This is a genomic window from Rhodoblastus sp. 17X3, from assembly GCF_030056575.1.
Lineage (GTDB): Bacteria > Pseudomonadota > Alphaproteobacteria > Rhizobiales > Beijerinckiaceae > Rhodoblastus.
Window position 1 is genome coordinate 1 of record NZ_JASHHX010000002.1, and the last position, 110,115, is coordinate 110,115.

Here is a 110,115-nt window from a genome sequence, read left to right on the forward strand (position 1 = left end):
ATAATCAGGCTGGATGCGCCGGCGCAGGGGTCTTCCCGGCGCCGGTCCGCCAAGGGATGCAATCAATGAACGGCCAAAACATCCGTATCCGCCTCAAGGCGTTCGATCATCGGATTCTCGATACCTCGACGAAAGAAATCGTCTCCACTGCCAAGCGCACCGGCGCCCAGGTTCGTGGCCCGATTCCGTTGCCGACCCGGATCGAGAAATTCACGGTGAACCGCTCGCCCCACGTCGACAAGAAGTCGCGCGAACAGTTCGAAATCCGCACCCACAAGCGGGTTCTCGATATCGTCGATCCCACCCCCCAGACTGTCGATGCTTTGATGAAGCTTGACCTTGCGGCGGGCGTGGACGTCGAGATCAAGCTCTAATCTGGTTCTGAGACGTTTTGATAACGTCTCTCGGCGCCTCTTCCCGGTGAACATTACCGAGTGAACGCGCCTTTATGGGAAAGAAACAATGCGGTCAGGCGTCATCGCACAGAAGGTCGGCATGACCCGCGTCTTCACGGACAGCGGCGAACATGTTCCGGTCACGGTATTGAAACTCGACGGCGTTCAGGTCGTCGCGCATCGCACGCTTGAGAAGAACGGCTATACCGCCGTTCAGCTCGGCATCGGCCGCGCGAAGGTCAAGAACGTCTCCAAGGCCGAACGCGGACGCTTCGCCGTCGCGAATGTCGAGCCGAAGCTGAAGCTCGCCGAATTCCGCGTCGCGGAAGACGACCTGCTGCCGATCGGCGCCGAAATCACCGCGGATCATTTCGTCGTCGGGCAGTTCGTCGACGTCACCGGCACGACGCTCGGCAAGGGCTTCGCCGGCCCGATGAAGCGCTGGAACTTCGGCGGCCTCCGCGCCTCGCACGGCGTGTCGCTGTCGCATCGTTCGCACGGTTCGACGGGCGGCCGTCAGGATCCGGGCAAGACCTTCAAGAACAAGAAGATGGCCGGCCACATGGGCACGGATCGCGTGACCACGCAGAACCTGCGCGTCGTACAGCTCGATGTCGAGCGCGGCCTGGTTCTGGTCGAGGGTTCGGTTCCGGGCCACGCCGGCAACTGGATCTTCATCCGCGACGCGGTGAAAAAGGCCCTTCCAGCCGACGCCCCCAAGCCTGGCAAGTTCCGTCTGGCCGAAGAAGCCGCCCCGCCGGCGGTTGAAACCCAAGCTTCGGCCGCGGCCGAAACACCTTCTTCGGAGGCCTGAGCCGTGAAGATCGACATCACCTCCTTCGACGGCGCCGCCGTCGGCTCCGTGGACCTCTCGGACGACATCTTCGGCCTGGAGCCCCGCGAGGACCTCATTCATCGCATGGTGCGCTATCAGCTCGCCAAGCGCCGCGCCGGCACGCACGCGGTCAAGAACCGCGCGGAAATCGCCCGCACTGGCAAGAAGATGTACAAGCAGAAGGGCACCGGTTCCGCCCGTCACGGCTCGGCCCGCGTGCCGCAGTTCCGCGGCGGCGGTCGCGCCTTCGGTCCGGTTGTGCGCTCCCATGCGCATGACCTGCCCAAGAAGGTCCGCGCCCTGGCGCTGAAGCACGCTCTTTCGGCGAAGGCCAAGGACGGCGCGATCGTGGTTTGGGACGCGGCCAACGCCTCCGAGCCCAAGACCGCCGCGCTCAAGGCCAATTTCGCCCGGATCGGCCTGAAGAACGCGCTGATCATCGACGGCGCCGAGGTCCAGGCGAATTTCGCTCTGGCCGCGCGCAACATTCCACAGATCGATGTCCTGCCGATTCAGGGCATCAACGTCTATGACATTCTCCGCCGTGAAAAGCTGGTGCTGACCAAGGCGGCGATCGATGCGCTGGAGGCGCGCTTCAAATGAGCCAGGATCCGCGCCACTACGACGTCATCGTCGCGCCGGTCATCACCGAAAAGGCGACGATCGCGTCCGAGCAGAACAAATTCGTGTTCAAGGTTCGTCCGGACGCGACCAAGCATCAGATCAAGACCGCCATCGAGCGCCTGTTCGATGTGAAGGTCGAGGCTGTGAACACTCTGGTCCGCAAGGGCAAGAAGAAGGTCTTCAAGGGAACGCGCGGCGTGCGTTCCGACGTGAAGAGCGCGGTTGTGACTCTGGCCGAGGGCCAGAAAATCGACGTCACCACCGGGCTCTGAGCTGGAAGTAAGGAAACAGGCAGATGGCGCTTAAAACGTTCAAGCCGATCACGCCGAGCCTTCGCCAGCTCGTGATCGTCGACCGCGGCGAGCTCTACAAGGGCAAGCCCGTCAAGAAGCTGACGGAGGGTCAATCCTCCGCTGGCGGACGCAACAACACTGGCCGCGTCACCGTCCGCTTCCGCGGCGGCGGCCACAAGCAGGCGTATCGCATCATCGACTTCAAGCGTCGCAAGGAAGGCGTCGCCAAGGTCGAGCGCATCGAATACGATCCGAACCGCACGTCCTTCATCGCCCTGATCACCTATGGCGATGGCGAGCAGTCCTACATCATTGCGCCGCAGCGGCTTGCCGCTGGCGACTCGGTGGTGGCCGGGCCTCAGGTCGACGTCAAGCCTGGCAACGCGATGCCGCTGGCCGCGATCCCGGTCGGCACGATCGTCCACAATGTCGAGCTGAAGATCGGCAAGGGCGGCGCTATCGCCCGCTCCGCCGGCTCCTACGCTCAGATTGTGGGCCGCGACCAGGGTTACGTGATCCTGCGCCTCAATTCGGGCGAACAGCGCCTCGTGCATGGCCAGTGCTATGCTTCGGTCGGCGCGGTTTCCAACCCGGACCACATGAACACCACGATCGGCAAGGCCGGTCGCCAGCGTTGGCTGGGCTGGCGTCCGCATAACCGCGGCGTCGTCATGAACCCTGTCGATCACCCGCACGGCGGCGGCGAAGGCCGTACTTCGGGCGGCCGCCACCCGGTCACCCCGTGGGGCAAGCCGACCAAGGGCAAGAAGACCCGGTCCAACAAGTTCACCACCAAATTCATTGTGACTTCGCGTCACAAGGCCAAGAAGAAGGGCTGACCTCATGTCGCGCTCGATTTGGAAGGGTCCGTTTATCGACGGCTACCTCCTCAAAAAGGCGGAGGTGGCTCAGTCCGCCAAGCGCTCCGAGGTCATCAAGACCTGGAGCCGCCGCTCCACCATCCTGCCGCAGTTCGTCGGCCTCACCTTCGGCGTCTACAACGGCCACAAGCATGTGCCGGTGCAGGTTACCGAGGACATGATCGGTCACAAGTTTGGCGAATTCTCGCCGACCCGGACCTTCCATGGCCACGCGGCCGACAAGAAGGCGAAGAGGGGCTGATATGTCTCAGGAAAAGAATGCCCGCGCGCTCAAGGACAACGAGGCCAAGGCCGTCTGCCGCATGATCCGCGTCAGCCCGCAGAAGCTGAACCTCGTCGCCCAGCTCATTCGCGGCAAGAAGGTCGATCGCGCGCTCGCCGACCTGACCTTCTCGCACAAGCGCATCGCCGCCGACGTCAAGAAGACGCTCGAAAGCGCGATCGCGAATGCGGAAAACAATCATAGCCTGGACGTGGACGATCTCGTCGTCGCCGAAGCCTTCGTCGGCAAGGCGCTGGTGATGAAGCGCTTCCACGCCCGCGCTCGCGGCCGCGCCGGCCGGGTCGAGAAGCCTTTCTCGAACCTGACCATCGTGGTGCGCGAAGTCGAAGCCGCGTCTGCGAAGGCCTGAGGAGAGAACGATGGGACAGAAAGTTAATCCGATCGGTCTTCGTCTGGGCGTCAACCGGACGTGGGACTCGCGCTGGTTCGCCAACAAGGGCGAATACGGCAAGCTTCTTCACGAAGACTTCGCCATCCGCGAAGTGCTGATGAAGGCGCTGAAGCAGGCGGCGGTGTCGAAGATCGTCATCGAGCGCCCGCACAAGAAGTGCCGCGTCACCGTTCATTCCGCCCGTCCGGGCGTCGTGATCGGCAAGAAGGGCGCAGACATCGACAAGATCCGCAAGCTGGTCTCCAAGCTGACCGCCAGCGAAGTCGCGATCAACATCGTCGAAGTCCGCAAGCCGGAAATCGACGCGACCCTGGTGGCCGATTCGATCGCCCAGCAGCTTGAGCGCCGCGTGGCGTTCCGCCGCGCCATGAAGCGCGCCGTGCAGTCGGCCATGCGTCTCGGCGCCGAAGGCATCCGCATCAACTGCTCCGGCCGCCTCGGCGGCGCGGAAATCGCCCGTCTCGAATGGTATCGCGAAGGCCGCGTGCCATTGCACACCCTGCGCGCCGACGTCGATTACGGCGTGGCCACGGCCCACACGGCCTATGGCACCTGCGGCATCAAGGTGTGGATCTTCAAGGGCGAGATCCTGGAGCACGATCCCATGGCGCAGGAGCGCCGCGCCAATGAAGTCGGCGGAGATCATTCGCACGATCGCCGGCGCGAGCGTCGCGAGCCCCGCGAACCCCGCGAACCGCGCGGCGCGCGCTGAACCGAGCTTGAGAGTTTGAAAAATGCTGCAACCCAAGCGCACAAAATTCCGCAAGGCCTTTAAAGGCCGCATCAAGGGCGTGGCCAAGGGCGGCTTCGAGCTCGCTTTCGGCCAGTACGGCCTGAAGGCGCTCGAACCGGAGCGCGTCACCGCCCGCCAGATTGAAGCCGCGCGTCGCGCCATGACCCGTCACATGAAGCGTGCGGGCCGTGTCTGGATCCGCGTTTTCCCCGACGTTCCGGTGTCGGCCAAGCCGACCGAAGTGCGTATGGGTAAAGGCAAGGGCTCGCCGGAGTTCTGGGCGGCGCGCGTCGCCCCCGGCCGCATCATGTTCGAGATCGACGGCGTACCGCAGAACATCGCGCGCGAGGCGTTCACGCTCGCCGCGGCGAAGCTGCCGATCAAGACCCGTTTCATCGAACGCATCGCAGAATAAGAGGACGGCATGAAAGAGAAACAGCGCCTGTCCGACTTGAAAGCCATGTCGGACGATCAGCTCAACGACGAATTGCTCAAGCTCAAGAAAGAGCAGTTCAACCTGCGTTTCCAGCGCGCCACCGGCCAGCTCGAGAACAGCTCGCGCGTCCGGATCGTGCGCCGCGAGGTCGCCCGGATCAAGACGGTCGCCGCGCAAAAGCGCGCCGACGCCAAGAAGTAAGGTTTTCCCATGCCGAAGAGAATTCTCCAGGGCGTCGTCGTCAGCGACAAGCAGGAAAAAACCGTGGTGGTGAAGGTGGAGCGTCGCTTCACTCATCCGCTGCTGAAGAAAACCGTCCGCCGCACCAAGAACTATCACGCGCATGATGAAGCGGGTGATTTCAAGGTCGGCGACGTTGTCTCCATCGAGGAGACCCGTCCGATTTCGAAATTGAAGCGTTGGATCGTCGTGAAAGACGAAACCAAGGCTTGATTTTTGGGTCGAAATGAACGAGGAAGCGCGCTCGCTTCCTTCAGGCGTAGTCCCTACGGAAATGATTCCGGACGGAAACCGATCTGAGATGAAAGGCTCGAAGCCATGATTCAGATGCAGAGCAACCTCGACGTCGCCGATAATTCCGGCGCACGCCGTGTGATGTGCATCAAGGTGCTTGGCGGCTCCAAGCGCAAATATGCAGGCGTTGGCGATATTATCGTTGTGTCCGTCAAGGAAGCCATTCCGCGCGGACGCGTGAAGAAGGGCGATGTGATGAAGGCGGTCGTCGTTCGCACCGCCAAGGACATCAAGCGCGCGGACGGCTCCGTGATTCGTTTCGACACGAATGCGGCCGTTCTCATCAACAATCAGAAAGAACCCGTGGGCACCCGCATCTTCGGACCGGTTCCGCGCGAACTTCGCGCCAAGAACCACATGAAGATCATCTCGCTCGCTCCGGAGGTGTTGTAATGGCCGCGAAGATCAAGAAGGGCGACAAAGTCGTCGTACTCGCTGGCCGTGACAAGGGTCGCAAGGGCGAAGTCACGTTGGTGAATCCGAAGGAAGGCAAGGCCCTCGTGTCCGGCGTCAATCTGGTGAAGCGTCACCAGAAGCAGACCCAGACCCAGGAAGGCGGCATCATTTCCAAGGAAGCCCCTATCCAGTTGTCGAACCTGGCGATTGCCGATCCGAAGGACGGCAAGGCTACCCGCGTCGGCTTTAAGATTCTCGACGATGGCCGCAAGGTCCGCGTCGCCAAGCGTTCTGGAGAATTGATCGATGGCTGAGGCCAAGACCCCCAAGAAGGGCGCCGACAAGGCCCCCAAGAGCAAGGGCTCCGAGAGCGTCGCCGCCGCAGGCGCTGTTTCCGCGATCCCGGAGGGCTATGTCGCGCGCATGCGGCAGCACTATGACGAAGTGGTGCGCCCGAAGCTGATCGAGGAGTTCGGCTACAAGAACCCGCTCGAAGTTCCCGCGATCGAGAAGATCGTGCTGAACATGGGCGTGGGCGAAGCTGTAAACGACACCAAGAAGGTGACGGTCGCCGCCGCCGATCTCGCTCTCATCGCTGGCCAGAAGCCTGTGATCACGCGCGCCCGCAACGCCATTTCGACGTTCAAGGTTCGCGAAAACATGCCGATCGGCGCCAAGGTGACTCTGCGCAAGACCCGCATGTATGAATTCCTCGACCGTCTTGTTACGGTCGCGCTGCCGCGCGTAAGAGATTTCCGCGGCCTGAATCCGAAGTCGTTCGATGGTCGCGGCAATTTCGCCATGGGCATCAAGGAGCACCTGGTGTTCCCGGAAATCGACTACGACAAGGTCGACACGGTTCTTGGCATGGACGTCATCGTCTGCACGACCGCCAAGACCGACGACGAGGCTCGCGCATTGCTGCGCGCGTTCAACTTCCCGTTCCGGCAGTGAGGCTCGTCCTCAGACGCGGAGACCAGAGGTAACACATGGCCAAGAAAAGTTCGATTGAGAACAACAAGAAGCGGGCCAAGCTCGCGGAGCTGAAGGCTCCCAAGCGCGCCCGTCTGCGCGCGCTTGCGAAGGATCGGTCGCTGAGCGTTGAAGAGCGCTTCGAGGCGACCCTGAAGCTCGCCGAGATGCCGCGCAATTCGTGCATCAATCGCGTGCGCAACCGCTGCGAGGTGACGGGTCGTCCGCGCGCCTATAACCGCAAGCTGAAGATGTCGCGTATCGCATTGCGCGAACTGGGCTCCAAGGGTTTGATCCCGGGCCTGGTGAAGTCGAGCTGGTAAGGAGACCGTCATGGCGATCAATGATCCTGTGGGCGATCTGCTCACCCGTATTCGCAACGCCCAGATGCGCCGCAAGTCGTCGGTTTCGACGCCTGGCTCGCGCCTGCGCGCCCATGTCCTCGACGTGCTCAAGGACGAAGGCTATATCCGTGGCTATAGCGTCACGGAATTCGGCAACGGCCGCACCGATTTCGAAATCGAGCTGAAATATTTCGACGGTCAGCCGGTCATCCGCGAAATCAACCGCGTCTCGAAGCCCGGCCGCCGCGTTTACGCGGCTGTTGACGCCATCCCGCGCGTCGCCAACGGTCTTGGCATCGCGATCATCTCGACCCCGAAGGGCGTTCTCGCCGATCATGCGGCGCGCGACGCCAATGTCGGCGGCGAAGTCCTCGCCACGGTCTTCTGATTGAGACGAGAAGGAGAAAACCATGTCTCGTATCGGTAAGAAGCCCGTTGCGGTCCCGGCCGGCGTCACCGCCAAGGTCGAAGGCCAGAAGGTGACCGTCAAGGGCGCCAAGGGCGAATTGTTCTTCGTCGTCCATGACGACGTCAATGTCGAAATGAATGACAATCAGATCAAGGTGGACCCCCGCTTTGAAACCAAGCGCGCCCGCGCGCTTTGGGGCACGGCCCGGGCCCAGATCAACAATCTGGTGATCGGCGTGACGCAGGGCTTCGAAAAGAAGCTCGAAATCACGGGCGTCGGCTACAAGGCGGCTGTTGCGGGCAAGAGCCTGCAGTTGTCGCTCGGCTACAGCCACGACATCAATTATCCCATCCCGGCCGGCATCGCGATCGTGACGCCCAAGCCGACCGAAATCACCATTTCCGGCATCGACAAGAAGCAGGTTGGCCAGGTGGCCGCCGAAATCCGCGACTATCGCGGACCCGAGCCCTACAAGGGCAAGGGCGTCAAATATGCCGGCGAATTTATCTTCCGCAAGGAAGGCAAGAAGAAGTAAGGAACCCGCGTCATGGCTCAGGACAAATCCTCCGAAAGCCGCCGCAAGGCGCGCGTTCGCCGTACTCTCCGCGCTCGCGCCTATGGCAAGCCCCGGTTGTCGGTCTTCCGTTCGTCGAAGCAGATCTACGCCCAGATCATCGACGATCAGAATGGCGTCACCTTGGCTTCGGCTTCGACCCTGGAAAAGGACAACCGCGAAGCTCTCAAGAGCGGCGCGAACATCGAAGCCGCGAAGACGATCGGCAAGTTGATCGCCGAGCGCGCTGTCGCCGCTGGCGTCAAGGAAGTCGTGTTCGATCGCGGCGCCTATATGTACCACGGCCGCGTCAAGGCTCTGGCCGATGGCGCGCGCGAGGGCGGACTGCAATTCTAATCGGCGGAGTCTCCGCCGATTGAAACCCTCAACTCCGACCCGGACCGCCTTGTGCGTTCCGGGTTTGGGTTTTGAGGAAATCGCCAACTCCCCGGGCATGTCGAGTCTTCGGCGGGGGAGGCGGCCAATAACCCCAGCGAGCGGGCGCCTTCGGGGCGTTCCGCGCAAGTGACGGAAGAACAAATGGCTCGTGAAGGTGAAGGCGGTCGCGGTCGCGATCGCAAGGAAGAAGAGCGCGACAGCGAATTCGTGGACCGTCTGGTTCACATCAATCGCGTCGCCAAAGTCGTCAAGGGCGGCCGTCGCTTCGGCTTCGCCGCGCTTGTTGTCGTCGGCGACCAGAAGGGTCGCGTCGGCTTCGGTCACGGCAAGGCGCGCGAAGTGCCGGAAGCCATCCGCAAGGCGACCGAATCCGCCAAGCGCGGCCTGATCCGCGTTCCGCTGCGCGAGGGCCGCACCCTGCATCATGACGTGAACGGCCGCCATGGCGCGGGCCGAGTCATTCTGCGCGCGGCTCCGGCGGGCACCGGCATCATCGCCGGCGGTCCCATGCGCGCCGTGTTCGAGACGCTCGGCGTCCACGACGTCGTCGCCAAGTCGCAGGGATCGTCCAATCCCTACAACATGATTCGCGCCACGTTCGACGCGCTGAAGGCCGAGGATTCGCCCCGCGCCGTCGCCGCTCGCCGCGGTCTGAAGGTGTCCGTGCTGCAGTCTCGTCGCCCCGGCGGCGAAGACGGTACAGCTGAAGGCTGAGGGAGGAGCGATCCATGACTGAAGCCAAGACCATCACGGTCGTTCAGACCAAGAGCCCGATCGGCCGTCCGGCCGAGCAGCGTCAGACGCTGGTCGGCCTGAAGCTCAACAAGATCGGCCGCAAGGCGGTGTTGCAAGACACGCCCGCCATTCGCGGCATGATCGCAAAAGTCGCGCATCTTCTGCGCGTCGAAGCCTGAGGGGAGCGACGCACATGAAGCTCAACGGCATTTCCGACAATCCCGGCTCGTCCAAGAACCGCATGCGCGTTGGTCGCGGCATCGGCTCTGGCAAGGGCAAGACCGGCGGCCGCGGCGTCAAGGGTCAGAAGGCCCGCACCGGCGTCGCCATCAAGGGCTTCGAAGGCGGCCAGATGCCCCTGCATCGCCGTCTGCCGAAGCGCGGCTTCTGGAATCCCTTCTCTGTGGATTACAATGAAGTCAATCTCGGCCGCATTCAGCAGGCCGTCGAAGCGGGCAAGCTCGACGTCACTGCTCCGGTGACGCTCGAATCCCTGATCGCCGCTGGCGTGGTCACAAAGGCCCGTGACGGTATCAAGATTCTGGGCCAGGGCGAGCTGACCGCCAAGCTGACCTTTGAGGTCGCCGCTGCGTCGAAATCGGCGGTTGCGGCCATCGAGAAGGCTGGCGGCGCCGTCAAGCTGCTGGCGGTCGTGGAAGCGGCTCCGAGCGCCTGAAGCGCTGGCGCTTGAGGAAAATTCACGGCGAAACGTCAAAAGGGCGTGATTTTGCCGTGACGAATGATTAACACGGGGCGGCGGACCAACAGTCTCCGCCCCGTTTTTTTACCTTTGTGCCGCGCGGCGTCCGCGCAAGTCTCGTGCGGCGTTCGCGCATCCTGGAGCGACAGACATGGCCTCGGCAGCTGAACAGCTTGCGGCTAACATCAATTTCGCCTCCTTCGGCAAGGCCGAGGAACTCAAGAAGCGGATCTGGTTCACCCTCGGGGCGCTGATCGTCTATCGCCTTGGAACCTATATTCCGCTGCCGGGCATCGACCCCGCCGCCTTCGCCGCCAATTTCCATGGCAAGCAGCAGGGCGTGCTCGAACTGTTCAACATGTTCGCGGGCGGCGCCGTGCAGCGCATGGCCATCTTCGCGCTGAACATCATGCCCTACATTTCGGCCTCGATCATCGTCCAGTTGATGAGCTCGGTCATTCCTTCGCTCGAACAGCTGAAGAAGGAAGGCGAGCAGGGCCGCAAGGTCATGAACCAGTATACCCGCTACCTGACCGTGGTGATCGCTGCGTTCCAGGCCTATGGCATCGCGGTCGGTCTTGAGGGGCAGCCCAATGTCGTCAGCGATCCTGGCTGGTTCTTCCGCATTTCGACCGTTCTGACGCTGATGGGTGGCACCCTGTTCCTGATGTGGCTCGGCGAGCAGATCACTTCGCGCGGCATCGGCAACGGCTCTTCGCTCATCATTTTCGCGGGCATCGTGGCGGCGTTCCCGTCGGCGGTCGCCAATACGCTGGAGCTGTCGCGCCAGGGCGCGATTTCGCCGCTGGTTCTGATGGGCCTGCTCGTGATGTCCTTCGGCGTCATCGCCTTCATCGTCTTCATGGAGCGCGCCCAGCGCCGGCTGCTGATCACCTATCCCAAACGCCAGCAGGGCAATCGGGTCTATGAGGGCCAGACGTCATTCCTGCCGCTGAAGCTGAACACGGCGGGCGTGATTCCGCCGATCTTCGCCTCGTCGCTGCTGCTGCTGCCGACGACGATCGCCAATTTCTCGGAGAACGGCGGCGCAGGCGGCGTGCTGGGCTTCCTGGCCACCTACCTCGGCCATGGCCGTCCGGCCTATATCGCCCTTTATGTGGCGCTGATCGTGTTCTTCGCCTTCTTCTATACGGCGATTGTGTTCGATCCGGTGGAGACGGCGGAAAACCTCAAGAAGCACGGCGGCTTCATTCCGGGCGTGCGCCCGGGCGAGCGCACCGCGCAATTCATCGATCACGTCCTGACCCGCATCACGGTTCTCGGCGCCGCCTATCTGGCGATCATCTGCCTCCTACCCGAAATGCTCATTTCCCAATTTGCGCTTCCGTTCTATTTCGGCGGAACGTCCCTGTTGATCGTCGTGAGCGTCACCATGGACACGGTGGCGCAGATTCACGGCCATCTGCAGGCGCAGCAATATGAGGGCCTGGTCAAAAAGGCCAAACTCAGGGGGAAAAAGAAATGAGGCTGATTCTGCTCGGACCGCCTGGCGCCGGCAAAGGCACGCAATCCGCGCGCCTTGAACAGAAATACGGCATCCCGCAGCTTTCGACCGGCGACATGCTGCGTGCGGCGGTCAAGGCGGGCACCCCGGTCGGCCTCCAAGCCAAGGCGGTGATGGACGCGGGCGGGCTGGTCTCGGATGATATCGTCGTCGGCATCATCGCCGCGCGAATCGAAGAGGCGGATTGCGCCAAGGGCTTCATCCTTGACGGCTTCCCGCGCACCGTGGCGCAGGCCAAGTCGCTGGACGCGATGCTGAAGTCGAAGCACAAGGAGCTCGACGCGGTGATCGAACTGGTCGTGGACGACCAGATCCTGCTGTCGCGCATCGAGGGCCGCGCCCGCGAAACCGTCGCTGCGGGCGGCACGGTCCGCGCGGACGACAATCCGGACGCGTTCAAGAAGCGCCTGGAGCAATATCACCAGCTCACCGCGCCGGTTTCGGATTATTACCGTTCGGTCGGCGAGCTTCGCACGGTCGACGGCATGGCCGCCATCGACGCCGTGACCGCCGAGATCGATTCGGTTCTCGGGAAATAATCTTCGGCGAAGGTTGACGCCGAGGCGCGCCCGTTCTAAGGGAACGCTTTCCAAACACGCTCCGGCTTGCAAAGGGCTGGAGCGTGGTTTTTTGCATAGCCCGCATGGGCCGGCCTCCACCGGACGCGGGACCACCCAGGCCTCATGGCCCGATATGGAGAATGAAGAATGGCTCGTATAGCCGGCGTCAATATTCCGACCAACAAGCGCGTCGTCATCGCGCTGCAATACATCCACGGCATCGGCGCCAAGAAGGCCGAAGAGATTTGCGAAAAGGTCAGCATTCCGGCCGAACGCCGCGTCAACCAGCTGACCGACGCCGAAGTGCTTCAGATCCGCGAAACGATCGACCGCGACTATCTCGTGGAAGGCGACCTGCGCCGCGAAGTCGCGATGAACATCAAGCGCCTGATGGACCTGGGTTGCTATCGCGGTCTGCGTCATCGTCGCCAGCTGCCGGTTCGCGGCCAGCGCACGCACACCAACGCCCGCACCCGCAAGGGCAAGGCGAAGCCGATCGCCGGCAAGAAGAAGTAAGAAACTTTCGGGTCAGCGCTTTGCCCGGTTCGCTTCGCGAGCCGGGCGTTTGCCGCATCCCGCCCGACTTCCCATTCGCTCTGGTCCGGCTTTGGCCGGCGCAAGCGAGATCATAGGGCCAGATTGGCCCGCCAACCCGAGCGCCTGGCATTACGGGCGCGCCAGAAGGACTGAAATATGGCCAAGGACAACACCCGCGTTCGCCGCAGGGAACGCAAGAACATCGCCTCCGGCGTCGCGCACGTGCATTCGTCGTTCAACAACACGATGATCACGATCGCCGACGCCCAGGGCAACACCATTTCCTGGTCCTCCGCGGGCACCATGGGCTTCAAGGGCTCGCGCAAGTCCACGCCTTACGCTGCGCAGATGGCCGCTGAAGACGCCGCCCGCAAGGCTGCGGAACACGGCATGCGCACCGTCGAAGTCGAGGTTTCCGGCCCTGGTTCGGGTCGTGAATCGGCGCTTCGCGCCCTTCAGGCGGCGGGCTTCACCGTCACCTCGATCCGCGACGTGACCCCGATTCCGCACAACGGCTGCCGTCCGCGCAAGCGCCGCCGCGTGTGATTTTACCTGAAATGCCGCGCGCGGCTTCGACGGAAGCCGCGCGCGTTTTCCTGTTATGCGGCGCTGGCGCCAGGGTCGACGGACCGATATGCCCAGCCGCCGAAGGAAGAGGTCGAAAATGATTCAGAAGAATTGGCAGGAACTGATCAAGCCGAACAAGCTGCATGTCATCCCCGGCGAAGACCCCAAGCGGGTCGCGACCGTGGTGGCGGAGCCGCTTGAGCGTGGCTTCGGCCTGACGCTCGGCAACGCCCTGCGCCGCATTCTGCTGTCGTCGCTGCAAGGCGCCGCCATCACCTCCGTCCATATCGACGGCGTGCTGCACGAGTTTTCCTCGATCCCCGGCGTGCGCGAGGACATCACCGACATCGTCCTCAACATCAAGGACGTCGCTATCAAGATGCATGGCGACGGCCCGAAGCGCATGACCTTGAAGAAACAGGGTCCGGGCGTGGTCTATGCCGGCGATATCGGCGTGACCGGTGACATCGCGGTCCTGAACCCGACGCTGGCGCTCTGCACCCTCGACGAGGGCGCGGAAATCCGCATGGAATTCACGGTCAACACCGGCAAGGGCTATGTCCCGGCGGACCGCAACCGCGCCGAAGACGCTCCGATCGGCCTGATCCCGGTCGATTCGATCTATTCGCCGGTCAAGAAGGTCTCCTACCGGATCGAGCCGACCCGCGAGGGCCAGGTGCTCGATTACGACAAGCTGACCCTGCAGGTCGAGACCAACGGCTCGCTGACGCCGGAAGACGCCGTGGCCTTCGCCGCGCGCATCCTCCAGGACCAGCTCAATGTCTTCGTCAATTTCGAAGAGCCCAAGCGCGAAGAGCATACGCCGTCGATCCCCGAACTGGCGTTCAACCCGGCGCTGCTCAAGAAGGTCGACGAGCTGGAGTTGTCCGTCCGTTCGGCGAACTGCCTGAAGAACGACAACATCGTCTATATCGGCGATCTCATCCAGAAGACCGAAGCCGAAATGCTGCGCACGCCGAATTTCGGCCGCAAGTCCTTGAACGAAATCAAGGAAGTGCTGGCGCAGATGGGCCTGCATCTCGGCATGGAAGTCACCGGCTGGCCGCCGGAAAACATCGACGAACTCGCGAAGCGGTTCGAAGAGCATTATTGATTTTCTCCCGGCCCGAAAGGACCGGGCTCAACGCCCAAAAAGGGCAAAGCACTGAACGGCCGTACCGTGGCGCGGCGGCCGTAACCAATATGGAGAGCCAAAATGTATCACGGTCGTTCCAAGCGGCGTTTCAACCGCACAGCCGAGCATCGCAAGGCGATGTTCGCCAATATGTCCCAGGCGCTCATCAAGCATGAGCAGATCGTCACGACCCTGCCCAAGGCCAAGGATCTGCGTCCGGTGGTCGAGAAGCTGGTGACGCTCGGCAAGCGCGGCGACCTGCACGCCCGCCGCCAGGCCATCGCCCAGATCAAGGACGTCGTGCTCGTCAAAAAGCTGTTCGACGTGCTCGCGCCCCGCTACAAGGAGCGCAACGGCGGCTATACCCGCGTCCTGAAGGCCGGCTTTCGTTATGGCGACAACGCCGCCATGGCGGTGATCGAATTCGTCGATCGCGACGTCACCGCCAAGGGCAAGGACTCCGGTCCGGTAGAGGTCGCCGAAGCGGCTGAATAAGGCGCGCGATCATTCCTCTCGAAGGGCGGCCCTCTGGCCGCCCTTTTTCATTGCCGGTCCCGCGCCTATATTCCCGCCAAGGAACATCGGGGAATCGCATGGCGCAGAAACGATCGCACTTGGTCCACGCCCTTTTGGCGTCTCTTGGATTTGGCGTAGGCCTCTCCTTCGCCTTTGCGGCGCCGACGCAGGCGCAAGATGCGCGCGTCGTTCCGCAATCGAAGGCCCAGGTGACGCTCAGCTTCGCGCCGGTGGTGAAGAAGGCCGCGCCTGCGGTGGTCAATGTCTATGCGCAGCGGGTGGAAAAATTGCCGGCGCGCAATCCCCTGTTCGACGACCCGGTCTTTCAGCGCTTTTTCGGGGGCGGCCAGCGGCCCGGCGGTCCGGCGGCGCGTTCGCTAGGCTCGGGTGTTATCGTCGATCCCACGGGCCTTGTCGTGACCAATAATCACGTGATCGACAACATGACCGACGTCAAGGTCGCGCTGCTGGACCGGCGCGAGTTGCCGGCTGAGGTGCTGCTGCGCGACCCGCGCAGCGATCTCGCCATCCTGCGCATCAAGGGCGGCGGCGAGGCCTTCCCGGTTTTGGAGATGGGCGATTCCGACGCCATCGAGGTTGGCGACCTCGCGCTCGCCATCGGCGATCCCTTTGGCGTCGGCCAGACCGTGACGCAGGGTATTGTCTCGGCCGTGGCGCGCACCGAGATCGGCATTGCGGATTACGGTTTCTTCATCCAGACCGACGCCGCGATCAATCCGGGCAATTCCGGCGGCGCGTTGGTGGATATGGAAGGGCGGCTGATCGGGATCAATTCGGCGATCTTTTCGCAATCGGGCGGCTCGGTCGGGATCGGCTTCGCGATCCCGGTCAATATGGTGAAAAGCGTGGTCGCGGCGGCCAAGGCGGGCGGCAAGGAGGTGCGGCGACCCTGGCTCGGCGCGAATCTGCAGAGCCTTTCGCGCGATCTGGCAGATTCGCTCGGCCTCGATCGTCCCAATGGCGCGCTGGTGGCGGAAGTGGACCCGCGCGGTCCGGCGGCGGAGGGCGGTCTGAAGCGCGGCGACGTCATCATCGCCGTGGATGGCAAGGAGGTCACGGACGCCGGCGGCGTCGGCTACCGCCTCGGCGCGAAGCCGACGGGCGGCGTCGCATCCCTGTCCATCCGCCGCGATGGCAAGCAGGCCGTGGTGCCGCTCAAATTGACCGCCGCGCCCGAGCGCCCGCCGCGCGACCTGGTGAAGATCGAGGGCGCCTCGCCTCTGGCCGGCGCCAGCGTGGTCAATCTTTCGCCCGCGACGATCGAGGAATTCTCGATCGCCAACGGGCAGGAAGGGGTCGCGGTGATCAGCGTCGAGGAGAACACCGCCGCCGCCATGGTCGGCTTCCAGAAGGGCGATATCGTCCTGACGCTCAATGGCGAAAAGATCCAGACCACGCGCGATCTGGCGCGCGTCACCGGCCAGCGTCCCTATGTGTGGAAGCTCACGATCAATCGCGGCGGGCAGGTCATCACCAGCGTGATCGGGGGCTGAGGCGTCGGGCGGCTCGGCGGTGCGTGGACACGCGCGGGTCTGTTCGGCAATGGATGCCGGACGGCGGGCCAGTTTGGAATCTTGCCGCCACGGGAAATGCCGATCGTTGCGCTGGGCGGACAAGAAGATCGCCTTTCGCGACGCGGCAGCGCAGGCTACGTTCGCCCATCTGAACGCCATTGGCTCCGGTTCCGCTGCGCTCGCCCCGGCCAGCGTGTTCCGACTCGAACTGGTGCGCGATCCCTGGCAGATCAAGGGTCATATCTTCGTCGCTTCGGCCTGTCCGTTGTTGGAGAGGACCGGCGAATTGTTGCCGAGCAGGCGCCTGGCCAGAATGCGTTGAGGCCTTATACCGTTTCTCCTTGGCCGCGACTCATCGCGGTCAAGGAATCTTTCGCGCAAGCCGAAAGAGCGTCGGAAGACGCCCGTCTTGCGACCGGCTATTGGGCGCAGTCGCGCCTAACCAAGCCTCGCAGGTTCTCACCTGTGAGGCTTGGTATTAGAATGCCAGACTTTTTTTGAGGACCGCTCAATGCGCAAGGCGTTCCAGAGAATCCTGACTTTTCACTGGCTCACGACCTTTTTGCTGATGGGCGTGTTTTCCTTTCTCGGCGCGTTGGCCTCGGTCAATATTTTCGTGATGCTGGACGCGAATGTCCGCTTCCTCTCGGCCCATGGCGCGATGGCGGTGATGGAAGGCGCGCTGACCCAACTCGGCCAGCTGCTGGCGTCCGGCCTTTTTGCGCTCGCCATGTATCTGGGCTTCAAGGCCTGCGAGCGCGTGCTGGTGGAGAAAATCCTCGAAAAATGATCAGGCGGGCCGGCGCAGGTCGAACAGGGCGCCGATGGTCGCGTAATCGCCGGGATAGCCGCAACGCAGGAGCGGCTGGGCGGCGACGAGATCGAACTTGCCGTCGTGGAGAAAGGCGGGGTCGATATGGACGCCGACCACCTGGCTGACGGTATCAAACATCAGTCCTCGCCGTGCATGCGCTGGAGCAGGGTCTGGACGCCGAGGTTGTCGCCCGTCGACATAGCGCAGATGCGCGAAAGCGCCACATAGCTCAGGCCGGTTTCCCGCGTCCAGACATTGAACGCTTCCTGCGCCGCCGCCAGATCGCGTTTCGACGTCGCCTGTTCCGATATTTCGACGCCGGACTCGCGCAAGGCGGCCAGCACGTCGCGGGTGAGGATGAAGGCGTCCCAGCCGATGAATCGCAAAAAATACTGGCCGGTCATGCCGCCGAGCCGCGCGCCGTTTTTTGCGAGAAAGGCGAGCAGGCCGATCTCGTCCCCTGCGGGCCAGTCGGCGAGCAGGCGCCCGAAGGAGCCGCGCTCCGCCTCCACGCGGCAGACAAAGGCGGCGTTGTGGCGGACGGCGGCGATCTTTGCGCGATGGCGGACGACGCGCGTATCGCTCGCCAGCCGCTCCCAGAATTCATCCGGCTCGAAGGCGAGCCGTTGCGGCTGGAAGCCCAGAAACGCCTCTTCGAAGCCAGGCCATTTCTGGTCGATCACCCGCCAGACGAAGCCGGCACAGAAAATTCGTCGGGTCATGCCGGCGAGGATGCGGTCGTCGGGCGTCCCCGCCAGATCGGCGTTGGAGACGAGCGCCGGCAGCAATTCGGCCAGCGCGCCCGCGCCGCCCTTGCGTTGTTCGGCGCGCGCGCGAATGGCGGCGAAGCCCGTGGCCATGTTCACGCCCGCGCTTTGACGCTCTTGGCGGTCTGGCCGAACAGGACCTTTTTCGCCTCCTCCGTCATTGGCGCGGTCGGGCGGATCTTCTCGCCGATCTCATAGGCCTTCACGACCGCCGGACGGGCGCGGATGGCGTTGAACCAACGGCGCAGGTGCGGAAAATCATCGAGATTCTGCTGCTGGTTTTTCCACGGGACGATCCAGGGATAGCTGGCCATGTCGGCGATGGAAAAAGCGCCGGCGACGAAGCCGCCCGAATGCTCGGTCGTGGCGAGCTGGCGGTCGAGCACGCCATAGAGCCGGTTGGTCTCGTTTACATAGCGGTCGATGGCGTAGGGAATTTTCTCCGGCGCATAGGATACGAAATGGTGATTCTGCCCGGCCATCGGGCCGAGTCCGCCTATTTGCCAGAACAGCCATTGCAGCGCGGCATATTTTTCGCGGATGGCGGAAGGCAGGAACTTGCCGGTCTTTTCGGCCAGATATTCGAGAATGGCGCCGGATTCGAAAATTGAAATCGGGGCGCCGCCGTCGGCGGGAGCGTGGTCGATGATCGCTGGCATACGGTTGTTTGGCGCGATTTTCAGGAAATCGGGCTTGAACTGGTCGCCGGCGCCAATGTCGATCGGTCGGATCTCATAGGGCAGACCGGCTTCTTCGAGGAAAATCGTGATCTTGTGGCCATTGGGCGTGGGCCAGTAAAATAGTTCGATCATGGTCGCGTTTCCCGATCTTTGCGTTTAGCTTGGCCATCAACATAGTGTCGGAACGTCCCCGCGGGGTTTGCAATGCCGAAAATCTTCCGCGCCATTGGCGCAATGACGGGCACGTCCATGGACGGGATCGATCTGGCCTTTCTGGAGACTGACGGCCGCCAGATGCTGAAATTCGGGCCCGCTGCTTCCTATCCCTTTTCCGACGCCGACCGCGCCTTGCTGCGCGGCGCCGTTGACGCCGCCAAATATCTCGTCAAGCGCGACGACCGGCCGGGGGTGCTGGCCGAGGCTGAAGCGCTGATCACCAAGCGCCATATCGAGGCGATCCGCGATTTTCTGACGCGGGAGAGCATCGACCCGGCGGCGGTGGACGTCATCGGCTTTCATGGCCAGACCGTGCTGCACCGTCCCGACCGGGGCCTGACCGTGCAACTCGGCGATGGCGCCTTTCTCGCCCGCACCGTGGGCATCGACGTCGCCTATGACCTGCGCGCGGCGGATATGGCGGGGGGCGGGCAGGGCGCGCCGCTGGTACCGGTCTTTCATCGCGCTCTGGCGGAGGCCTCTGGCGCCATCCTGCCGCTGCTGTTCGTCAATATCGGCGGGGTCGCCAACATCACTTATGTCGCGCCGGACGCGGACCCGATCGCCTGCGACGCCGGGCCGGGCAACGCCCTGCTCGACGATCTGATGCTGGCGCGCACGGGCGCTGCGATGGATGCGGACGGCGCCTGCGCGCTTTCCGGCAAGGTGGACGAGGCCGCTCTCGCGGCTTTGACCTCTCATTGCTATTTCTCACAAAAGCCGCCGAAGTCTCTGGACCGGAATGCTTTTTCTCCTGAGGCGGTTTCGGGTCTGGCGACGGCTGACGCCGCGGCGACGCTTGCAGCCTTCACGGCGTGCGGGATCCTCGCCCATCTGCGCTTCCTGCCCGGGGCGCCGCGCATGATCGTCCTGTGCGGCGGCGGCGCCAGGAATCCGGCGATCGTCCAGGCGCTTGCCGAACGCGCGCCCTGTCCGGTCCGGCGCGCGGAGGATTTCGGCTGGGATTCGCAAGCCATCGAGGCGCAGGCCTTCGCTTTCCTCGGCGTGCGCTCGGTCAAGGGCCTGCCGCTGACCTTCCCGACCACGACCGGCGTCAGCGAGCCGATGACCGGCGGCGCGCTGGCCTGGGCTGGCTGACAGCGATTCGTCTCAGCGCTGGCTGGGCAAGGCGAGGACGTCGAGGACCTTGAGGCATTCAGCTTCCTTGCCCTGCGCCTCGAACTGCCGCGCCTCATCGAGCGCCTTCGCGGCCTTGGCCCGCGCCACGCCCTTGGCGGCGGCGATCGAGTCGGGGGTCGGCTGGTGGTGCGTGGTCGCGAAATCCGATTCTTTCATATCCAGCGGAATATCGCCGCCGGTGTCGAGCACGGCTTGCAGGCGCGCGATTTCGCTATGGCACGTCCTGCTCTGGGCGACGGCGGGCGCGGCCAGGATCACGGCGACGGCCGAGGCGAGGGTGAGGATCTTGTGTGTGACGGCGCGGGTCATGATGCGCTCCTTTCCGGGAACGGTCGAAAGGCCGGGATAAAGTGTCAAGGTTCAAGCATTCTGGCAAATCCGGACAGGTTCAGCCCTCGCTCGCATAAAGCCGCTGCATTTCGGCAATGTCGTCCATTGAGGGCAGGCCGGCCTCATTGCCGAGATGCTGGATCTTGAAGGCCGAGGCCGCGCGGGCGAAATCGAAATGCTCCGCCCAGCGCGCGCTGCGGTTTCGCATGTAGGACGCCAGATAGGCGCCGTGAAACACATCGCCGGCGCCGGAGGTGTCGATCACCTTATCCGACGGCACGGACAGGGCGGGCATGCGCGAAATAAGCCCGTCCTCGTCGCTCCACAGCAGGCCGCGCTCGCCCTCGGTCACCGCGGCGATCTTGACGCCGCGCGCGGCGAGATAGGCTAGCGTTTCCAGCGCGGTGAGCTTCAATTGCGCGCAAAAGGCCTCCGCCACCACGGCAATGTCGATGGAATGCAGCACTTCCTCGGTATTGGCGCGCACGGCGCCGCCGTCGAGCGAGGTCAGGAGACCCTTCTCCCGGAACGCCTTCGCATAATATAGCGCGGCGTCGGCCTGGTGGCCGTCAAGATGCAGCGCCTCGTAGCTCGACACGTCGAGCTTCATGAACGGGCGCAGATGATGAGAGTCGCGCGCGCGCAGGATGGCGCGCTTGCCGCCGCTCGGCAACACGAAGGAAAGCGACGAGCGCGCGACTTTGCGCGGATAGATCGAGACGCCGTATTTATGCGCCATTTCCCAGAACATCTGCCCGAGCCAGTCGTCGGCCATGGTGGTGAGCAGGTCGGGCTGCAGGCCGAGCCGCGCGCAGGCGAAGGCGGCGGTCACCGCATTGCCGCCAAAGGAAACCGCGAAATCCTTCGCGACGGATTTCTCGTCGCCCGAGGGCATGACGTCGGCGATCATCGTCATGTCGATATAGGAATGTCCGACAAAAAGGGCGGTCACGGCGGTCTCGTCTGGCGGTGAATGTCGGGCCGATTAATTCACAAAATCCTTTATCTGTCTTTGAATATTGTCACGCCTGCGCTCCCGCAAGCCCGGCCTTGCGACGCGGGACTTGAACCTTGCTCCGCCGCGCGCGATGTCATCGACGAAACTTCAATCGCGGACAGACACCCATGACCAAGACCGATCCCGCCCTCGTCTCCCTCGTCTCGCAGGCTGGCGAGCGCGCCGCAGAAACGCCCGTCTCGTCGCTGTTCATCGGGCGCTGGTCGTCGCGCGCCATGACCGGCGAGCGGATTCCCGACGAGGCGCTGTTCGCTTTGTTCGAGGCGGCGCGCTTTGCGCCCTCCTACATGAATTCGCAGCCCTGGCGCTTTGCTTTCGCCCGGCGCGGCGAGCCGGATTTCGAGAAATTGCTCGCCAGCCTGAACGAGTCCAATCAGGTGTGGGCCAAGGATGCCTCGGCGCTGGTGCTGATCGCCAGCAAGGCCGCCTTCACGCCGCCTGGCAAGAGCGAGGAAGCGATCAATCCGGCGTCATCCTTCGACTCCGGCGCCGCCTGGGCGAGCCTGGCCTTGCAGGCGAGGCTGCTGGGCTGGACCACCCGCGCCATGGCCGGGTTCGACAAGGACAAGGCGCGAATCGCGGCGAAAGCGCCGCAGAGCCTGAAACTGGAGGCGATGATCGCCATTGGCCGGCGCGGCGATCCGTCCAGCTTGCCGGCGGACCGACAGCCGATGGAAAAGCCGAACGCGCGCAAGGCGATCGCGGAAATCGTCTTTGCGGGCGCCTTTCCCGGCGATTGCTGAGGGCGGGCGCGGGCCGCCGAAATCCGGTATAGGATCGGCGCGAGGGAGCCGTGGATGACCTATAGCGTCAAGGAAATATTCAAGACCCTGCAGGGGGAGGGCGGGCAGGCCGGGCGCGCCGCGGTGTTTTGCCGCTTCGCCGGCTGCAATCTATGGAGCGGCCGCGAGGAAGACCGCGCCGAGGCCGCCTGCACGTTTTGCGACACCGATTTCGTCGGCGTCGATGGCGAAGGCGGCGGCAAATTCGCCGCGGCGGAGGATCTCGCCCGTCGCCTCGCCGAGGTCTGGGGCGAGGGCGGGGACGAGCGCTGCGTCGTCTTCACCGGCGGCGAACCCTTGTTGCAGCTCGATTCCGCGCTGATCGACGCCGCCCACGCCCAGGGCTTTTTCATCGCGGTCGAAAGCAATGGGACTATCGCGCCACCGCCTGGGATCGACTGGCTGTGCGTCAGCCCCAAGGCGGGCGCTCCGCTTCGGACGACTTATGGGCAGGAATTGAAACTGGTCTTTCCGCAGCCGGGCCTGACGCCGGAAGAATTCGAGGCGCTGGAGTTCGAACGGCTGTTCCTGCAACCCATGGACGGTCCCGACCGCGAGCGCAATACGCAGCAGGCGATCGCATTTTGCCTGGCGCATCCGCGCTGGCGGCTAAGCCTCCAGACCCACAAGATGATCGGGATTCCATAGGCGGATTTTCGCGAGCCAATTCAAGGCTGTTGCAAAAAGACAATGGTTGTGGAAAAAAGGCGCCGTCAGGCTGGAGCTGCGCCGGGATTTGATTTGAATCGGAGCAAGCTCCGCGCAAGATGCTAGCCTGACGATCCTGTAAGCGCCGCCATGCTGGCATGATGGCGCAGGATGCGAATCGCCGCCAAGCGCGATTCGCTCCGGAGGCGGAGGCAAATGCAGTGAAGCATCGGAACTGGGTGCGTTTTCTGGGGCTTTCCGTCGCCTCCGCAGCGTCGCTTTGCCTTGGCGCCTTCCTCTCCTATCAGGCCGCGATGCAGGCTGAATCAGCGGAATCGCCGGCATCCGGCGCGACTGCGCTGTTCGGCGCGGCCGGGGCCGAAAGCGCCGCGGTTGAGACGCCCGTGGTTTCCGACCAGACCGCCACCGTCAAGCCTGCTCCGGTCAAGACCGCCGAAGCTCCCGCTCCCGCGCCGGAGAATCCCCGCCCGGTGGTGCTGGCGAGCCTCCAGCCGGACAGCCTGCCGATCTTTTCCTCTTCCAGCGCCTTTTCTGGCGGCTTGGCCGGGCCGTCGTCGCTGCGTTCGGACGACGCGCCGTCGGCCTCGCCGTCGCCTGCTCAGGAATCGGCGCTGCCCGAAAGCGACCTCACCGCGCCGGCCGATCCGCAGCCCCTTCCCACCGCGCCGGCCCAGCCGCCCGAAGGCCAGGCTCTGTTCCATGGCAAGCCGGCCCCGCTGCCGCCGGTCCGTCCGGCCTCGCTCAAGGCTCCCACGACGATCGCCGCCCTGATCGAGGCCTCGCCCGTCGCCATACCCGCCCCTCCGGCTGGGCCGCAGCCTGTCATTGGTCCTTCGCCCGTGATTTCCGCCGCGCCCCCGGCGCCGGCCGCCGCTGTGTCCCCGGCCGCTTCCGCCCCCGCTTCGGCGGCCAAGGCCACTCCGCCCGCCGCTTCAATGGCCGCCGCCGCCTCGCCGGGTTCTTTCCCGGGCGTCGCCAACGCCCTGGCTGCTGTGACAGCCTCGATCGGCGGCGCGAACGCCGCGGTCACGCCGGGCCAGCCGTCGGCGGAAGTCCTGCCTGACGACAACGCCCAGGGCGGCTTCAAGAAGGGCTCGCCCGCCTATGTCCGCATCTTCAAGAAGGAAGGCGTGCTCGAGCTCTGGCTGAAGCGCGGCGACAATTACGCGCTCTACAAGTCCTATCCGGTCTGCAAATGGTCCGGCCAGCTTGGCCCCAAGACCCGCCAGGCGGATTACCAGTCGCCCGAGGGCTTCTATTCGGTCTCCGCCCGCCAGCTCAATCCCAACTCGCACTATCATCTCGCTTTCGACATCGGCTATCCCAACGCCTATGATCGCCGTCAGGGTTCGACCGGCAGCGCCGTCATGGTCCATGGCGATTGCAAGTCGGTCGGCTGTTTCGCCATGACAAATAACGGCATCGACGAGATCTATGGCATTGTCGAAGCGGCCCTGCGCAATGGCCAGCATGAGGTGCCGGTTCATATTTTCCCCTTCCGCATGACGGAAGAGGCGATCGCGCGCGAAAGCTCTCCGAAGCAGTTCATGGCCTTCCTCACGCCGGCGAACGCGCCGCCGCAAAGGGATTGGTCGGGCTTCTGGCGCAATCTGAAGGAAGGCTACGACATGTTCCAGCGCAGCCACGTTCCGCCGGTCGCCTATGCCTGCGGCGACCGCTATGATTTCGGCGCCGGCGCGAGCTCCTGCTCGCGCATCGCCGGCTGGTAAGTCGTCCGGCTGCTGAAATCGCATTCTCCCATCTGGCGGGCGCCACGCCGCCTCGATATGATCCCGTCGCCCGCGCTTCAATCCGATGCGCGGGCAATATTTTCGGTAAAGGAAGGCATCATGGCTATCGTCGGCATGTGGAAACTGTCGCTGGAAACGCCGTTCGGCGTACAGACTCCCTCTTTGCGGATCAACGCCGATGGCACCGGCGGATTGATCTCGCCGATCGGCGAGGCGCCTCTGAACGAGCTGGTGGTCAACGACGACACCGCGGAATTCAGCGCGAGCGTTCCGACCCCGATGGGCAATTTCGCCATTGGCTTCAGCGTCAAGGCCAGCGGCGACGCGCTAGCGGGGACCTTCACATCGCCGCTCGGCGCCACCGATTTCACCGGCGTGCGCGAGGCCTGAGCCTCGTCCCTGCTCGCCTCAGCCTCTAGGGGCGGCGTCGACTTCGTTGACGAAGGCGGCGATCCGCTCCAGGGTCGGCGAATCCAGCAGCAGCGGCGCGTGGCCCTGGCCCGGCACGACATGGGTCTGGCAAAGCGGATTGCGCGCCGCCATTTGCGCATGGACCTCAGGCGTCAGGAGGTCCGAATTCTCCCCGCGCAACGCAAGAATGGGCGCCTTGAGGGCGCAGAACTGCGGCCAGAAGTCCGGCAGCGGCGCCTCCGGGTCGAATGATTCCATGGTGCGCGCCAGTTGCGGATCATAGGACAGGCGCAGCCGCTCCGGCGTGATGTTCAGCGAATTTTCCGCATAGAACCGCCATTGCTCGTCGGGCACGTCGGGAAATCGTGGGCCCATGACGCGCCTGTAATGCTCCACCGCCTCGTCGAGGTCGCGCAGCAAGGGCAGGCGTCCGATGTAATTCTTGATATTGGCGAGACCGGCCGGGTTGAGCTGCGGGCCGACGTCATTGAGGATCAGGCCCTTGACGAGGTCCGGACGGACGCCGCCAAGCGTCAGGGCGTGCAGCCCGCCGCGCGACAGGCCGATGAAGATGGCGGAGTTGATTCCCAACGCGTCGATGACGGTCAGAATGTCCGTGAATTCGATCGGGAAGGAATAATGGGTCCAGTCGGGGTCCCAGTCCGAACCGCCGCGCCCGCGATAATCAATGCCGACGATCCGCCTGTGCGTGCGCGTGCTCAGAAAAAGCGCCAGCACGACGAAATCACGCGCGGGACGCGTCAGGCCCGGCAGGCAGATCACCGGAACGGCGCCGCTCTCCGCGCCGAAGTCCAGGGCGTGCAAGTTCAGCCCGTCGGCGGATTTGAAAAAATGGCTTTGCAGCTTCTCGCTCACGCGAGCCCCTCCCGCATTTCACGTGACGCGGGCTTCGCCGGGGCGTCGCCGCGTCAGTCGCGCTGTTTCAGGAGCCGGCCTTTTTCGCGGTTCCAGTCGCGCTGTTTTTCTGTTTCGCGCTTGTCGTGCAATTGCTTGCCCTTGCCGAGAGCGATCTCGACCTTGGCGCGGCCTTGTGCGTTGAAATATAGCTTAAGCGGCACGATCGTCATGCCCTCTCTTTGTACGCCCTGCGAAAGTTTCGCGATTTCGCGCTGCTTGAGCAGGAGTTTGCGGAGGCGCTTTGGTTCGTGGTTGAAGCGGTTGCCGGCGAGATATTCGGGAATATTGGCGTTCACGAGCCAGATTTCGCCGTGCTTGTCGACGCTGGCGTAGGATTCGGCAATGGTCGAACTGCCGGTCCGCAAGCTTTTCACCTCCGTCCCGGTCAGCGCGATGCCAGCTTCGAAAACCTCGCCAATTTCGTAATTGTAACGAGCCTTGCGATTGTCGGCGACGATCTTGAAATTCTTTGCTGGTTTTTCCGCCACTTTTCGCCGGGAAGTCCCGCTCCGTCTCGCCTGCGGCGGCGCAAGGCGCCGCCGTGGGAAGGTTCAGCCCGCCAGGACGCCGGCATGGACCATGGCCGCGCGGATCGCCGCGCGGGTCTTGTCTGTCGAGCTGACCAGCGGCAGGCGCACTTCCTCGCGCGCGCGGCCGAGCAGGCTGAGGCCCGATTTCGCGCCGGTGACGCCGGCTTCGAGGAAGGTCGCGGCGTGCAGGGGCGTCAGGCTGTCCTGAATGGCGAGCGCCCTGACGTAGTCGCCGTCGGCGGCGGCCTCCCACAGTTGCGCGCAGGGACGCGGCGCGATATTGGCCACCACCGAAATGCAGCCGACCGCGCCGGCGGCAAAACAGGCGAGAGCCGTCATGTCGTCGCCCGAGAACTGCAGGAACCCTGGCCCCATGGCCTGACGCTGCATTGAAATGCGCGCGATATTGCCGGTGGCGTCCTTGACCCCGGCGATATTGCGCAATTCGTCAGCGCAGCGCTTCATGGTGTCGACCGACATGTCGATCACCGAGCGCGGCGGGATATTGTAGATGACGATCGGAATGCCGATGGCTTCGTCGATCGCCTTGAAATGCTGAAACAGGCCCTCCTGATTGGGCTTGTTGTAATAGGGCGTCACCACCAGAACGGCGTCGGCGCCCGCCTTTTCGGCGTGGACCGCAAGTTCGACCGCCTCGCGCGTGTTGTTGGAGCCGGCGCCGGCGATGACCGGGACGCGGCCCTTCGCCTCCGCAATGGCGATCTCGACCACGCGCTTGTGCTCGGCATGGGACAGCGTCGGGCTTTCGCCCGTCGTCCCAACCGGGACCAATCCGTGAATGCCGCTCTCGATCTGCCAATCGATCAAGGCGCGAAAAGCGGCCTCGTCCACTGCGCCCTCCTTGAAGGGGGTCACCAGCGCCGTCATCCAGCCATGCAGTCGCGTACTTGTCGCCATCGCCTCTTTCCGTCCTGCTTCTCGCCGCAAGGGCGCCGCTTTTGGCAGGTTATGTGCCTGCGCCACTCATAGCGGCTGATTGCGGCGACGGAAAGGGGTGCGTGGCTTCCGTCGCGTCGAATGCTGATTTCCTCCCGGCGCGGTTTGGTTAACCCGTCGTTAATTCCCCGGGCGCAGGCTGAAACCTTGCGTGGCGGAGCAACAGGATATTGCGATGAGGATTTTGCGTATGGACCGAAGGCTGACCGGCGCCGCCTTGGCGACCGCCTTCTGCCTGTTCATACCTGCCCAGCATCAGATCGCGCGCCGAATCCATATCCCGGCCGATCCTGTCCCTCCGGCGCCGTCGCACGCCCCCTTCGCCAACCCGCAATCTTCCGCCATGCCGTCGCCGTCCGAAACTGCGGAGCAAGGCGATGGCGCGTGGAGCGCGCCCGATCCTTCCAAATTCGGCGGCGCCTCGCCGGACAGCGAAGCGCGCGCGGCGCAGGCCGCCGCGCTGGGCTACGACCTCGCGGGCGCGACCGAGGCGCTCGAAGCCTATTCCGCCGGGCAGGGGCAGGCCGGCGACGCCATTCTCGCGACAAAGGACCCGGTCGTGCGCGCGGCCGTTGAATGGGCCTTCGTGCGGCTTCATCCCGGCGAGGCGGGCCTTGCGCGCGTCGCCGCCTTCATCCGGACCCATGCGGACTGGCCGGTCGCGGGGCTGCGCAAGCGCGCGGACGAACTGGCTGGCGGCGAAGGCGCCAAGCCTGAGCGCGTCGCCGCCTATTTCGCCGAATTTCCCCCCGTCTCGCCTCCCGGCCAGATCGCCTATGCCGAACTGCTGAACGCCGATCCCGCCCGCGCCGCGGAAGCGGCGAAGATCGCGCGCGACGTCTGGCGCGACAGCGACCTGACGCCGGCTCAGGAAAAGCGTCTGCTCAAGACCTTTTCCGGCGCGCTTTCCGCCGCCGATCATATCTATCGCGCCGACCGGCTGATGCTGCGCGAGCAGTCCTCGTCCGCCGCGCGCGCCGCAGCCCTGGCGGGCAAGGACGCCCTGGCGCTCTACCGCGCCCAGGCCGATCTCGCCAATGACGCCAGCTGGGCCAAGGTTTCGGGACGCGTGCCGGCGAGCCTGCGCGACGATCCGGCTCTGCTCTATCTGCGGATCCACAGCGAGCGCCACGCCGAACATATCGAGGAGGCGGCGAAACTCATGCTCGCCGCGCCGCGCGAGCAGTCGAAACTGGCAAGCCCCGACGACTGGTGGACGGAACGCCGCCTGATCGCGCGCAAATTGCTCGACGCAGGCGACGCCCAGCGCGCCTATCGCCTTTGCGCCGAACATGCGGCGGTCTCGACCGAGGCGCAGATCGAGGCCGAGTTCCATTCCGGCTGGATCGCGCTGCGGTTCCTGAACGATCCTGCGCTGGCCGCGCCCCATTTCGACAAGCTGGCGCAGATCGCGCGCAAGCCGCATTCGGTCAGCCGCGCCGCCTATTGGCAGGGACGCACAGCGGAGGCGCGAGGACTTGACGCGAAGCCCTTTTACGCCCGCGCCGCCAATGAGACAGAGACGTTCTATGGCCAGCTCGCCCGCGCCAAGCTGGGCGACGAACCCGTGGTGCTGCGTCCGGCGGCGGCGCCCGCGGAAGGCGACGCCCGCGCCGATTCCGTGCGCGCCGTCGAACTGCTGTTCGCGCTCGGCCAGAAGGACGCCGCACGCCAGCTTGCGCTGGAAAGCGCCGCCGTCCTGGCCGCGCCCGAGCAGATGGCCGCGCTGTCGCGCCTGATCGAGACGAACAGCGACGCCAATACCGCCCTGATCGCGGGCAAGGCGGCCCTGCATCGCGGCATGGCGATCGACAGCCTGGCTTTTCCGCTCAATGGCGTGCCGCAATATTCCGAACTCGCCAATTCGGCCAGCCGCCCTGTGGTGCTGGCGATCGCCCGGCAGGAGAGCGCCTTCAACGCCACGGCGAAATCCGGCGCGGGCGCCTTCGGGCTGATGCAGATGATCGAGCCGACCGCGCGCAAGGCGGCGAAGAGCGCCGGCGTGGCCTTTGATCAGGCGCGGTTGAAAACTGACGCCGCATTCAACGCCCAGCTCGGCGCTTTTCATCTCGGGCAATTGCTCGGCGAATATCGCGGCTCTCATGTCCTCGCCTTCGCCGCCTATAACGCGGGCGGCGGCAATGTAGGCGACTGGATCAAGGCCTATGGCGACCCGCGCAATCCGCTCGTCGATCCAATCGACTGGATCGAGCGCATCCCCTTCACCGAAACGCGCAATTACGTGCAGCGGATCGTCGAAAACCTGCACATCTACCGCGCCCGGCTGAGCGATCCCGCGCCGAACCTTTTCGCTGTCGATCTGCGGCAGAAGGTCGCCGCAAAAGATTGATTGGGGGTCAGCCCGCGCGAAGCTCCGCGGCGAGTCGCGCGAAAACGGAATCGAACATCTCTGGCGTCAGCACGCCGGTATTGGTGTTGTAGCGCGAGCAATGATAGCTGTCGCACAGGGTGAGGCCCCGGGCGTTCAGGCGATGGACCGCGCCATGGGCGAAGGGAAAAGCCTTCGCCTTCTCCCCGAACAGTCTCAGCGCGCTGTCATGGGCGATGCGCCCCAGGCAGAGGATGAAGCGCAGCTTCGGCATCGCTGCGATTTCCCGAACCAGAAAATCGCGACAGGCGGAAATCTCCTGCGGCGTCGGCTTGTTCTGCGGCGGCACGCAGCGCACGGCGTTCGAGATCCGGCAATTGTTTAGATGCAAACTATCGTCTGCGCTTTCGCAATAATTTCCCGAGGCGAAACCGTGCCGGATCAGGGTCGGATAGAGCAGGTCGCCCGCCCAGTCGCCCGTAAAAGGCCGCCCTGTGCGATTGGCGCCATGCAACCCCGGCGCGAGTCCCAGAATCAGAACGGAAGAGTCCAGCGCGCCGAAGGCGGGCACGGGAGCGTTATGCGCCCCCGGCAAAGCCTGGCGGTTTTCCGCCCGAAACTCCGCGAGGCGGGGGCACAAGCCGCAATTCGACGCGGGTTCAGCAAAAGAAAGAGGCGCTTCCGGTTTCATCGGCGCGCCTCTTGCTGGATTTGCGGCTTTTTTTGAGCCCGCACAGTCATGCTTCGCGGGTCATTCGTCGTCCGAAACCGTCTCATGCGGCATCGCGGTCGTCGGCGTGACGGGACGGCGCTCCTGGAAGCGCTGGAGGCGTTCGGTGCGGTCGGCGGGATCGCGGCCGATCTTGTTGACGAGATGGACCAGATCGACGAATTCGTCCGCCTGGCGGCGCAGTTCGTCGGCGACCATCGGCGGCTGGGTCGTAATGGTCGAAAGCACCGAGACGCGCACACCCTTGCGCTGGACAGCCTCGACCAGCGAACGGAAGTCGCCGTCGCCGGAGAACAGCACCATATGGTCGATGTGGTCGGCCATCTCCATGGCGTCCACGGCGAGCTCGATGTCCATGTTGCCCTTGACCTTGCGGCGGCCGAGCGCGTCCACGAATTCCTTGGCGGGCTTGGTGACGACCGCATAGCCATTGTAATCGAGCCAGTCGATCAGCGGGCGGATCGAGGAGTACTCCTGATCCTCAACCAGGGCCGTGTAATAAAACGCACGCAGCAGGCGACCCTTGGACTGAAACTCTTTCAAGAGGCGCTTGTAGTCAATGTCGAAGCCGAGTGATTTCGCGGTCGCGTAAAGATTTGCTCCGTCAATGAATAAAGCGATGCGTTCCTGATCTGCCATTATGTTTTTCCATTTCCGGTTGTGCTAAAGCTGCGCACAAATCGCAAGTGTTAAGATTTGGATTCGATTTACTCCAAAACCGGCCAAAAGCAAGTTTAAGAATCATGAACATTTGGACAGGCGCGCGTTAACGATCCTGTCCTGATCTGGCGAGATGGCTGTGTCGTAGATATACGAGCGCCACGACCGCCTGGATCGCCCTATTTTCGGGGTTTGCCCGGTTGCGCCCTCGATCGGCTGGATTTCCATCAGGATTGGACCGCGTGCATTCGTATTTCGGAACGCGAGGCGGCTATCGGGAGAATATTTTTCAATCCGTCATAATTGCTATCCTCTTAAAAGCCAATTGGGACATTTTGACGGAAAAGGCTTGACCCGTCGCCAAAAGTGCGAAACTTGCCCCGACGGGTATTTTTATGTAATACATTTTGAAATTCCCGATCATCCGATGTTTTGAGGAGCTGGCCGAATGGCGCGCGTCACAGTTGAAGATTGCATCGACAAGGTCGATAACCGTTTCGATCTCGTCCTGCTGGCCAGCCATCGCGCTCGGATGATTTCGTCCGGCTCGCAGATCACTGTCGCGCGCGACAATGACAAGAACCCCGTCGTCGCCCTGCGCGAGATTGCGGATACCACGATCGCGCCTGATGACCTGAAGGAAGATTTCATCCACTCGCTGCAAAAGCATGTCGAGGTCGACGAGCCCGAGGCGGAAGTCGTGCCGAGCCTCGTGACGCCCGCCAGCGACGCGACCGGCGATGTCCAGTTCGACCGCATGACCGAGGAAGACCTGCTGCGTGGTCTCGAAGGCCTGGTGCCTCCGGCCGAGACCGACGACGATTCGGAATAGCAGCCGCTCGCGTCGCGCAAGGCGGCGATGACGGCGGACAGCGCCTCCCGCGGATCATTTGCGGGGGGCTTTTTCTTGCGCGCTTGCGCGCGCATTTGACCTGATTCATCTCCCAAATCGCTTGCTCAACTCCGCCACGGCGTCGATAGTAGCAAGGCGGAATTTGTGGGAACGGTGGGCCGCAGGGAATGTCTTCAGCATGATGCGGCAGTACGAACTCGTCGATCGCGTTCGAAAATATAATCCGCAGACCGACGAGGATCTCCTTAACCGAGCCTATGTCTACGCCATGCGCGCCCATGGCCAGCAGAAGCGCGCCTCGGGCGATCCCTATTTCACGCATCCGCTCGAAGTCGCGGCCATCCTGACCGAGATGAAGCTCGACGACGCGACCATCGTCGCCGCCGTGCTGCATGACACGATCGAAGACACTGGCGCGACCAGGGCCGACATCGACACTTTGTTCGGGCCGGAGATTGGCCGGCTTGTCGATGGCCTCACCAAGCTGAAGAAGCTCGATCTCGTCTCGAAGCGGGCCGCGCAGGCGGAGAATTTCCGCAAGCTGCTGCTGGCCATCGCCGAAGACGTGCGCGTGCTGCTGGTCAAGCTCGCCGACCGCCTGCACAACATGCGCACGCTGCACTATGTGTCGCCGGAAAAACGCGCCCGCATTGCCGAGGAGACGCTGGACATCTATGCCCCGCTCGCCGGGCGCATGGGCATGCAGAACCTGCGCGACGAGCTGGAGAATCTCTCGTTCAAATATCTGATGCCCGAAGCCTTCGCGATGGTTTCGACTCGTCTGGAGGATCTGCGCGAGAAGAACCACGAGCTGATCAAGACCATCGAGAACGAACTGACCGAGGAGCTGGCGCGGCGGGACATCAAGGCCGACGTGCGCGGGCGGCAGAAGCAGCCCTATTCGGTCTGGAGCAAGATGGAGCGCAAGTCGCTCGCCTTCGAGCAATTGTCCGACATTTTCGGTTTCCGCGTCGTCGTCGATAACACAGACGACTGCTATCGCGTGATCGGCGTCGTCCATCGGAAATGGCCGATGGTGCCGGGGCGGTTCAAGGATTACGTCTCGACGCCCAAGCAGAACGACTACCGTTCGATTCACACCACCGTGGTCGGGCCGGGTCGCCAGCGCGTCGAGCTTCAGGTGCGCACCCATGAGATGCACGACATCGCGCGCCACGGCATCGCCGCCCACGCCCTGTACAAGGATGGCCGCGACGCGCCCGCGCCCGTGCTTTCGCATGAGAGCAACGCCTATCAATGGCTCAAGCGCACCATCGACATGCTCTCGGAAGGGTCGAGTCCGGAAGAATTCCTGGAGCACACGCGGCTGGAGCTGTTCCATGACCAGGTGTTCTGCTTCACGCCCAAGGGGCGCCTGATCGCGCTGCCGCGCGGCGCGACGCCGATCGATTTCGCCTATGCGGTCCATACCAGCGTCGGCAATTCCGCCGTCGGCGCCAAGATCAACGGCCGCCTCGCGCCGCTGCTGGCGCCGCTCGACAATGGCGACGAGGTCGAGATCGTGCGCGCCGAGGGGCAGACGCCGCCCGCCGCGTGGGAATCCATCGCTGTGACCGGCAAGGCCCGCGCCGCGATCCGCCGCGCCACCCGCGACGCGGTGCGCGCGCAATATGCGGGTTTGGGCCGCCAGATCGTGCTGCGCGCCTTCGAGCGCGCGGGCAAGAAATTCTCCGACGACAAATTGCGTCCGTCCCTGCCGCGCCTCGCGCGTTCGACGATCGACGACGTGCTGGCGGCGGTGGGGCGCGGCGAGATGTTTTCCGGCGATGTGGTCAAGGCCGTCTATCCGGAATTCAAGGAAGAGCGCAAGGCGCAGGCGCCCGACCGCACCGATCCGGGCTGGTTCCGCATGCAGAAGGCCTCAGGGGTGCAGTTCAAGGCGCCCGGCGCCAGCAGCGACGCCCAGGCCGTGCCGATCCGGGGGCTACATGGCGACCTGCCGGTGGCTTTCGCGCCCAATGGCGCCGTGCCCGGCGACCGTATCGTCGGCATCATGACGCCGGGGCAGGGCATCACCGTCTATCCGATTCAGTCGCCCGCGCTCGCCGCCTTCGACGATCAGCCCGAGCGCTGGCTCGACGTGCGCTGGGACGTCGAGGACGCGCAGTCCCTGTTTCCGGCGCGGATCATGGTCGCGGCGATCAATGAGCCGGGCAGCCTCGGCGCCGTGGCGAGCCTGATCGGCGAGCAGGGCGGCAATATCGACGACGTGACCTTCAACAAGAAATCGCCAGACTTCCGCGAAATGATCTTCGACATTCAGGTCTTCGACCTGAAACACCTCAACGATATTCTCTCGCGCCTGCGCGTCCTGCCGATGATCAACAGCGTCGAGCGCGTCATTGGTTAAGAGTCTTCTCTGTGAGCCTTCCGACTCGTCGGAAGGCAGGGCGCCCGGCGACATCAGTCGCCGCCGCGCCGGTCGGCGCGGACAGCGCCGGTCATTTTCATGATCGGCGCAATGAGATAATTCCTGAGCCGTTGCCATGAAAGGCCCAGCGATGAGTTTTGCGAAAAAAATCCGCCTCGGCGTCAATATCGATCACGTCGCCACCTTGCGCAACGCGCGCGGCGGCTTCGCGCCCGATCCGCTGCGCGCAGCGCAGATGGCGCTCGCCGCCGGCGCCGACGGCATAACCGCGCATTTGCGGGAGGATCGCCGCCACATCGTGGACGAGGACATGCGCCGCCTCAAGGCGTCCATCAATGCGCCGCTGAATTTCGAAATGGCCGCGACCGAGCAGATGCTCGATATCGCATTGAAAATCCGCCCGCACGCCAGCTGCCTCGTGCCGGAAAAGCGCACCGAGCGCACCACAGAAGGCGGTCTTGATGTGGTGAACGGGCGCGAAAGGCTCGCGCCCTTCGTCGACGAGCTTCTGCGCGCCGGCATTCGGGTCTCCCTGTTCATCGAGCCTTCGTTCGAGGCGCTGGCCGCCGCGCGCGCCCTGAAGGCGCCGGTGGTCGAACTGCATACGGGCGCCTGGTGCAACGCCCTGGCGCTGGGCGAGACGGATAAGGCGGAAGCCGAATTCGAGCGCCTGCGCGCGGCGGCGGAGGAGGCGGAGCGGCTGGGGATCGAATGCCACGCCGGCCACGGCCTCGACTTCGACACGGCGCGGCTGATCTCCGCCTTCCCGCAGATCGTGGAGCTGAACATCGGTCATTTCCTGATCGGCGAGGCGGTCTTCGTCGGCCTCGATTCCGCGGTGAAGGAGATGATCGCCGCCGTCGCCCAGGGACGGGCAGGGGCGGCCGGGGCATGATCATCGGTCTCGGCCTCGACCTTTGCGACATCCGGCGCATCGAACATATGCTCGAGAAACATGGCGAGCGCTTTCCGCGACGCTGCTTCACGCCCGTCGAGCGCGCCAAGGCCGACGGCCGCAAGGCGCGGGCGGCGACCTACGCCAAGCGTTTCGCCGCAAAGGAGGCCTGCGCCAAGGCGCTCGGTTGCGGGATCGGGCAGGGGGTGTCGTGGCGGGACATGGGCGTGGTCAATGATCCGTTCGGACGGCCGTCGCTTGAGTTGACCGGCGGCGCGGCGGAGCGGCTCGCCCGGCTCACGCCGGAGGGCTTCGCGGCGCGCGTCCATCTGACCATGACCGACGAATATCCGCTGGCCCAGGCGCAGGTGATGATCGAGGCGGTTCCCAAAACATTTCCCGAGCCGCGCCTCCAGCCGTGAGCCTGGCGCCATTTTGCGCGGCGGACGGACAGAAAGCGGACAAAAATTCGCCCGGAATGGGCGCGACAGCCTTGCGTCGGGGCGCGAAAACGCCGACAACCGGCGCCCGGAACTGGAAAAAAGACATGAGCGAATCCATGAGCGACACCTCGCCGCGCGCCGCCAAGAAAGCCGAACAGGGCGGCAAGTCCGAGGGAGGACTCGGCGAAACGATCATTGTGATCCTTCAGGCGCTGGCGATCGCTCTCGTGGTCCGCACCTTCCTGTTCCAGCCCTTCAATATTCCGTCGGGCTCCATGATCCCGACGCTGGAGATCGGCGACTATCTCTTCGTCTCCAAATATAGCTACGGCTATTCGCGCTATTCCTTCCCCTTCGGCCTGCCGCCGTTCCAGGGCCGCATCCTCGGCTCCGCGCCCAAGCGCGGCGACGTCGTGGTGTTCAAGCTGCCGCGCGACAATGAGACCGATTACATCAAGCGCGTGATCGGCCTGCCCGGGGACAAGATCGAGATGAAAAAAGGCCGCCTCTACATCAACGACCAGATCGTCGAGCGCGAGCCCATCGAGAAGGCGCAGACCGAGGATCTTTACGGCCATTTCGGCCCGGTGCCGACCTATAAGGAAACCCTGCCGGGCGGCGTCACCCACACGATCATCGAGATCCAGGGCGATGACGGCTTCAACGACAACGCCGGGCCCTTCATCGTGCCGCAGGGCCATTATTTCATGATGGGCGACAACCGCGACAATTCCACCGATTCCCGCGTGCCGCAGGATCAGGGCGGCGTCGGCTATGTGCCCTATGTCAATGTCGAGGGCCGCGCGGAGATGATCTTCTTCTCGGTCGGCGGCGGCGCGGCGGCCTGGGAGTTCTGGCGCTGGCCCTGGACCCTGCGCTTGAACCGCATGTTCCACACGGTTCGATGAGCGTCGCTGGCGACGCCGCGGCGGAGTTCGGCGATCTCGCCGCGTTGCAGGAGCGCGTGGGCTATCGATTCGCCGATTCGTCGCTGCTGTCGCGCGCGCTGACTCATGTCAGCGCCTTGCCCGCGACGCAGGCGCTGCGTCGCGTCGATTCCTATCAGCGGCTTGAGTTTCTCGGCGACCGCGTGCTTGGCCTCGCCGTATCCGACATGCTCTGCGAACAGTTTCCGGGCGCGGAGGAGGGCGAGCTTTCGCGCCGCCTCGCCGATCTGGTCCGCAAGGAGACCTGCGCCGACGTCGCGCGCGAATGGGGCGTGGGCGAGGTCCTGCGGCTCGGCGAGGGCGAGGCCCAGACCGGCGGCGCCAAGAAATCCGCCATTCTCGGCGACGTCTGCGAGAGCATTCTCGGCGCGATCTTCCTCGATGGCGGCTTCGCGGCGGCGCAGGCGACGATCCGCCGCTTCTTTCACGCGAAAATGCTCAATCCGGTGCGGCCGCTGCGCGATCCGAAAACCGCCTTGCAGGAATGGGCGCAGGCGCGCGGCCTGCCGCCGCCGTCCTATCGGCAATCGGGGCGGACGGGCCCGGATCACGCGCCCGTTTTCATCATGGAAGTTGTCATCAACGGCTATGAGCCGACAGCCGCCAGGGGCAGTTCGAAACGCTTCGCCGAACAGGCCTGCGCACAGAGCTTCCTGACCCGCGAGGGCGTCTGGGAGGAGGGGGAATGACTGAGGAGACGAAGGCGCCGCGTTGCGGCTTTTGCGCCCTGATCGGCGCGCCCAACGCCGGCAAGTCGACGCTGCTCAACCAGCTCGTCGGCGCGAAGGTTTCGATCGTGTCGCGCAAGGTCCAGACCACCCGCACGCTTGTGCGCGGCATCGCGCTGGAAGGCGACGCGCAGATCATTTTCGTCGATACGCCCGGCATTTTCGCGCCCAAGCGACGGCTCGACCGCGCCATGGTCACCTCGGCCTGGGGCGGGGCGGGCGACGCCGACGTGGTTTGCCTGCTGATCGATGCGCGCAAGGGCTTGGACGAGGAGGTCGAGTCCATCCTCGAAAAGCTGCCGCAATTGCGCGCGCCGAAGATCCTCGTGCTCAACAAGATCGACACGATCGAGCATGAAAAGCTGCTCGGCCTCGCCGCCAGGCTGAACGAGCGGATTCAGTTCGCCGACACCTTCATGATCTCGGCGCTCAAAGGCCATGGCTGCGCGAAATTCCGCGAGAAGCTCGCGGAATATATGCAGCCCGGTCCGTGGCTCTATCCCGAGGACCAGATTTCCGACGCGCCCATACGCGCGCTGGCCGCCGAGATCACCCGCGAAAAGCTGTTCGAGCGGCTGCACGATGAGCTGCCCTACCAGTCCACGGTCGAGACCGAATTGTGGAAGGACCAGCCCGACGGCTCGGCGCGCGTGGAGCAGACGATCTATGTCACCCGCGAGGGGCAGAAGAAGATCGTGATCGGCGAAGGCGGCAAGACGATCAAGAGCATCGGCTCGGCGGCGCGCAAGGAAATCATGGAAGCGGCGGAACAGAAGGTCCATCTGTTCCTGTTCGTGAAAGTACGCGAGAATTGGGGCGACGACCCGGAGCGCTATCGCGAAATGGGCCTGGAATTTCCCAGGAAATAAGGGGGCTGCGGCCATGGAATGGTCGGAGCGCGGCCTGATCCTCGGCCTGAAGAAACACGGCGAGACCAGCGTCATTCTTGAGCTGATGACGCGCGGCCACGGCCGCCATCTCGGCGTGGTGCGCGGCGGCCGCTCCAAGTCGATGCAGCCGGTGCTTCAGCCGGGCAATGAGGTCGAGGCGGTCTGGCGGGCGCGGCTGGAGGAACATCTCGGCCTCTATGCGGTCGAGCCCGCCGCCTTGCGCACCGAACTGCTGCTGTCGAGCGCGCAGGGCCTGCATGGCGTCGGTCTGCTCGGCGCGCTGCTGCGGCTGTTGCCGGAGCGCGATCCGCATCCGGGCCTGTATGAGCGGGCGCAGGTCCTGCTGTCGCAACTCACCACGCCATTGGCGCCCGCGCTATTCGTCCATTTCGAACTGGCGCTGCTCGCCGAACTCGGCTTCGGCCTCGACCTCGACCAATGCGCGGCGACGGGAGCGCGGGAAGATCTGGTCTATGTCTCGCCCAAATCCGCCCGCGCGGTGAGTCGCGACGCGGGCGCGCCCTGGGCGACGAAATTGCTGCCGCTGCCGGCATTCCTGCGCGAAGCGCCGGGCTCCCCGGTCACGCGGGAGAACGTCTGCGACGGTTTCCGTCTCACCGAATTTTTCCTCGCCCGCGATGTCTATCTGCCGCGCGGCCTCAAGCCGCCGGAAGCGCGGGCGGCTTTTATCGCGAGCTTTTGAACAATTCGGGTCGAATTCTTGCGGTGATGAAGCGCACAGACTCGACGATAGAGCCGCGCTTTATTTGGCCCTGAGATATAGATTCTTGAGCGTTGTCCCGGGAACGGTCCTCTCCTCGGTTGTGAAGAGGTCTTTCTTTGCCTTCACCAAATCCGAGAGCTTCTTGTAGCCGTAAACGCGGGAATCAAAGTCGGGTTGGAGCTTCGTCAGGTAGCTGCCGAATCTGCCCAAATTCGCCCAGCCGCTGTCGTCGGATGATTGTTCCAATGCGTCCAATACGAATTTCTTGGGGAATTTCGGAGCGGGAGCGGTTGTTGGGGCTGGTTTTGTCGGCGCAGGCGCGTCCGAACAGGCGCTCGCAGCAGTGCTCTCATTCTCCGCAAAGCCGGGGCGCAGCAATTCGGTGAAAATGAACTTGTGGCAGGCGTTTCGAAAAGCGTCCGGCGTCTTTTGTTCTCCGAAACCCAGCACCGTCAGCCCTTCCTCTCTAATCCGAGTTGCGAGTCCGGTGAAGTCACTGTCGCTGGTGACAAGACAGAACCCGTCAAATTTCCGGGTATAGAGCAGGTCCATTGCGTCGATGATGAGCGTGCTGTCCGTCGCATTCTTTCCTGTCGTGTAGGCGAATTGCTGCACGGGTTTGATGGCGTATTTCTGGAGGACGTTTTTCCACTTCCCGCTCGTGGACGCGGTGAAGTCCCCGTAGATTCGTTTCACCGTCGCTTCGCCGGACCGCGCCACTTCCGCCAGGATTCCTTCAATGGCCAATGCCTGGGCGTTATCGGCGTCAATCAGCACCGCCAGACGGGAGATCGGTTCATCGGATCCATTTTTGGCCAGAGGCCTCGATGACGCCATCGTCGGTGCAATCCATTTGGTTGGGAATGGAGCAAAAAACAAATTCTGCGATCGCTGGCATTTCAAATCAAAAGCCGTTGCGAAATTCTGAGTCTCCGGCGGTCAATTTTTCTCTTGCGCAAATGTGGTTACTTTCGTTCCGGCCGATCTTCCTGGCCGCCGCGTGACAACCTTTCGGCTGACAGGGGCAAAAACGAAAAAACCGCGCCGAAGCGCGGTTCATTCACCATCTTTGGAAAAAGGCTGGCCTTGGGGCCAGCTCTATTCACGCGGCGGCGTCAGCCTTCACTGGCAGACGTGGCGGACTTCCTTGTGCGAGATGCCGTAGCCTTCGTCGGCTTCGACCTCGCGGTCTTCGCAGTGGCGAACATTTGCGGCGACTGCGTCCGCCTGGATGGATGCGGCCTCGACCGCCCGCGCGCCGCCTTCCGCCATCACCTGCCCGACGGGCGAGAGATAAGCAATGGCGGAGAAAGCGAAAAGGCCCAGCAGAAACAACAATGGCATCAAGCGATTCGACGTTTTCATGACTGCCTCAGTCATCGATCCCGACGCAAACGCCTCGGGCAAGACATATGCCTTGCCGCGATCAAGCATTCAGACGCCGGGAATTGAACAGTTCAGGGGGATAAAGGTTCCGCATGTGCGAAATGTCCATCGCGTTCTAGACCCGCCGACCGCGCCAGACTAGTGCGGAAAGGACACATATTTCGTTAAAATCGAGAAGCGTACAAATAGCGAACTTGAACGGGGCGCCCGGCTGATCTATGGCTGGCCCATGGCCAAACCGCATGTGCCGCCGCCCGGCGAGAACAATCAGCCGATCAATCTGCGCGACGCGCTGGAAGAGCGCTATCTCGCCTATGCCTTGTCGACCATCATGGGCCGCGCCCTGCCGGACGCGCGCGACGGGCTGAAGCCGGTGCACCGCCGCATTCTCTATGGCATGCACATCCTGCGGCTCGATCCCGGCGCGCCGTTCAAAAAATGCGCGAAGATCGTCGGCGACGTAATGGGCTCCTTCCATCCGCATGGCGATCAGGCGATCTATGACGCGCTCGTGCGGCTGGCGCAGGATTTCGCGTCGCGCTACCCGCTGGTCGACGGCCAGGGCAATTTCGGCAATATCGACGGCGACGGCGCCGCCGCCTATCGTTACACCGAAGCGCGCATGACCGATGTCGCCCGGGCCTTGCTCGAAGGCATCGACGAAGACGCCATCGACTTCCGCGAGAATTATTCGGGCGACCAGAAGGAGCCGGTGGTCCTGCCCTCGGCCTTCCCGAACCTGCTCGCCAATGGCAGCCAGGGCATCGCGGTCGGCATGGCGACCTCGATCCCGCCCCATAATGTGGCGGAGCTTTGCGACGCCGCGCTCTATCTCATCGCCAATCCGAAAGCCGACGCCGCCCAGCTTATCACTTTCGTGCCGGGGCCGGACTTCCCGACCGGCGGCGTCATCGTCGATTCGCGCGAGACCATCGCCGAGACCTATCGCACCGGGCGCGGCTCGTTCCGCATTCGCGCGCGCTGGGCGAAGGAAGAGGGCGCGCGCGGCGTCTGGAACGTTGTGGTGACGGAAATTCCGTATGGCGTGCAGAAATCGCGGCTGATTGAGAAGCTGGCGGAACTGGTCAACGAGAAGAAATTGCCGCTGCTCGCCGATGTCCGCGACGAATCGGCCGAGGACGTGCGCATCGTGCTCGAACCCCGCGCGCGAAATGTCGATCCGAGCGTCATGATGGAAAGCCTTTTCCGCATGAGCGAGCTGGAAACGCGCTTCGCCATGAACATGAACGTTCTGGTCGATGGCGTCGTTCCGCGCGTGCTCTCGCTGCCCGAGGCGCTGCGGCAATGGCTCGACCATCGCCGCAATGTGCTGGTCCGCCGCGCGCAGTTCCGGCTGGGCGAGATCGAGCGCCGGCTCGAAGTCCTGGCCGGCATGCTCATCGCCTTCCTCAATCTCGACGAGGTGATCCGCATCATCCGCGAGGAGGAAGAGCCCAAGGACGTGCTGAAGGCGCAATTCGCGCTTACCGAAAACCAGGCCAATTATATTCTCGACACCCGCCTGCGCGCGCTGCGCCGCCTGGAAGAGATGAAGCTGCGCGACGAGCACGCCGAGTTGACGAAGGAAAAGGCCGATCTCGAGGATCTCGTCGGCGGCGAAGCCCGACAATGGAAGACGATCACCGCGCAGATTCGCGAGATCAAGAAGAAATGGGGCCCGCTGACCGCGATCGGCAAGCGCCGCACCAGTTTTGAGGCGCCGCCCGCCAGCGCGGAGAATTTCGACCTCGCCGACGTGCTGGTCGAGCGCGAGCCGGTCACCATCGTCGTCAGCCACAAGGGCTGGATCCGCGCGCTGAAAGGTCAGGTCGCGGACCTGTCAAATGTGCAATTCAAGGGCGACGATTCGCTGCGGCTGTCCTTTTTCGCGGAAACGACCTCGAAAATTCTCGTCCTGTCCACGGACGGCAAGGTCTTCACGCTTGAGGCGTCCAAACTGCCCGGCGGCCGCGGGGCGGGCGAGCCGATGCGCCTGCTCGCCGACATCGGCGACAATGAGGATGTCGCCGCCGTCTTCGTCTATCGTCCCGGGCTGAAAATGATCGTCGCGACGACGGACGGACGCGGATTTTTGGCCGCGCAGGACGATATGGTCGGCAATACGCGCAAGGGCAAGATGCTGCTCGGCGTGGATGGGGCGGCCAAGGCGCGCTTTGTCGTCCCGGCCGAGGGCGACCATGTCGCCGTCATTGGCGAGAACCGCAAATTGCTGTGCTTCCCTCTATCCGAACTGCCGGAAATGACCCGGGGCAAGGGCGTGCGCCTGCAACGCTACAAGGACGGCGGCCTCTCGGACCTCAGGACTTTTGCGCTCAGCGAGGGCCTGAGCTGGATCGATCCGGCGGGCCGCGTCTTCAATGTCGCGGCGGACGCCTTGACCGAATGGATCGGGCACCGCGCCGACGCCGGCCGCCTGCCGCCCAAGGGCTTTCCGAAGGCGAACAAGTTTTCCTGAACGATCAGGCTGAGGCGCGCGGTCGGGCCGCGAGCGCGATGCTTCGGCGCAGCACGTCGAGCGTCTTCAGCAGGCGCGGCGCGGGCGCGGCGCCGCTGGTGAAGACGAAATCGAAGGCGGCGTCGCGGATCTCGTGGGAGGGGAAGCGCTCCGACAGCACATGGTCGGCGCGCCGCGCAATGGCGGGGGCGGGGTCGATCCAGCGCACGGGCCAGGGCGCCAGCCGTTTGAACGAGTCCAGCAGCAGCGGATAATGGGTGCAGGCGAGCACTACGGAATCGGTGCGGCGTCCGTCATGCTCGACAAAACAGGGCGTGATCTCGGCCGCAATATCCGCGTCGGCGACGCTCTCGCCCTGCATATAGACTTCGGCGAGGCCGGCGAGTTTTTGGGAGCCGACCAGCGTGACTTCGCAATGGCCGGCGAATTTCTCGATCAGGTCGCGGGTATAGTCGCGCGCCACCGTGCCAGGCGTGGCGAGAACCGAGATCAGCCGAGAATGCGATCCTTCCGCCGCAGGCTTGATCGCTGGCACGGTCCCGACGAAAGGCATCTCCGGCCAGCCCGTGCGCAGATGCGGCAAAACCAGTGTCGAGGCGGTGTTGCAGGCGATCACGACGCAATCCGGCGCATGGTCCGCGATGAGCCGCTCCATGGCCGCCAGCACCAGCGCCGTGACCTCGTCCTCGCCTTTCGGCCCATAGGGAAAGCCGAGATCGTCGGCGGCATAGACGTAATCGGCGTCGGGACGCTGAGCCGCCAGCGCGCGAAACACCGTCAGCCCGCCGAGGCCGGAATCGAATACGAGGATTTTGGGGCTGCGGTTCATTATCTTGCGCACGCGCCGAATAGCTTTGTCAGGAGTCAGGGGAACGCTTTTAACGTGAAGAAAGGCTTAACGCCACCGGCGGGCCGGGGCGGCTGTGCTAAACTCCGTTGAAATAGGGCGAGGATTGGGGAAGCAGATGCCGACAAACAAGGGATTCGTTCTCGCCTCGCGGCCCGGCCCCGGCGCCAAGGCCCGCGTCGAGAATTTCGAGCTGTTCGAGCGTCCGGCGCCCGAGCCGGGACCGGGGCAGGTTCTGGTGCGCCACGAATATCTCTCGCTCGACCCCTATATGCGCGGCCGGATGGACGACGTGAAGTCCTACGCGGCCAGCCAGCCGCTGGGCGAGCCGATGATCGGCGGGACGGTCGGCGAGGTCGTGGGGTCGAAAAACGCTCGCTTCGCCGTTGGCGACAAGGTCGTCGGCATGGGCGGCTGGCAGCTTTACAGCCTCGACGACGGGTCCATGCTGCGCAAGATCGAACCGAAGGACATTCCGATTCAGGCTTGGCTGGGGCCGATGGGCATGCCGGGCGTGACCGCCTGGTATGGCGTCAACAGGATCATCGCGCCCAAGGCCGGCGAAACGCTGGTCGTCTCGGCGGCGACCGGGGCGGTGGGGTCGGCCGTCGGACAACTGGCCAATGCGGCAGGCGCGCGCGCGGTCGGCATCGCGGGCGGTCCGGAAAAATGCGCCTATGCTGTCGACATTCTGGGCTTCGACGCCTGTGTCGATCATCGCGCGGAAAATTTCGACGTGCTGCTGAAGGAAGCCGCGCCGGCGGGCATTGACGGCCTGTTCGAGAATGTCGGCGGCAAATGTTTCGACGCCTGTTCCCGGCGCCTCAACACTTTTGCGCGCATCGCCATTTGCGGACTGATCGCCTCCTATCAGGGCGCGGAGACATCCAGCCTGGGAGATTTGCGCATTGTACTTGTGAAAAGGGCCCGGATCGAAGGCTTTATCGTCTTCGACCACCTGCCGCTGTGGCCGCAGGCGCTGGTCGAACTCGGCGCCCTGATCGTCGCCGGCAGGCTGCATTGGCGCGAAACCGTGGCGGAGGGCGTCGAGGCCGCGCCGGCCGCTTTTCTGGGACTGCTGGAAGGCCGGAATTTCGGCAAGCAACTGGTGAAACTGCGCTGAATCGGGCGCGAAAAGCCATTCGCGGATTGACTTATGCCGCGCCGGCCTCTATCACGCCCCATCTTCGCGCGGCCAAAAGCTGGAGCGAAGGTTCGCACCCGTGACCGTTCCCAACTGGCCAAAGGCCTTCATGGTGAGCCGTCTGTCGGCCCGGAATCTTCCGGGCAGAGGAGGGGGCGTACTTCCCGCGCGGCGGGAGGACGCTTTTCCACGGCGCATTCATTTGCGTTCGCGTGACGCTGTCCTCATGCCGCATTCGAGTTTTGAGGACTTAGATGACCAAGCGTTCAGAAGCCAAGTATAAAATCGACCGCCGTATGGGCCAGAATATCTGGGGCCGCCCCAAGAGCCCGGTCAATCGCCGCGAATACGGCCCCGGCCAGCATGGCCAGCGCCGCAAGGGCAAGCTCTCCGATTTCGGCACCCAGCTCAAGGCCAAGCAGAAGCTCAAGGGCTATTACGGCAATATTTCCGAGAAGCAGTTCCGCAAATATTACGCCGAAGCGATCCGTATGAAGGGCGACTCCTCGGACAACCTGATCGGCCTGCTGGAGCGTCGCCTCGACGCCGTGGTCTATCGCGCCAAGTTCGTGCCGACCGTCTTCGCCGCGCGCCAGTTCGTCAACCATGGCCATGTCAAGGTCAACGGCCGCCGCGTCAACATCGCCTCTTATCTGGTGAAGCCGGGCGATGTGGTCGAAGTCAAGGAAGCCTCGCGCCAGCTCGTGATCGTGCTGGAATCGGTCGGCCTCGCCGAGCGCGACGTGCCGGATTTCTACGAGGTGGATCATTCCAAGATGACCGCCAAGCTGACCCGCGTCCCGCTGCCGAGCGAAGTGCCCTATCCGGTCCAGATGGAGCCGAATCTGGTCATCGAATTCTATTCGCGCTGATTTTTTGTCGCGAAGCTTCAATCTGGAAAGGCCGCCTTCGGGCGGCCTTTTTTCGTTCTGCGGCCAAACGCCGCGGCGGGTTGGGCGATTGATACACGTCAACGACCGAATCCGGTTCCGGCGCGATCTTCCGGGCCTCGGGCGAAGCGAAAGCGCGATGACGTTTGCGCCGCCGGTGGACGCGAAAGAACAAGCCCGAGCGATCCGACCGCTTCGCTCAGGCGTTTCGGGAGGCGATGATGAGCAGATTGGCTGCTTTGTTGTGGATCATGGGCGGCTCCGTGTTGGCGGGAGTCGCGGTCATGGTCGTTCTGATGATTCCCTCGCTGCAATCCGACGCGATGCGCTTGATTCCCCTTGCCGCGATCGTCGGCTACGCCGTGGGCGTTCCGCTGGCCCTGATCGCCGCGAAAGCTATTACGCACAAGGCCGGATGATGGCGACGCCCCTTTCGGAGCGCGGCGGCGTCTGGCGCTGTTTCGCATTCTGAGGCCGCCGCGTCCAGCTCAGCGGCGCGTCGCGGCGTCCGCGATCAAATTGGTCACGGCGCCAGTTTTGAAAAAAGTCCGGCCAGGCGCATCAGGCCTTCTGGCCAGGGACCGTGGCCGCTCTCGGCGTTGATGTGGCCGGCGTCGCCTGCGTCGGCCAGGTCCAACCCCCATAGGCCAGCGAGCCTTTCCGCATAAGAAAAATCCGCGAAAGCATCGCTGCGGCTGGCGACAAGCACGCCGGGCGCTCCCAGCGCCGCTTGCGGCGCTTTTTCCTTGAAGCGCGGGTCGATAAGGCCCGGCGGCAGGGCGGCGGCGGCGGGATCGGGCGGCGCGACCAGAAAGGCGGCGGCAATTTTCTTTGGGCTCGGTGTTTCGGCGATGGCGCTGGCGGCGGCGATCGCGCCTAGGCTATGTCCGACCAGAGCGACGGGGCGACGGGCGGCGTCGATTTCGCGCAGGATGTTTGCGACCCAGTCGTCGCGGTCGGGCTGAAGCCAGTCCCCCTGCTCGACGAGGCGGGCTGTGGAGAGTTTTTGCGCCCAGCGGCTTTGCCAATGATCGGGGCCGGAGCCGCCGAGGCCGGGAATGATGAGAATGTCGAGATCTGAAACGCGCATGGTCCAGATGTAATGAGAGCCGGCGCATTTGGGAAGCGCCGGCTCGATGAATGTGACGGGGAAGCTTTGGAGGCCTCAGCAGCAGCGGAATCCGCCGGTCGCGATGCCGCCGCCGAAGCGCCGGTCCTCGCGATTGCGGAAGAATTCCGTGCGGGTCATCGCGGCCACGCCGGGATGGTTCAGCGTCCAATGCGCCAGATAGGCGTCATAGTCGGGCTGGCCGATCATGAGAGACGCCGTCTGCCGCAATTTGCGGCCGAAGCCCTTAAGCCTTGAGGGACTGCAATCCAGACAGATCATCGCCCACCTCCCGAGTCGTGGCGTTGGGATTCGAATAGGCCTTGCGGATGGTCGCGAAGCCCGCGACGATCATGGCCAGCACCACCGCGACGAAAATGGCGGTGAGGCCGGCGTCGACGTAATCATTGGTGATCACGCGGGCCATTTCCTCCACGTTCTTGGCGGGGGCAAGCACCTTGCCCTGCGCGAGCGCGTCCGAGAATTTCCGGGCGTGGGAGAGGAAGCCGATGGCCGGGTTTTCATCGAACAGCTTCTGCCAGCCCGCCGTCAGCGTGCAGACCAGCAGCCAGAAGGTCGGCAGGATGGTGATCCAGGCGAAGCGCTCGCGCTTCATCTTGAACAGCACGGACGTGCAGAGGATCAGCGCGATCGCGGCCAGCATCTGGTTGGAGATGCCGAACAGCGGCCACAAGGTGTTGATGCCGCCGAGCGGATCGACGACGCCCTGATAGAGGAAATAGCCCCAGCCCGAGACGGCCAGCGCCGTGGCGATCAGATTCGCGCCCCAGTTCTGCGTCCGTGCCATGGCCGGCGCGAAATGGCCGAGCAGGTCCTGGATCATGAAGCGGGCGACGCGGGTGCCGGCGTCGACCGTCGTCAGGATGAACAAAGCCTCGAACAGGATGGCGAAGTGATACCAGAACGCCTTCATGGCGGAGCCGCCCAGGAAGCCCGAGAGGATATGCGCCATGCCGACGGCAAGCGTCGGGGCGCCGCCCGCGCGCGAAAGGATGGTGCTTTCGCCCACTTCCTTCGCCGCCGTCGTCAGCACGTCGGGCGTGATGACGAAGCCCCAGGACGAGATCGTCTGGGCGGCCTGTTCGGCCGTCGTTCCGATCACGCCGGGCGCGGAGTTCATGGCGTAATAGACGCCGGGCTCCAGCACGCTGGCGGCGATCAGGGCCATGAGGCCGACGAAGCTCTCCATGAGCATCGCGCCATAGCCGATGAAGCGCAATTCGCTTTCACGCATCACCATTTTCGGCGTGGTGCCTGACGCTATCAGGGCGTGGAAGCCCGAGACCGCGCCGCAGGCGATGGTGATGAACAGGAAGGGGAACAGCGCGCCCTTGAACACCGGGCCGCTACCGTCGATGAATTTGGTCACGGCCGGCATTTTCAGATCGGGCATGACGATGGCGATGCCGACGGCGAGACCGAGGATGGTGCCGATCTTGAGGAAGGTCGAGAGGTAGTCGCGCGGCGCCAGCAGCAGCCAGACCGGCAACACCGAAGCGACGAAGCCATAGGCGATCAGCATCAGCGCGAGTGCTTCGCCCTTGAAGGTGAACAGCGGGGCGAGCGTCGGGCTTTCTGCGACCGTTTGGCCATAGAGAATTCCGGCAATCAGCAGGACGAAACCGATGATCGACATTTCCGCGATCTGGCCCGGCCGGATGAAACGGCTGTAGACGCCCATGAGCAGCGCGGTCGGCAGGGTCGAGGCGACCGTGAATGTGCCCCAGGGGCTGCCGGCGAGCGCCTTGACCACGACGAGCGCGAGCACGGCGAGCAGGATGATCATGATCGCCAGCACGCCAAATTGCGCGATGAGGCCAGCGGTCTCGCCCATCTCGGTCTTGATCAGGTCGCCCAGCGAACGGCCGTCGCGGCGGGTCGAAATGAACAGGACCACGAAATCCTGCACAGCGCCGGCGAAGACGACGCCAGTGAGCAGCCAGAGCGTGCCGGGCAGATAGCCCATCTGCGCGGCGAGCACGGGCCCGACCAGAGGGCCGGCGCCGGCGATGGCCGCGAAATGATGGCCGAACACCACATATTTGTCGGTCGGGACGTAATCGAGCCCGTCATTGCGGCGCACGGCGGGCGTCGGGCGCGAATCGTCCAGGCGCAGCGCCTGCTCCGCGATGAACTTGCTATAGAAGCGGTAGGCGATCAGATAGACGCAAACCGCCGATGTGACGAGCCACAAGGCGTTGATGGTTTCACCGCGATGGAGGGCGACCGTTCCCAGCGAAAAAGCGCCGATCAGCGCGACGGCCAGCCAGCCGAGCAGCTCAGCGGGACCGCTGGCGCGAGTTTGTGCGTTCATGTCATTCCTCCCTCGCGACCCGCTTCAAGGACGGGCGCTTTTCATTCTTGGCGAACGCATCGAGGCGACGCCAATTTATGGAACTATTATGTAAAACCGCTTTTTTTGTTTCGCAACAATCCGACAGTCTAATAATGGCGCCGGCGCGCGCTGGCCCGATTGGCGCGGCGCGCGCTCGGGTCTATAAGGTCAGAGGCGCGCAGAACGCTCCCGGCGCGGCGACGCCGGACAAGGCTGGGGAGGGGACCATGAAGCTCGTTGTGTTCGACATCGACGGAACGCTCGTCGACAGCCAGAACCTCATCGTCGAGGCTCAAAGCAGGGCTTTTGCCTCTCTCGGTCTTCCGGCGCCTTCGCGCGAGCGTGCGCTTTCAGTCGTCGGCCTGTCGCTGGTCGAGGCTTTCAAAGCGCTGACGAACGGGGAGGGGCCGAGCGACCTGCTCGCTCAAGCCTATAAGGAGGCCTGGCAACAGTTGCGCGCGACCCCGGGCTTTCACGATCCGCTCTATCCCGGCGCACATGATCTGCTGACCGAGCTGGCGGGGCGCGAGGATTGCCTGATCGGCCTCGCTACGGGCAAGTCGCGCGCAGGCGTGAAGAGCCTGTGCGAGCGCCACGGCTGGCATGGCCTGTTCGCTACGATCCAGACCGCCGACGACGCCCCGTCCAAGCCCGCGCCGGACATGTTCCTGCGCGCGCTCGCCGAAACCGGCCTGTCGCCGCGCGACGCCTGCATGATCGGCGACACCACATTCGACATGGCCATGGCCCATTCCGCCGGCGCCCACGCCATCGGCGTCGCCTGGGGCTACCATCGCCATGACAAGCTGACAAAGGCGGGCGCGAAGCAAATCGTCGCGGATTTTCCGGCGCTCCGCGAGGTTCTGGAAGAGTTTGTGCAATGCGTGACGATCTGAGCGCGATCTTCGTCGAGGACGGCGAACGCAATCCGCTGAAATCTGCGCAGAGGGACATGAAGCGCCCGCTGCCGAAGAAATTCTATTCCGAAGTCTCGGTCGTCCCGCAGGGCGAGGGCTTTGGAATCGCGCTGGACGGCAGGCCCGTGCGCACGCCCGGCCGCGCGCCCCTCATCTCGCCCACGCGGGCCTTGGCCGAGGCCGTGGCCGAGGAATGGCGCCGCCAGGGCGCGGAGATCAACCCGGCCGACATGCCGCTCACCCGGATGGTCAATACGGCGATCGACGGCGTGGCCCGCGAAATGACGGCGACGGCGGCGGAGATAGCCAAATTCGCGGGCTCGGACCTCGTCTGCTATCGCGCCAGCGCGCCCGAGGCGCTTGTGGCGGAGCAGGAGGCCGCATGGTCGCCCGTGCTCGGTCATTTCCGCGAGCGGCACGGCGCCCGCTTCGTCTGCGCCGAGGGCGTGATGTTCGTGTCGCAGCCCGCTGAATCCGTTGCAGCGGTTGAGGCGCTGGTCGCGCGCGAAGCGGCGCAGGCCGATGGCGCGCTGCGGTTGACGGCGCTTCACACCATGACCACGCTGACCGGCTCGGTCCTGATCGCTTTGGCCCTGATCGAAGGCGTGATCGGCTTCGACGCCGCCTGGAGCGCGGCTCATGTCGACGAGGACCATCAGGCGAAGTTCTGGGGCGCGGACGAGGAGGCTTCGGCGCGCCGGGCTGGCCGCCTCAAGGAAATGCGCGCGGCCTATGAACTTTATGCCGCATTGTCTGCGTGAGCGCGCGGCGGGCGCAGGCGCGAATTAGCCCAATGGATTTCATCCTTTCGTCACGTTTCGGGTTCCGGCTCCAAAAAAGCCGTGCTAAACCCGGGCAACGTTTTTTGCGGCGCACTCCGCCAAGACCACTCCGCCAAGACCGGGAAGTCTCCATGAAACACATTCTCGAAATCCTCGACGATCGCCGCGAAGGCGCGCGCCTCGGCGGCGGCCAGAAGCGCATCGACGCGCAGCACGCCCGCGGCAAGCTCACCGCCCGGGAACGCATCGAACTGCTGCTCGATCATAATTCGTTCGAAGAATTCGACATGTTCGTGCAGCACCGCTGCGTCGATTTCGGCATGGACCAGGGCGAAAAGATCCCCGGCGATGGCGTCGTCACCGGCTGGGGCACGATCAACGGCCGGATCGTCTATGTCTTCGCCAAGGACTTCACCGTGCTCGGCGGATCGCTGTCCGAGACCCATGCGGCCAAGATCACCAAAATCCAGGACATGGCGCTGCGCAATCGCGCGCCGATCATCGGCCTGTTCGACGCCGGCGGCGCCCGCATCCAGGAAGGCGTCGCGGCGCTGGGCGGCTATGGCGAGGTGTTCCAGCGGAATGTTCTGGCCTCGGGCGTCATTCCGCAGATCTCCGTCATCATGGGTCCCTGCGCCGGCGGCGACGTCTATTCCCCGGCCATGACCGACTTCATCTTCATGGTGAAGGAGACGAGCTACATGTTCGTCACCGGCCCCGACGTCGTGAAGACCGTCACCAATGAGACGGTGACGGCGGAAGAGCTCGGCGGCGCCTCGGTCCACACGACCAAGAGCTCGATCGCCGACAAGGGCTATGACAATGACGTCGAGGCGCTGCTGCAGATGCGCCGCCTGATCGACTTCCTGCCGTCCTCCAATACCGATGAAGTCCCGGAATGGCCGACCTTCGATCAGGACGACCGCTATGACATGTCGCTCAACACCCTGATTCCGGACAATCCCAACAAGCCCTATGACGTCAAGGAACTGATCACGAAAGTGGTCGACGAGGGCGATTTCTTCGAAATCCAGGAAGCCCACGCGAAAAATATCGTCGTCGGCTTCGGCCGCTTCGACGGCCGCAGCGTAGGCATCGTCGCCAACCAGCCGCTGGTTCTGGCCGGGGTGCTCGATTCCGACGCCTCTCGCAAGGCTGCGCGCTTCGTGCGCTTCTGCGACGCCTTCAATATTCCGATCGTCACCTTCGTCGACGTGCCCGGCTTCCTGCCCGGCACCGCGCAGGAATATGGCGGCCTGATCAAGCATGGCGCCAAGCTGCTTTTCGCCTATGGCGAAGCCACCGTTCCGAAGATCACACTGATCACCCGCAAAGCCTTTGGCGGCGCCTATGACGTCATGGCCTCCAAACATCTGCGCGGCGACGTCAATTACGCCTGGCCGACCGCCCAGATCGCGGTGATGGGCGCCAAGGGCGCGGTCGAGATCATCTTCCGCCAGGACATTGGCGATGCGGAGAAGATCGCCGAGCGCACCAAGGAATATGAAGACCGTTTCCTCTCGCCCTTCGTCGCCGCCGAACGCGGCTATATCGACGAGGTGATCCAGCCCTTCGGCACGCGCAAGCGCATCGCCCGCGCCCTCGCCATGCTGCGCCACAAGGAACTGGAAAATCCCTGGAAGAAGCACGACAACATTCCGCTGTAAGAGCGGTTTTCGAAGACACATCGCCTGAAATCACAAAGCCTCCCACCGCAAGTGGGAGGCTTTTTACTTATCTTGCAAGGTTGTTAACGGCCGAGCTGCGTCGCCGTAAGGTAAGTTTAAGCGATTCCAGTTAAAATAAACGATCGTCGCATTGGACGGCCTCCAGTTCAGGCCGCCATATTGCAAAATGGATCGTTCATGCTGGTGTTGCCTTCTTTGCTGAACGGTTGGCGGCGAACGCCGGTATCGGGCATCGAGCGGGAGCTCGACCTCGCGCGCCTCGCCATCCTGATTACGAACCTGCCGCTGCTTTACGGCGTGATCTGCGTCCATATCATTGTAACTGCTTATAGTTTTTCCAGTGTGGCGCCGCGCGCCCTCGTTTATGGTCTGCCACTGGCTTTCATTCTTTTCGCCCTTTTCCGCGCCGTCCATTTCATGCGCTTGCGGCAGTCCATTCCGGTCGACGGGCGTGTCGCGCACGACATGCTGCGCATTGTCCAGTTCATCGCCGTCGGATTCGGCACGCTCGGCACGGCCTGGATGGTCGAGCTTTATCTCTATGGCGACAGCGCGCTGCGCAGCCAGCTCGTCTTTTCCGTGGTCATCACGAACATGATCTGTAGCTACATTCTCGGGCAATTGCCCCGGGTGGCGCTGACGCTTGCCGGGATCTCCATGCCCGGCTTCCTGCTCCTTCTGGTGCTGACGGGCGGCCCGGAAGCGCCGGTCATCGCGATCAATCTCGGCCTCGTCGGCCTTTTCCTGGCCTATATAGTGATGGTTTCCGCGCGCGATTTCGAGCGCATGGTCGCGGCGAAGCTTCATGCCGTCGAACTCGCCGAAGAAAATCGCCTCCTCGCAAATACGGACAGCCTGACCGGGCTGCCCAATCGGCGCGAGTTCTTCGAACGTCTCGAATGCGCGATCCGCGAGGAAGGCGCCAAAGGCGGGCAAGAGATGGGCGGGCAAGAGATGGGCGGGCTGGTCATGGGCGTGATCGACCTCGATGGCTTCAAGCCGATCAACGATCTCTACGGCCATGCGATCGGCGATTGCGTCCTGAGGGAATGTGCCGCGCGGCTGGAAATATTCTCGAGCGGCGCGACGACCATTGCGCGCCTCGGCGGCGACGAATTCGCCATCTTTATGCGCGGCGCCTTCGAGGAGGCCGACGTCCTGCGGTTCGGCGAACAGGTCTGCGCGGCGCTGCGCGCGCCGCTGCGTTTCGCCGACATCCACGCCGGCGTATCGGCCTCGATCGGTTTCGCGCGCTATCCGCAGGACGCGATGGACGGGCACCATCTTTATGAGCGGGCCGATTATGCGCTCTATTTCGGCAAGCAGAACCATCGCGGCGCCGCCGTGCTGTTTTCCTCCGAACATGAGAGCAAGATGCTGCTCAACGCGCGCATCGAGCAGGCCCTGCGCAAGGCGGATTTCGAGCAGGAACTGACGATCCGGTTCCAGCCGCTGGTGCATGTCGCGACGCAAAGGATCGTCGCCTTCGAGGCGCTGGCGCGATGGGCGAGCCCGGAAATCGGCGACGTCAATCCGGACGATTTCATTCCGGTCGCGGAATCGGGCGAACTGATCCATGCAATCACGCGCACCGCCCTGCGCAAGGCGCTGCGCGTGGCGCGAAGCTGGCCGCGCGACATCAAGCTGAGCTTCAATATCTCGATCCGCGACCTGGTTTCGCAGCGCGCCCTGACACAGATCATGGCGCTGATCGCGGGTAGCGGATTCGATCCGGCCCGCCTCGACATCGAGGTCACCGAAACCGCGCTGGTCGCGGATTTCGAACGAGCCGCGGCGGCGATCGCCCAGCTCAAGACGATGGGCGTCAACATTTCGCTCGACGATTTCGGCGCAGGCCATTCAAGCCTCGCCTATATCCATCGGCTGCCGCTGGACATGATCAAGATCGACCGCAGCTTCGTGCAGGAAATGCATGTGAACAGCATTGCGCGCGACATTGTCCGGTCGATGATCGGCCTTTGCGCCAATCTGAACCTCGATTGCGTGACCGAGGGAGTCGAGACGCAGGAGCAGTTCGACCTGCTGCGCGGTTTTGGCTGCACCTTCGTCCAGGGCTTTCTATTTGGCCGCCCCGTCCCCGAAGATGAAGTCCCGGGCGTCATCGAGCAATACCGCTCCGCATGCGGCGGCAAGGCGCTCAGCGCCTGACGGACGCCGTTGCGCCGCATGCCTTCAGCGGCGGCACTTCGTCGCTGGCGGGAACTCGATCTGGGTGAGTTCGCCGCTGAGGACGAAATCTCCGTAATCGAGCTTCAGTCCAGAAGACACGCCGTTCTCATAGAGATTGAACGACAGCACGTAGTCCGGCGCGCCGTCGCGTTTCTCGGGCGAAAAATAAGCCGCCGCAACGGGCCAGCGCGTCAGGCGGCGGAGCTCTGGGATCTGGGCGCCCTTGTCGGTGTCGGGCTCCTGCCGGGGCTTGCCGATGACCGTCGTGACGTCGAGAATCTTCCGTCCGTCGTCCGAGGCGTCGTACACGTGCGCGAGCAGCACCTTTTCGCCGCGGCGGGCGGCGGCGATCACCTTCTCGATATGCTGGGTCGGAAAGAGCACGTCGCCCCGGGCCTCGAGACGGAAGGGCTCCGGGCGCTTCAAGGCGATGGAGACGCCTCGCGCGCCGCGCGCGGCATGGCCGTCGATCTCGGAGCCCTTGCCGAGAGCCCCCAGGATGTTGAAGCGGAAATCGGCGCCCCTGGCGTCCTCATAAGTGGTTGAGCGCGTCTCGGTGGTCCGCTTTTCGCCCTCGCTGGGTTCAAGGTCGAGCACCTGGCGCAGGGTCTGGGCATATCCCTCGCAAGCCGAATCGAACGAGAAGGCGATGCCGCCGCTCGCGCTCGCCGGAGCCTTGGTTCCCGCGCCTTCAAGCAGCCGGAGATCGTAAAGCGCCTTGTGGCTCGCCAGGGCGGTTTTCGCAACGGGAGGCGGCAGCGGCTGGCTTTGGCCGGGGAGGGCCAGAACGGCGCTCACGAGGGTAGCGAACAGGGCGGGGCGGACGCGGGCGGCCGAAGCCGGAACTTTCAAATACATGGATTCAAGCTTCAAGTGACGATTCGCTGGTCAGCCAGCGTAGCTCCAGTCCATTGTTGCGGGAAGCCTGTGGCGAAACTACGATGATTCACGCCATAGGGCGCTGGAAAAGATCAATGGCGTTCGCGCCGACGAGCGGCGCGCTCAACCTTTGACGAGTCAAAGGCCGAGTCCAATAATTTCAGATGCGGGAGAACGATGAAATGGCGCAGAACGGCGGCGAAATCGAGCAGAGGCTCAAGGCGCTGGGCTTCACGCTGCCACAACCCGCCGCCCCGATCGCCAATTATGTCCCGGCGGTCGTCACCGGCAATCTGCTGTTCATCTCGGGGCAGTTGCCCTTCGGCGCGGACGGGACGCTTGCCCCGGCCCATGTCGGCAGCGTTGGGCGCGTGGTCTCCGAGCAGGACGCCGTGAAGGCCGCGGCGCTGTCGGGACTCAATTGTCTCGCGCAGGCCAAGTTGCACATCGGCGATCTTGCCCGCGTCAGCCGCTGCGTCCGACTCGGGGGCTTCATCCATTGCGATGCGGATTTCACGCGGCTGGCGGCGGTGATGAACGGCGCCTCGGACCTGATCGGGAGCGCTTTGGCTGAATTCGGCGCCCATGCGCGCTCGACCATCGGCGTCGCGCAATTGCCGCTCGGCGCCTGCGTCGAGGTCGAGGCGATTTTCGAAATCGCGGGATGAAGAGGCCTCGCCGCACGGACCTGTCCTGGCTGGTCGGACGGCCGATCGCCCATCGCGGCTTGCATGATTCGTCGTGCGGACGGGTCGAGAATTCGATCGGCGCGGCTCGCGCGGCGGTCGCGCGGGGCTACGCGATCGAATGCGACCTGCGCCTGTCGCGCGACGGCAGGGTTTTTGTCTTCCACGATGATTCGCTGGAGCGCCTGACCGGAGCGCAGGGCTCGTTTGCAGCTCGCGACGCTGTCGAGTTGGAACAGATCGCCTTTCGCGAGGGCGGCGAGACGATCCCGACGCTGGAGCGATGGCTCGCGGCGGTGAACGGCGCAGTCCCTCTGATTCTCGAACTCAAGAGCGATTTTTCCGGCGATGTCGCGCTGGCGCTGGCCGCCGCCTCGGCGCTCGACGCCTGTTCCGGTCCGGTGGCGCTCAAAAGTTTCGATCCGGCGCTGATCGCGGTCCTGCGCGGGCGCGATTCGGCATGGCCGCTCGGCATCGTCGCGCAGAGCGATTATGACGAGGAGGAATTTGGCGGCCTCACGCCGAGCCTGCGGCAGAGCCTGACCCGCTTCACGCACGCGCCCGAGACCCGGCCTGACTTCCTCTCTTGGCGGTCTGCGGACCTGCCCGTCGCGATTACGTCATTCGCCCGCGCTTGCGCCGGAACCCCGGTGATGACCTGGACGATTCGTTCGCCGGAACAGGCGGAGAGCGCCCGGCGCCACGCCGACCAGATCATCTTCGAAGGATTTCTGCCTGACGGAGTCTGAAACGAAAAAAGCCGCCCGAAGGCGGCTTTGAAGGAACCGGTTCAAGTCTTACTTGATCTTGGTTTCCTTGAACTCGACGTGCTTCCGCGCGACGGGGTCGTATTTCTTGAAGGCCAGCTTGTCGGTCTTGGTGCGGGCGTTCTTCTTGGTGACGTAGAAATAGCCGGTGTCGGCGGTCGACAGCAGCTTGATCTTGATCGTGGCGGCCTTGGCCATGGATTTAAACCTTGCAAGCGGAACTGGCGCCGCATCCTGAGAGTGGACGGAGGCCATGACGGAACAAAAGGGGCCGGATCGCTCCGGCCCAAACTCGCGGGCACCATAAGCAATGGCCCGCTTTTGTCAAGCGCGGCGCCAGCGCCATATCGCCCGCGCCGGCCCGGACGAGGCGACGATGAGCGCGAGATAGGACAGGAAAAGCGCGGCGAGGGCGTCGAACAGGCCGCCCGGATTCTCCAGGTCGAGGCCGAGGCCGAGCGTCGGCGGCCCCGCCATCATGCCCACCGAATACATCATGATATAGGCGGCGTTGGCCGAGCCGAGCCGAGCGCCTTGAAACTTTTCCGCCAGAATTGCGAGGCCGACCGGGTAAAGGCCGCCGATCAGGCCGCCCCAGAAGAAAAGGGCGAAGGCATAAATCGTTGGGTCGGCGGCCAGGGCAGGCAGGGCAAGCGCGCCGGCGAGGCCGAACAGCGCGAAAAAGGCCAGCATCCAGATCTTGTTCAAGCGGTCGGCGACCAGTCCGATCGGAATCGGGAAGACCACATTGCCGAGCGCCACGAGCGTGAGCTGGAAGGTCGCCCAGGTTTGCGGAAAACCGGAGCGGACCCCGAATACTGGCAGCAGGCCGTTCAATCCGGTCTCGACCGCGCCATAGAGAAGTCCAGCGGCGAGCGCGATGGGCGCGGCGGCGAAGATTGCGCGCAGATTCGGCAGCGCCGGCCCCTCCATCTTCACCGCGCCCGCCGCGCCGGCGAGCGCGACCGGAATGGCGGCCGCGCCGATGAGCCCGGCAGCGACGAAGAAGGGAAGCAGCCCATCGGCGCCGGTGAGGCTCAACAGGGCGGGGCCGATGGCGAATCCCAGCGCCAGCATAGTGGCGTAAAGGCCGAGCACCATGCCCCGCTGGGCCGGAGGGGCCGCCGCGCTGATCCAGTATTCGCTGACGACGAAGATGATAGTGAGCGAAAGCCCGAAGGCGGCGCGAATGGCCAGCCAGAGCTGGTAGTCGGCGCAGAAGGCGAATCCCATCAGCGCCGCGATGCCCAAAGCGATGGCCGAGAACAGCAGCACGCGAATGCCGAGAAGGCGCGCCAGCCAGGGCGTCAGCGGGGCGCCGACAAGCGTGGCGACGCCGGTGACGGCGATGTGCAGGCCATTGGTGTGGGCGGGAAAGCCAGCCGCTTCGAGCCGCAGCGCGAGCAGTGGGATGACCAGCGACAGGCCGATGCCGACAATGGAAATGCAGGAGATGGCCGCGGCGAGCCGCTTCCAGGTTTGCGAATCGAAGGCGGAGAACATGAGCGCTTATAGGCCATGACAGGCCGGCGGGCGAGCCGACGTCAGGAGGCCATGGGGAAGCAGGCCTGCGCAGAAACCGTCTTGGTGGCGAGCGACGGGATCAGATGGGCCGCCACATTGGTGAGGGGATAGGTAATCGTGACCCTGGCGTAGCTCGTGGAGCCCGACATGCCGGGGCAGGAGGTTGAGGCCGAGGTCGTGATATTGGCGACGGGGATGGTGAGGCCCCATGACTGAGCCGTGGTCTGGGCGTAGCTGGCTGTCAGGCTGGAGCTGTAGGTTCCGGACGTCGCGCAATTCGCCAGTTTCATCCCGACGCAGCGAGAGACCTTGGAGACGGTGTTCTGCAGCGCTTCCTCGACCCAGATCGCCCGTCCGAATTCCAGAATGCCGAACAGGAAAAACATCAGCGGTATGCAGACTGCGGCGAACTCCACGGCGGACGACCCGCTCTGGTCAAGTCGCAGCGAAGAAAGGCGAGCGAGGCGGGCGCGCTTCATTGGACCTGGATCACGCTGCTCGCCGTGATGGGCGAGTGTATCAGGCGGGAGGGGAGTATCATCGGCGTATAGGCCCGGCTCGCCGAGAGCTTGACGAATTTCCCCGCCACCGCGCCGCCGGAACAGGCGGAGCCGCAGCTCACCGACGTTCCGAAGGCGAATGTCGTCCCCGAGCCCGTCGGGCAATAGCAGCTGCTGGCGCCCGACGTCGAGCCGCCGGCCGTCACGGTCGCGCTCCCGGCGGTTGTCGACGCGGTGCTGCCATTGTTGACGTTCACGGAGGAACTGGCCCAGTTGGCAGCGTTCGCCGAGCCGATCAGGGTCGCGAGCGTCGAGGCGAGCGTGGCCTCGCTGGCCGTGCTGACGGAACTCGCATTGGTCAAGGCGACGTTCGAGGCCGTCGCCAGCGCCGAGGACAGCTTGAACTTCGTCCGCACCGCAAGTCCGAAATCGACCGCCGCGCCCAGCACCAGCAGGAATACGGGCGTGATCAGGGCGAATTCGACGATCGACGCCGCGCGACGGTCGCGCAGGAAGCCTCGCGCGCGGTTTGAGACGCGCGCCCTGGGCGCTTTTCCAGGATTTTGCGGCCGCGAAATCGCTACAGAGGCTCCCATTTTACGAGACCATCCTCACATCACAAATTTTGGCGTGGACGAGCCGGACCCGCCCGAACCTGTGATGCAGGTCGAGGCCGCGGTCGTTCCGCCCGACATCGAGACCGATAGGGCCACGATTTGCAGGCAGCCGCCCGTCAGGGTGTTGATATAGGCGCCGCCCGCCATGGTGAAGGCGCCAACCGGCAGATAGAACGCGCCGGACATCGAGGCGCCCGAGCCGCCGGAGAAATAAGCGCCGGCCGAATTGCCCGATTGCGGTCCCACGAACAGAAGGAAGGCGTAGGTTCCGCTGGTCGGCGCGCTCACATTGACATTGCTGAAGCCGGCGGCGAAACACAGGCCCTTGCCGGAGCAGGTTCCGCCGCTCGGGGTGGTGGCGGCGCTGTATATGATGGTGACGCCGGTTCCCCGTAGGCCGACTGTCGAGCCGTTGCAGCTGACAGAGCCGCCGCCGTTGGCGCCATAGGCCAAGTAGCCGTTGATCGTATAGGTTCCTGCGCCGAGGATTGTGCCGCCCGCCGTGGAGAACCAGCCGTTGATGTCGTGGTTGGTCGCCGCGCCGAGGCTCATGCAGCTGCCGCCGCCGGCATCGGCGTTCACATTGCCAGTGACCTGGAACAGGCTGGAATTGCCGGTGGCGTCGGCGAGAGTGATCTTGGCGCCGCCGCCCAGCCAGAACGCATTGCCGTCGCTCGCGGCGCCGATCTTAAAGCTGTTGTTCGTGCCCGATCCCATCGTCAGAGTCGCGCCGCCGCCGACATAAATGCCGCTCGACAGTGCGAAAGCGCTCGCGCCCGAGAAGGTGACCGTGGAAGTATCGCAGATGCTGTAATAGGCCCCGTTGCTGCATTTCGTGGTGCTGCGTCCGAAATTATAGGTTCCGCCGCCGGCGAAAGTGTTGGTGTTGCCATTGCCGCTGATGAAGCCGGCGGCGAAATTATAGGCGCCCGGGCCGAAGGTCATGGATGAGCCGGAATCATTGACGACGGTGCTGAAATTATAAATCGAGGTTCCGTTGCCGCCGGTGTTGAACAAAACCGTCATGCCGCCGCCAAGCGCCGTCTTGCTGCTGCCGTCGGCGAAACTCGCGAAATTATAGGTTCCGCCGTTCGGGCAAGTGATCGTCCAGGTGGAGTTAGAGCTGTTAAAGCTGGCCGTGCATGAGCCTGAGGTTTGCGACGTCGCGCCCTTCCAGGAGAGATCGAAGGCAATGGACGGCGAGGAAACCGTCGGCGCGGCAGGGCCGGTCTGCGACGCGATGCTGGCGACATACGACTCCGCCGCTACGATGCCGGTATTGGCGGCGAGCGGATCGGTGACTGAGGCGTGGGTCAGGGTTTGTGTGGTGATGCCGCTACAGCCCTGGGTCGGCGTTGCGCCGCCATAGCTGACGCCCTTGGCGGTGATCGTCGTGCCGCAGGGAATGGTGAGCGTCGCATTGGTGGAAATGCCGCATTGCGGCGCGGAAATCGCCGTGCCGCCGCTCAATGTAATGCCGGTCGAGGCGGACAGGGCGGTGATGCAGGCGCTCACGCCGCCGCCGAATTGGACGTAGCTGGTTCCTCTTGTTGTCAGGGTCGTATGAGCGCCGAGCACTCTGCCGAGAAACAGCGTCGGGGTGGTTGTGACAATGACCCTGAGCGCATTTTTCGTCGAATCCTGCGGCGAGGGCACGACCGCGGCGGTCACGCCCGTGGTGGGAATGCCGTTCAACTGGCCCACGTTCTGTGCGACGGACGTCGCCTTGGCGAGAACATTGGAGTCGCCTGAATGGGCGCCGTAATAGGTGGCCGCCGCATAGGCCGCAATGTCCGCGATCCGCTGGTCCTCGGTCTGCCGCTCGAGCGTCAGGCCATATTCGGCGACAAGTGAGATGATTCCGATCAGGCCCGCGATCAGCGCGGCGCCGACAATCGTGACTGTGCCGCGCTTGTCGGCAGCGAGAGCCCGGATCGAGCAGGAAGCATGAAATGCACGCATGAGATGAAAGCCTGATCAATAGCGTACTATTGGAATATATCTAATGGGTCACAACTGAACATCACGTTCTGTACACAAATTACATTTTATGGAAGTTAGAAGGAAGTTCTGCTTAACAAGAACTTTCCTTACGTAAGCATTAATTGATGACGCCTTTGGCTCGAACTTCATAAGTATTCAGCAGGTTATGGACGGGCTTTGTCGTTCAAAATTGGAGCGCGCCCGCCGAAAAACAGCCGCTTGAGCCGCCGCTTGGTAAAATGGCGCGCAAAGGAGAAAAATATTCTTCAAAACCGTCGGGAAGCGTGGCGCTTACGGGAGGCTGGAAATGGCGCGGGCAGAGGCCGGCGCGCCGCCTCAGAGCTCTTCGCGCCGCCACTTGCCCCGGATCTGATAATAAAACGGCGTCGGCAGGTAATGGCTCATTCCGGCCTTGAGCCGTCCACGCAGTTCCGCCAGCACCTGGCGCGTCACGTCCGGCAGGTCGAGCTTTTCGGCCTCGTCGAAGCGGACCCAGGCCAGTTGCACCAGTTCCGCGTCGGCATGGGCGAAGCCCTCCAGCCTGGCGGTCACGGCGCGCGCGTCGAGAGCGAAAAAGCGGGTGTCGAAACGCTTTGGCCGCGAGGGCGGGGTGATGGCGCGGGCGATGAAATGCAGATCCTGCAAATCGGGCAAACACTTATGCGCGGCGTAGGTTCGCCAGGCCGGGGGCGGGCGTTCCGGGCCGCCAAATTCGCCCGAGCCGACGACATGGCCCGTTTCCTCAAAGGTCTCGCGGATTGCGGCCAGAGCCAGTGCGCGGGCGAAAGTCGGGCCGGCGCCTGCGCGGCCTTTCAGCAGCCGCGTTTCGACCCGGGAGTCGAGCGGGCCGGCGATGTTCATGCGGCGGTCGCACGGCTCCAGTCTTCCACCGGGAAAGACAAACTTTCCGGGCATGAATTTCAGCGCCGCGTGGCGCTTGCCGAGCAGGATTCTGGGATTTTTCTTGCCGATCCCGTCGAGCAGGATCAGCGACGCCGCGTCGCGCGGGTGGACGGGCCGAGGCTTGCTTTGGCGTGTTTCACCTTCGGTCATGGGCTGTCCCCGAAGAAGCGACGCTCGTCCGGCGTCTCCACCCCGAAGCCATGCATGCGCAATGCCCATTGATAGGAGATCAGCGCGCCTTTCACGATGGGCAGCAGCCAGAGGCTCAGCAGCAACCCGATGACAGGCCAGACGACCATCTGCGGCCAATCCGGCAGGTTGGGGAAGAGTTCCTGTCCCGCGATGACGCCCGAAACGACGATATGCCCGACAATCACCATGGTGACATAGGGCGGCATGTCGTCGGCGCGCTGATGGAACAATTCTTCGCCGCAGGCGGGGCAGCGATCATTGACCTTCAAATAGGCGTAAAACATCTTTCCCCGCCCGCAGGCGGGACAGAGGCCGCGCATGCCGCGTTTCATCGCCGGCCAGACGGGACGCGGCGTCAGGACAATATCGGCCATTTCGGGTTTGCTCGATTCGGCGATGGTCATGCGCGGGTCCTCCGCCGGGACGTTCTTGCTGACGGGCGGGCGCGCGAGGCTTTGGCGCCCTTGGTCTTGAGCGCGCTGGCGCGGCCCGCGCGCGCCTTGCCCTCGCTCAGCATTTCAAAACGCAGTGCGCCGGCGAAGGGCGCGGCCTCGACCAGCTTCACCGTCACTTGATCCCCGAGCTGATAGGTCGCGCCGGTGCGCGCCCCGATCAGCGCATGATGCGCCTCGTCGAAACGGAAATAATCATCTCCGATGGAGGCGGCGGGAATGAAGCCGTCGGCGCCGGTGTCCGACAGCTTGACGAACAGCCCCGCATGCGTGGCGCCGGCGATGCGGCCCTCGAAGCTGGCTCCGATTTTTTCCGCCAGAAAGGTCGCGATCAGCCGGTCGGTCGTCTCGCGTTCGGCAGCCATGGCGCGTCGCTCGGCGGCGGAAATGCGCGCCGCGATCTCGGCGAGATGTTCGCGCCCCATCTCGGGCAGGCCGCCGGGGCCGAGATCCAGCGCCCGAACCAGCGCCCGATGGACGATGAGATCGGCATAGCGGCGGATCGGCGAGGTGAAATGGGCGTAGCGGCGGAGATGCAGGCCGAAATGGCCGTAATTTTCCGCGACATATTCGGCCTGCGCCTGGGTGCGCAGCACGATTTCGTTGACGACATTCTCGTGCTCGGTGCCGCGCACCTTGGCGAGAATTTCGTTGAACTGCATCGGCTTCAACACTTGGCCCTTGGCCAGCTTGATGCCGATGGTCGCGAGGAATTCCGACAGCGCATTGAGCTTCTCGACGGAGGGCTCGTCATGGGCGCGGTAGATCAGATGCGACTTCTCCGCCTCCAAGGTCTCGGCGGCGGCGACATTGGCGAGGATCATGAATTCCTCGATCACCTTGTGCGCGTCGAGACGCGGCGGCGTCAGCACGCGGTCCACCGTGCCGTCTGCTTTCAGCAGGATCTTGCGCTCGGGCAGGTCGAGGTCCAGCGGCGACCGCTTGGTCCGCGCGATCTTCGTGGCCTCATAGGCGCGCCATAGCGGCTTCAGGGCTTCGTCCAGCAGGGGGCGGGCGGTGTCGTCCGGACGCCCGTCGATGGCGTCCTGAGCCTGTTGATAGGAGAGCTTGGCCGCCGAGCGCATCATCACGCGATGGAAGCTGTGGTCCAGCTTGTGGCCGTCCTTGCCGAGGCGCATGCGGCAGGCCAGTGCGGGCCGGTCCTCGCCCTGACGAAGCGAGCAGAGGTCGTTGGAAATGCGCTCGGGCAGCATCGGCACGACGCGGTCAGGGAAATAGACCGAATTGCCGCGATCCAGCGCTTCCTTGTCGAGCGCGCTTCCGGGCCGCACATAATAGCTGACGTCGGCGATGGCGACGGTGACAATGAAGCCTTCCGGATTGTCCGGCGCGTCATCGGGCGCGGCGTGGACGGCGTCGTCATGGTCCTTCGCGTCGGGCGGGTCGATGGTCAGCAAGGGCAGCGAGCGCCAGTCCTCGCGACGGAAGCCTTCCGCCTCCATCCGCGCGGGCTTGGCGGCTTCCGAAGCCTCGATGGTGTCGGGTCGGAACAGGTCCGGGATCGAATGAGTGTTGATGGCGATGAGGCTGATGGCCTTTTCGCTGTTCATCGAGCCAAGCCGCTCGCGAACCTTGGCGATTGGCTGGCCGAGCCGCCCGCGAGACAGCGTTTCGACGCTGACGAGATCGCCGTCGCGGGCCTCGCCGCGATCGGCCTCCGCGATGCGGTATTCCTTGTCGCGCATCTTCTTGTCCACCGGGACGATGCGCCCGCCGCCATGGCGCAAGTCTTCGCGGAACACGCCGAGGATGCGCTTGACCGCGCGCGACAGCAGCTTGACGACGCGGCCCGAATAGGCCGGACCGCCGGTCTCGCGCAAAGGCGTGACGCGCACCAGCGCGCGGTCGCCGACGCCCGCCGCCGGCGGGCCGCCGACGCGCGCCTTTCTCGGCGCGAAGATTGCGATCCGAGGCAGGGGGCCGAGCGCTTCATCCCATTCCACCGGCACGGCGATCAGGTCGCCGTCGCGGTCGCGGGTGGTGATGTCGGCGAGCACGATCTGGGGCAGGGCGCCTTTTTCGTGGAGGCCCTTGCGCGAGCGCTGGATTTCGCCTTCAAGCTCCAGCTCTTTCAGGATCTTTTTCAGCAGGATCTTGTCGTCGCCGCGAATGCCGAAGGCGCGGGCGATCTCGCGTTTGCCGATCTTGTCAGGCAAAGCGGCGCCTGCCTGCGCCGCCGCCTCACGCTCGCGGGCGATGAAGGCGAGGATGTCCTCGCGGCTCGGCATGGGAGCTTTTTTGGGGGCGGGTTCTTTCGGCACAGCCGCAACATAGGGGGTGATTGGCCCGGCGTCACCCCCGCCCGCGATAAGCCGCCACGCCTTGATCCGGTAGCCAGAGGCCCTTGGGCGGCTCGCCAGTCTGCCAGAATACGTCTATGGGCATGCCGCCGCGCGGATACCAATAGCCGCCAATGCGCAGCCAGCGGGGCGCAAGCGCCGCGACAAGGTCCTTGGCGATGCGGATCGTGCAGGCTTCGTGAAAGGCGCCGTGGTTGCGGAACGAGGTGAGATAAAGCTTCAAAGCCTTTGATTCAACGAGCCATTGATCCGGCACATAGTCAATCACGAGATGAGCGAAATCCGGCTGGCCGGTGACCGGGCACAGCGAGGTGAACTCGGGCTGGGTGAAGCGCGCGACATAATCCACATCCGGATGCGGATTGGGCACGCGGTCGAGCACGGCCTCGTCGGGGCTCTGCGGGGTCTTGGCCTGCGCGCCGAGCAGGCCGGCGCCGTCGTGGGTCTGAACCATTTCTTGTCCTCTGCCCCGGATTTACGCGCGACCACGCCGCCCGGCAAGGCGGGCCGCCGGGAAAATCCACGCTGCGGCCTTTGGCCATCTTTTTTATTTCATTCATCCGGCGTAGAAGGCCGCCATCCGTTTCCGCCAGCTTTGGCCTCACCGCCAATCTGCCGCAAAGCCGCATATCACCGATCAGGGGAGCCGCATGACTGAGATTATCGACATTTTCGCCCGCGAAATTCTGGATTCGCGCGGCAATCCTACGGTCGAGGTCGATGTGACGCTGGAAGACGGCTCGTTCGGCCGGGCGGCGGTTCCGTCGGGCGCCTCGACCGGCGCGCATGAGGCGGTCGAACTGCGCGACGGCGACAAGGCCCGCTATCTCGGCAAGGGCGTGCTCAATGCGGTCGAATCGGTCAATGGCGAAATTTTCGACGCCATTTCCGGCCTCGACGCCGAAGACCAGGTCGCCATCGACGAGGCGATGATCGAGCTCGACGGCACGCCGAACAAGGCGCGTCTCGGCGCCAACGCCATCCTCGGCGTCTCGCTGGCGGTCGCCAAGGCCGCCGCCGACGCCTCCAAGCTGTCGCTTTACCGCTATGTCGGCGGCACGCAGGCCCGGGTCCTGCCGACGCCGATGATGAACATCATCAACGGCGGCGCCCATGCCGACAACCCGATCGACTTCCAGGAATTCATGATCCTGCCGGTTGGCGCCGAAAGCCTGGTGGAAGCAGTGCGCTGGGGCGCGGAAGTGTTCCACGGCCTCAAGTCCGCGCTGAAAAAGGCCGGCCACAACACCAATGTCGGCGATGAAGGCGGCTTCGCCCCCAATCTGCCGTCGGCCGAAGCGGCGCTCGATTTCGTCGCCAAGGCCATCGAGACGGCGGGCTTCAAGCTCGGCGAGGACATCGCGCTCGGCCTCGATTGCGCGTCGACCGAGTTCTTCAAGAACGGCGCCTATCATTACGAAGGCGAAGGCAAGGTCCGCTCCGTCCAGGAGCAGGCGGAATATCTGAAGAAGCTCGCCGAGGCCTATCCGATCGTCACCATCGAGGACGGTAATTCGGAAGACGACTGGGAAGGCTGGAAGATCACGACCGATCTCATTGGCAAGCAGGTTCAGCTGGTCGGCGACGATCTTTTCGTCACCAACGTCTCCCGCCTGCAGGACGGCATCAAGCAGGGCGTGGCCAATTCGATCCTGATCAAGGTCAACCAGATCGGCACGCTGACCGAGACGCTGAACGCCGTCGATATGGCCCAGCGCGCCGGCTATACGGCCGTGATGTCGCATCGTTCGGGCGAGACCGAGGATTCCACCATCGCCGATCTCGCCGTCGCCACCAATTGCGGGCAGATCAAGACAGGCTCGCTGGCCCGCTCCGACCGGTTGGCCAAGTATAACCAGCTCATCCGCATCGAGGACGAACTGGGCAAGCAGGCGATCTATGCCGGCCGCTCCGCGCTCAAGGCGCTCGCCTGAACGCTTCAGCAACAGGGGCGTTGAGGGTTTTTCCCGCAACGTCCCCGAGGCGTCGGCGCCGTGAATAGTCAAAAACTTCTCGTCGCCCTGGTCTTTCTGGCGACCTATGGCGGCGTCGCGTTCGGGCGCTTGCCTTTCACCCGGCTGGACCGTGCCGGCATCGCCCTCGTCGGCGCGACCGCCATGGTCGTTTGCGGCGGCCTCACGCTCGACGAGGCGTTCAAATCCATCGATCTGGGCGCGCTGGCCCTGCTGCTTGGCATGATGGCCATCGTCGCGGAACTGGAGCTGGCGGGCTTTTTCCGCAGCGCCAGCCTGTTCGCGGCCCGCCGCGCCCATTCGCAATTTGCGCTGCTCGCCGGAATTGTCGCGGTCACGGGCCTGTTCTCGGCCTTTCTCGTCAATGACGCGGTTTGCCTTGTGATGGCGCCCCTCGTCTTGCGGGTCACGCGGGCGGTGAAGCTGAACGCCAGGCCCTATCTGCTGGCGACGGCGCTCGCCTCCAACGCTGGCGGCGCGGCGACGATCACCGGCAATCCGCAAAACATGATCATCGGCGCGGTGTCGCAGATTCCCTATGGCCGCTTCGCCGCCGCGCTGGCGCCGGTCGCCGCCGTCGCGCTGCTGCTGGTTTTCGTTTTCATCGCTTTCGTCTATCGGAGCGATCTTCGAGAGCGCCCTTCCGGCGAGCCGGAGATCGGTCCGGCGCGGGCGCATAAGGGCCTGACCTTGCGCGCCGCGATCACGGCGCTTGGCGTCGTCGTCGCCTTTTTCCTCGGCGTTCCCGCCCCGGAGGCGGCGCTCGCGGGCGCGAGCCTGCTGCTGCTGACCCGGGCGATCAAGCCGCAGAAGGTCTATCGCCGCATCGACGGCGGCTTGCTGCTGATGTTCGCAGGGCTGTTCATCGTCGCAGCGGCGGGCGAAAGGGCCTTCCTGACGCCGGACGTCTTGCGGCGCGCGCAGGGCTGGGGGCTGGAAAACGCCTGGATTCTGACGGCGGTCACGGCGACCTTGTCCAATCTCGTCAGCAATGTCCCGGCTGTGCTCGCCCTGAAGCCGTTCATCGCTCAAATGCCCCGTGACAGCTGGCTGGTTGTGGCGATGGCTTCGACGCTCGCCGGCAATCTCACCCTGCTCGGCTCGGCGGCCAATCTGATTGTCGCCGAAATCGCACGGCGTTCGGGCGAACCCCTGAGCTTTTGGGATTTCCTGGTTGTCGGCTTCCCAGCGACCGTCCTGTCGCTTGCTTTCGGCGCAGCGCTGTTAAGCGCCTGGCCGCCCGGCTGATCCGGGGCGGCGTTTGCCTCAGCCGTTCAACGCGCGCAGCAGTTGCATGGCTTCATCGCGCAGGGCGTAAAGGGAAAAACCGATGATGCCGAGCACCGCGAGGCTGACGACGGTCCGGACCGGCGAGCGCTTCTCTTGGCTGGCGACGAGAATATCAACATGTTCGATCTTGCCGCCGACGCCGCGACGGCGCGGAGCAGACTGCCTTTCAAAATTGGTTTCGATCGTGAATCCCAGGCTGGCCATGGTCGTCGTCCCGATTTGATTTCGAGAACCGCCATTTCGTTCCAGTTTGAAACAAGGCGGCGGTCTTGTTGAACAAGCTTCAAATCGGGCGCCAGAGAAGGGTCTTTTCGATTTTTTAACCGTGGCCTAACCTTTCCGGGCGAGAGTGACGCCAGGACTCAGAGGCGCCAGCCTGCGAGTCTTCGCTAGGCGCGACTGCGCCGCCGAGCTTATGCGAGGGAATTCTTGACCGCGACGAGTCGCGGTCAAGGCTCAAATGGTAAGAGTCATGGTTGTCCGCACGCGCTTCGCCGCCATCGCCATTCCCTTGCTCTTCCACGTCTTCTCGGGCGCGGTCGGAGGCTTTTTCGTCTGGCACGCCTTCCACGGCGAGCGCGGCATCGCCGCCGATCTCGAAACCCGCCGCGAAATGGCGGAGATCGAATCCAAGCTGAAAGTCGTGCGCGCGGAAAAGGCCGAGTGGCAAAAGCGCGTCAATCTGCTGCGCGGACCGGTGGTGGACCGCGACCTGCTCGACGAGGAGGCGCGCAACCTGCTCAATCGCGTCAGCAAGACAGATCTCGTCGTGATCCTGCCGCAGGACAAGGGCCAGCCGCTCCAGCGCTGAGATCGACGTCCATCTCGCTTTTTCATCGGCTTCGGGCTAGCTTTCCGACAAGAAGGCCTGCGATTCCCGCGCGATCCACCGCACGGCGAAAAGCGGGCGCGGGAGGATCCATGGCCGCCGCAAATCCTGCGCCGCCGGAAAGCGGCAACGTCCGTCTGGCCGCCTTTCTCGGCGATGGCGACGATGTTTCGATCTATCGCGCCATGCTCCTCATTCGGCGATTCGAGGAAAAAGCCGGCCAGTTGTTCGGAATGGGCCTCATCGGCGGCTTCTGCCATCTCTATATCGGGCAGGAGGCCATCGTGGTCGGCATGAGGCTCGCTGCGCGCGAGTCCGACCAGTTCATCGCCTCCTATCGCCATCACGGCCAGTTGCTCGCCTGCGGCGCCGACCCGCGCGCGGTCATGGCGGAAATGACCGGGCGGCGCGGCGGGCTTTCGGCCGGCAAGGGCGGCTCGATGCATATGTTCGCGCCGGAATGCGATTATTACGGCGGCCATGGAATTGTTGGCGCCCAGGCCTCGATCGGGGCGGGGCTGGCCTTCGCAAACGCCTATCGCGGCGACGGGCGCGTCTGTGTCTGCTTCTTCGGCGATGGCGCCGCGGACCAGGGCCAGATCGCGGAGACCTTCAACATGGCGGCGCGCTGGCGCCTGCCGATCGTCTTCGTCATCGAGAACAACCGCGCCCAGCCGAGCGGGGCTGGCCGCCCGGGGCATCTCGCCCGCCGCGGCGCCGCCTTCGACATTCCCGGCGAAACCATCGATGGCATGAGCGTGGAGGCGGTGCGCGAGGCGGGCGCGCGGGCGATCGAACGCGCGCGAAGCGGCGGCGGGCCGACCGTTCTGGAAATGCGCACCGAACGCTATCGCGGCCATTCGCTGGCCGATCCCGCCAAATACCGGCGCAAGGACGAGACCCGGGCTTCGCAGGCGCCGGACCCCATCGAGCGCCTGCGCGAAAAGATCCTGAGCAGCGGCCTTGCCGACGATGACCATTTGAAACGGCTGGACGCCCAGGTCCGCTCCATCGTGGCGGAGGCGGCGGAATATGCCGCGCACAGCCCCGAGCCCGATGCAGCGGATCTCGATACCGATGTGCTGATCTGACGTGGGACCCTTTGGAGACGTGAATGGCGACCCGTGAGACTCACCAGGAGACGCCTCAAGAGACGCCTCAAGAAACGCGACATGAGATGACCGACGCGACGACTTTTGTGCTTATGCCCGCGCTTTCGCCCGAGATGAAATCCGGCAAGCTTGCGAAATGGCTGAAGCGTGAAGGCGACCGCGTCGATGCGGGCGACATTCTGGCGGAGGTCGAGACGGACAAGGCGACCATGGAAGTCGAGGCCGCCGAATCCGGCGTGCTGGAGCGCATCCTCGCGCCGGAGGGGGCGGAGAATATAGCCGTCAATTCGCCCATCGCGGTGATCGCGCCGGACGATTTACCTGCCTCGTCGCCGCTGGCGCTCTGCGCGCAGGCAGCAAACGACTTGCCCGAGGCCGAAGAGGAATTCGTGCTGCGCATCACGGTGCGCGAGGCTCTGCGCGAGGCTCTGGCCGAGGAAATGCGGCGCGACGCCAATGTGTTCGTGCTGGGCGAGGAGGTCGGCGATTCGCAGGGCGCATTCAGGATCACGCAGGGGCTTTTGCAGGAATTTGGCGCGCGGCGGGTGGTGGATTCGCCGATCTCGGAACACGCCTTCGCCGGGCTTGGCGTGGGCGCGGCCATGGCCGGGCTGCGTCCGGTGATCGAATTCATGAGCTTCAATTTCGCGCTGCAGGCGATGGACCATATCGTCAATTCCGCCGCCAAGACGCTCTATATGTCGGGCGGCGCGCTGAACATTCCGATCGTGTTTCGCGGCCCGAACGGGTCGCGGGCGCGGGTCGGCGCGCAGCATGCGCAGGATTTCTCGGCCTGGTTCGCCCATATTCCCGGCCTCAAGGTCGTCGCGCCCTATACCGCCGCCGACGCCAAGGGCCTGCTCAAGGCCGCGATCCGCGATCCCAATCCGGTGATCTTCCTCGAGCACGAAAAGCTCTATGGCCAAAGCTTCCCGGCGCCGCGCGACAAGGATCACCTGGTCGAGATTGGCGCCGCCAATATATTTCGCGCGGGGCGGGACATCACGTTCATCGCTTTCTCTCATGCCGTCGGCCTCGCGTTGAAAGCCGCCGAACGGCTGAGCGAGGAGGGGATAGAAGCCGAAGTGATCGACCTGCGCACGCTGCGTCCGCTGGACATGAACACGATCCTTGGCTCGGTCGCCAAGACCGGGCGCTGCGTCATCGTCGAGGAGGGCTGGCCGCGAGGCGGGATCGGCGCGGAGATTTCCGCGCGCCTGATGGAAGAGGCCTTCGACGATCTCGACGCGCCGGTGGCGCGGGTGACGGGCAGGGACGTTCCCATGCCCTATGCCGGCAATCTGGAAAAGCGCGCGCTGCCGACCGAGGCCGACATTGTTGCGGCGGCCAGGAAGGCGCTCTATCTGAAAGCTTGAGCCGTCAGGCGACGTGCGGGAAAAGGGAGTTTCATGAGCGAGTTGAAACGCGAATTGTCGGTTCCGCCCGACGTCGAGACCAATGGCGGCACGGAAATCCTGCGCCTGTTCATCAGTTCCGGGGCCATGTCCTTGTCCATGCAGCGCGCTTTCGCGGAGCCGGAGGCCTGGGGTCGCCTGCTCGCGGAACTGGCGCAGCAGGCGGCGGCGCTTTACGCCCGCGAAACGCCGCTCGACGCCGAGTCGGCGCTGGCGGACATCCGCATCGCGCTCGACGCCGCCCTGGACCAGATCGAATCCGGTCAGACGCCGCTCAATTGAGCGCCGCAGTTCGGGACGGAGGGACCATGGCGATTGCGATCCTGATGCCCTCCCTCGGAGCCGCCATGCGGAAGGGGCGGCTGACGCGCTGGCTGCGCCGCGAGGGCGATCTCGTCGAGGCGGGCGAGCCGGTCGCCGAGATCGTCACGCCTCACGCGACCATGGATGTCGAGGCGCCGCAGACCGGCGTGCTGGCGCGCATCATTTTCGCGGCGGGCGAAGCCGAAATCGCGGCGGGCTTGGAAATCGGCCTGATCGAGCCGGGGCCAGCGCCGCATCAGTCTTCCGAGGCGCGATCAGGGCGCCGCGCCGCGCCGGCGGCTTCGCCGCGCGCGCGCCGCCTGGCGCGCGAGGCGGGCTTCGATCTTTCAGGCGTTGTCGGCGGCGCCCCCAATGGCCGCATCGTCGAGTCCGACGTCCGCGTCGCAATCGAGGCGCATGGGCGGGATCCACGACCGCCGGGCGCAACTCCGCCTCTCCGCGCGCGGGACGGGCGGGCGCCGCCGTTGATCGAGGCGGCGCAATGGACGCCGCAGGTCCATCTCGAAGCCGATTGCCGCATCGACGCGCTGGAAGCCCTGCGCGCGGAACGCAACAACGCCACGCGCGCCGCGCACAAAACCCGAATTTCGCTGCTCGATTGCGTGGTCAAGGCGCTCGCCGGGGCTTTGGTCCGGACGCCGCGCGCCAATGTCGCGCTCACGCCCAAGGGTTATGAACTGGCCCGCCACGCCGACGTCGCTCTCGGAATGGTCTTCGACGGCGAGATCGTCGCGCCAGCGCTGGCCGCCGCCGAGGCGATGTCTCTGGAAGAAATCGCCGCCGCGCGCGCCGCATTTTTGGCCGGGCGCTTTTCGGCGAACTCCTTCGTCGGCGGGGCCAGCTTCATCGTCAATCTCGGCCATTTTGGCGTCAAGCGCGTGTTCCCGGTCGTCGTCGCGCCTTGGACCAGCGTGCTCGGAGTCGGCGCTTCGGAAAAACGCGTCGTCGTGGAGGACGGGGCCGCAACGATCGCCACCGTGCTTGCGGTGACGCTGGCTGTCGACCGCCGCGCCATGGACGAGCGTGCGGCCGGCGCCTTGCTCGCGGCCTTCAGGCAACTGATCGAACGTCCGGCGGGACTGCTCGATTAACGCTCCATTGCGGGCTGGCGGATTAGAGTTTATGTGATCCGAGATCGTATAGCCGGAACAAAACCATGGCCGTCGTCATCGACACCCTGAAATCCGATCCTCGCAAGCAGGACGAGGCTCGTCCGCGCCACCCCGAAAAGGCGCACAAGCCGGACCAGCCCATCGCGCGAAAGCCGGACTGGATCCGCGTCAAGGCGCCGGGATCGAAGGGCTGGGCCGAGACCAACGCCATCGTCAAGGCCAACAAGCTGGTGACCGTCTGCGAAGAGGCGGGCTGCCCCAACATGGGCGAGTGCTGGGAAAAGAAGCACGCCACCTTCATGATCATGGGCGACACCTGCACCCGAGCCTGCGCCTTCTGCAACGTCAAGACCGGCCTGCCCGCGCCGCTCGACGCGGCCGAGCCCGCCCATATCGGCGAGGCGACCGCCAAGCTGGGCCTGTCGCATGTGGTCGTGACCTCGGTCGACCGCGACGATCTGGACGACGGCGGCGCCGCTCATTTCGGGGCGGTCATTGCGGCGATCCGCGCCGCCAGCCCCGCCACCACCATCGAAATCCTGACGCCGGATTTTTTGCGCAAGCCCGGGGCGCTGGAGCGCGTGGTCGCGGCCAAGCCGGACGTTTTCAACCACAATCTTGAAACCGTGCCCTCGAACTATCTTACGGTGCGTCCGGGAGCGCGTTATTTCCACAGCCTGCGCCTGCTGCAGAAGGTGAAGGAGCTGGACCCGGATATTTTCACCAAGTCCGGCATCATGCTGGGGCTCGGCGAGGAGCGCAACGAAGTGTTGCAACTGATGGACGACCTTCGCTCGGCGGAGGTCGATTTCCTCACCATCGGGCAATATTTGCAGCCGACCCGCAAGCATCATCCGGTCAAGGACTTCATCCCGCCCGAACAGTTCAAGGCCTATGAGTCCATCGCCTACGCCAAGGGCTTCCACCTGGTTTCGTCCTCGCCATTGACGCGCTCGTCGCATCATGCCGGCGAGGATTTCGAACGGCTCCGCGCCCGCCGGCGCGCTTCGCGGGGGTGAGACGGCAATGCCGAGCTTCCGCACCAGCCATGTGGTGAACCACACGCCGCAGCAGATGTTTGATCTGGTGGCGGATGTGGAATCCTATCCGCAATTCGTGCCTCTGTGCCAGACCTTGCGCGTCCGCCGCCGTTTCGCGGGGGCGGATGCGGCCGAGGTGATCGTCGCGGAAATGGAAGTGGGCTACAAGGCGATCCGCGAAAGGTTCACCAGCCGGGTGACGCTGGACCGCGCCGCGCATCGCATCGATGTGGAATATATCGACGGCCCGTTCAGCCATCTCGAAAACATGTGGCGGTTTGGCGAGGCTGATGGCGGAAAGTGCCGGGTCGAATTCTATATCGCCTATGAATTCCGCAGCCGCGCCCTGGCCACCCTCATGGGCTCGATGTTCGACGTCGCCTTCCGGAAGTTTTCTTCGGCTTTCGAGACCCGCGCGGACGAGGTTTTCCGCCCCGCCTGAGGGCGCTTCGTCGTCGGAACGCGCGCGCAAAGCCAGTGAAGCAAAGCTCAAGCTTGCGTAAGAAAACTTCCTGCATACCAAAGCAACCGCGTGGCGCTAGTTAAGTAAAGCTTAACCTTGCGCTGCCGGATGTGGCCGGGCTAAAAAATGAACGGCCCCGCCGCCTTGCGCGCGCGGGGCCTTCTATTCGCCCATGGCGAATTCTGATTGTGATCAGAAGCTAATGCGGTGTTTCCCGCTATGAAATCTGAACTGCTTCGATGATGGGCATCTCCCGTCAATGAGGCCGATTCCGTGCATTTCCGTCCTGTTTGGCGTCAAAACGCCGCGCCTGGACGGAGGCGGCCGGAAAAGGCGAGCTGAGGTGGAGTCATCGTTCCCGTTTTCCAAATCCTCATCGCTGGAGCGCCTGAAATCGAGGGCTAGCCCGATTCCGGCGACGATGTTCGATATGGGCTGGTCGATCAACACAAGTGCTAAGGCGTTTTAAGTCTCGGCCACTCGATAGATTTGATCGATCGGGTTACTGCTCGCCGCACAGGTTCGTAGCCCGTCGGCGTTGTCCTTGACTTGAAAGCGGCTCCGCACGTCTTTCAATCAAGGCTGCAACATATAGAAGTGTGACATCTTTTTTGCGCTCGTCAATAGGCGAATTCACATTTCCGTGCGCAGTCGTGTGTCCCTTGGTCGCATCTTGCGCAGGACATGAACGGCGCCGCGAAACTATGCTAAACGGCTTTTAGCGCGTCGTTCCAGCGCCTTCGCCGTTTCGGCGGCGAGCCGGGCGCGGAAGGGCGCAAGCGCGGCCGGGGCCGCATTTTTGTGTCTTGTGGATGAGGCCATGAAGGGAATTTTTGCTCGCGCCGTCGTCACGGCGATTCTATTCGGGATCCTCGCCGGATCGGCGCGGGCGGCGGAACGATTCGACCATGTTTTCGTGATTGTCCTTGAAAATCACGGCTTCGACGACGCGGTCTCCAATGGCCCCTCGCCCTTTTTGCGCGAGTTGGCGGGTAGTCAGGGCCTGGCGACCAATTATTTCGGAATCGCTCATCCCAGCCTGCCGAATTATCTGGCCATGATCGGCGGCGACGATTTCGGCGTCCGGGACGATCGGCCGAGCTGCTTTTCGTCAGACATTTCTTCCTCGACCGCCTGCAACAGGATTCCCGGCGATTCGCTGGTCGGACAGCTGCGCGGCGCCGGGTTGAGCTTTTCGGTCTATGCCGAAAGCCTGCCGGAAGCTGGCTCGCTGGTCAGCGTGGCGCCAGGCGGTCCAGCCGGCGCGCTTTACGCGCAGAAGCACAATCCGGTTCCCTATTTCGAGGAACTGGCGCGCGATTCTGCCGTGCTGGCGCTGATGAAGCCATTTTCGGCTTTCGCGGCGGATCTCTCGGGGGCGACGCCGAATGTCGCCCTGATCGTGCCCAATCAATGCCACGACGGTCATGGCTTGCCGGTCTGCCGCGACCGGGACCAGCTCGTGGCCGATTACGACGCCTTCGTGCGCGACACGGTGACGGCGATTCGCGCCTCCAAGGCCTGGACGCGGCGCTCGGCCATCGTCATCACCTTCGACGAGGGCGCCCGCAGCCTTTATCCCGAGGCGCCGGTTTCCGAAATCGCCCGTCGCGCGGGCGGGGCCGACAATCATATCGCGACGATCATCGTCACGCGTTGCGGCGCTGCCTTGCAGGACGCCACGCGATACGACCATTACAGCCTGCTCGCCACGATCCAGGACGGGTTCAATTTGCCAAGGCTGCGCAAGTCCGCGCAAGCGGAGCCGATGAGCCGACTTTTTGCGCATCGTTGCGAGCCTTGAACGGCGCTGTTCACTTCGCCTGGACTTGAACGGAGCCTTGCGGGCGCGGCAGTTTGATATGAATGGTCAGTCCGCGCAAAGGTGGCTAATGTCGCTGCTCCAGGGATGAAACTGGGGCGGCGGCCCCGGCGAGAGAGGGCAGATCGAGCCGGGGCCGCCGCGATCGCCGGTCTGGATCGCGCGGGAGATGGGAACCGCCGTCCGGGCCTGACGATGACTGCCTTTCGCGTCAAAAATTGCTGCGCTCAGGCGTGATGTATTTAAATTACATATTGTCGCGAGACTATCGCCAAAAAGGCTCTTGCGGCAAGCGAATTTTTCCGCGATTGGTGCGCGGAACTGGTGGAGCGGTCATGACAGGCAATAAAATCAACGCTCTTCTCGCGCTGCATAGCGGGGGGCGTTTTCTGGTCGGGCACGATCGGATCATGCTGCTCGAAAAGGTCGCGGAGCTTGGCAGCATCGCCAAGGCGGCGAAAACGACGGGCTTCAGCTACAAAACGGCTTGGGACTCGGTCAACGCCGTGAACAACCTTCTGCCGACGCCGGCTTTCATCACCCGTCCCGGCGGGCGGTCCGGCGGCGGCGCTGAAGTCACGGAAGAAGGCCGCCGGCTCCTCGCCACCTTCCATCGCCTGGAAGAAAAGCTTTCGCTGATCTCCAACATCATCGCGGAAGAGGGGCTGGAAGGGCAGGAGGAGGCCTTCCTCTGGGCGCTGGGCGCGCGGATTTCGGCCCGCAACGTCTTCCAGACCGAGGTGGTGCAGGTCAAACGCTGGCCGGTGGATGTCGAAGTCACGCTGAAATTCGCCGACGACCGCAAAATTCTCGCCATCGTCACAAATGAATCCGCCGACGATCTCGATCTGACGCCGGGGCGCAAGGTTCTGGCTCTGGTCAAATCCTCCTTCATCCGTCTGTTCTCGCCGGAACACGCGCCAGAGGGCGGGCGCAACGCCTTTGTCGGCGAGGTGGCGGACCGCATCGACGCCGAGCGCAACAGCGAGATCCGCCTCGACATCGGCCTCGGCAAGACCGTGCATGCGGTGGTTCCGCGGCAGACGGCGGAAGACCTCGGGCTTCAGGTTGGCGCAAAGGCCACCGCGACCTTCGATCCCACCCAGGTCATTCTGGCGGTCAATTGACCGGCCCCGGCGATCCTTGCTTGACCGGCCCGGCGGATCGCCCCCTGACGGTGCGCAATCCGCTGCGGCATGGGCTGGCGGCCTGGGGGCCGGGCCTGCTGGTCATGCTCGCGGACACCGATGCGGGCAATGTCGTCGCCGCGGCGCAGGCCGGCGCGCAATGGAATTTCCGTCTGCTGCCACTGGTCCTCGCGCTTATCCCCGCGCTTTATCTCGTGCAAGAGCTTGCCGCGCGGCTCGGCCTTTTCACGGGAGAGGGCTTTGGCGCATTGATCCGCGCGCGCTACGGGAAAGGCGTCGCGCTTCTGGCGTTCTCCGGGCTGGCGCTGGCGAGTTTTGGAACCTTGGTCACCGAATTTACCGGAGTTGCGGGAATCGGCGAGCTCTACGGGTTGTCCCGCGATGTCACGCTCCCCGCCGCCGGCCTCGCCTTGCTGGCGGTCGCGGCGACCGGCGCCTATCGCCGGGCGGAGCAGGCCGCCCTCGCTTTCGGCCTCTTCGAATGCGCCTTTCTTGTCGTCGCCTGGAAAGCGCGGCCGCATCCCGCCGATATGATGCGAGACTTTTTCCACGCGCCGCTCGGCGATAGCGGCTTTTTGTTCCTGGCCGCCGCTATCGTCGGCTCGACCTTCAATCCCTGGATGGTGTTCTATCAGCAGGCGGCGACCGCGCGCCGCTCCTTGCGGCCCGACGATTTGCCCGCCGTTCGCGCCGATACCGCGATCGGGGCGGTTCTGACGCAGGTTCTGACCGGCGCCGTGCTGATCGCCGCCGCAGCCGCGCTTCATGCCGGGGATCGCGTCCGTGGACTCGCCAGCATTGGCGAAATCGGCGAGGCGCTCGCCGGGGCGCTGGGGCGCGATAACGCGCTGCTCGTGTTCAGCCTCGGTGTGCTGGGGGCGTCCTTCGCGGCGGCCATCGTCGCTTCGCTGGCCTTGTCCTGGGGCGTAGCCGAGGTCTTTCCCGCTTCGGGCGGCTCACGGCGCTTTTTAGGGCTTTACGCCGCCGGCCTCTGCGGGGCGGCGGCGCTCGTGTATTTCGCGCAGGATCTGGTCTGGCTGAACATCGCGGCGCAGGCCGCCAATGCGCTGCTGTTTCCCCTGGTCGTCGGGCTGCTGATCGCCCTGACGGCCAGGGTTCTGGCGCCGCCCCTACGGCTGCGCGGGGCGCGCCATGCGGTCATGACCGTTCTGGCGGCGAGCGTCGGCCTCATAGGCCTGATTGGCGCCGCCGCGGCATTTCGGTGAGGTTGCGATGGTCAAATCCGGCAATCTTTTCACCAACCTGCCGACCGCCCGCGCGGAGGAGGAACTCACGACGCTGCTGAAATTGCCCGGCGCGCGCGTCGAGCGGATCGTTTCGACGGGGCAGGCCAGCCCGGAGGGGTTCTGGTACGATCAGGACTGGACGGAATGGGTCGTCGTCCTGTCCGGCTCAGCCGCGCTTCTCATGGAAGGCGAGGACAGCCCGCGCATCCTCCGGCCCGGCGATTATATCGAGATCCCGCCGCATGTCCGCCATCGCGTCGAATGGACGGAGGCAAGCGCGCCGACTGTATGGCTCGCCGTACATGGAGTTTAAGGACGTCGATCACCCTTCTCGCGGTCGCGGCGCCGGCGTCAGCGCGCCCGCCGCGTCGCGCGCGAGTTTGCGCCGCCAGTTGGGGCGTTCGCGGTCGGTGCCGGGAAGATTGACGCCTGTCGTCTCGCCGAGAAGGTCGTCGATCTGGAACAGGACCAAAGCGGCGTTCGCCTTGGCGATATAGGCGTGGATTGCCGCAACGAGCGCCGGATCGGAATCGTCCGGCTTGAGATCTTCCGCCGCAAGAGCCTTTCGCAGACCGGTCTCGTCGTCGCGGCGGCGCAGGCGTTCGGCCTTGGCGGTCTCGGATGAAATGAGGCCGAGCGCGGCTTTTTCCTCGATGTCCGCGCCCAGCCGCCAGCCGGCCAGCGTCGGCAGGTCGTGGGTCGAGGCGCAGGCCAAAGCCTTATGGGGATAGGCCGAGGGCGGCGCGAAATCGTCGCCGTGGCGCTCGAAAAACAGCACGCGATAGCTCAGCACATTGGCCGCCGCCATTTTCTCGCGAAAGCCATTCGGCACCGTGCCGAGATCCTCGCCGATGACGAGGCAGCGCGCGCGAAGACTTTCCAGCGCCAGTTCGCCGAGAAGATCGTCGAGCGGGTAGGACAGATAAGCACCATCCAGCGCGGGCGCGCCGTCAGGGACAATGAACAGCCGGTCCAGGGCCATGACGTGGTCGATCCGAAGCGCGCCGGCATGACGCATGTTCGCGCGCAACAGGCCGCTGAAGGCGTCATAGCCGGTGCGCGCCAGCGCCAGCGGATTGGGCGGCGGCAGGTTCCAGACCTGCCCGCATTCCGCGAAAGGATCGGGCGGCGCGCCGACCGAGACGCCTTGCATGAACAGGTCGCCTTCCACCAGAACTTCGCACCCATCCGGCGCGGCGCCGACGGCGAGATCGCGAAACAGGCCGAGCGAAAGCCCGGCGGCCTCGCCGCGCGCGGCGGCGCGGGCCAGTTGACGGTCGCACAGCCATTGCTCGAAACAGATCGCGCGAAGTTCTTCGGCATGGTCGCGCGCAAATGCCTCAACATCGGTCGGCCCTTGCCGGGGGGCGCCACGCCGCGCCATGGCTTCGAAAGCCGCGAACAGCCGCAGTCGCGCGCCGCCCTCCGCGACAAAACCCTCGAAGTCGTGCGCCGGGGGGAAGTTAGGATCAGCCGACGCCTTTTGTTCAAAGGCCGAGAAATGTGCGGCGAGCGCGCGGGCTTTCAGCGCCCAGACAGCCGGATAGTCGACCGCGCCGGTCTGCGAGAGAGCCTTGGCCCGCGCGCGCGTTTCCGCATCGAGCGGGCAGGGCAGGCCGGATGTCTCCGCGAGCGCGCCGAGGTCAAGACTGATCGGGTCGAGGAAATTGCGGTCGCTGGGATGATAGGGGCTGGCGCGCTCGCGCTCCTGCGTGAAGAGGGCGTGGAGCGGATTGATCCCGAGCGTCGCATAGCCCGCGCGTCCGGCAGCCTCGACGAGTTCCCCCAGCGTGGTGAAATCGCCAATGCCCTGATCGCCGTCGCGGCGCAGGCTGTAAAGCTGGGCGCTGATTCCGGCCGCGCCGACGTCGAGCGCTTTCGGCCAGTAACAGGCGCGCGGCGCGACTGTCAGATGGCAAAGCATGGTGGGATCGCCGGCGAGAGAGAGCTTGTAACGGCCGATGGGGAGCGGGGGGAGCGTCGCAAATTGCACAGTGAAAAAGCCGCCGTCGCAGGCGCGCTGCTCGGCGCGGCGAAAGGCTTCCGGCGCGATGAGCCGCCGCGCGCCGCTCTCGTCCACGATCTCCAGTTCCGTCCACGTTTCGTCGATGACCAGCGGCGCCTCGATCGTTTCGCCCTCGCGGACAACGAGGGCACGGGGCAGCACACGGCGGTCGCGCTCGCTGGCGAGACGTTTAAGGCTGGCGCGGACCTCGCGCTGCGTCGCTGCATTGAGGCCCATGGCTTGGAGCAAGGCGCGCTTGGTCGAATCCGGCACGACATGGCGCGTCCCGCTGATGTCATGCCAATCGGGCGCCAACCCGGCCGCGCGCGCGAGCGCGTCGAGCGTCTCCGGCGCTGGCGTCTCGTCGAGCCGCGCGGCGTCCTCTTCAGGCGTCTCGATCAGGACCAGCGACGCGCGCGGCGCGACGACCAAGACCTCGCCGCAATCGAAACAGGCGCCGTCCGCCGCGCCATCTTCAGCCCGCGTGTCGAGCGCGCGGCGCCAGAGAAAATTCTCGCGCGGCTGCGGCAGGCGGAAATGCGCCGCCTCCCGCGCCGCGTTGAATAAGATGCCCGCGCGCGAACCGTCGGCATGGAAAAAACTCGCGAGAAAACGGCGCCCGCTTTCCTGCCATTGTCCGTCGCGGAGGATTTCGCCATGGGCGCCGCGCCATTCGACATCGGCGAGGCCGCCGTCCTGCGGCGCGCCGGTCAGGAATCGATCCTGCGTGAAGGCGGGCGTCGATTTGCGCAAGGCGATCAGGGCGCGCGCGCAGGCGACCAGTCGCGCATCGGCGTTTGCCCAGTCGAGCCAGGCGGTCGCATTGTCCTGCGCATAGGCGTTGTTGTTGCCATGCTGGGTCTGCCCGAGTTCGGCGCCCATCGACAGCATCGGCGTCCCGCGCGCGAGCAGGAGCAGGGTCAGCAGGTTGCGCTGGTCGCGCCGCCGCGCCGCGCGAATGTTCTCATCCGCCGTCTCGCCCTCGGCGCCATTGTTCCAGGAGTGATTGGCGTCGGTCCCGTCGCGATTGTCCTCGCCATTGGCCTCGTTGTGCTTGCGCTCGTAGGAGACGAGATCGGCGAGGGTGAAGCCGTCATGGGCGGTGACGAAATTGATTCCACGCGAGGGCGGCTTGCGGTTCTGGAACACATCCGCCGACCCGGCAAGCCGCGTCGCCAGCGCGCCGATCATGCCCGCGTCGCCGCGCCAGAATTTTCGCGCCGCATCGCGGAAATTATCGTTCCATTCGCCCCAGCCTGCCGGGAAGCGCCCGATCTGATAACCGCCCGGGCCAATGTCCCATGGCTCGGCGATCAGCTTGAGGTCGCGCAACAGCGGGTCTTGCGCGATGGCGGCGAGCAGGGGCGCATGGGGGTCGAACCCTTCCATGCGGCGCGCGAGAGTCGTGGCGAGGTCGAAGCGGAAGCCGTCAACGCCGCCGTAAAGCGCCCAGGCGCGCAGGGCGTCCATGGCGGTGCGCAGGGTCGCGGGATGATCGAGCCGCAGGATGTTGCCGCAGCCGGCGTCGTCGATGTAGCGGGCGCGGTCTGCCGGATCGAGGCGGTACGAGACGGCATTGTCCAGCCCGCGCAGGCAGAGCGTCGGACCGTCGCTGTCGCTTTCGCCGCTATGATTGAGCACCACGTCGATCAGCACTTCGAGGCCAGCCGCCTGTAACGCGGCGACGCTCTCCCGCACTTCGCGCCAGCCGCCCGGCGCAAGGCGCGGTTCGGGCGCCATCAGCGCGACGGGGTTATAGCCCCAGTAATTGGTCAGGCCTGCGGCCTGCAAATGCCGCTCGTCGATCCATGCGGCGCAGGGCATGATTTCCAGCGTCGTCACGCCAAGCAGCTTGAGATGCGCGATTGCGACGGGATGGGCGAGGCCCGCGAAGGTTCCGCGCACGGCTTCGGGCAGGCTTTCGAGCGCGCGGGTGAAGCCGCGCACATGCAATTCATAAATGATGGTTTCGGACCACGGAATTTTCCGCCGCTTCGGCGTCGCCTCCTGCGGCGCCGTGGCGACGGCCTTGGGCGCGAAGGGCGCGCTGTCCAAAGGCGAGCAGGCGAAAAAACTCTCGTGCAGTTCGATCGGCCCGTCGAGCGCGAGCGCATGCGGGTCGAGCAGCAGCTTGTTCGGGTCGAAGCGCAGGCCCTCGCCCGGGCGCCATGGGCCATGGGCGCGAAAGCCGTAAAGCGCGCCTTCTTTCAGGCCGGGGACGAATCCATGAAAGACCGGGCCTGTTCGTCCAGGCAACGCGAGGCGCGCGATTTCCTGTGCGCCGCTTGCGCCGAACAGACAGAGTTCGATGCGTTCCGCCGTCTCGGAATAGACCGCGACATTGGCGCCGCCTTCAGTCAGCTTCAGGCCGAGAGGCTCGGGCGAGCCGGGCAGAATCCGCCCGATCAAGCGCGGGCGTCCTGCGCGATCTCACGATAGATATGCGCATAATGACGGGCGGGCTGGGTCCAGCTCACATCGGTCTTCATGCCATTGGTCTGGAGCTTCTTCCACAGGGCCTTGTCGGCATGGAGCGCGTTGCACTTGCGCAACGCGCCCGCCAGGGCATCGGCGGAAACCGGCGAGAATTGCAGGCCGGTGGCGCAATTGGCCAGCACCGCCATTTCATTGGCGTCGATGATGGTGTCGGCGAGGCCGCCAACGCGCGCGACCACCGGCACGGCGCCATAGCGCATCGCGCAAAGCTGGGTGAGGCCGCAGGGCTCGAAGCGCGAGGGCACCAGAATGGCGTCGGCGCCGGCCTGGATGAGATGGGCGAGGCGCTCCTCATAGCCGAAATGGACGCCTACCCGCCCCGGATGGTTCTGCGCGGCGTCCTGAAAGGCGGCCTCCAGCGCGGGGTCGCCGGCCCCGAGCAGCGCGAGCTGGGCGTTGCATTCGGCCAGAACCGGCAGACAGTCGAGCAACAGGTCGAGGCCCTTCTGCCATGACAGGCGGCTGACGACGCCGACTAGCAGACGGTTCGCCTCGTGGGCCAAACCGAGCCGCGTCTGCAGGGCTTTTTTGTTGTCTGCGCGAGCGGCGAGCTTTTTCGCCGAAAAAGGCGCAGCGATCATCGGGTCCGTTTCCGGGTTCCAGACCTCGGTGTCGATGCCGTTGAGGATGCCCGACAACTCGCCGTCGCGCACGCGCAACAGGCCGTCGAGGCCCATGCCGGACGGGCCTTGCTGGATTTCCTCCGCATAGGTCGGCGAGACCGTAGTGATGCGGTCCGCGAGTTGCAGCCCCGCCTTCAGGAAGCCGACCCCGCCGTAATATTCGACTCCTTCAATGGAAAAGGCCTGCGCCGGCAGGCCAAGCGCGGGGAAAATCTCGGCCGGGAACTGGCCCTGAAAGGCGAGATTATGCACAGTCATTACCGCGCCCGGACGCGGCAGTCCGCTGTAATGCAGATAAGCGGCGGTCAGCCCCGCCTGCCAGTCGTGGCAATGGACGACCTGTGGCGCGAAGCCCGCGACGAGGCCCTGGCCGAGCGCGGCGCCAATCCTGGCGAGCGCGGCGAAACGAAAGGCGTTGTCGGTGAAATCGCGGCCATCCGGCCCGGAATAGGGGCCGCCGTCGCGGTCATAGAGATGCGGGGCGTCGAGCACGAACAGATCGAGCGCGCCGGCGCGTCCGGCGAGCAGGCGCGCGGGGCCGCCAAACAGGTCGTCGAAATCCTCGACCGGCTCCGCCTTGTCCAGCGCGGCGAGCACCGGGCGATAGCCGGGGCAGAGCGTGCGCAGCACGACATGCTCGGCATGCAGCGCGCCGGGCAGGGCGCCGGCGACATCAGCGAGGCCGCCAGTCTTGACCAGCGGATAGATTTCGGAGGCGACCGAAAGCGCGGAAATGCTTTTCATGATGGGAGCCGGTCGATCATGGGTTGGGTGACGAGGCACACGCCGGCCTCGGTGCGGCGGAAACGGGCGGCGTCGAGTTCCGGGTCCTCTCCGATCACGAGCCCCTCGGGGATGCGCACGCCGTGATCGACGACGACCTTGGTGAGCCGCGCCCCGCGTCCGATGTTTACGTCGGGCAGCACGACGGCGCTCTCGACCTGCGCGTAGGAATTGACGCGCACGCGGCTGAACAGCAGCGAATTGCGCAGGTTCGAGCCGGAGACGATGCAGCCGCCCGAGACCAGCGACGAAACGGCCTGGCCGCGGCGTCCATCGATGTCATGGACGAATTTCGCCGGGGCGGTGAGTTCGGAATAGGTCCAGATCGGCCAGTCGCGGTCGAAGATGTCCAGCTCTGGCTCGATCTGGGTCAGGTCGATATTGGCCGCCCAATAGGCGTCCACGGTGCCGACGTCGCGCCAATAGGGGGCGACCTCCATGGTCGAGCGCACGCAGGACGAGGAGAAATGATGGGCGCACGCTTTGCCATGCTTGACGATATAGGGAATCAGGTCCTTGCCGAAATCATGGCTGGACAACCCGTTGGCGGCGTCTTCGCGCAGAAGGTCGAACAGGAATTTGGTCTCGAAGACATAGATGCCCATGCTGGCGAGGCAGCGGTCCGGCTTGCCCGGCATGGTCGGCGGGTCTTTCGGCTTTTCGAGGAACGAGATAATGCGGTTGGTGGCGTCGATCCCCATCACGCCGAAGCCGGTCGCCTCCTCGCGCGAGACTTCGAGACAGCCCACGGTCACGTCGGCGCCCTGGTCGACATGCTGCTGGAGCATCAGCTCGTAGTCCATTTTATAGATGTGGTCGCCGGCGAGAATGACGATGAAGCGCGGCTCGTAGTCGAGAATGATGTCGGCGTTCTGATAGACGGCGTCGGCGGTGCCGACATACCACATGTTTTCCGAGATGCGCTGCGACGCCGGCAGCAGGTCGAAGCTCTCGTTGCGCTCCGGGCGCAGGAAGGTCCAGGCGCGCTGCAAATGGCGGATTAGGCTGTGGGCCTTGTACTGCGTCGCGACCGCGATGCGGCGGATGCCGGAATTCAGCGCATTGGACAGGGCGAAATCGACGATGCGCGCCTTGCCGCCGAAATAGACCGCGGGCTTGGCGCGGCGGTCGGTCAGCTCCATCAGGCGCGAGCCGCGTCCGCCCGCGAGCACGAAGGCCAAGGCGTGGCGGGCGAGAGGGGAGTTGGCGGATGGCGGTCTCGATAGCGGAACGGTGAAGGATTTCGTCATCGGGCGTTTTCCTCCGGCGCCTTTTTCGCGGCAATTTTGCACTTGTAATCCAGCTTTGGCCCCGCGGCGTCAATCTGGATCAAGTCTAAAGCTTAGCATCCGGTTCATAGAGCAGATAAATCGCGCCGAGCGGCGGCGCCATCACGCGCGCCGAGGCGGGTTGGCCGTTGTGCGGATCGGCGAAGGCTTCGACGGCGCCGAGATTGCCGAGGCCGCCGCCGCCATAGATCTGCGAGTCGGTATTCAGAATCTCCCGCCAGCGGCCGGCAGCAGGCAAGCCGATGCGATAATCTGGGCGCGGCACGGGCGTGAAATTGACGACGACCGCGACCGGGGGGGCGTCGGGGCCGCCACGCCGAAGCCACGCGAAGACGGAGGCGTCGGAATCGTCCACCACCAGCCATTGGAAGCCTTCGGCCTCGCAATCGCGGGCGTGGAGGGCGGCGTGCGCGCGATAGAGACGGTTGAGATCGCGCACCAGCAGGCTCAGCCCGGCATGGGGCGGATATTGCATCAGGTCCCAATCGAGCGAGCGGTCCTCGCTCCATTCGCGGGTCTGGCCGAAATCTTGCCCCATGAACAAAAGCTTTTTGCCGGGATGCGCCCACATGAAAGCGAAATAGGCGCGGGCGTTGGCGAATTTGCGCCATTCGTCGCCGGGCATCTTGCCGATCAGCGAGCCTTTGCCATGCACCACTTCGTCATGGGAAATCGGCAGGACGAAATTCTCGGCGAAGGCGTAAAGCAGACCGAAGGTCAGGCGATCATGATTCCAGCGTCGGAAAATCGGGTCCTGCGCGATGTAGCGCAGGGTGTCGTTCATCCAGCCCATATTCCATTTGAAGCCAAACCCGAGCCCGCCGGCATGGACCGGCTGGGAAACGCCCGGCCAGGAGGTCGATTCCTCCGCGATCATCAAGGCGCCGGGATAGCGTTCATAGACCAGCGTATTGACCTTCTGCAGGAAGGCGATGGCTTCGAGATTCTCCTTGCCGCCGTGGATATTGGGCGACCATTCGCCGTCTTTGCGCGAATAATCGAGGTAGAGCATCGAGGCGACGGCGTCCACGCGCAGCCCGTCGATATGGAACTGCTCGAACCAGTAGAGCGCATTGACGGCGAGGAAGTTGGCGACCTCGCTGCGGCCGAAATCATAGATCGCCGTGTTCCAGTCCGGCTGGAAGCCGCGCTGCGGATCGGCATGTTCATAGAGCGGCCCGCCGTCGAACCAGGCGAGGCCGTGTTCGTCGGTCGGGAAATGCGCGGGCACCCAGTCGAGGATCACGCCGAGGCCTTCGGCATGGGCGCGATCAACGAAGCGCTTGAAGCCCTCGGCCTCGCCGAAGCGCGAGGTCGGCGCAAACAGCCCGATCGGCTGATAGCCCCAGGAGGCGTCGAGCGGATGCTCGGAAACGGGCAGCAGTTCGAGATGGGTGAAGCCCTGCTCACGCGCATAGGGGATCAGGCTGTCCGCCAGCTCGTCATAGGTCGGGAAGCGATTGTCCTCGCCCCGGCGCCACGAGCCGAGATGAACCTCGTAGATCGACATCGGAGCGCGGCGCGGATCGCTGTTTCCGCGCGCGGCGAGAAAAGCGGCGTCGGTCCAGGGGAAGGCCTTCGTGCTGGCGACGACCGAGGCGGTAGAGGGGCGCAGCTGCGCTTCCTGTCCGAAGGGATCGGCCTTGAGCGGCAGCACCGCGCTGGACGCCGGGAGAATTTCATATTTGTAGAGCGCGCCTTCCGCGACGCCGGGAAGGAAGATCTCCCACAACCCGCTGTCGATGCGCTTGCGCATGGGATGGCGGCGCCCGTCCCATTGGTTGAATTCGCCGACCACCGAGACGCGCTTGGCGTGCGGCGCCCAGACCGAGAAATGCACGCCCTCCGCGCCCTCATGCATCATGTGGTGCGCGCCGAGCCGCCGGTAAAGCTGCAGATGCGCGCCTTCGACCAGCAGATGGTCGTCCATTTCGCCGAGGATCGGGCCGAAGCGGTACGGGTCGTCCCAGTCCCAGCCCCCAGCCTCGCCTTCCGCATGGAAGCGATAGGCGAAGGGGGGGCGGCGGGCGACAAAGCCCTCGAAGAACCCCTCTCCGCCGCGCGCTTCCAGCGCGGCCTGCTCGCCGTCCATGAAAATGACGGTCAGACGCCGCGCGCCGGGCGCGAAGGCGCGCAGCGCGGCGCCTCCGGGGCAGGCGTGCGGCCCCAGCACGGAGAAGGGGTTGGGATGCCGGCCGGCGACAATGGCTTCGACGTCGGCGTCCGGCGCCCAGTTCGGGCGAATGGTCATGTGCGGCGCACCGGAACTTTCCAGATTTCTTCCGCATATTCGGCGATGGCGCGATCCGAGGAGAACCAGCCGGTGCGGGCGGTGTTGAGGATGGCCGAGCGCCACCACGTCTTGCGGTCGCGCCAGCGCCGCCCGACCGCGGCCTGCGCGGCGCAATAGGCGTCGAAATCGGCGGTCACGAGGAAATAATCGTGATAGGTCAGCATGTCGACCAGCGCGGCGTAGCGGTTGCGGTCGTCCGGCGAAAACGCGCCGTCGGCGATGGATTCCAGCACCTCGCGCAGCACGGGCGAGGCGGCGATGGCCTCCTGCGCGTCATTGCCCTGGGCGCGCCGGGCGGCGACCTCCTCGGCGGTGAGGCCGAAGATGAAGATGTTGTCGTCGCCCACGCGCTCCTTGATCTCGACATTGGCGCCGTCGAGCGTGCCGATGGTCAGGGCGCCGTTGAGCGCCATTTTCATGTTGCCGGTGCCGGACGCCTCCATGCCCGCCGTCGAAATCTGCTCCGACACGTCGGCGGCCGGAATGATCACCTCGGCCAGGCTGACATTGTAATTGGGCAGGAACACCACCTTCAGCAGATCGCGCACCGTGGGGTCGTTATTGACCACGCGCGCCACGTCATTGGCGAGCTTGATGATCAGCTTGGCCATATGATAGCTCGCGGCGGCCTTGCCGGCGAAAATTTTCACCCGCGGCACAAAGTCGCGCATCGGTTGCGCGCGGATCTCGTTATAGAGCGCGATGGTCTCCAGAATATTGAGCAATTGCCGCTTGTATTCATGGATGCGCTTGATCTGCACGTCGAACAGGGCGTTGGGATCGACCTTGATCAGCATCCTGTCGGCGATGAGATTGGCCAGCGCCGCCTTGTTGGCCTGCCGCGCGGAGGAATAGCGCGCCTGGAAATCGAGGTCCGAGGCGAGCGGCTCCAGCTTTTCCAGTTCCGAGGCGTCGTCATAGAAGCCCTTGCCGATTGTTTCTTCGAGCAGCCGCGTCAGATGCGGATTGGCCTCGAACAGCCAGCGGCGGAAGGTGACGCCATTGGTCTTGTTGACGATGCGGTCCGTAAAAATCTCGTGCAGGTCGCGGAACACGGTCTCCTTGACCAGTTCGGAATGCAGCGCCGAGACGCCATTGACCTTGTGCGAGCCGAGGAAGGCGAGATGGCCCATGCGGACATGGCGCCCGTTGTGCTCGTCGATCACCGACAAGGCCGAAAGCTTGCCCGGATCGTTCACGCCATCGGCGCGCAGCTTGTCGAGATGCCGGGCGTTGATGAGATAGATGATCTGCATGTGGCGCGGCAGCAGCCGCTCCATCAGCGGCGCCGGCCAGGTTTCGAGCGCCTCCGGCAAGAGCGTATGGTTGGTGTAGGAGAAGGTCGCCTGCGTGATTTCCCAGGCGCGATCCCATTCCAGCCCGTAAACGTCCACCAGCAGGCGCATCAATTCGGCGACGCCGATGGCCGGATGGGTGTCGTTGAGCTGGATCGCGACCTTGTCGGCAAGCGTGTCGATGTCGCCGTTCTGCTTCAGGTGGCGGCGGATGAGATCCTGCAGCGAGGCCGAGGCGAAGAAATATTCCTGCCTCAGGCGCAGTTCATGGCCGGCGGGGGTCGAATCGCTCGGATAGAGGATCTTGGAAATGGATTCCGCGCGCACCTGATCGGCGAGCGCGCCGACATAATCGCCCTGGTTGAAGACGTCGAGGCGCAGCGGGTCCTGCGCGCGCGCCGACCACAGCCTTAACGTGTTGACCTGGACTCCGCGCCAGCCGACCACCGGCGTGTCATAGGCGACGGCGACGACCGTTTCGGACGGGCGCCAGATCTGTGCGGGCGGTCCGTGGGGACGCGGGGCGCTGTCCACCACGCCGCCAAAGCCGATGTTGTAATTGACCTCGGGGCGCGGAAACTCCCACGGATTGCCGAAATCCAGCCAGTCCTCGGGAAATTCATGCTGCCAGCCGTCGCTGATGGTCTGACGGAACAGGCCGTGGTCGTAGCGGATGCCATAACCGTGGGCGGCGATGGACAAGGTCGCCATGCTCTCCATGAAACAGGCGGCGAGGCGCCCGAGGCCGCCATTGCCCAGTGCGGCGTCCGGTTCGACATTGCGCAATTTGTCGAGGTCAATGTCGAGCCCGGCGAGGGCCGCGCGCATCGGCTCGACGAGGCCGAGATTGGTGAGCGAATCCATCAGCAGGCGACCGATGAGGAATTCGAGCGACAAATAATAGACGCGGCGGCGATTCTCGCGATAGGCCTCGCGCACCGAGCGCATCCAGTCATTGACGATCTGGTCGCGCGTCGCCAGAGCCACGGCGATAAACCAGTCGCGCTCGCTGGCCGTGTTGCGGTCCTTGCCGACGGAATAATTCAGCTTCTCCAACACCGCGTCGCGCAATTGCGTGATCCTTGCCGCGCGATCTTCGGCAGAGGCGTCGATTTCGGGGTCTTGTCCGTGCGCGGCGGGAGAGGCGAGTTCGTTCATGGGCGAAAAATTCCAATTGGCGGCGCGGCGGAAGGAGCGCGCCATTCTGCTGGTCGAGGATTAGACGGCTTTCTTCCCGGAAGATCAAACAGAAGCCAGACTTGACGATCAAACAGAGGCCAGACTTGCGCCGCCGTCAAGAACAGCCGGCGGGCAAAGAAAAGGCGGCTTCGCCTGAGCAAAGCCGCCTGAATTCATTTTGAGTTTCCGCCGGTTCAGCGGCAGACGCGAACGCCGCCGCGATAATGGCAGCGCGGCGCCACGACGACCGGGCGGGGAGCGACCACGACAGGGCGGGGCGCCACGACGACAGGGCCGCGGGGGGCGACAACGGCGCCACGCGGACCGGCGCAGCCAGCGCGATAGACGCCACGGGCGCAGACGACGGCGTTGGCGGCGGAGACGTCAGCGACGAGCATGCCCAGGGCGAAGAGGCCGAGAAGTACTTTTTTCATGGTCGTTTCCTTTATCCTGACGCGCCGTCCTCGGTCGGACAAGCGGGAGCGCAGCGCGAATCTGGCGCGTCAGCTTGCACCATGGGCGCGCCGCGCGACACCAGAATTACGCAGGCGCAAGCATTTGTGAGGCGGACGAAAGGTCAATCTACGGCGTATTCGCCGGCGGGGCCTCTTCCCGCGCGGGCCGGGCGATTCCGGCCTGCTTTTCGATGAGCGCGGCGAATTTGTCGGTCCAGCCGACAGGCGGAAGGTGGCTCAGGGCCAGATCGCTCTTCGCGCGGAGAGCGGCGCCATCATATGAACGATTGTCGAAGCCTGGCGCGCGCGGATCGTCGCCGGACCAGAACAGGGTCTGGGCGAGATTGTTCAGCTCGAGAATGACAACCTTGCGGTCATCCGGCCCCCGCAGCTCCAGCACGAAGCCGCAATGGTCGCTCAGATAGGTTTTCAGCGCGCAGCACGGCGCGCCGAGCGCGGCGGCGGCGCCTTGCGCCTTCCGGGCGCCAACCAGCCGCGCCCGCGTGATGAAGGGCAGATGGGCGCGCCAGAATGCGCGGCGGGCCGCCAGAACGGAAGCGTCATCCGTGCGGAGGTCCTCCACGATGCGGAAGGAGGTATCGAGCGTCTCCTCGACCAGCCATTTTTCGGCCTGCGCGAGGTCGGCTTCGGGGACGTCGCGCCAGTCATCCAGACCCGCGCGCGGGTCGCCGGCAATGCGGAAACAGCGTTTGAGCGCCCGGGTTTTGGCTTCCGCGTCGCCGCGTGCGGCCGCCCAGCCGATCAGGCCGGAAATGAAGGCGATTTTCGCCCGCGTCCGCGCCGCAGCCGGACCGCTGGCGCCGAGCAGGCCGGCCGGCTCGAAGAAATCCAGCAGCAGATCGGCGGCGTCCCATCGCACCTGCCCCCGGCGCTCAGTTTCGCGCAGGGCATAGGCTTCCGCGACGGCGACGAGAAAGCCGGAGTTTTGCAGGATGGTCCGGGTCTGGGCGTTTTTCGCGGCCTCGTGCAGAAAGGCGAGATCGCCGGAGGCCAGCGCCTCGGCGGCGCGCGAAACAGCCTCCGCGCCGCGCCACAGGCTCCAGCCGCGCGCGAATTCGCCGAACCGGCCCCACAGCAGGTCTTGCCGGCCCGAAAGCCAGTCCTGCGTCAGTCCGGCGGCGGGGTTGTCCGGGTCGAAATGGCGCAGCAGCGCGATGCAGACGCGCGTTTCGGCGATGCGCGGCTTCCAGTCGGTTTCGGCCCAGCGCAGCCAGGCCTCGATGTCGGCGGGTTGGGCGGCCCAAGGCGCGCGCGGGCGCCAGAACAGTTCGAGCACCGCTTTCTTTTCCGCAAAATCCAGCGCGGCGAGATCGCCCCGGCTCGCCGCCAGCTTGCGTGCGGCGCGGTCGATCAGGGAGTCCGGCGCGCCCGGCGCGGCGCGTCCCGGGCCGTGGCGCTCTTCGAGCTCGCCGGCGAGGCGCGTCAGACGCGAGCGCCGCCTAAGTCCGCCGATATTTTGCGAAAGCAGCGGCGGAGAGCTCTGGCCCTGGCCCGGACTATTTTCCCCCGGCATCGAGTCTGTCCAGCCGCTGGTTCAGGTCGCGCAGGGCTCTTTCGACCTGATCGCGGTTGACCGCCATGATCAGCCTGACTTCGATACGGCGGTCGGTCTCCATCACCGCCTTGTCGTTGCGCTGCTTTTCGCTCAACCCGTCGGTGACGGGCCGCGTGTCGGCATAGCCGCTGACGCCCAGCAGGCTCTTGCCTTCGGCGTTTTTCAGATTGGGCACGCGCGGATCGGAGTCCCGCGCGATGCGATAGGCCTCGATGGCGCGGGCGGCGGAAAGGTCCCAGTTGTCGCGGAAACGATCGGCCCCGCCGCGCAAGGGGGCGGCGTCGGTATGGCCCTCGATATAGACGGCGTTGAGCAAGCTGCCCTGCGACAGAGGCGGGCAGGCGGCATTTGGTTGGAAACTGGCGGGCGCGCCCGGCAGAAAACAGGGAACCACATCGGCCAGCGCCACGCCCAACAGGCGGATGACGTCGCGCCCGTGCGGGGTCGGGTCGGCCTGGGCGGATTCGAACAGATTGCCGGTCGGCAGGCGCAGCACGCCGCTGCGGAAATCGGCCTCGACGTTCACGCCCTGCGCCGCCAGCCTATCCTTCAGCATCTGCAGGATTTTCGTGCGCGTGGCGTCGGCTTCCGCGAGGCGGTCGAGCAGCGGGACGACGCCTTCCGTCTTGACGAAGGAGACGAATTCAGAAAATTGCGCGGCGCGCTTTTTCAGGGCGTCGCGTTCGATCTTGACCTGCGCCAACTCCTGCGCGGTCTGGTCGTAAAGCGGGCGCGGCACGGCGTCTTCCATCATCACCAGCGACAAGGCCAGCACCATGATGATGAAGATGAAGACCACGCCGACCATGAGATCGGCGACGGGCGCGAAGACGTCCTTCTTTTCCTCTTCCTCGATCTTGTGAAGGCGGGAGGCGAACATCAGCGAGTCTCCGCCGCCTTCTCCGCGGCCTTTTTGGCCGCGCGATTGTCGACGATGTCGCCAATGTCGATCAGCGCGGCTTCGAGGCTGCCGATGGAGCGCGCGATTTCATTGTCATAAGTTTCGATACATTGCGAGATTTCGCGGCCGAGCGACTGCACGCCGCCGGTCAGTTCGTTGAGCGTGCGGGCGACGGCCTGCTCCACGTTGCGGAAGTTTTCGGCCTGCGAGCCGAGGCTTTTATTGGCTTGCGTCGCCGCGCGGCGAAAGCTGTCGACGACCGTGCGCCCCGCGTCGGACATGACCCGGATGTGCTCGGCGGCGCCGGAGAAATTATCCATTGCGCCATGCAGCGAGGCGGCGGCCGCCGACAGCGGAGTCGCGGCGCTGGCGACGGAGCCTGCCGCGTCGGCCAGCGATTCGGACGCCCCCGAAACGATGGCGCCGGCCTTTTCCAGCCGCGCATTCTGGGCGTCCATGCCCAGGGCGACTTCGGCCAGCTTGAGCGACAGGCCGCGCGCGGAATCGGCGAATCGCTCCACGGTCTTGGTCATCAGTTCCGCCGAGCTTTCCGCAGCGCCGGAAAGGATTTTTGCGCCCTGCGCCGCACCGGAGGCGAGCGCATCCTGGCTGTCGCGCAATTGCGCGCCGGAGGCTTCGCTCGCCTGCATCAGCCGCTCGGCGGCCACCGACAGCGATCGGGAAATCTCCTCCACCCGCGCGGAAAACAGATCGGCGCCGCCCCGGCTGGCCTGGGTCGCGGCGGCGGCGACGCTGTCCAGCGCGGTCTGGACCTTCTGGCCGATCTCGCGCGACGATTGCTCCGAGGCGTCGGCCAGAGCATGGGGCATGGCTAGGATTTTTGCCTCGAACGAGGCCAAGGTCGCGGCGAGCGAGGACTGGCCCTGTTCGAAACCGGCGCTCATCTTTCGCGCGGCGTCCGTCAGGGCCGCCGCCGAGCGGCCGATCTCGTCGCCGAAGCCGCCTTCCGTGGCCTTGATCTTTTCGGGCAGCGTGTCGAAGGCGGCGAGCGAATGGGTCATTTGCGAGCCGAAGGCTGCGATATGGCTGGCGATCTGGTCGCCTGAGGCCGAAATCTGCTCGATCCGTCCGGCGGCCTCGCCGAAACGCGCCATGGCGTCCCGGAAGGTCAAGGTGGCGGTGGTCAGCGGCGCGGCGGCGCCTTCCATCGCGCCCGCCGCGAGCGCCAGATTGTTGGAGGCGCCGGAGACGATTTCGCCCGCCTTGTCGAGCCGTTCGTTATGGGCGCCCAGCGCCTGTTCGGTCTGGTCGAGCCGCGCCGAGAGCTTGCCGACGGCTGCGGCGAAGGCCTCGACCATGCGGGTTAGCCGCGCGGCGGATTCCTCGCCGGAGGCGTTGACGGCCTGCATGCCCTCGGTCATCTGCGCGCGGGATTCGACGCCCGCCTGGGCCAGCGACGAAGCGGCGGCGGCGAGCGCGGCGGCGACGCTTTCGACGCGCGCGGTAATCTGTTCGCTGTTGGTGCGGCTGGCCTCTTCGGTCACCTGCGCCGCGCTGTCGAGCGTGGCGAGCAGGGCGGAGCCGGCTTCGCGCGTGCTTTGCTCGGCGGCCGAGGCGATGGCGGGGGCGATGCCGGCGATCTTGCCTTCGAAAGCGGCGAGCGTCGCGGCGAGGCGATCCTGCGCCTGTTCCATCTGTTCGGCCATCCGGGACGCCGATTGCGACAGAACGCCGGCGCCGCGCCCGATCTCGTCGCCGAAGCCGGTCTGGGTCGCCTTGACAGCGTCGGAAAGCGATTCGAACGACGCCAGCGAATGCGACATATGCGCGCCATAGGCGGCGATATGGCTGGCGATCTGGTCGCCCGAGGCGGAGACGACCTCGATGCGGCGCGCCGCTTCGCCAAGGCCAATCATCGCCTCTCGGAATGTGTGGGTGGCCTCGGTCAGCGGCGCGGCGGCGCCTTCCATTGCGTCGGCGGCGTGGACCAGTTCGCTGGAAGCGCCGGCGACGATCTCGCCGGATTTGTCGAGCCGCTCGTTATGGACGCCGAGCGCCTGTTCGGTCTGGTCGAGGCGCGTGGCGAGACGGCTGACGGCGGAGGCGAAGGCCTCGACCATGCGGGTCAGCCGGGCGGCGGCTTCCTCGCCCGAGGCCGAAACGACCCGGGCGCCCTCGGCCATCTGGGTGCGGGAATCGGCGCCCGCCTGCGTCAAGGCCGAAGCCGCCGAGGCGAGGGCCGCGGCGACACTCTCAATACGCGCCGACATTTTCTCGGCATTGGCGCGGCTGGTGTCTTCCGCCGCCTGACTGGCGTTTTCGAGCGTCTGGCGCAGGGCGGCGCCCATGTCGCGGGCGCCCTGTTCGGAGGTCGCGGCGAAGGCGGCGGGCAGGCCGGCGATCTTCGTCTCGAAGGCCGCGAGCGTCGCCGCCATGCGGTCCTGGCTCTGCTCCATCAGCGCAGCCATGCGCCCCGCCGACTGGGTCAGCTGGTCGGCGCCGCGTCCGATCTCGCCGCCAAAGCCCGTTTCGACCTCGGCGAATTTGCGCGGCATCGAATCGAGCGCGGCGAGCAGCGCGCCCATCTGTGCGCCGAAGGAGTCGAGGTGGCGGCCGACGCCGTCCTGCCAGAGATTGCCGAAGGTCGCGCCCGCGCTTTCGGCCACCCCGGCATTCGCCTCGCCGACCCGCGCGCTCATGGCCGCGATTTCATCCCGCAAGGGCGTGAAGGCCGAGGCGGCGCCATCCGCCAAGGTCTGGGACATTTTGGAAAATGCGGCGTCGAGCCGCGTCGAGAGGTCTTCGGCGAGCGCGCCGAACTGGGCGTTCTGCGCCTCGGCGAGGCGCAATTGCCGGCGCAGAATCATTTCCGGCGCGACATAGGTCGAAAGCGCGCGGATTTCCTGCAGCAGGTCTTCCTCGGCCACCGTCTGGGCGGAGGCTTGCTGGCGCGCGACCACGCTCCAGAAAATATAGGCGAGGATGCCGGCGATCGAGGTGATGAATTTCACCGAGCTGACGGCGAGAATGCCTTCGACGGCGCGCTTGAGCTGCTCGGGGGAGAGGGAATCATGGCCCGCGCCGCCGCCGCCAAGCTGCAGCAGGGCCGCGGAGAGGCCGACGAAAGTGAAGAACAGGCCGACGGTCAGGAACACGCCGGCGAGCGTCGAGGACCATTTCGGATAGGAATGGCCGGGCAGATGGACGAGGGCGAAGAAATCCGCCGGGTCGGAATAGCTCACCGCATTGCCGTGTTCGAATTCGACGCTGGAGCGGTAGCGCCGCCAGGCGGGGGCGAGGTCGTCGCCTTCGAACAGCGAATCGGCTTGCGCGAAAAGATCCTCTGGCGAGCGGTCGTCGCCGCGCAGGGCGCGAAGCGCGCGCGACAGGCGGCGCAGGCGGCCGACGAAGCGGCGCTCGGCCGGAACCAGCGCCAGCAGCCAGATCAGCAGCGCCGCGCCGAGGATTCCCAGCGCGATGCCAACCGCCAGCGGGCGCCCCGAGAACAGGGCGATGGGCGTCAAGATGAAGTCGGCGAAACCATCCATTGACTTATCCCGGCCGTCCCAAGCGTCTCAAATCAGGCCCCGCGCGCAATAGCGGCGGGAATGGGCCGCCGGCGCGAAAGCCGGCGGCGCAAAGTCCAATCAGCCGACGGACTTGATGGTCTTTTCGATCTGGCCCTTCAGAGGCTCGGCGGCTTCCTTGGAGATCTTCTGCGCCAGAGCGGTGAGGTCCTTGGCCTGCTCGGCCAGGGCCTTGAACTGCTTTTCGGCAAAGGCCGACTGCAGCGGAGCCAATTCGCCCGGGCTCTTCACGGAGGTGAGCGAGGACAGGAAGTCGAGCGTCGAATAGGTGTTGGCCTGGAGGGCTTCGAAGGCCTTGGCGTTGAACTCGGACAGGCCCTGGGCGACGACGGAGGCGCTGGCGTTGAGGGTGCCGGCGGCTTCCTTGGCGGAGGCGTTGAGCTTCTCGAAGGCTTCGCGGGTCTGGGCAACGCCCTTTTCGGCGATTTCGCGGACATTGGCGCCCGAAAGATTGAACAGCTCGGCGGGGTTCTTGATAGGGTCGTTCGACATGTTTGGGCTCCTCATGGACGATTTGGTCGAAAATGTCCTTAAGCGAGGGCGCGATTCATGACTTTCGGCCTCGCGGAGCGCATCCTATGGGAACGGCCGACGCGCTGCAACAAAATTGTGCAGTGCAGCAAAACGGCCAAGCTGAAGTCCGGGCCGAATCCTTGGCCCGTCAGGGTTCAGCGAGCGAACCAGCGAATGGTTTCAATCACGGCGATCGCGAGCCCGACCACCAGCGCGCCGGCGGCTGCGCGCCAGAGCCAATTGCGCTGGCCGTCGCTCAGGCGCGGCCCAAGCGCGGCGGGGGCAAGATAAAGCAGCAGCGCCACGAGGGCGAGGGTTTGCATGGTGCGATCCATAGGACTCTCCGGCGCTGCTTTGCCGCAATTTTACGGCAGCCCGTTTTCGAGATGCCGCATATCCTGTTCCGCCTCTTCGGCGCTTTCGAAAATATGCGGCGCGACGCCGCGATTTTCCAGCGCCTCGCCCAGCTTCATGCGCAGGAAGCCGCTGGTGGTGTAGCGCGAAACGCCGGAATAAAACTGGTCCATCAGGCCCCGCACCATGGCGGAATAGGAATCCAGCAGCTCCGGCACGATGGAGAAATTGTCGTAATTGACGATGGCGTAGACGCGGCGGCCGAGCGGCGCCAGCTTCTGCTCGACCATGAGGCGGATGTCGTCGATGTCCTTCTGGCTGCGCAAGGCGTAATGCTCCAGATCGACGAAGAACAGGTCTTGCTCCTCGTCAAAAGTCAGGCGCTTGTCGAGCGGCACGTCGAGCAGGTACGAGCGAAGGTCCATCGGCGCTTCCTGAAAGATCCGCGCGTCCATCAGGATCGGATCGCGCGGAATCAGCGGCTTGAAATCCATATGGGCGAGAATGTCGCGATCGAGGTCGACGCCGGGAGCGATTTCGGTCAGCTCCAGCCCGTCGGGACGCAGGGCGAAGACGCAGCGCTCGGTGACATAGAGCACGCTGCGCCCCGATTTTGCCGCTTCCGGCCCGCTGAAGGTGACATGCTCCACGGCGTCGACGAATTTGCGCGCCCGCGCTTCGAGAATGATGGCGAGCTTGCCATCGCGCGCCTCGACCTGCTGCTTGCCGGCGCCAAAGGTGCCGACGAAGACAACGCGCTTGGCGTTCTGGCTGATATTGATGAAGCCGCCGGCGCCGGCGAGTTTCGGCCCGAACTTGCTGACGTTCAGATTGCCGTGGCGGTCGACCTGGGCGAGGCCCAGAAACGCCGCGTCGAGCCCGCCGCCGTCGTAGAAATCGAACTGGTAGGGCTGGTCGATCACGGCCTGGGTGTTGGTGGCGCAGCCGAAATCGATGCCGCTGGCGGGGATGCCGCCGATCACGCCCGGCTCGGCTGTGAGGGTGATGAGATCGATGATCTTCTCCTCATTGGCCACGGCGGCAATGCCCTCTGGCATGCCGATGCCGAGATTGACCACGCTGTTGGCCTTCAGCTCGAAGGCGGCGCGGCGCGCGATGATCTTGCGCTCGCTCATCGCCATCGGCGGCATGGAGCCGGCGCGCACGCGGATTTCGCTGGCGAAGGCCGGGCTGTATTGCGTGCCGAAGGTCTGCCAATGGTTCTCGGGCCTGGCGACCACGACGCAATCGACCAGCACGCCAGGAACCTTGACCTGGCGCGGATTGAGGCTGCCGCTTTCGGCCACGCGCTCGACCTGCGCGATGACAATGCCGCCCGAATTATGCGCGGCCATGGCGATGGCCAGCGCCTCCAGAGTCAGCGCCTCCTTTTCCATGGTGAGGTTGCCATCCGCATCGCCGGTGGTGGCGCGGATGATGCCGACATGGATCGGAAAGGTCTTGTAGAGAAGGTAGTCCTCGCCATGGAGGGCGAGGCGTTCGACGATGTCCTCGGTGGTGCGGGCGTTGAGCTTGCCGCCGCCATGGAGCGGATCGACGAAAGTGCCCATGCCGACGCGGGTGATATGGGCCGGGCGATGGGCGGCGATGTCGCGGAAGAGATGGGTGATGACCCCCTGCGGCAGGTTATAGGCCTCGATGCGGTTGCCGATGGCCAGCTCCTGCAATTTTGGCGCGAGCCCCCAATGGCCGCCGATGACCCGCTTCAACAGGCCCTCATGGGCGAAATGATTGAGGCCCCGGCTTTTGCCGTCGCCCTGACCCGCCGCATAGACCAGCGTCAGTTCGCCGATCCGGCCCTGCGAATAGGGCAACTCGCTCTCGCAGGCCAGGAAATGCTCCTCCAGCGCGAGGGCGATTTCCTCGGCGAAGCCAATGCCGACGAAGCCGCCGGTCGCGACGGTGTCGCCATGACGGATGAGTCGCACGGCTTCCTGCGCGCTGACGATCTTGCCCTTCTCCGCTGAGCGTAGATAGGGCAGGGCGGGATGAGTTGGCATAGGACGTTCCCCCGAATTTTTGTTCTCGGCTCACGATGCGTTCGCCCTTCGGGCGCCGGGCCGGATTGACTTAGCCTAAACCATTTTTGCGCTTTCGCGTTCCGGGATTTCGCGATTTGAGAACAAGGCTTTCGTCGCACCCGCGCTCTTTGCTAAGAGCTTTGCGTCGCGGCGCGCGCTGCGGCTCCAGCTGATGGTTAGGCGCGCCTGCGCCGCCGAGCTTATGCGAGGGATTCCTTGACCGCGAAGAGTCGCGGTCAAGGAGAAGCGGTAAGAAGCCATGGCATACGAAATCATATCCATCGAGGGCGCGCCGGACGGCCCGCCGCCCGCGCGGCTGTGGCCCTTCGTCTGGCACTTCGTGCGTCAGATCAAAGGCCTGCTCGCCCTGCTGCTCGTGCTGGAGGCCTGCGTCGCCGCCGGCGCCACCATGATCCCCGTGATGATCAGCTGGCTCGTCAATGACGTCAACGCCTCCGCCGAGACGCGCGACGTGCTGAGCCACCCGTGGCTGTGGCGCACGGCGGCCCCGATACTGATCGCCTGGGGCCTCTGCATGGCGCTGCTCTGGTACATCTATGACCATCATTATACGGCGCGGTTCAACAATCTCATCCGCTACCAGCTCGCCCGCTATACGCTTGGCCACAGCATGGCCTATTTCACCAATGATTTCGCCGGTCGCCTCGCCAACAAGGTGGTGGACGGCGGCGCGGCCCTGCGCGACCCGTTGCGCAGCACGATGAGCGCCATCTGGTATTGCGGCTTCTTTGTCTTCGCCTCGATCATCGCCATGATGCGCTTCGACGCCTGGCTGGCGGCGCCGACCCTGGTCTGGCTCGCGGCGTTCATCGGCTCTCTGGTCTATTTTCTGCCGCGCGTGCGTGCGTTGCAACTTGCCCATGCGCGCCATCACACCGAGCTGGTCGGCCATGTGAATGACGTGTTCGTCAATATCGGGCTGGTGAAGCTGTTTGGCCGCGAGCAGGAGGAAACCGCGGCCAATCTGGCCGAACTCGGGCGGCACAGCGACAGCTTCCGCGCCGCCCTGCACAAGATCTGGCAGATGGGCGCGACCCATACCGCGCTGAACGTCGCGCTGCTGATGGCGTCCCCGGCGCTGGCGCTGGCGCAATGGCAGGAAGGGCGCATCACTTCCGGCGTCGCGGTGATGATCGTCCCCATGGCGTGGCAGATGGTCAATATGTCGGGCTGGATCCGCAACGAAGTCACTAATGTGTTCGAGACGCTGGCGCGCGTCGAGGAATGCATGGAGACGATCGCGCTGCCCTATTCGGTGGTCGACGCCCCCACCGCCCGGCCTCTCAATGTGGCGCGGGACGGCGGCAAGGTCGAGTTCCGCGAGATCGAATTCCATTACGGCCGCCTGCGCGAAGCGGGCGAGGGCGGCGTGATCGAAAAGCTCAGCCTGACCATTCCGGCCGGGCAGAAGGTCGGCCTGATCGGCCGCAGCGGCGCCGGCAAGAGCACTTTGGTCAATCTGCTGCTGCGCTTCTACGATCTCGAAGCGGGCCGGATCCTCATCGACGGGCAGGATATTTCCCGCGTCTCGCAGCAGAGCCTGCGCCGCCATATCGCGGTGGTGACTCAGGACAATACGCTGCTGCACCGGACCATCGCCGAGAACATCCGCTATGGACGGCCCGAGGCGAGCGACGATCTGATGTTCGGCGCCGCGCGGCGCGCCCATGCGGAGGACTTCATCCTCGCCTTGCGCGACAAGGACGGCGGCGCGGGCTATGCCGCGCAGGTCGGCGAAAGGGGCGTCAAGCTGTCGGGCGGCCAGCGCCAGCGCATCGCCATCGCGCGGGTGATTCTCGAAGACGCCCCGATTCTGGTGCTGGACGAGGCGACCAGCGCGCTCGACAGCGAGGTCGAGGCGGCGATCCAGCAGGAAATGACCCAGCTGATGGAAGGCCGCACCACGATCGCCATCGCCCATCGACTCTCGACCATCGCCCATATGGACCGGCTCATCGTGCTCGACCGGGGCAGGATCGTTGAGGACGGCGGCCACGACGAGCTTCTGGCGCGCAATGGCCTTTACGCCCAATTATGGCATAGGCAGAGCGGCGGCTTTCTGGGAACCGAGGCTTCTGATCCATAAAATCGCTTTTAATCAGTATATTGCGCCGCGAATTTCGTGAAACAAATGAGTGTTGAAAACCTCGTCGCCATGACGGCGGGAGGGGCTGGGAACGGTTTGTAAAGGCTATTATTTTTCAGCGCCGACGCCCGGCGAGCCTTTTCCTGACGACTCTTGCCAAGCGCCGCGCCTCTTGGCATAAGGGGCCGCGCGCGGGTGTAGCTCAATGGTAGAGCAGCAGCCTTCCAAGCTGAATACGAGGGTTCGATTCCCTCCACCCGCTCCATTTTGCCATAGGTCGTTGATTTTGCTATAACGCACGGAGCTACAAGGGTTTCGTGTGCATTCTGGTCATGAAATTGGTTGTAGTATTGGTTAGAATCCAAGCTGCTCCATGACCCGTCCAACCACCTCCGGCCTGCCATTTCTCATTCTTCGTTCCGATAGCGGAAAATACGCCTATTGGCGGAATCTCCCGAAAGAACATGCGGCAATCGCAAAAGGAACGATCGATCTCTCCTGGGCCTTGAAGTCTCACCTCCTCGACGGGAAGCAAGTCATCAAGATTTCGCTGAAGACGGGCGATTTGACTCTCGCCCAACGCCGCTGGAGTGACGTCCATGCCCAGATCGAGGGGCTCATCGAGAGGGGCATCGTAGGCGCCAAGAACGAAGTTGTGTCGGTGGGCGGTCCAATCGACTCGCTGACCTCGGGCGATCGGTCCGCGATTGCCGCCCAGGCGCGGCATGATGTTTTGTCCGACCATGACGCCGATTGGACTGATCCCGAAACATTAAGTCCGTTGGCGCGAGGTTTGGAACAAGCGCTAAGACGGCGCGACGCAGGCAGATTGATCTCCAATGGAGAACAGGCCAGCGGCTTCAATATTGCCGGCATGTTGAACTTCCTGGAACGCTTCCCGCCTGGAATGACACTGAATCAAATTCGTGAGGCCGCCCGTGCAATGGAAGCGGACAATGTGGCGCGAATGCTTGCTTCCGGGCGAACTTGGCCCCTTGATGGTTCCGCCGCATGGACGGAGGAGTTTGTACAGGATCCCGACAACCCGTCCGGAGAACGCGTCGTCGACAGTTATTCGTCGCCCAGCGAACTGACGACAAGACTTGCCGAAAATGGTTACGATCTTTCAGACGAAATCGAACGTCGAAAAGTCGCTCACGCCGTGCTGATGGCCAAGGCCGCCGCTTACCAGGATATTGGAAAGCGCAGGAATGGCGTCGCAATTGAAACGCCGCCCCGTCCCGCGCCTTTGATCGCAGACGAGAAAGGCGAGGTCTTTCCGACAATCCTCGAGATGCATGACAACTGGTCGGACCGGGTTAAGCCCGATCGAAAGACGAAGGACGACAATCGGCTATATGTCGAACGCTTCATTTCGATGCAGGGGAACCTGAAGGTCGAGGAAATCACGCGCAAGCACATCAGGGACTTCCGCGACAAGCTGAAGAAATTTCCGGCGGCTATGCCGGCTCATGTTTCAAAGAAACCGTTTCTCGAAATTGTCGAATGGGCGGAAAAGAACGATCCGCCTAGGCTCAGTCCAGTCACGGTCAATCAAAAAGGTCTAGGCGCGCTATCGACGCTGATGCAGCTTGCCGTGAACGAATACGATTTGCCCGGCGACCCAAGCATCGGACTTCGGTTGCCCGTAACCGAGGATGACGTCCTTGAGCGCCACCCATTCACGCCGGTCTTGTTGGCCAAGTTTCCGGCGTCGCCCGTCTTCCAGAATCCGCCCAAAGTGTCGAAAGGCGGCTGCAGCGCCGCAGCTTTCTGGATTCCGCTGATCAGCCTTTATGGCGGCGCACGGCTTGAAGAGATCGGTCAACTCCCCCTTTCCGACATTCTGTGTGAGAGTGGGATACCTTATTTCTGGTTCCGGGACGATAACGACGAAGACGGTGAAGAAAAGCCCAGGAAAAAGGGTCGCCGCCGCGGCGCGGAAAAAAGCGAAGAAGACAAGAGCATCAAGTCGAAAGCTGGCCGCCGGCGGGTGCCGTTTCATCCCGTTTTGATTGAGCTTGGGCTGCCGGAATATATTGCGGCTCGCCGGGCCGCGGGCGACAAAATGCTGTTTCCGCAACTGAACGCTTATCGAGGGCGCTGGACAAAGAACTGGTCAAGGTGGTTCGGGCGGTATTTGAACAAACACGTGACCGACGACCCAGCATTTGTTTTCCACTCGTTCCGCCATTCCTTCATTGGCGCCATGCGACGCAAAGGGATCCGCCTGGACTTCATGAAAGCCCTAGTTGGTCATGCGCGCGAACTGGAGCTTGATTTGAAAGACTTCAAAGACGTTACAGAGGAATATGGCGACGCCGTGCCGATCGCCATCCTGAATGACGTGGTGAAGCAAGTCGCCTATGCGGGCTTGAAGTTCGAACGAATCGAAGCGTTTCTGCGGTAGACTGCGACCATTAACCAATCAGTGTCGACGAATTCGGTCGGCGCCAAATCGTTTCAAATGGATGCCGATTGAGGCTGAAAGGGCGCCGGTACGAGTTCATGATCGGGCGTTCGCGCAAACCTTGCATTGATCGCTTTGCTTTGGCGCCAAATTCGGTGCCGTCATTGACGTTTCCGGGGTTTGATCCGATCAGTTTTTTTGGCTCGTCGCATTGGCGGTAATTCAGATGGTCATGGCTTTGCGTGGTTGGGGAGACATTAGGCGGTCGTCGACCCGTGCGTCGTCAACTTATAGCAATTTTGGTCGAAAACGCCGCGCACCCTTGTGCAGGGGGGCGAAGCTGCTTGGGACTAAACCCAGCGCTCGAAACCATCTCGAGCGCACAAACACGTCCTCCGAAGCCGCCGGTCTCCGCGTCCGTGGCCCAACTCGAGCGAACTATAGTGTCAGTCGAGCCCTGTGATCGCTGCCGCCGGGCAACACGGATCAGCGTCTGTAGCGACGTCCGCCTTTTCTTTGGTCGCTCAGACCTCGAAAAAAATGACGCGACGGGGAGGCCGCGAAATGAGGGTAGGGATAGTCGCCAAACTGCTCGAGCCGGTAATCCGCGAGCGCGCTGTGTTCCTGATTGCGGGCGATTTGAAAAAGTTCCGGCGGATGGTCCTGGGGAAAGCACAAAATATCAAACCAGTGCTTTTCGTCGGGTTCGCGCCATTGCCAACGCGAGCGGTAACCGGTTGGCGGAGACCCATCGATAACCAGGCGCCACAGGTGAGGTCCAATTTCGTATGGTCGCGAATAATAAACGCCTGACGACATCGACCGATTCCTCTTTTGGCCGCTTCAGGGCCTTTTTTCGGTAAATCCCCGCGACGTCATCGCGAGGATTCTGGACATGATGTGTGCTTGAAACTGTCAAGCGAAGTCGGCCGCAGCGGCAGGAGCGAGCCGCGCGATTTCGCTGTCGATTTCCACCCGGACTGCGTCGAGGCGGTGACGGCAGGCCTCATAGGCGGCGACGCCGGCGCGGAAGTTCCCGACCAGGCCGTCGATATCGCCAGGACCGCCGCGCTTGAGCCGTTCGACGATTTCCTGAAGTTTCTTGTAATTAGCGGCGTAGTCGACCACGGGGGCAGGCGAGGCGTTCAGCGGGAACGGATCGGCTGCTGCCGTATTGGAGTTGGGGTTCATTTTTACTTCTTTCAGTGTGGCGGGGAGGAGGGGATTTCGGGACGGACCGCCACCATTCCATCCGCGAAACGCAAGAAAATGCGAGGTTGGCAGCGTGCCTCGGCGGCTGTCCTGACCAGCGCGCCGTCGCGAGTCGACAACGCCAACGCGAAACCACGCCCGAGTGTGTCGCTTACGCTGAGCGAGCGTAGCGTTCGTTCCAGATCAACGATCGCTGCCGCTTCTGCGTCGAGGGCCCGCGTGATATGAGCGAAGAAGGTTTCTCCCAACGTGGCGAGTGCATTCGATTGCACCTCAAGCAAATTCGCCGTCGCGCCGCTGACCTCCGCGTGACGGTGGAGGCCTATGAAGAGAGACTCCAAACTGGTGTGAGCCGATCGCGCTCCCTCGCCAAAGGCCAGTTCGGTCTCTGCGGACTGAATGTCCAAACCTCTTGGCGCTTCGACAATGAGGTCTGCGCGAAGCCGTTCGAGCTCTTTCGCCTGATGGCCGAGATTTGCGCTTGTCGTTGCAAGGCGAATTCGAAGACTGGAGAGCGCCTGATCGAGCAGTGCGCCTGAATCCGAAATGCGTCTGAAGTTGCTTGCGGCTGCTGCACTCAACAGGCTGCCGATGCTTTGGCGCTGAACGCCAATTGCGTCATGGCAAAATTTGGTGATTCCGGACCAGTTCTTTCGCGCCGTCTCCGCCGGCTGGGTGATGAGATCCACAACCAACTTGAGGGCTTTGCTTGGCGTGTCTGCGGCCCGCCAGGCGACTTCATCAAGCAAGCCGCGATCCGACGCATGGCCGATGCCGGTGATTGCCGGAAACGGCAGGGAGCAAATAGCCCTCGCCAGATCTTCGTTGGCTAACACCGCCAGCCCGCTGCTTGCGCCGCCTCCGCGTACGAGCATCAAGGCGTCGAGTGATGGCAGGTCTCGGGCTTTTTGCAGCGCCGCCAGCAGACTGGAGACAGCGGTCGTCCCTTCAAACGCTGCTGGTAAATCAAAGACCTCGAGGACGCCGGCTGTTTGGAGGCGACCGAGCTCTTTGGCGACATCGGCCCACCCCGCCGCGCCGTAGGGATGGACGACCGCGAGCCGACGAATGTCGGGCGGCGTCGGCAAACGAGACTGTGCTGTGAGAAGTCCGTCCGCGCGCAATCGGGCGCGAATCCTGTCGAGGCTCTTGGCCAGAAGTGACGCGCCGATCGCAGGATTCAAATCCTGGACTGTTCCCTGAAGGTGGAAACGCGGATGAAAATTCAGCGACAGCCGAGCGACGACGCTGGATTTTTCGAGGTCGGCAGGATCGAAATCAGCGATGGCGAGCTTTTGCCTTATCGCAATGAGATTTCGCTCCGGCAGATAAACTTCCAGTCTGGCGCCGGCCGCGGAGTGACTGCCGTCGTTTTCTCCCAGTTCGAGCGCGTAACCGCCGCTGCGGCGACGGACGCTGACGACGGCGGCGTCGACCCATGCCTCACGTGGCGCGCCGGCTCGTACCGCGCTGGCCACCCCATCGACGAGTGCGCGCAGCGTGAGCGTCGGGGGGGCCGGAGCCATCGGGACGCACGCTGGCGTCCCATCCCCCGTTGGGGATGGCGATCGAATATCGAATGTCATTGTCGGTGGGTCCTGGAGGGCTTTGTCGGGCGCTGGAGCGCCATCCTTTGTCGCTTAAGTGTTTTTGGGGTTTTCTCTCTGAACGCCCCTGCCCATCGAAATTCTTAACTAACCTCGGAGAACTCAAAATGTAGGTTCAAACTGATCTGCTCCGCGGACGCGTTTACAGTCCGCGGCATTCGTCCTTATGCGTCCGTCATGTGGCGCACTTAGGGACACATCTGCGACCACCGCGCATCGCCGCTTCGCCGGCCTATGTGGTCGGCCCGGGTCCGCCGCGCACGTCCGACGATCTCGCGCAGCACGATTGCATCTAATTTCTACGAGCCTTCGGAATGGCGTTTCAATGACGCGAAAGGTGGGGCTGTCGTGCGGACGATCATTGGCGGTTGGTCAGATGACCGGCGCACTTCGTTCTGTGCGCCTGGCGCATTGAACTCGCGCCAATCGGGTGCCACGAAAGCCGCGCCCTGGTCCGCAAACTCTCGAGTTTCGGATGGCAACGATCAGCTCAAACGCGGTTTCAAGCTGTTTTCGCAATGGCCGGAGCGACGTCGTCAGCAGACCTTCCCGGCTGCGGTCGAACGCGTATTCGTGACCCTGAGCGGCCTGTCGCAAACCTTGCCTGCCATGCAAAAGAATGACTGAAACCGGAAATTCGCAAGAACGTGGTTGCCGTCCTGACAAGTCCAGAGGCTGGCCGAATGAGCGATAAGTCGTCGGCTTAATCGTCGGTCGTCGATGACCAGCTGGCGTGCGACACCAGCGGCGAGGCTTTCAGTGCGGTAGCGACGGCGTCGAGTTCGTCTGGTTCGATAGAGGTGCTGACCAAGGTGGCTGCAAGTTCGGTTACATCGTCGGATCGTTCGCTGACCTCAACCTCGCGAATGGGGTAGCTGGCGTTCTCAAGCGCCGTGATTAACTGATCGCGGACCTCACCGACATGCGCCGCCTCGGTGAGCACGTGAACCTCGTAGGTCGCTTCCGAGGTCCGTTCATTGACGGGAGCGCGATTGATCGCGTCGACCAGCGGGCGCAGCAGCGTATTGCCGGCCAGCACCGCCATTGTCACGACGACCGCTTCGGGCAAAAGGCCGATGCCGGCCAAGGTTCCCACCGCCGCCGAACACCAAAGCGTAGCGGCGGTGTTCAAGCCCCAGACCTTGCTGCCATCCTTCATGATCACGCCGGCGCCGAGGAAGCCGATGCCGGAGACGATGTAGGCCGCGAGCTGCGCCGCCCCGGCATTGGCGTTGAGACGCGAGCCGATCGAGACGAAGGTCGCCGCGCCAACGGCGACCAGAACATTGGTTCGGAGCCCGGCGCTGCGCTGACGATATTGACGTTCCGCGCCAATCAGCGTCGCCAGCACGAACGCGACCGCGACGTCGATAGAAAGATCGATCAGTTGGGACAATTCGAAGCGCTGCATCAACGTCATCCAAGGTACTGAGCCATTACAGGATTGTCCTAGATCCGGAGACACCGGGATGATCAGCGTTGGCCGACGGGCACACCCCGGCGCTTCGCTTTGTCATCCGGTTCGACGTCCTTGACGATCCCCGATCAAGCGTCAAGGCCGCGCGCCCGAAGACGCGCGGCCTCCCTGCTAAATTCATCCGTGGCTGAGCGCCAGCGCGACGATACGCACCAGAACAAGTCCGCCGGCCACGACGAGATAGCCCCGCAGGACGAACATCCAGGTCTTGGCAGCCAGCGACAGCTGCGCCGGAGGAAGCAGCGCCAGCGGCGGCATGCGCCATTCCTCGCGCGGCGTGGCCTCAACGGTCATGGCGGCCGGAGCCCGCTCGTCCTTGGCGCCCTTCTTGACCAGCATCGTCGCCAAGACGATCACGAGGCCGAGCGCTCCGCCGCCGGCGAGAATGCCGAGGATCACCGTCTCATTGGTCGCGTCCGGGAACAGGACTGAGGCCGTGAGAATGATCGACAGCATCACGAGCAGCGCGATCACGCCGCCGGTGAAGATGTTCAGCCAGCGCGAATTGGCCCAGGGGCCGAGCACCGCCTTATCGTTGCACAACAGCAGCAGGAACACGGTCGCGCTGGGCAGCAGGACGCCGGCGAGCGTCTGCACGGCGTTCGTCAGGAGCCCGAGCGGCGCGCCGGGCGTGAGAACAAGTCCGGCGGAGACTATAATCAAGCCGCAATAGACCGCATAAAAACCCTTGGCGTCGGAGGGCTT

The 110,115-nt window shown here is 64.2% G+C and carries 114 protein-coding genes and 1 tRNA gene (1 of these 115 only partly in view); 71 read left to right on the top strand and 44 right to left on the bottom strand.

Annotated features, from left to right (window positions below; genetic code table 11):
* Positions 1 to 65: 65 nt before the first annotated feature.
* The 30 genes from rpsJ to QM467_RS02790 all read left to right on the top strand — a co-directional run bounded on the left by rpsJ (position 66) and on the right by QM467_RS02790 (position 17,078).
* Complete coding sequence (gene rpsJ / locus QM467_RS02645) at positions 66 to 374, top strand: 30S ribosomal protein S10 (RefSeq protein WP_085773755.1); 309 nt, start codon at positions 66 to 68, stop codon at positions 372 to 374.
* An 88-nt stretch (positions 375 to 462) separates the two neighbouring features.
* On the top strand, positions 463 to 1,209 hold the full coding sequence (gene rplC / locus QM467_RS02650) for a 50S ribosomal protein L3 (RefSeq protein ID WP_283364748.1): 747 nt from the start codon (positions 463 to 465) through the stop codon (positions 1,207 to 1,209).
* Between the two features lie 3 nt (positions 1,210 to 1,212).
* Positions 1,213 to 1,833, top strand: a complete 621-nt coding sequence (gene rplD, locus QM467_RS02655) for a 50S ribosomal protein L4 (RefSeq protein ID WP_283364749.1) — start codon at positions 1,213 to 1,215, stop codon at positions 1,831 to 1,833.
* Positions 1,830 to 2,126, top strand: a complete 297-nt coding sequence (locus QM467_RS02660; RefSeq protein ID WP_283364750.1) for a 50S ribosomal protein L23 — start codon at positions 1,830 to 1,832, stop codon at positions 2,124 to 2,126. The genes rplD and QM467_RS02660 overlap by 4 nt, the downstream gene beginning before the upstream one ends.
* Before the next feature lie 23 nt (positions 2,127 to 2,149).
* Positions 2,150 to 2,986, top strand: coding sequence for a 50S ribosomal protein L2 (gene rplB, locus QM467_RS02665; RefSeq protein WP_283364751.1), 837 nt, complete (start codon positions 2,150 to 2,152; stop codon positions 2,984 to 2,986).
* A 4-nt stretch (positions 2,987 to 2,990) separates the two neighbouring features.
* The gene (rpsS, locus tag QM467_RS02670; protein ID WP_283364752.1) at positions 2,991 to 3,269 is read left to right on the top strand and encodes a 30S ribosomal protein S19; all 279 of its coding nucleotides are present in this window, start codon (positions 2,991 to 2,993) and stop codon (positions 3,267 to 3,269) included.
* 1 nt (position 3,270) lies between these two features.
* On the top strand, positions 3,271 to 3,660 hold the full coding sequence (rplV, locus tag QM467_RS02675) for a 50S ribosomal protein L22 (protein WP_283364753.1): 390 nt from the start codon (positions 3,271 to 3,273) through the stop codon (positions 3,658 to 3,660).
* Between the two features lie 10 nt (positions 3,661 to 3,670).
* The gene (gene rpsC, locus QM467_RS02680) at positions 3,671 to 4,414 is read left to right on the top strand and encodes a 30S ribosomal protein S3 (protein ID WP_283364754.1); all 744 of its coding nucleotides are present in this window, start codon (positions 3,671 to 3,673) and stop codon (positions 4,412 to 4,414) included.
* Between the two features lie 22 nt (positions 4,415 to 4,436).
* A complete protein-coding gene (gene rplP / locus QM467_RS02685) occupies positions 4,437 to 4,850 on the top strand; it encodes a 50S ribosomal protein L16 (protein WP_283364755.1) in 414 nt (137 codons plus the stop codon).
* 9 nt (positions 4,851 to 4,859) lie between these two features.
* A complete protein-coding gene (gene rpmC, locus QM467_RS02690) occupies positions 4,860 to 5,072 on the top strand; it encodes a 50S ribosomal protein L29 (RefSeq protein WP_283364756.1) in 213 nt (70 codons plus the stop codon).
* A 9-nt stretch (positions 5,073 to 5,081) separates the two neighbouring features.
* Complete coding sequence (gene rpsQ, locus QM467_RS02695) at positions 5,082 to 5,324, top strand: 30S ribosomal protein S17 (protein ID WP_283364757.1); 243 nt, start codon at positions 5,082 to 5,084, stop codon at positions 5,322 to 5,324.
* A 105-nt stretch (positions 5,325 to 5,429) separates the two neighbouring features.
* Complete coding sequence (gene rplN, locus QM467_RS02700; protein WP_283364758.1) at positions 5,430 to 5,798, top strand: 50S ribosomal protein L14; 369 nt, start codon at positions 5,430 to 5,432, stop codon at positions 5,796 to 5,798.
* A complete protein-coding gene (gene rplX / locus QM467_RS02705) occupies positions 5,798 to 6,115 on the top strand; it encodes a 50S ribosomal protein L24 (protein ID WP_283364759.1) in 318 nt (105 codons plus the stop codon). Before rplN ends, rplX begins: the two co-directional genes overlap by 1 nt.
* Entirely contained in the window at positions 6,108 to 6,755 is a 648-nt protein-coding gene (rplE, locus tag QM467_RS02710; RefSeq protein ID WP_446737722.1) for a 50S ribosomal protein L5, read from the top strand. Before rplX ends, rplE begins: the two co-directional genes overlap by 8 nt.
* 35 nt (positions 6,756 to 6,790) lie before the next feature.
* Complete coding sequence (gene rpsN / locus QM467_RS02715) at positions 6,791 to 7,096, top strand: 30S ribosomal protein S14 (protein ID WP_283364760.1); 306 nt, start codon at positions 6,791 to 6,793, stop codon at positions 7,094 to 7,096.
* 10 nt (positions 7,097 to 7,106) lie between these two features.
* Positions 7,107 to 7,505 carry a 30S ribosomal protein S8 gene (rpsH, locus tag QM467_RS02720; protein WP_283364761.1) on the top strand — a complete coding sequence of 133 codons (399 nt, stop codon included), beginning with the start codon at positions 7,107 to 7,109 and terminating at the stop codon, positions 7,503 to 7,505.
* A gap of 22 nt (positions 7,506 to 7,527) precedes the next feature.
* Positions 7,528 to 8,061: a 50S ribosomal protein L6 gene (gene rplF / locus QM467_RS02725; RefSeq protein WP_283364762.1), complete on the top strand. Its 534-nt coding sequence runs from the start codon at positions 7,528 to 7,530 to the stop codon at positions 8,059 to 8,061.
* Positions 8,062 to 8,073: 12 nt separating this feature from the next.
* The gene (rplR, locus tag QM467_RS02730) at positions 8,074 to 8,436 is read left to right on the top strand and encodes a 50S ribosomal protein L18 (RefSeq protein WP_283364763.1); all 363 of its coding nucleotides are present in this window, start codon (positions 8,074 to 8,076) and stop codon (positions 8,434 to 8,436) included.
* Between the two features lie 183 nt (positions 8,437 to 8,619).
* The gene (gene rpsE, locus QM467_RS02735) at positions 8,620 to 9,192 is read left to right on the top strand and encodes a 30S ribosomal protein S5 (RefSeq protein WP_283364764.1); all 573 of its coding nucleotides are present in this window, start codon (positions 8,620 to 8,622) and stop codon (positions 9,190 to 9,192) included.
* A gap of 14 nt (positions 9,193 to 9,206) precedes the next feature.
* Positions 9,207 to 9,392 carry a 50S ribosomal protein L30 gene (gene rpmD, locus QM467_RS02740; protein ID WP_283364765.1) on the top strand — a complete coding sequence of 62 codons (186 nt, stop codon included), beginning with the start codon at positions 9,207 to 9,209 and terminating at the stop codon, positions 9,390 to 9,392.
* A gap of 14 nt (positions 9,393 to 9,406) precedes the next feature.
* Positions 9,407 to 9,889 carry a 50S ribosomal protein L15 gene (gene rplO, locus QM467_RS02745; RefSeq protein WP_283364766.1) on the top strand — a complete coding sequence of 161 codons (483 nt, stop codon included), beginning with the start codon at positions 9,407 to 9,409 and terminating at the stop codon, positions 9,887 to 9,889.
* Positions 9,890 to 10,064: 175 nt separating this feature from the next.
* Positions 10,065 to 11,399 (top strand): preprotein translocase subunit SecY, encoded by a 1,335-nt coding sequence (gene secY, locus QM467_RS02750; RefSeq protein WP_283364767.1) that lies wholly within the window; start codon positions 10,065 to 10,067, stop codon positions 11,397 to 11,399.
* On the top strand, positions 11,396 to 11,977 hold the full coding sequence (locus QM467_RS02755) for an adenylate kinase (protein ID WP_283364768.1): 582 nt from the start codon (positions 11,396 to 11,398) through the stop codon (positions 11,975 to 11,977). The genes secY and QM467_RS02755 overlap by 4 nt, the downstream gene beginning before the upstream one ends.
* Before the next feature lie 168 nt (positions 11,978 to 12,145).
* Complete coding sequence (gene rpsM / locus QM467_RS02760; RefSeq protein WP_283364769.1) at positions 12,146 to 12,514, top strand: 30S ribosomal protein S13; 369 nt, start codon at positions 12,146 to 12,148, stop codon at positions 12,512 to 12,514.
* Between the two features lie 177 nt (positions 12,515 to 12,691).
* Complete coding sequence (gene rpsK / locus QM467_RS02765; RefSeq protein WP_184429257.1) at positions 12,692 to 13,081, top strand: 30S ribosomal protein S11; 390 nt, start codon at positions 12,692 to 12,694, stop codon at positions 13,079 to 13,081.
* A 118-nt stretch (positions 13,082 to 13,199) separates the two neighbouring features.
* Complete coding sequence (locus QM467_RS02770) at positions 13,200 to 14,216, top strand: DNA-directed RNA polymerase subunit alpha (RefSeq protein ID WP_283364770.1); 1,017 nt, start codon at positions 13,200 to 13,202, stop codon at positions 14,214 to 14,216.
* Between the two features lie 102 nt (positions 14,217 to 14,318).
* Positions 14,319 to 14,732: a 50S ribosomal protein L17 gene (gene rplQ, locus QM467_RS02775; RefSeq protein ID WP_283364771.1), complete on the top strand. Its 414-nt coding sequence runs from the start codon at positions 14,319 to 14,321 to the stop codon at positions 14,730 to 14,732.
* Between the two features lie 98 nt (positions 14,733 to 14,830).
* On the top strand, positions 14,831 to 16,267 hold the full coding sequence (locus tag QM467_RS02780) for a Do family serine endopeptidase (protein WP_283364772.1): 1,437 nt from the start codon (positions 14,831 to 14,833) through the stop codon (positions 16,265 to 16,267).
* 106 nt (positions 16,268 to 16,373) lie between these two features.
* Positions 16,374 to 16,610 (top strand): hypothetical protein, encoded by a 237-nt coding sequence (locus tag QM467_RS02785; RefSeq protein ID WP_283364773.1) that lies wholly within the window; start codon positions 16,374 to 16,376, stop codon positions 16,608 to 16,610.
* A 189-nt stretch (positions 16,611 to 16,799) separates the two neighbouring features.
* Positions 16,800 to 17,078: a hypothetical protein gene (locus QM467_RS02790; protein WP_283364774.1), complete on the top strand. Its 279-nt coding sequence runs from the start codon at positions 16,800 to 16,802 to the stop codon at positions 17,076 to 17,078.
* Here QM467_RS02790 and QM467_RS02795 read toward each other — a convergent pair whose 3' ends face one another.
* From QM467_RS02795 to QM467_RS02805, 3 genes are read right to left on the bottom strand one after another with little or no spacing between them, the layout of a single operon-like run.
* Entirely contained in the window at positions 17,079 to 17,240 is a 162-nt protein-coding gene (locus QM467_RS02795) for a hypothetical protein (protein WP_283364775.1), read from the bottom strand.
* Entirely contained in the window at positions 17,240 to 17,962 is a 723-nt protein-coding gene (locus tag QM467_RS02800; protein WP_283364776.1) for a DNA-3-methyladenine glycosylase I, read from the bottom strand. Before QM467_RS02800 ends, QM467_RS02795 begins: the two co-directional genes overlap by 1 nt.
* Before the next feature lie 2 nt (positions 17,963 to 17,964).
* Positions 17,965 to 18,681: a glutathione S-transferase N-terminal domain-containing protein gene (locus QM467_RS02805; RefSeq protein ID WP_283364777.1), complete on the bottom strand. Its 717-nt coding sequence runs from the start codon at positions 18,679 to 18,681 to the stop codon at positions 17,965 to 17,967.
* A 72-nt stretch (positions 18,682 to 18,753) separates the two neighbouring features.
* On the opposite strand from QM467_RS02805, the gene QM467_RS02810 reads away from it, so the two are divergent.
* Positions 18,754 to 19,863 (top strand): anhydro-N-acetylmuramic acid kinase, encoded by a 1,110-nt coding sequence (locus QM467_RS02810; protein WP_283364778.1) that lies wholly within the window; start codon positions 18,754 to 18,756, stop codon positions 19,861 to 19,863.
* 12 nt (positions 19,864 to 19,875) lie between these two features.
* Here the strand turns inward: QM467_RS02810 and QM467_RS02815 are convergent, their stop codons facing one another.
* Positions 19,876 to 20,214, bottom strand: a complete 339-nt coding sequence (locus tag QM467_RS02815; protein WP_283364779.1) for a hypothetical protein — start codon at positions 20,212 to 20,214, stop codon at positions 19,876 to 19,878.
* A 79-nt stretch (positions 20,215 to 20,293) separates the two neighbouring features.
* A complete protein-coding gene (locus tag QM467_RS02820; protein WP_283364780.1) occupies positions 20,294 to 21,187 on the bottom strand; it encodes a PfkB family carbohydrate kinase in 894 nt (297 codons plus the stop codon).
* Between the two features lie 173 nt (positions 21,188 to 21,360).
* Here QM467_RS02820 and QM467_RS02825 point away from each other — a divergent pair, with 173 nt between their 5' ends.
* The 4 genes from QM467_RS02825 to QM467_RS02840 all read left to right on the top strand — a co-directional run bounded on the left by QM467_RS02825 (position 21,361) and on the right by QM467_RS02840 (position 24,845).
* The gene (locus tag QM467_RS02825) at positions 21,361 to 21,996 is read left to right on the top strand and encodes a nitroreductase family protein (RefSeq protein ID WP_283364781.1); all 636 of its coding nucleotides are present in this window, start codon (positions 21,361 to 21,363) and stop codon (positions 21,994 to 21,996) included.
* A 54-nt stretch (positions 21,997 to 22,050) separates the two neighbouring features.
* The gene (gene queE / locus QM467_RS02830) at positions 22,051 to 22,683 is read left to right on the top strand and encodes a 7-carboxy-7-deazaguanine synthase (protein WP_283364782.1); all 633 of its coding nucleotides are present in this window, start codon (positions 22,051 to 22,053) and stop codon (positions 22,681 to 22,683) included.
* Between the two features lie 221 nt (positions 22,684 to 22,904).
* A complete protein-coding gene (locus QM467_RS02835) occupies positions 22,905 to 24,434 on the top strand; it encodes a L,D-transpeptidase family protein (RefSeq protein WP_283364783.1) in 1,530 nt (509 codons plus the stop codon).
* Between the two features lie 120 nt (positions 24,435 to 24,554).
* Entirely contained in the window at positions 24,555 to 24,845 is a 291-nt protein-coding gene (locus QM467_RS02840) for a hypothetical protein (protein WP_283364784.1), read from the top strand.
* Positions 24,846 to 24,863: 18 nt separating this feature from the next.
* On the opposite strand, the gene QM467_RS02845 is transcribed toward QM467_RS02840, so the two are convergent.
* From QM467_RS02845 to dapA, 3 genes are all read right to left on the bottom strand, one after another.
* A complete protein-coding gene (locus tag QM467_RS02845; protein WP_283364785.1) occupies positions 24,864 to 25,742 on the bottom strand; it encodes an alpha/beta fold hydrolase in 879 nt (292 codons plus the stop codon).
* Positions 25,743 to 25,795: 53 nt separating this feature from the next.
* A complete protein-coding gene (gene smpB / locus QM467_RS02850; protein WP_283364786.1) occupies positions 25,796 to 26,272 on the bottom strand; it encodes an SsrA-binding protein SmpB in 477 nt (158 codons plus the stop codon).
* 63 nt (positions 26,273 to 26,335) lie between these two features.
* Positions 26,336 to 27,232 (bottom strand): 4-hydroxy-tetrahydrodipicolinate synthase, encoded by an 897-nt coding sequence (dapA, locus tag QM467_RS02855; RefSeq protein ID WP_283364787.1) that lies wholly within the window; start codon positions 27,230 to 27,232, stop codon positions 26,336 to 26,338.
* A 214-nt stretch (positions 27,233 to 27,446) separates the two neighbouring features.
* Between dapA and QM467_RS02860 the strand changes: the two genes are divergently transcribed.
* Positions 27,447 to 29,621, top strand: coding sequence for a lytic transglycosylase domain-containing protein (locus tag QM467_RS02860; protein ID WP_283364788.1), 2,175 nt, complete (start codon positions 27,447 to 27,449; stop codon positions 29,619 to 29,621).
* Positions 29,622 to 29,628: 7 nt separating this feature from the next.
* Here QM467_RS02860 and QM467_RS02865 read toward each other — a convergent pair whose 3' ends face one another.
* Both QM467_RS02865 and QM467_RS02870 read right to left on the bottom strand, forming a co-directional pair.
* On the bottom strand, positions 29,629 to 30,291 hold the full coding sequence (locus QM467_RS02865) for a uracil-DNA glycosylase (RefSeq protein WP_283364789.1): 663 nt from the start codon (positions 30,289 to 30,291) through the stop codon (positions 29,629 to 29,631).
* 60 nt (positions 30,292 to 30,351) lie between these two features.
* On the bottom strand, positions 30,352 to 30,969 hold the full coding sequence (locus tag QM467_RS02870) for a LabA-like NYN domain-containing protein (protein WP_283364790.1): 618 nt from the start codon (positions 30,967 to 30,969) through the stop codon (positions 30,352 to 30,354).
* Between the two features lie 469 nt (positions 30,970 to 31,438).
* Here QM467_RS02870 and rpoZ point away from each other — a divergent pair, with 469 nt between their 5' ends.
* The 8 genes from rpoZ (at position 31,439) to recO (ending at position 38,841) form a co-directional block, all read left to right on the top strand.
* On the top strand, positions 31,439 to 31,822 hold the full coding sequence (gene rpoZ / locus QM467_RS02875; protein WP_283364791.1) for a DNA-directed RNA polymerase subunit omega: 384 nt from the start codon (positions 31,439 to 31,441) through the stop codon (positions 31,820 to 31,822).
* Between the two features lie 199 nt (positions 31,823 to 32,021).
* Complete coding sequence (locus tag QM467_RS02880; protein WP_283364792.1) at positions 32,022 to 34,214, top strand: RelA/SpoT family protein; 2,193 nt, start codon at positions 32,022 to 32,024, stop codon at positions 34,212 to 34,214.
* A 151-nt stretch (positions 34,215 to 34,365) separates the two neighbouring features.
* Entirely contained in the window at positions 34,366 to 35,130 is a 765-nt protein-coding gene (locus QM467_RS02885; RefSeq protein WP_283364793.1) for a pyridoxine 5'-phosphate synthase, read from the top strand.
* A complete protein-coding gene (gene acpS / locus QM467_RS02890) occupies positions 35,127 to 35,552 on the top strand; it encodes a holo-ACP synthase (RefSeq protein ID WP_283364794.1) in 426 nt (141 codons plus the stop codon). The genes QM467_RS02885 and acpS overlap by 4 nt, the downstream gene beginning before the upstream one ends.
* Positions 35,553 to 35,677: 125 nt before the next feature.
* A complete protein-coding gene (gene lepB / locus QM467_RS02895) occupies positions 35,678 to 36,481 on the top strand; it encodes a signal peptidase I (RefSeq protein ID WP_283364795.1) in 804 nt (267 codons plus the stop codon).
* The gene (rnc, locus tag QM467_RS02900) at positions 36,478 to 37,209 is read left to right on the top strand and encodes a ribonuclease III (protein ID WP_283364796.1); all 732 of its coding nucleotides are present in this window, start codon (positions 36,478 to 36,480) and stop codon (positions 37,207 to 37,209) included. Before lepB ends, rnc begins: the two co-directional genes overlap by 4 nt.
* Positions 37,206 to 38,117 carry a GTPase Era gene (era, locus tag QM467_RS02905; protein ID WP_283364797.1) on the top strand — a complete coding sequence of 304 codons (912 nt, stop codon included), beginning with the start codon at positions 37,206 to 37,208 and terminating at the stop codon, positions 38,115 to 38,117. Before rnc ends, era begins: the two co-directional genes overlap by 4 nt.
* A 13-nt stretch (positions 38,118 to 38,130) precedes the next feature.
* A complete protein-coding gene (recO, locus tag QM467_RS02910; RefSeq protein ID WP_283364798.1) occupies positions 38,131 to 38,841 on the top strand; it encodes a DNA repair protein RecO in 711 nt (236 codons plus the stop codon).
* Between the two features lie 60 nt (positions 38,842 to 38,901).
* On the opposite strand, the gene QM467_RS02915 is transcribed toward recO, so the two are convergent.
* Complete coding sequence (locus QM467_RS02915; protein WP_283364799.1) at positions 38,902 to 39,699, bottom strand: NYN domain-containing protein; 798 nt, start codon at positions 39,697 to 39,699, stop codon at positions 38,902 to 38,904.
* 285 nt (positions 39,700 to 39,984) lie between these two features.
* Positions 39,985 to 40,296 (bottom strand): hypothetical protein, encoded by a 312-nt coding sequence (locus tag QM467_RS02920; RefSeq protein WP_283364800.1) that lies wholly within the window; start codon positions 40,294 to 40,296, stop codon positions 39,985 to 39,987.
* 181 nt (positions 40,297 to 40,477) lie between these two features.
* On the opposite strand from QM467_RS02920, the gene parC reads away from it, so the two are divergent.
* Entirely contained in the window at positions 40,478 to 42,724 is a 2,247-nt protein-coding gene (gene parC / locus QM467_RS02925) for a DNA topoisomerase IV subunit A (RefSeq protein WP_283364801.1), read from the top strand.
* 4 nt (positions 42,725 to 42,728) lie between these two features.
* Here parC and murI read toward each other — a convergent pair whose 3' ends face one another.
* Positions 42,729 to 43,553 (bottom strand): glutamate racemase, encoded by an 825-nt coding sequence (murI, locus tag QM467_RS02930; RefSeq protein WP_283364802.1) that lies wholly within the window; start codon positions 43,551 to 43,553, stop codon positions 42,729 to 42,731.
* 136 nt (positions 43,554 to 43,689) lie between these two features.
* Here murI and QM467_RS02935 point away from each other — a divergent pair, with 136 nt between their 5' ends.
* The 3 genes from QM467_RS02935 (at position 43,690) to QM467_RS02945 (ending at position 46,024) form a co-directional block, all read left to right on the top strand.
* A complete protein-coding gene (locus QM467_RS02935; RefSeq protein WP_283364803.1) occupies positions 43,690 to 44,694 on the top strand; it encodes an NADP-dependent oxidoreductase in 1,005 nt (334 codons plus the stop codon).
* A 275-nt stretch (positions 44,695 to 44,969) separates the two neighbouring features.
* On the top strand, positions 44,970 to 45,587 hold the full coding sequence (gene rpsD / locus QM467_RS02940) for a 30S ribosomal protein S4 (RefSeq protein ID WP_283364804.1): 618 nt from the start codon (positions 44,970 to 44,972) through the stop codon (positions 45,585 to 45,587).
* A 239-nt stretch (positions 45,588 to 45,826) separates the two neighbouring features.
* Positions 45,827 to 46,024, top strand: a complete 198-nt coding sequence (locus tag QM467_RS02945; RefSeq protein WP_283364805.1) for a hypothetical protein — start codon at positions 45,827 to 45,829, stop codon at positions 46,022 to 46,024.
* A gap of 104 nt (positions 46,025 to 46,128) precedes the next feature.
* Here the strand turns inward: QM467_RS02945 and QM467_RS02950 are convergent, their stop codons facing one another.
* From QM467_RS02950 to QM467_RS02960, 3 genes are all read right to left on the bottom strand, one after another.
* Positions 46,129 to 46,695 (bottom strand): RBBP9/YdeN family alpha/beta hydrolase, encoded by a 567-nt coding sequence (locus QM467_RS02950; protein WP_283364806.1) that lies wholly within the window; start codon positions 46,693 to 46,695, stop codon positions 46,129 to 46,131.
* A 75-nt stretch (positions 46,696 to 46,770) separates the two neighbouring features.
* Entirely contained in the window at positions 46,771 to 46,923 is a 153-nt protein-coding gene (locus QM467_RS02955; RefSeq protein WP_342395092.1) for a YbdD/YjiX family protein, read from the bottom strand.
* A 37-nt stretch (positions 46,924 to 46,960) separates the two neighbouring features.
* Positions 46,961 to 49,048 (bottom strand): carbon starvation CstA family protein, encoded by a 2,088-nt coding sequence (locus tag QM467_RS02960; protein WP_283364808.1) that lies wholly within the window; start codon positions 49,046 to 49,048, stop codon positions 46,961 to 46,963.
* A gap of 248 nt (positions 49,049 to 49,296) precedes the next feature.
* Between QM467_RS02960 and QM467_RS02965 the strand changes: the two genes are divergently transcribed.
* From QM467_RS02965 to QM467_RS02980, 4 genes are all read left to right on the top strand, one after another.
* Positions 49,297 to 49,965 carry an HAD-IA family hydrolase gene (locus QM467_RS02965; protein WP_283364809.1) on the top strand — a complete coding sequence of 223 codons (669 nt, stop codon included), beginning with the start codon at positions 49,297 to 49,299 and terminating at the stop codon, positions 49,963 to 49,965.
* Entirely contained in the window at positions 49,950 to 50,747 is a 798-nt protein-coding gene (locus QM467_RS02970) for an ATP12 family chaperone protein (RefSeq protein WP_283364810.1), read from the top strand. Before QM467_RS02965 ends, QM467_RS02970 begins: the two co-directional genes overlap by 16 nt.
* 152 nt (positions 50,748 to 50,899) lie before the next feature.
* The gene (locus tag QM467_RS02975) at positions 50,900 to 52,435 is read left to right on the top strand and encodes an acyl-CoA carboxylase subunit beta (protein WP_283364811.1); all 1,536 of its coding nucleotides are present in this window, start codon (positions 50,900 to 50,902) and stop codon (positions 52,433 to 52,435) included.
* Between the two features lie 198 nt (positions 52,436 to 52,633).
* A complete protein-coding gene (locus tag QM467_RS02980) occupies positions 52,634 to 54,625 on the top strand; it encodes a putative bifunctional diguanylate cyclase/phosphodiesterase (protein WP_283364812.1) in 1,992 nt (663 codons plus the stop codon).
* A gap of 24 nt (positions 54,626 to 54,649) precedes the next feature.
* On the opposite strand, the gene QM467_RS02985 is transcribed toward QM467_RS02980, so the two are convergent.
* On the bottom strand, positions 54,650 to 55,504 hold the full coding sequence (locus tag QM467_RS02985; RefSeq protein WP_283364813.1) for a cell envelope integrity EipB family protein: 855 nt from the start codon (positions 55,502 to 55,504) through the stop codon (positions 54,650 to 54,652).
* A 203-nt stretch (positions 55,505 to 55,707) separates the two neighbouring features.
* Here QM467_RS02985 and QM467_RS02990 point away from each other — a divergent pair, with 203 nt between their 5' ends.
* The gene (locus QM467_RS02990; protein ID WP_283364814.1) at positions 55,708 to 56,193 is read left to right on the top strand and encodes a RidA family protein; all 486 of its coding nucleotides are present in this window, start codon (positions 55,708 to 55,710) and stop codon (positions 56,191 to 56,193) included.
* Positions 56,190 to 56,960, top strand: a complete 771-nt coding sequence (locus QM467_RS02995; protein WP_283364815.1) for a glycerophosphodiester phosphodiesterase family protein — start codon at positions 56,190 to 56,192, stop codon at positions 56,958 to 56,960. The genes QM467_RS02990 and QM467_RS02995 overlap by 4 nt, the downstream gene beginning before the upstream one ends.
* Before the next feature lie 48 nt (positions 56,961 to 57,008).
* Here QM467_RS02995 and rpmG read toward each other — a convergent pair whose 3' ends face one another.
* From rpmG to queF, 9 genes are all read right to left on the bottom strand, one after another.
* On the bottom strand, positions 57,009 to 57,176 hold the full coding sequence (gene rpmG / locus QM467_RS03000) for a 50S ribosomal protein L33 (RefSeq protein ID WP_243067444.1): 168 nt from the start codon (positions 57,174 to 57,176) through the stop codon (positions 57,009 to 57,011).
* Positions 57,177 to 57,302: 126 nt separating this feature from the next.
* On the bottom strand, positions 57,303 to 58,481 hold the full coding sequence (locus QM467_RS03005) for an MFS transporter (protein WP_283364816.1): 1,179 nt from the start codon (positions 58,479 to 58,481) through the stop codon (positions 57,303 to 57,305).
* A 41-nt stretch (positions 58,482 to 58,522) separates the two neighbouring features.
* Complete coding sequence (locus QM467_RS03010) at positions 58,523 to 58,981, bottom strand: TadE/TadG family type IV pilus assembly protein (protein ID WP_283364817.1); 459 nt, start codon at positions 58,979 to 58,981, stop codon at positions 58,523 to 58,525.
* Positions 58,978 to 59,598 (bottom strand): TadE/TadG family type IV pilus assembly protein, encoded by a 621-nt coding sequence (locus tag QM467_RS03015; protein ID WP_283364818.1) that lies wholly within the window; start codon positions 59,596 to 59,598, stop codon positions 58,978 to 58,980. Before QM467_RS03015 ends, QM467_RS03010 begins: the two co-directional genes overlap by 4 nt.
* Before the next feature lie 15 nt (positions 59,599 to 59,613).
* Complete coding sequence (locus QM467_RS03020; RefSeq protein WP_283364819.1) at positions 59,614 to 61,581, bottom strand: hypothetical protein; 1,968 nt, start codon at positions 61,579 to 61,581, stop codon at positions 59,614 to 59,616.
* Positions 61,582 to 61,938: 357 nt separating this feature from the next.
* Complete coding sequence (locus tag QM467_RS03025) at positions 61,939 to 62,655, bottom strand: NUDIX domain-containing protein (protein ID WP_283364820.1); 717 nt, start codon at positions 62,653 to 62,655, stop codon at positions 61,939 to 61,941.
* Positions 62,652 to 63,101, bottom strand: coding sequence for a DUF983 domain-containing protein (locus tag QM467_RS03030; protein ID WP_283364821.1), 450 nt, complete (start codon positions 63,099 to 63,101; stop codon positions 62,652 to 62,654). Before QM467_RS03030 ends, QM467_RS03025 begins: the two co-directional genes overlap by 4 nt.
* Positions 63,098 to 65,398 carry a ribonuclease R gene (gene rnr, locus QM467_RS03035; RefSeq protein WP_283364822.1) on the bottom strand — a complete coding sequence of 767 codons (2,301 nt, stop codon included), beginning with the start codon at positions 65,396 to 65,398 and terminating at the stop codon, positions 63,098 to 63,100. The genes QM467_RS03030 and rnr overlap by 4 nt, the downstream gene beginning before the upstream one ends.
* A gap of 64 nt (positions 65,399 to 65,462) precedes the next feature.
* The gene (gene queF / locus QM467_RS03040) at positions 65,463 to 65,924 is read right to left on the bottom strand and encodes a preQ(1) synthase (protein ID WP_283364823.1); all 462 of its coding nucleotides are present in this window, start codon (positions 65,922 to 65,924) and stop codon (positions 65,463 to 65,465) included.
* A gap of 196 nt (positions 65,925 to 66,120) precedes the next feature.
* On the opposite strand from queF, the gene eno reads away from it, so the two are divergent.
* Both eno and QM467_RS03050 read left to right on the top strand, forming a co-directional pair.
* The gene (gene eno, locus QM467_RS03045; RefSeq protein WP_283364824.1) at positions 66,121 to 67,404 is read left to right on the top strand and encodes a phosphopyruvate hydratase; all 1,284 of its coding nucleotides are present in this window, start codon (positions 66,121 to 66,123) and stop codon (positions 67,402 to 67,404) included.
* A 60-nt stretch (positions 67,405 to 67,464) separates the two neighbouring features.
* Positions 67,465 to 68,691: an anion transporter gene (locus QM467_RS03050; RefSeq protein ID WP_283364825.1), complete on the top strand. Its 1,227-nt coding sequence runs from the start codon at positions 67,465 to 67,467 to the stop codon at positions 68,689 to 68,691.
* Between the two features lie 18 nt (positions 68,692 to 68,709).
* Here QM467_RS03050 and QM467_RS03055 read toward each other — a convergent pair whose 3' ends face one another.
* Entirely contained in the window at positions 68,710 to 68,937 is a 228-nt protein-coding gene (locus QM467_RS03055; protein ID WP_283364826.1) for a hypothetical protein, read from the bottom strand.
* Positions 68,938 to 69,205: 268 nt separating this feature from the next.
* Between QM467_RS03055 and QM467_RS03060 the strand changes: the two genes are divergently transcribed.
* The 11 genes from QM467_RS03060 to QM467_RS03110 all read left to right on the top strand — a co-directional run bounded on the left by QM467_RS03060 (position 69,206) and on the right by QM467_RS03110 (position 79,558).
* Complete coding sequence (locus QM467_RS03060) at positions 69,206 to 69,544, top strand: septum formation initiator family protein (protein WP_283364827.1); 339 nt, start codon at positions 69,206 to 69,208, stop codon at positions 69,542 to 69,544.
* A gap of 110 nt (positions 69,545 to 69,654) precedes the next feature.
* Positions 69,655 to 70,653 carry a pyruvate dehydrogenase (acetyl-transferring) E1 component subunit alpha gene (gene pdhA, locus QM467_RS03065; RefSeq protein WP_283364828.1) on the top strand — a complete coding sequence of 333 codons (999 nt, stop codon included), beginning with the start codon at positions 69,655 to 69,657 and terminating at the stop codon, positions 70,651 to 70,653.
* 86 nt (positions 70,654 to 70,739) lie between these two features.
* Entirely contained in the window at positions 70,740 to 72,050 is a 1,311-nt protein-coding gene (locus tag QM467_RS03070; protein WP_283365038.1) for a pyruvate dehydrogenase complex E1 component subunit beta, read from the top strand.
* A gap of 33 nt (positions 72,051 to 72,083) precedes the next feature.
* On the top strand, positions 72,084 to 72,371 hold the full coding sequence (locus QM467_RS03075) for a DUF5076 domain-containing protein (RefSeq protein WP_283364829.1): 288 nt from the start codon (positions 72,084 to 72,086) through the stop codon (positions 72,369 to 72,371).
* A gap of 26 nt (positions 72,372 to 72,397) precedes the next feature.
* Positions 72,398 to 73,504 carry a 2-oxo acid dehydrogenase subunit E2 gene (locus tag QM467_RS03080; RefSeq protein WP_283364830.1) on the top strand — a complete coding sequence of 369 codons (1,107 nt, stop codon included), beginning with the start codon at positions 72,398 to 72,400 and terminating at the stop codon, positions 73,502 to 73,504.
* Between the two features lie 65 nt (positions 73,505 to 73,569).
* Entirely contained in the window at positions 73,570 to 74,544 is a 975-nt protein-coding gene (lipA, locus tag QM467_RS03085; RefSeq protein WP_283364831.1) for a lipoyl synthase, read from the top strand.
* Positions 74,545 to 74,551: 7 nt separating this feature from the next.
* The gene (locus QM467_RS03090) at positions 74,552 to 75,007 is read left to right on the top strand and encodes a type II toxin-antitoxin system RatA family toxin (RefSeq protein WP_283364832.1); all 456 of its coding nucleotides are present in this window, start codon (positions 74,552 to 74,554) and stop codon (positions 75,005 to 75,007) included.
* An 841-nt stretch (positions 75,008 to 75,848) separates the two neighbouring features.
* A complete protein-coding gene (locus QM467_RS03095) occupies positions 75,849 to 76,832 on the top strand; it encodes an alkaline phosphatase family protein (protein ID WP_283364833.1) in 984 nt (327 codons plus the stop codon).
* A gap of 353 nt (positions 76,833 to 77,185) precedes the next feature.
* On the top strand, positions 77,186 to 77,977 hold the full coding sequence (locus QM467_RS03100) for a TOBE domain-containing protein (RefSeq protein ID WP_283364834.1): 792 nt from the start codon (positions 77,186 to 77,188) through the stop codon (positions 77,975 to 77,977).
* A 20-nt stretch (positions 77,978 to 77,997) separates the two neighbouring features.
* Positions 77,998 to 79,224 (top strand): NRAMP family divalent metal transporter, encoded by a 1,227-nt coding sequence (locus QM467_RS03105; protein WP_283364835.1) that lies wholly within the window; start codon positions 77,998 to 78,000, stop codon positions 79,222 to 79,224.
* 7 nt (positions 79,225 to 79,231) lie between these two features.
* Positions 79,232 to 79,558: a cupin domain-containing protein gene (locus tag QM467_RS03110; protein ID WP_283364836.1), complete on the top strand. Its 327-nt coding sequence runs from the start codon at positions 79,232 to 79,234 to the stop codon at positions 79,556 to 79,558.
* A 9-nt stretch (positions 79,559 to 79,567) separates the two neighbouring features.
* On the opposite strand, the gene glgX is transcribed toward QM467_RS03110, so the two are convergent.
* From glgX to QM467_RS03170, 12 genes are all read right to left on the bottom strand, one after another.
* On the bottom strand, positions 79,568 to 83,659 hold the full coding sequence (gene glgX / locus QM467_RS03115) for a glycogen debranching protein GlgX (RefSeq protein ID WP_283364837.1): 4,092 nt from the start codon (positions 83,657 to 83,659) through the stop codon (positions 79,568 to 79,570).
* Positions 83,656 to 85,113, bottom strand: coding sequence for a glycogen synthase GlgA (glgA, locus tag QM467_RS03120; protein ID WP_283364838.1), 1,458 nt, complete (start codon positions 85,111 to 85,113; stop codon positions 83,656 to 83,658). Before glgA ends, glgX begins: the two co-directional genes overlap by 4 nt.
* The gene (glgC, locus tag QM467_RS03125; protein ID WP_283364839.1) at positions 85,110 to 86,402 is read right to left on the bottom strand and encodes a glucose-1-phosphate adenylyltransferase; all 1,293 of its coding nucleotides are present in this window, start codon (positions 86,400 to 86,402) and stop codon (positions 85,110 to 85,112) included. Before glgC ends, glgA begins: the two co-directional genes overlap by 4 nt.
* Before the next feature lie 85 nt (positions 86,403 to 86,487).
* Entirely contained in the window at positions 86,488 to 88,692 is a 2,205-nt protein-coding gene (gene glgB, locus QM467_RS03130) for a 1,4-alpha-glucan branching protein GlgB (RefSeq protein WP_283364840.1), read from the bottom strand.
* The gene (locus tag QM467_RS03135; protein WP_283364841.1) at positions 88,689 to 91,187 is read right to left on the bottom strand and encodes a glycogen/starch/alpha-glucan phosphorylase; all 2,499 of its coding nucleotides are present in this window, start codon (positions 91,185 to 91,187) and stop codon (positions 88,689 to 88,691) included. The genes glgB and QM467_RS03135 overlap by 4 nt, the downstream gene beginning before the upstream one ends.
* Positions 91,188 to 91,402: 215 nt before the next feature.
* Positions 91,403 to 91,642 carry a hypothetical protein gene (locus tag QM467_RS03140; protein ID WP_283364842.1) on the bottom strand — a complete coding sequence of 80 codons (240 nt, stop codon included), beginning with the start codon at positions 91,640 to 91,642 and terminating at the stop codon, positions 91,403 to 91,405.
* Positions 91,643 to 91,790: 148 nt separating this feature from the next.
* Positions 91,791 to 93,197 carry an EH signature domain-containing protein gene (locus QM467_RS03145; RefSeq protein WP_283364843.1) on the bottom strand — a complete coding sequence of 469 codons (1,407 nt, stop codon included), beginning with the start codon at positions 93,195 to 93,197 and terminating at the stop codon, positions 91,791 to 91,793.
* Positions 93,181 to 94,119 (bottom strand): OmpA/MotB family protein, encoded by a 939-nt coding sequence (locus QM467_RS03150; RefSeq protein WP_283364844.1) that lies wholly within the window; start codon positions 94,117 to 94,119, stop codon positions 93,181 to 93,183. Before QM467_RS03150 ends, QM467_RS03145 begins: the two co-directional genes overlap by 17 nt.
* Positions 94,119 to 97,649 carry a hypothetical protein gene (locus tag QM467_RS03155; protein ID WP_283364845.1) on the bottom strand — a complete coding sequence of 1,177 codons (3,531 nt, stop codon included), beginning with the start codon at positions 97,647 to 97,649 and terminating at the stop codon, positions 94,119 to 94,121. The genes QM467_RS03150 and QM467_RS03155 overlap by 1 nt, the downstream gene beginning before the upstream one ends.
* Before the next feature lie 99 nt (positions 97,650 to 97,748).
* Complete coding sequence (locus tag QM467_RS03160) at positions 97,749 to 98,180, bottom strand: phasin family protein (protein ID WP_283364846.1); 432 nt, start codon at positions 98,178 to 98,180, stop codon at positions 97,749 to 97,751.
* 176 nt (positions 98,181 to 98,356) lie between these two features.
* Entirely contained in the window at positions 98,357 to 98,536 is a 180-nt protein-coding gene (locus QM467_RS03165; protein WP_283364847.1) for a hypothetical protein, read from the bottom strand.
* A gap of 30 nt (positions 98,537 to 98,566) precedes the next feature.
* Entirely contained in the window at positions 98,567 to 100,576 is a 2,010-nt protein-coding gene (locus QM467_RS03170) for an acyl CoA:acetate/3-ketoacid CoA transferase (RefSeq protein WP_283364848.1), read from the bottom strand.
* Between the two features lie 280 nt (positions 100,577 to 100,856).
* Between QM467_RS03170 and QM467_RS03175 the strand changes: the two genes are divergently transcribed.
* The 3 genes from QM467_RS03175 to QM467_RS03185 all read left to right on the top strand — a co-directional run bounded on the left by QM467_RS03175 (position 100,857) and on the right by QM467_RS03185 (position 105,114).
* A complete protein-coding gene (locus QM467_RS03175) occupies positions 100,857 to 102,704 on the top strand; it encodes an ABC transporter ATP-binding protein (protein WP_283364849.1) in 1,848 nt (615 codons plus the stop codon).
* Between the two features lie 191 nt (positions 102,705 to 102,895).
* A tRNA-Gly gene (locus QM467_RS03180) sits at positions 102,896 to 102,969 on the top strand.
* 108 nt (positions 102,970 to 103,077) lie between these two features.
* Positions 103,078 to 105,114: a site-specific integrase gene (locus QM467_RS03185; RefSeq protein ID WP_283364850.1), complete on the top strand. Its 2,037-nt coding sequence runs from the start codon at positions 103,078 to 103,080 to the stop codon at positions 105,112 to 105,114.
* Positions 105,115 to 105,600: 486 nt separating this feature from the next.
* On the opposite strand, the gene QM467_RS03190 is transcribed toward QM467_RS03185, so the two are convergent.
* The 3 genes from QM467_RS03190 to QM467_RS03200 form a co-directional block, all read right to left on the bottom strand.
* Positions 105,601 to 105,933 carry a hypothetical protein gene (locus QM467_RS03190; RefSeq protein ID WP_283364851.1) on the bottom strand — a complete coding sequence of 111 codons (333 nt, stop codon included), beginning with the start codon at positions 105,931 to 105,933 and terminating at the stop codon, positions 105,601 to 105,603.
* Between the two features lie 96 nt (positions 105,934 to 106,029).
* Positions 106,030 to 106,305 (bottom strand): exodeoxyribonuclease VII small subunit, encoded by a 276-nt coding sequence (gene xseB / locus QM467_RS03195; RefSeq protein WP_283364852.1) that lies wholly within the window; start codon positions 106,303 to 106,305, stop codon positions 106,030 to 106,032.
* 11 nt (positions 106,306 to 106,316) lie between these two features.
* The gene (locus tag QM467_RS03200; RefSeq protein WP_283364853.1) at positions 106,317 to 107,852 is read right to left on the bottom strand and encodes an exodeoxyribonuclease VII large subunit; all 1,536 of its coding nucleotides are present in this window, start codon (positions 107,850 to 107,852) and stop codon (positions 106,317 to 106,319) included.
* Between the two features lie 429 nt (positions 107,853 to 108,281).
* On the opposite strand from QM467_RS03200, the gene QM467_RS03205 reads away from it, so the two are divergent.
* Entirely contained in the window at positions 108,282 to 108,560 is a 279-nt protein-coding gene (locus QM467_RS03205) for a hypothetical protein (RefSeq protein ID WP_283364854.1), read from the top strand.
* 76 nt (positions 108,561 to 108,636) lie between these two features.
* Here the strand turns inward: QM467_RS03205 and QM467_RS03210 are convergent, their stop codons facing one another.
* Positions 108,637 to 109,353, bottom strand: coding sequence for an MgtC/SapB family protein (locus QM467_RS03210; RefSeq protein WP_446737723.1), 717 nt, complete (start codon positions 109,351 to 109,353; stop codon positions 108,637 to 108,639).
* A 174-nt stretch (positions 109,354 to 109,527) separates the two neighbouring features.
* Positions 109,528 to 110,115, bottom strand: the end of a protein-coding gene (locus QM467_RS03215; RefSeq protein WP_283364856.1) for an NRAMP family divalent metal transporter. Its footprint extends 1,065 nt past the window's final position; 588 of the gene's 1,653 nt are visible here — the last part of the coding sequence; its start codon lies beyond the right edge, outside the window; the stop codon is at positions 109,528 to 109,530.

Excerpts from the sequence above, each read along its gene's own strand:
- QM467_RS03190 (WP_283364851.1), bottom strand. The coding sequence starts at position 105,933 with ATGTCGTCAGGCGTTTATTATTCGCGACCATACGAAATTGGACCTCAC.
- QM467_RS02995 (WP_283364815.1), top strand. The coding sequence starts at position 56,190 with ATGAAGAGGCCTCGCCGCACGGACCTGTCCTGGCTGGTCGGACGGCCG.
- rplX (WP_283364759.1), top strand. The coding sequence starts at position 5,798 with ATGGCCGCGAAGATCAAGAAGGGCGACAAAGTCGTCGTACTCGCTGGC.
- QM467_RS02870 (WP_283364790.1), bottom strand. The coding sequence starts at position 30,969 with ATGGCAGATCAGGAACGCATCGCTTTATTCATTGACGGAGCAAATCTT.
- rpoZ (WP_283364791.1), top strand. The coding sequence starts at position 31,439 with ATGGCGCGCGTCACAGTTGAAGATTGCATCGACAAGGTCGATAACCGT.
- recO (WP_283364798.1), top strand. The coding sequence starts at position 38,131 with ATGGAATGGTCGGAGCGCGGCCTGATCCTCGGCCTGAAGAAACACGGC.
- QM467_RS03090 (WP_283364832.1), top strand. The coding sequence starts at position 74,552 with ATGCCGAGCTTCCGCACCAGCCATGTGGTGAACCACACGCCGCAGCAG.
- QM467_RS02805 (WP_283364777.1), bottom strand. The coding sequence starts at position 18,681 with ATGATCGAACTATTTTACTGGCCCACGCCCAATGGCCACAAGATCACG.
- QM467_RS02955 (WP_342395092.1), bottom strand. The coding sequence starts at position 46,923 with ATGATCGGCCAGCCCGACTATGACGCCTATCTGGCGCATTGGACGCTG.
- QM467_RS02865 (WP_283364789.1), bottom strand. The coding sequence starts at position 30,291 with ATGAAACCGGAAGCGCCTCTTTCTTTTGCTGAACCCGCGTCGAATTGC.
- rpsM (WP_283364769.1), top strand. The coding sequence starts at position 12,146 with ATGGCTCGTATAGCCGGCGTCAATATTCCGACCAACAAGCGCGTCGTC.
- QM467_RS02770 (WP_283364770.1), top strand. The coding sequence starts at position 13,200 with ATGATTCAGAAGAATTGGCAGGAACTGATCAAGCCGAACAAGCTGCAT.
- QM467_RS03100 (WP_283364834.1), top strand. The coding sequence starts at position 77,186 with ATGACAGGCAATAAAATCAACGCTCTTCTCGCGCTGCATAGCGGGGGG.
- QM467_RS03055 (WP_283364826.1), bottom strand. The coding sequence starts at position 68,937 with ATGGCCAGCCTGGGATTCACGATCGAAACCAATTTTGAAAGGCAGTCT.
- QM467_RS02810 (WP_283364778.1), top strand. The coding sequence starts at position 18,754 with ATGCCGAAAATCTTCCGCGCCATTGGCGCAATGACGGGCACGTCCATG.
- QM467_RS02985 (WP_283364813.1), bottom strand. The coding sequence starts at position 55,504 with ATGTATTTGAAAGTTCCGGCTTCGGCCGCCCGCGTCCGCCCCGCCCTG.
- QM467_RS02975 (WP_283364811.1), top strand. The coding sequence starts at position 50,900 with ATGAAACACATTCTCGAAATCCTCGACGATCGCCGCGAAGGCGCGCGC.
- QM467_RS02755 (WP_283364768.1), top strand. The coding sequence starts at position 11,396 with ATGAGGCTGATTCTGCTCGGACCGCCTGGCGCCGGCAAAGGCACGCAA.
- QM467_RS03155 (WP_283364845.1), bottom strand. The coding sequence starts at position 97,649 with ATGGATGGTTTCGCCGACTTCATCTTGACGCCCATCGCCCTGTTCTCG.
- rpmG (WP_243067444.1), bottom strand. The coding sequence starts at position 57,176 with ATGGCCAAGGCCGCCACGATCAAGATCAAGCTGCTGTCGACCGCCGAC.
- rpsQ (WP_283364757.1), top strand. The coding sequence starts at position 5,082 with ATGCCGAAGAGAATTCTCCAGGGCGTCGTCGTCAGCGACAAGCAGGAA.
- murI (WP_283364802.1), bottom strand. The coding sequence starts at position 43,553 with ATGAACCGCAGCCCCAAAATCCTCGTATTCGATTCCGGCCTCGGCGGG.
- acpS (WP_283364794.1), top strand. The coding sequence starts at position 35,127 with ATGATCATCGGTCTCGGCCTCGACCTTTGCGACATCCGGCGCATCGAA.
- QM467_RS02660 (WP_283364750.1), top strand. The coding sequence starts at position 1,830 with ATGAGCCAGGATCCGCGCCACTACGACGTCATCGTCGCGCCGGTCATC.
- QM467_RS02795 (WP_283364775.1), bottom strand. The coding sequence starts at position 17,240 with ATGTTTGATACCGTCAGCCAGGTGGTCGGCGTCCATATCGACCCCGCC.
- rplQ (WP_283364771.1), top strand. The coding sequence starts at position 14,319 with ATGTATCACGGTCGTTCCAAGCGGCGTTTCAACCGCACAGCCGAGCAT.
- secY (WP_283364767.1), top strand. The coding sequence starts at position 10,065 with ATGGCCTCGGCAGCTGAACAGCTTGCGGCTAACATCAATTTCGCCTCC.
- QM467_RS03145 (WP_283364843.1), bottom strand. The coding sequence starts at position 93,197 with ATGCCGGGGGAAAATAGTCCGGGCCAGGGCCAGAGCTCTCCGCCGCTG.
- rplC (WP_283364748.1), top strand. The coding sequence starts at position 463 with ATGCGGTCAGGCGTCATCGCACAGAAGGTCGGCATGACCCGCGTCTTC.
- QM467_RS03020 (WP_283364819.1), bottom strand. The coding sequence starts at position 61,581 with ATGCGTGCATTTCATGCTTCCTGCTCGATCCGGGCTCTCGCTGCCGAC.
- rpsJ (WP_085773755.1), top strand. The coding sequence starts at position 66 with ATGAACGGCCAAAACATCCGTATCCGCCTCAAGGCGTTCGATCATCGG.
- rplF (WP_283364762.1), top strand. The coding sequence starts at position 7,528 with ATGTCTCGTATCGGTAAGAAGCCCGTTGCGGTCCCGGCCGGCGTCACC.
- rpmD (WP_283364765.1), top strand. The coding sequence starts at position 9,207 with ATGACTGAAGCCAAGACCATCACGGTCGTTCAGACCAAGAGCCCGATC.
- rnr (WP_283364822.1), bottom strand. The coding sequence starts at position 65,398 with ATGCCGAGCCGCGAGGACATCCTCGCCTTCATCGCCCGCGAGCGTGAG.
- QM467_RS03095 (WP_283364833.1), top strand. The coding sequence starts at position 75,849 with ATGAAGGGAATTTTTGCTCGCGCCGTCGTCACGGCGATTCTATTCGGG.
- QM467_RS02800 (WP_283364776.1), bottom strand. The coding sequence starts at position 17,962 with ATGGCCACGGGCTTCGCCGCCATTCGCGCGCGCGCCGAACAACGCAAG.
- QM467_RS03075 (WP_283364829.1), top strand. The coding sequence starts at position 72,084 with ATGAGCGAGTTGAAACGCGAATTGTCGGTTCCGCCCGACGTCGAGACC.
- QM467_RS02950 (WP_283364806.1), bottom strand. The coding sequence starts at position 46,695 with ATGCGCGTTTCAGATCTCGACATTCTCATCATTCCCGGCCTCGGCGGC.
- QM467_RS02920 (WP_283364800.1), bottom strand. The coding sequence starts at position 40,296 with ATGCTTGATCGCGGCAAGGCATATGTCTTGCCCGAGGCGTTTGCGTCG.
- lepB (WP_283364795.1), top strand. The coding sequence starts at position 35,678 with ATGAGCGAATCCATGAGCGACACCTCGCCGCGCGCCGCCAAGAAAGCC.
- xseB (WP_283364852.1), bottom strand. The coding sequence starts at position 106,305 with ATGAACCCCAACTCCAATACGGCAGCAGCCGATCCGTTCCCGCTGAAC.
- parC (WP_283364801.1), top strand. The coding sequence starts at position 40,478 with ATGGCCAAACCGCATGTGCCGCCGCCCGGCGAGAACAATCAGCCGATC.
- QM467_RS03025 (WP_283364820.1), bottom strand. The coding sequence starts at position 62,655 with ATGACCGAAGGTGAAACACGCCAAAGCAAGCCTCGGCCCGTCCACCCG.
- rpsN (WP_283364760.1), top strand. The coding sequence starts at position 6,791 with ATGGCCAAGAAAAGTTCGATTGAGAACAACAAGAAGCGGGCCAAGCTC.
- QM467_RS02790 (WP_283364774.1), top strand. The coding sequence starts at position 16,800 with ATGCGCAAGGCGTTCCAGAGAATCCTGACTTTTCACTGGCTCACGACC.
- lipA (WP_283364831.1), top strand. The coding sequence starts at position 73,570 with ATGGCCGTCGTCATCGACACCCTGAAATCCGATCCTCGCAAGCAGGAC.
- QM467_RS03080 (WP_283364830.1), top strand. The coding sequence starts at position 72,398 with ATGGCGATTGCGATCCTGATGCCCTCCCTCGGAGCCGCCATGCGGAAG.
- QM467_RS02860 (WP_283364788.1), top strand. The coding sequence starts at position 27,447 with ATGAGGATTTTGCGTATGGACCGAAGGCTGACCGGCGCCGCCTTGGCG.
- queE (WP_283364782.1), top strand. The coding sequence starts at position 22,051 with ATGACCTATAGCGTCAAGGAAATATTCAAGACCCTGCAGGGGGAGGGC.
- QM467_RS03185 (WP_283364850.1), top strand. The coding sequence starts at position 103,078 with ATGACCCGTCCAACCACCTCCGGCCTGCCATTTCTCATTCTTCGTTCC.
- QM467_RS03140 (WP_283364842.1), bottom strand. The coding sequence starts at position 91,642 with ATGAAAAAAGTACTTCTCGGCCTCTTCGCCCTGGGCATGCTCGTCGCT.
- rpsK (WP_184429257.1), top strand. The coding sequence starts at position 12,692 with ATGGCCAAGGACAACACCCGCGTTCGCCGCAGGGAACGCAAGAACATC.
- rplB (WP_283364751.1), top strand. The coding sequence starts at position 2,150 with ATGGCGCTTAAAACGTTCAAGCCGATCACGCCGAGCCTTCGCCAGCTC.
- QM467_RS03175 (WP_283364849.1), top strand. The coding sequence starts at position 100,857 with ATGGCATACGAAATCATATCCATCGAGGGCGCGCCGGACGGCCCGCCG.
- QM467_RS02815 (WP_283364779.1), bottom strand. The coding sequence starts at position 20,214 with ATGACCCGCGCCGTCACACACAAGATCCTCACCCTCGCCTCGGCCGTC.
- QM467_RS02935 (WP_283364803.1), top strand. The coding sequence starts at position 43,690 with ATGCCGACAAACAAGGGATTCGTTCTCGCCTCGCGGCCCGGCCCCGGC.
- glgC (WP_283364839.1), bottom strand. The coding sequence starts at position 86,402 with ATGACGAAATCCTTCACCGTTCCGCTATCGAGACCGCCATCCGCCAAC.
- queF (WP_283364823.1), bottom strand. The coding sequence starts at position 65,924 with ATGGTTCAGACCCACGACGGCGCCGGCCTGCTCGGCGCGCAGGCCAAG.
- rpsE (WP_283364764.1), top strand. The coding sequence starts at position 8,620 with ATGGCTCGTGAAGGTGAAGGCGGTCGCGGTCGCGATCGCAAGGAAGAA.
- rpsS (WP_283364752.1), top strand. The coding sequence starts at position 2,991 with ATGTCGCGCTCGATTTGGAAGGGTCCGTTTATCGACGGCTACCTCCTC.
- QM467_RS03110 (WP_283364836.1), top strand. The coding sequence starts at position 79,232 with ATGGTCAAATCCGGCAATCTTTTCACCAACCTGCCGACCGCCCGCGCG.
- QM467_RS02915 (WP_283364799.1), bottom strand. The coding sequence starts at position 39,699 with ATGGCGTCATCGAGGCCTCTGGCCAAAAATGGATCCGATGAACCGATC.
- QM467_RS03060 (WP_283364827.1), top strand. The coding sequence starts at position 69,206 with ATGGTTGTCCGCACGCGCTTCGCCGCCATCGCCATTCCCTTGCTCTTC.
- eno (WP_283364824.1), top strand. The coding sequence starts at position 66,121 with ATGACTGAGATTATCGACATTTTCGCCCGCGAAATTCTGGATTCGCGC.
- pdhA (WP_283364828.1), top strand. The coding sequence starts at position 69,655 with ATGGCCGCCGCAAATCCTGCGCCGCCGGAAAGCGGCAACGTCCGTCTG.
- QM467_RS03160 (WP_283364846.1), bottom strand. The coding sequence starts at position 98,180 with ATGTCGAACGACCCTATCAAGAACCCCGCCGAGCTGTTCAATCTTTCG.
- QM467_RS03070 (WP_283365038.1), top strand. The coding sequence starts at position 70,740 with ATGACCGACGCGACGACTTTTGTGCTTATGCCCGCGCTTTCGCCCGAG.
- rplP (WP_283364755.1), top strand. The coding sequence starts at position 4,437 with ATGCTGCAACCCAAGCGCACAAAATTCCGCAAGGCCTTTAAAGGCCGC.
- QM467_RS02780 (WP_283364772.1), top strand. The coding sequence starts at position 14,831 with ATGGCGCAGAAACGATCGCACTTGGTCCACGCCCTTTTGGCGTCTCTT.
- QM467_RS03015 (WP_283364818.1), bottom strand. The coding sequence starts at position 59,598 with ATGGGAGCCTCTGTAGCGATTTCGCGGCCGCAAAATCCTGGAAAAGCG.
- QM467_RS02965 (WP_283364809.1), top strand. The coding sequence starts at position 49,297 with ATGAAGCTCGTTGTGTTCGACATCGACGGAACGCTCGTCGACAGCCAG.
- glgA (WP_283364838.1), bottom strand. The coding sequence starts at position 85,113 with ATGAAAAGCATTTCCGCGCTTTCGGTCGCCTCCGAAATCTATCCGCTG.
- rplO (WP_283364766.1), top strand. The coding sequence starts at position 9,407 with ATGAAGCTCAACGGCATTTCCGACAATCCCGGCTCGTCCAAGAACCGC.
- QM467_RS03200 (WP_283364853.1), bottom strand. The coding sequence starts at position 107,852 with ATGGCTCCGGCCCCCCCGACGCTCACGCTGCGCGCACTCGTCGATGGG.
- QM467_RS02970 (WP_283364810.1), top strand. The coding sequence starts at position 49,950 with ATGCGTGACGATCTGAGCGCGATCTTCGTCGAGGACGGCGAACGCAAT.
- QM467_RS03150 (WP_283364844.1), bottom strand. The coding sequence starts at position 94,119 with ATGTTCGCCTCCCGCCTTCACAAGATCGAGGAAGAGGAAAAGAAGGAC.
- rplR (WP_283364763.1), top strand. The coding sequence starts at position 8,074 with ATGGCTCAGGACAAATCCTCCGAAAGCCGCCGCAAGGCGCGCGTTCGC.
- QM467_RS03170 (WP_283364848.1), bottom strand. The coding sequence starts at position 100,576 with ATGCCAACTCATCCCGCCCTGCCCTATCTACGCTCAGCGGAGAAGGGC.
- QM467_RS03010 (WP_283364817.1), bottom strand. The coding sequence starts at position 58,981 with ATGAAGCGCGCCCGCCTCGCTCGCCTTTCTTCGCTGCGACTTGACCAG.
- rpsH (WP_283364761.1), top strand. The coding sequence starts at position 7,107 with ATGGCGATCAATGATCCTGTGGGCGATCTGCTCACCCGTATTCGCAAC.
- QM467_RS03165 (WP_283364847.1), bottom strand. The coding sequence starts at position 98,536 with ATGGATCGCACCATGCAAACCCTCGCCCTCGTGGCGCTGCTGCTTTAT.
- QM467_RS03210 (WP_446737723.1), bottom strand. The coding sequence starts at position 109,353 with ATGACGTTGATGCAGCGCTTCGAATTGTCCCAACTGATCGATCTTTCT.
- rpsD (WP_283364804.1), top strand. The coding sequence starts at position 44,970 with ATGACCAAGCGTTCAGAAGCCAAGTATAAAATCGACCGCCGTATGGGC.
- rpmC (WP_283364756.1), top strand. The coding sequence starts at position 4,860 with ATGAAAGAGAAACAGCGCCTGTCCGACTTGAAAGCCATGTCGGACGAT.
- QM467_RS02945 (WP_283364805.1), top strand. The coding sequence starts at position 45,827 with ATGAGCAGATTGGCTGCTTTGTTGTGGATCATGGGCGGCTCCGTGTTG.
- QM467_RS02840 (WP_283364784.1), top strand. The coding sequence starts at position 24,555 with ATGGCTATCGTCGGCATGTGGAAACTGTCGCTGGAAACGCCGTTCGGC.
- dapA (WP_283364787.1), bottom strand. The coding sequence starts at position 27,232 with ATGGCGACAAGTACGCGACTGCATGGCTGGATGACGGCGCTGGTGACC.
- glgB (WP_283364840.1), bottom strand. The coding sequence starts at position 88,692 with ATGACCATTCGCCCGAACTGGGCGCCGGACGCCGACGTCGAAGCCATT.
- QM467_RS03135 (WP_283364841.1), bottom strand. The coding sequence starts at position 91,187 with ATGAACGAACTCGCCTCTCCCGCCGCGCACGGACAAGACCCCGAAATC.
- QM467_RS02990 (WP_283364814.1), top strand. The coding sequence starts at position 55,708 with ATGGCGCAGAACGGCGGCGAAATCGAGCAGAGGCTCAAGGCGCTGGGC.
- QM467_RS02885 (WP_283364793.1), top strand. The coding sequence starts at position 34,366 with ATGAGTTTTGCGAAAAAAATCCGCCTCGGCGTCAATATCGATCACGTC.
- rnc (WP_283364796.1), top strand. The coding sequence starts at position 36,478 with ATGAGCGTCGCTGGCGACGCCGCGGCGGAGTTCGGCGATCTCGCCGCG.
- QM467_RS03030 (WP_283364821.1), bottom strand. The coding sequence starts at position 63,101 with ATGACCATCGCCGAATCGAGCAAACCCGAAATGGCCGATATTGTCCTG.
- QM467_RS02960 (WP_283364808.1), bottom strand. The coding sequence starts at position 49,048 with ATGAACGCACAAACTCGCGCCAGCGGTCCCGCTGAGCTGCTCGGCTGG.
- QM467_RS02980 (WP_283364812.1), top strand. The coding sequence starts at position 52,634 with ATGCTGGTGTTGCCTTCTTTGCTGAACGGTTGGCGGCGAACGCCGGTA.
- rpsC (WP_283364754.1), top strand. The coding sequence starts at position 3,671 with ATGGGACAGAAAGTTAATCCGATCGGTCTTCGTCTGGGCGTCAACCGG.
- rplE (WP_446737722.1), top strand. The coding sequence starts at position 6,108 with ATGGCTGAGGCCAAGACCCCCAAGAAGGGCGCCGACAAGGCCCCCAAG.
- QM467_RS02880 (WP_283364792.1), top strand. The coding sequence starts at position 32,022 with ATGATGCGGCAGTACGAACTCGTCGATCGCGTTCGAAAATATAATCCG.
- QM467_RS03005 (WP_283364816.1), bottom strand. The coding sequence starts at position 58,481 with ATGTTCTCCGCCTTCGATTCGCAAACCTGGAAGCGGCTCGCCGCGGCC.
- era (WP_283364797.1), top strand. The coding sequence starts at position 37,206 with ATGACTGAGGAGACGAAGGCGCCGCGTTGCGGCTTTTGCGCCCTGATC.
- QM467_RS02825 (WP_283364781.1), top strand. The coding sequence starts at position 21,361 with ATGACCAAGACCGATCCCGCCCTCGTCTCCCTCGTCTCGCAGGCTGGC.
- rplV (WP_283364753.1), top strand. The coding sequence starts at position 3,271 with ATGTCTCAGGAAAAGAATGCCCGCGCGCTCAAGGACAACGAGGCCAAG.
- rplN (WP_283364758.1), top strand. The coding sequence starts at position 5,430 with ATGATTCAGATGCAGAGCAACCTCGACGTCGCCGATAATTCCGGCGCA.